102 protein-coding genes, 1 pseudogene and 1 riboswitch are annotated in these 110357 nt (G+C 73.1%); of the genes and pseudogenes, 63 read left to right on the top strand and 40 right to left on the bottom strand.

The genetic code is table 11. The features are described 5' to 3' along the window. Positions 1 to 196: 196 nt before the first annotated feature. The 7 genes and pseudogenes from A4V12_RS25195 to A4V12_RS25165 all read right to left on the bottom strand — a co-directional run. A pseudogene (locus A4V12_RS25195) lies at positions 197 to 1417 on the bottom strand (glycerate kinase family protein); the annotation flags it as partial. After that, positions 1414 to 2778: an SLC13 family permease gene (locus A4V12_RS25190; protein ID WP_107415512.1), complete on the bottom strand. Its 1365-nt coding sequence runs from the start codon at positions 2776 to 2778 to the stop codon at positions 1414 to 1416. The pseudogene A4V12_RS25195 and the gene A4V12_RS25190, both read right to left, overlap by 4 nt. Positions 2779 to 2918: 140 nt before the next feature. Further along, on the bottom strand, positions 2919 to 3578 hold the full coding sequence (locus A4V12_RS25185; RefSeq protein WP_064071697.1) for a response regulator transcription factor: 660 nt from the start codon (positions 3576 to 3578) through the stop codon (positions 2919 to 2921). Continuing rightward, positions 3575 to 5059: a sensor histidine kinase gene (locus tag A4V12_RS25180; RefSeq protein WP_199831378.1), complete on the bottom strand. Its 1485-nt coding sequence runs from the start codon at positions 5057 to 5059 to the stop codon at positions 3575 to 3577. The genes A4V12_RS25185 and A4V12_RS25180 overlap by 4 nt, the downstream gene beginning before the upstream one ends. After that, a complete protein-coding gene (locus A4V12_RS25175) occupies positions 5022 to 5537 on the bottom strand; it encodes a hypothetical protein (protein WP_064071696.1) in 516 nt (171 codons plus the stop codon). Before A4V12_RS25175 ends, A4V12_RS25180 begins: the two co-directional genes overlap by 38 nt. Positions 5538 to 5757: 220 nt before the next feature. Then, positions 5758 to 6039: an Lrp/AsnC family transcriptional regulator gene (locus tag A4V12_RS25170; RefSeq protein WP_064071695.1), complete on the bottom strand. Its 282-nt coding sequence runs from the start codon at positions 6037 to 6039 to the stop codon at positions 5758 to 5760. Further along, a complete protein-coding gene (locus tag A4V12_RS25165; protein ID WP_064071694.1) occupies positions 6036 to 6734 on the bottom strand; it encodes a rhomboid family intramembrane serine protease in 699 nt (232 codons plus the stop codon). Before A4V12_RS25165 ends, A4V12_RS25170 begins: the two co-directional genes overlap by 4 nt. A gap of 152 nt (positions 6735 to 6886) precedes the next feature. Here A4V12_RS25165 and A4V12_RS25160 point away from each other — a divergent pair, with 152 nt between their 5' ends. The 5 genes from A4V12_RS25160 to A4V12_RS25140 all read left to right on the top strand — a co-directional run bounded on the left by A4V12_RS25160 (position 6887) and on the right by A4V12_RS25140 (position 12312). Further along, positions 6887 to 7129 carry a hypothetical protein gene (locus A4V12_RS25160; protein WP_064071693.1) on the top strand — a complete coding sequence of 81 codons (243 nt, stop codon included), beginning with the start codon at positions 6887 to 6889 and terminating at the stop codon, positions 7127 to 7129. A gap of 54 nt (positions 7130 to 7183) precedes the next feature. Continuing rightward, positions 7184 to 8548, top strand: coding sequence for an NYN domain-containing protein (locus A4V12_RS25155; RefSeq protein ID WP_064071692.1), 1365 nt, complete (start codon positions 7184 to 7186; stop codon positions 8546 to 8548). 318 nt (positions 8549 to 8866) lie between these two features. After that, positions 8867 to 9892: a C40 family peptidase gene (locus A4V12_RS25150; RefSeq protein WP_064071691.1), complete on the top strand. Its 1026-nt coding sequence runs from the start codon at positions 8867 to 8869 to the stop codon at positions 9890 to 9892. Between the two features lie 238 nt (positions 9893 to 10130). Continuing rightward, on the top strand, positions 10131 to 11159 hold the full coding sequence (locus tag A4V12_RS25145; RefSeq protein ID WP_064071690.1) for a C40 family peptidase: 1029 nt from the start codon (positions 10131 to 10133) through the stop codon (positions 11157 to 11159). A gap of 28 nt (positions 11160 to 11187) precedes the next feature. Continuing rightward, positions 11188 to 12312 carry a hypothetical protein gene (locus A4V12_RS25140; protein ID WP_064071689.1) on the top strand — a complete coding sequence of 375 codons (1125 nt, stop codon included), beginning with the start codon at positions 11188 to 11190 and terminating at the stop codon, positions 12310 to 12312. Here the strand turns inward: A4V12_RS25140 and A4V12_RS25135 are convergent. Continuing rightward, the gene (locus A4V12_RS25135; RefSeq protein WP_064071688.1) at positions 12269 to 13558 is read right to left on the bottom strand and encodes a glycosyltransferase family 87 protein; all 1290 of its coding nucleotides are present in this window, start codon (positions 13556 to 13558) and stop codon (positions 12269 to 12271) included. The genes A4V12_RS25140 and A4V12_RS25135 overlap by 44 nt on opposite strands. Positions 13559 to 13657: 99 nt before the next feature. Between A4V12_RS25135 and A4V12_RS25130 the strand changes: the two genes are divergently transcribed. Further along, complete coding sequence (locus tag A4V12_RS25130) at positions 13658 to 14800, top strand: glycosyltransferase family 4 protein (RefSeq protein WP_064071687.1); 1143 nt, start codon at positions 13658 to 13660, stop codon at positions 14798 to 14800. Positions 14801 to 15128: 328 nt separating this feature from the next. Here the strand turns inward: A4V12_RS25130 and A4V12_RS25125 are convergent, their stop codons facing one another. Further along, on the bottom strand, positions 15129 to 16925 hold the full coding sequence (locus A4V12_RS25125) for an AMP-dependent synthetase/ligase (protein ID WP_064071686.1): 1797 nt from the start codon (positions 16923 to 16925) through the stop codon (positions 15129 to 15131). A gap of 257 nt (positions 16926 to 17182) precedes the next feature. Here A4V12_RS25125 and A4V12_RS25120 point away from each other — a divergent pair, with 257 nt between their 5' ends. The 6 genes from A4V12_RS25120 to A4V12_RS25095 all read left to right on the top strand — a co-directional run bounded on the left by A4V12_RS25120 (position 17183) and on the right by A4V12_RS25095 (position 21935). Continuing rightward, positions 17183 to 17950, top strand: coding sequence for a metallophosphoesterase family protein (locus A4V12_RS25120; protein ID WP_079137321.1), 768 nt, complete (start codon positions 17183 to 17185; stop codon positions 17948 to 17950). 64 nt (positions 17951 to 18014) lie between these two features. Then, positions 18015 to 18467 carry an SRPBCC family protein gene (locus A4V12_RS25115; RefSeq protein ID WP_064071684.1) on the top strand — a complete coding sequence of 151 codons (453 nt, stop codon included), beginning with the start codon at positions 18015 to 18017 and terminating at the stop codon, positions 18465 to 18467. 28 nt (positions 18468 to 18495) lie between these two features. After that, positions 18496 to 19632: an ArsA family ATPase gene (locus tag A4V12_RS25110; RefSeq protein WP_064071683.1), complete on the top strand. Its 1137-nt coding sequence runs from the start codon at positions 18496 to 18498 to the stop codon at positions 19630 to 19632. Positions 19633 to 19670: 38 nt separating this feature from the next. Further along, positions 19671 to 20108, top strand: a complete 438-nt coding sequence (locus tag A4V12_RS25105; protein WP_064071682.1) for a DUF5304 domain-containing protein — start codon at positions 19671 to 19673, stop codon at positions 20106 to 20108. Positions 20109 to 20158: 50 nt separating this feature from the next. Beyond that, a complete protein-coding gene (locus tag A4V12_RS25100) occupies positions 20159 to 21100 on the top strand; it encodes an ROK family glucokinase (RefSeq protein WP_064071681.1) in 942 nt (313 codons plus the stop codon). A 73-nt stretch (positions 21101 to 21173) separates the two neighbouring features. Further along, positions 21174 to 21935 carry an endonuclease/exonuclease/phosphatase family protein gene (locus A4V12_RS25095; RefSeq protein WP_064071680.1) on the top strand — a complete coding sequence of 254 codons (762 nt, stop codon included), beginning with the start codon at positions 21174 to 21176 and terminating at the stop codon, positions 21933 to 21935. Positions 21936 to 22068: 133 nt separating this feature from the next. Here the strand turns inward: A4V12_RS25095 and A4V12_RS25090 are convergent, their stop codons facing one another. Then, positions 22069 to 22632 carry a hypothetical protein gene (locus tag A4V12_RS25090; RefSeq protein WP_064071679.1) on the bottom strand — a complete coding sequence of 188 codons (564 nt, stop codon included), beginning with the start codon at positions 22630 to 22632 and terminating at the stop codon, positions 22069 to 22071. Then, positions 22625 to 23431 carry an alpha/beta hydrolase gene (locus tag A4V12_RS25085; protein WP_064071678.1) on the bottom strand — a complete coding sequence of 269 codons (807 nt, stop codon included), beginning with the start codon at positions 23429 to 23431 and terminating at the stop codon, positions 22625 to 22627. The genes A4V12_RS25090 and A4V12_RS25085 overlap by 8 nt, the downstream gene beginning before the upstream one ends. Between A4V12_RS25085 and A4V12_RS38140 the strand changes: the two genes are divergently transcribed. The 4 genes from A4V12_RS38140 to A4V12_RS25070 are packed head-to-tail and all read left to right on the top strand — an operon-like array spanning position 23363 to position 26315. After that, positions 23363 to 23602, top strand: a complete 240-nt coding sequence (locus A4V12_RS38140; RefSeq protein ID WP_199831381.1) for a hypothetical protein — start codon at positions 23363 to 23365, stop codon at positions 23600 to 23602. The genes A4V12_RS25085 and A4V12_RS38140 overlap by 69 nt on opposite strands. A 48-nt stretch (positions 23603 to 23650) precedes the next feature. Next, complete coding sequence (locus tag A4V12_RS25080; protein ID WP_064071677.1) at positions 23651 to 24397, top strand: lysophospholipid acyltransferase family protein; 747 nt, start codon at positions 23651 to 23653, stop codon at positions 24395 to 24397. Positions 24398 to 24426: 29 nt separating this feature from the next. Continuing rightward, on the top strand, positions 24427 to 25647 hold the full coding sequence (gene macS / locus A4V12_RS25075) for a MacS family sensor histidine kinase (RefSeq protein ID WP_064071676.1): 1221 nt from the start codon (positions 24427 to 24429) through the stop codon (positions 25645 to 25647). After that, on the top strand, positions 25644 to 26315 hold the full coding sequence (locus A4V12_RS25070; RefSeq protein ID WP_064071675.1) for a response regulator: 672 nt from the start codon (positions 25644 to 25646) through the stop codon (positions 26313 to 26315). Before macS ends, A4V12_RS25070 begins: the two co-directional genes overlap by 4 nt. A gap of 157 nt (positions 26316 to 26472) precedes the next feature. Here the strand turns inward: A4V12_RS25070 and A4V12_RS25065 are convergent, their stop codons facing one another. Further along, complete coding sequence (locus tag A4V12_RS25065) at positions 26473 to 28350, bottom strand: anthranilate synthase family protein (RefSeq protein WP_064071674.1); 1878 nt, start codon at positions 28348 to 28350, stop codon at positions 26473 to 26475. A 108-nt stretch (positions 28351 to 28458) separates the two neighbouring features. Beyond that, on the bottom strand, positions 28459 to 28515 hold the full coding sequence (locus A4V12_RS39825) for a trp operon leader peptide (protein WP_071528813.1): 57 nt from the start codon (positions 28513 to 28515) through the stop codon (positions 28459 to 28461). A gap of 108 nt (positions 28516 to 28623) precedes the next feature. On the opposite strand from A4V12_RS39825, the gene A4V12_RS25060 reads away from it, so the two are divergent. Next, positions 28624 to 29970, top strand: a complete 1347-nt coding sequence (locus A4V12_RS25060; protein WP_064071706.1) for a class II 3-deoxy-7-phosphoheptulonate synthase — start codon at positions 28624 to 28626, stop codon at positions 29968 to 29970. A gap of 183 nt (positions 29971 to 30153) precedes the next feature. Next, positions 30154 to 30420: a (2Fe-2S)-binding protein gene (locus tag A4V12_RS25055; protein ID WP_064071673.1), complete on the top strand. Its 267-nt coding sequence runs from the start codon at positions 30154 to 30156 to the stop codon at positions 30418 to 30420. Between the two features lie 45 nt (positions 30421 to 30465). Here the strand turns inward: A4V12_RS25055 and bfr are convergent, their stop codons facing one another. After that, a complete protein-coding gene (bfr, locus tag A4V12_RS25050; RefSeq protein WP_064071672.1) occupies positions 30466 to 30945 on the bottom strand; it encodes a bacterioferritin in 480 nt (159 codons plus the stop codon). A 157-nt stretch (positions 30946 to 31102) separates the two neighbouring features. Here bfr and A4V12_RS25045 point away from each other — a divergent pair, with 157 nt between their 5' ends. Next, a complete protein-coding gene (locus A4V12_RS25045; RefSeq protein ID WP_064071671.1) occupies positions 31103 to 31735 on the top strand; it encodes a sulfite oxidase-like oxidoreductase in 633 nt (210 codons plus the stop codon). A 6-nt stretch (positions 31736 to 31741) separates the two neighbouring features. On the opposite strand, the gene A4V12_RS25040 is transcribed toward A4V12_RS25045, so the two are convergent. From A4V12_RS25040 to thiO, 6 genes are all read right to left on the bottom strand, one after another. Then, positions 31742 to 32395 (bottom strand): DUF4396 domain-containing protein, encoded by a 654-nt coding sequence (locus tag A4V12_RS25040; RefSeq protein WP_064071670.1) that lies wholly within the window; start codon positions 32393 to 32395, stop codon positions 31742 to 31744. A 74-nt stretch (positions 32396 to 32469) separates the two neighbouring features. Beyond that, entirely contained in the window at positions 32470 to 33399 is a 930-nt protein-coding gene (locus tag A4V12_RS25035; RefSeq protein ID WP_079137320.1) for a deoxyribonuclease IV, read from the bottom strand. Positions 33400 to 33405: 6 nt separating this feature from the next. Continuing rightward, the gene (gene pknB, locus A4V12_RS25030) at positions 33406 to 35361 is read right to left on the bottom strand and encodes a Stk1 family PASTA domain-containing Ser/Thr kinase (protein ID WP_199831377.1); all 1956 of its coding nucleotides are present in this window, start codon (positions 35359 to 35361) and stop codon (positions 33406 to 33408) included. Positions 35362 to 35498: 137 nt separating this feature from the next. Then, the gene (locus A4V12_RS25025) at positions 35499 to 36293 is read right to left on the bottom strand and encodes a thiazole synthase (protein WP_064071669.1); all 795 of its coding nucleotides are present in this window, start codon (positions 36291 to 36293) and stop codon (positions 35499 to 35501) included. Between the two features lie 3 nt (positions 36294 to 36296). After that, positions 36297 to 36497 (bottom strand): sulfur carrier protein ThiS, encoded by a 201-nt coding sequence (gene thiS, locus A4V12_RS25020; protein WP_064071668.1) that lies wholly within the window; start codon positions 36495 to 36497, stop codon positions 36297 to 36299. After that, positions 36494 to 37699, bottom strand: a complete 1206-nt coding sequence (gene thiO / locus A4V12_RS25015) for a glycine oxidase ThiO (RefSeq protein ID WP_064071667.1) — start codon at positions 37697 to 37699, stop codon at positions 36494 to 36496. The genes thiS and thiO overlap by 4 nt, the downstream gene beginning before the upstream one ends. Then, positions 37697 to 37810: riboswitch (TPP riboswitch) on the bottom strand. Its footprint overlaps the gene before it by 3 nt. A 50-nt stretch (positions 37811 to 37860) precedes the next feature. On the opposite strand from thiO, the gene A4V12_RS25010 reads away from it, so the two are divergent. The 6 genes from A4V12_RS25010 (at position 37861) to A4V12_RS24985 (ending at position 42507) form a co-directional block, all read left to right on the top strand. Next, complete coding sequence (locus A4V12_RS25010) at positions 37861 to 38202, top strand: hypothetical protein (RefSeq protein ID WP_064071666.1); 342 nt, start codon at positions 37861 to 37863, stop codon at positions 38200 to 38202. Between the two features lie 40 nt (positions 38203 to 38242). Further along, on the top strand, positions 38243 to 39448 hold the full coding sequence (locus A4V12_RS25005; protein ID WP_107415510.1) for an FAD-dependent oxidoreductase: 1206 nt from the start codon (positions 38243 to 38245) through the stop codon (positions 39446 to 39448). Positions 39449 to 39509: 61 nt separating this feature from the next. Then, positions 39510 to 39875, top strand: a complete 366-nt coding sequence (locus tag A4V12_RS25000) for an Rv2175c family DNA-binding protein (RefSeq protein WP_019885559.1) — start codon at positions 39510 to 39512, stop codon at positions 39873 to 39875. Positions 39876 to 39985: 110 nt separating this feature from the next. Continuing rightward, entirely contained in the window at positions 39986 to 40636 is a 651-nt protein-coding gene (thiE, locus tag A4V12_RS24995) for a thiamine phosphate synthase (RefSeq protein ID WP_064071664.1), read from the top strand. Between the two features lie 118 nt (positions 40637 to 40754). After that, a complete protein-coding gene (gene metF / locus A4V12_RS24990; protein WP_079137319.1) occupies positions 40755 to 41672 on the top strand; it encodes a methylenetetrahydrofolate reductase [NAD(P)H] in 918 nt (305 codons plus the stop codon). A 52-nt stretch (positions 41673 to 41724) separates the two neighbouring features. Next, on the top strand, positions 41725 to 42507 hold the full coding sequence (locus A4V12_RS24985; protein ID WP_064071662.1) for a hypothetical protein: 783 nt from the start codon (positions 41725 to 41727) through the stop codon (positions 42505 to 42507). A gap of 108 nt (positions 42508 to 42615) precedes the next feature. On the opposite strand, the gene A4V12_RS24980 is transcribed toward A4V12_RS24985, so the two are convergent. The 4 genes from A4V12_RS24980 to A4V12_RS24965 form a co-directional block, all read right to left on the bottom strand. Beyond that, positions 42616 to 44130: a phytoene desaturase family protein gene (locus A4V12_RS24980; protein ID WP_199831376.1), complete on the bottom strand. Its 1515-nt coding sequence runs from the start codon at positions 44128 to 44130 to the stop codon at positions 42616 to 42618. 448 nt (positions 44131 to 44578) lie between these two features. Beyond that, complete coding sequence (locus A4V12_RS24975; RefSeq protein WP_064071660.1) at positions 44579 to 45187, bottom strand: TetR/AcrR family transcriptional regulator; 609 nt, start codon at positions 45185 to 45187, stop codon at positions 44579 to 44581. A gap of 11 nt (positions 45188 to 45198) precedes the next feature. After that, positions 45199 to 47292, bottom strand: a complete 2094-nt coding sequence (locus tag A4V12_RS24970; protein ID WP_064071659.1) for a YhgE/Pip family protein — start codon at positions 47290 to 47292, stop codon at positions 45199 to 45201. Continuing rightward, positions 47264 to 48007: an ATP-binding cassette domain-containing protein gene (locus A4V12_RS24965; RefSeq protein WP_064071703.1), complete on the bottom strand. Its 744-nt coding sequence runs from the start codon at positions 48005 to 48007 to the stop codon at positions 47264 to 47266. The genes A4V12_RS24970 and A4V12_RS24965 overlap by 29 nt, the downstream gene beginning before the upstream one ends. A 422-nt stretch (positions 48008 to 48429) precedes the next feature. Here A4V12_RS24965 and A4V12_RS24960 point away from each other — a divergent pair, with 422 nt between their 5' ends. The 3 genes from A4V12_RS24960 to A4V12_RS24950 all read left to right on the top strand — a co-directional run bounded on the left by A4V12_RS24960 (position 48430) and on the right by A4V12_RS24950 (position 50403). Next, the gene (locus A4V12_RS24960; protein ID WP_064071658.1) at positions 48430 to 48936 is read left to right on the top strand and encodes an SAV_6107 family HEPN domain-containing protein; all 507 of its coding nucleotides are present in this window, start codon (positions 48430 to 48432) and stop codon (positions 48934 to 48936) included. Positions 48937 to 48985: 49 nt separating this feature from the next. Then, positions 48986 to 49744, top strand: a complete 759-nt coding sequence (locus A4V12_RS24955) for a methyltransferase (protein ID WP_064071657.1) — start codon at positions 48986 to 48988, stop codon at positions 49742 to 49744. Positions 49745 to 50007: 263 nt separating this feature from the next. Further along, positions 50008 to 50403, top strand: coding sequence for a DUF3040 domain-containing protein (locus tag A4V12_RS24950; RefSeq protein WP_064071656.1), 396 nt, complete (start codon positions 50008 to 50010; stop codon positions 50401 to 50403). 435 nt (positions 50404 to 50838) lie between these two features. Here the strand turns inward: A4V12_RS24950 and A4V12_RS24945 are convergent, their stop codons facing one another. From A4V12_RS24945 to A4V12_RS24930, 4 genes are all read right to left on the bottom strand, one after another. After that, positions 50839 to 53265, bottom strand: coding sequence for a transglutaminaseTgpA domain-containing protein (locus A4V12_RS24945; RefSeq protein ID WP_064071655.1), 2427 nt, complete (start codon positions 53263 to 53265; stop codon positions 50839 to 50841). Beyond that, positions 53262 to 54635 (bottom strand): DUF58 domain-containing protein, encoded by a 1374-nt coding sequence (locus A4V12_RS24940; RefSeq protein ID WP_064071654.1) that lies wholly within the window; start codon positions 54633 to 54635, stop codon positions 53262 to 53264. Before A4V12_RS24940 ends, A4V12_RS24945 begins: the two co-directional genes overlap by 4 nt. Then, positions 54635 to 55744, bottom strand: coding sequence for an AAA family ATPase (locus A4V12_RS24935; RefSeq protein WP_064071702.1), 1110 nt, complete (start codon positions 55742 to 55744; stop codon positions 54635 to 54637). Before A4V12_RS24935 ends, A4V12_RS24940 begins: the two co-directional genes overlap by 1 nt. Before the next feature lie 209 nt (positions 55745 to 55953). Continuing rightward, entirely contained in the window at positions 55954 to 56502 is a 549-nt protein-coding gene (locus tag A4V12_RS24930; protein WP_064071653.1) for a beta-class carbonic anhydrase, read from the bottom strand. Positions 56503 to 56926: 424 nt separating this feature from the next. Here A4V12_RS24930 and rsmH point away from each other — a divergent pair, with 424 nt between their 5' ends. The 16 genes from rsmH (at position 56927) to A4V12_RS24850 (ending at position 74622) form a co-directional block, all read left to right on the top strand. Next, on the top strand, positions 56927 to 57883 hold the full coding sequence (rsmH, locus tag A4V12_RS24925; protein WP_064071652.1) for a 16S rRNA (cytosine(1402)-N(4))-methyltransferase RsmH: 957 nt from the start codon (positions 56927 to 56929) through the stop codon (positions 57881 to 57883). Between the two features lie 80 nt (positions 57884 to 57963). After that, entirely contained in the window at positions 57964 to 58371 is a 408-nt protein-coding gene (locus A4V12_RS24920) for an FtsB family cell division protein (protein WP_079137316.1), read from the top strand. 4 nt (positions 58372 to 58375) lie between these two features. Further along, positions 58376 to 60310 (top strand): peptidoglycan D,D-transpeptidase FtsI family protein, encoded by a 1935-nt coding sequence (locus tag A4V12_RS24915; protein ID WP_064071651.1) that lies wholly within the window; start codon positions 58376 to 58378, stop codon positions 60308 to 60310. Between the two features lie 17 nt (positions 60311 to 60327). Continuing rightward, complete coding sequence (locus A4V12_RS24910) at positions 60328 to 61995, top strand: UDP-N-acetylmuramoyl-L-alanyl-D-glutamate--2,6-diaminopimelate ligase (RefSeq protein WP_079137315.1); 1668 nt, start codon at positions 60328 to 60330, stop codon at positions 61993 to 61995. A 4-nt stretch (positions 61996 to 61999) separates the two neighbouring features. Next, positions 62000 to 63430, top strand: coding sequence for a UDP-N-acetylmuramoyl-tripeptide--D-alanyl-D-alanine ligase (locus tag A4V12_RS24905; RefSeq protein ID WP_064071649.1), 1431 nt, complete (start codon positions 62000 to 62002; stop codon positions 63428 to 63430). Next, positions 63427 to 64497 carry a phospho-N-acetylmuramoyl-pentapeptide-transferase gene (gene mraY / locus A4V12_RS24900; protein ID WP_064071648.1) on the top strand — a complete coding sequence of 357 codons (1071 nt, stop codon included), beginning with the start codon at positions 63427 to 63429 and terminating at the stop codon, positions 64495 to 64497. The genes A4V12_RS24905 and mraY overlap by 4 nt, the downstream gene beginning before the upstream one ends. Further along, positions 64479 to 65909: a UDP-N-acetylmuramoyl-L-alanine--D-glutamate ligase gene (gene murD, locus A4V12_RS24895; RefSeq protein ID WP_064071647.1), complete on the top strand. Its 1431-nt coding sequence runs from the start codon at positions 64479 to 64481 to the stop codon at positions 65907 to 65909. The genes mraY and murD overlap by 19 nt, the downstream gene beginning before the upstream one ends. Before the next feature lie 49 nt (positions 65910 to 65958). Beyond that, positions 65959 to 67380 (top strand): putative lipid II flippase FtsW, encoded by a 1422-nt coding sequence (gene ftsW, locus A4V12_RS24890; RefSeq protein ID WP_064071646.1) that lies wholly within the window; start codon positions 65959 to 65961, stop codon positions 67378 to 67380. Between the two features lie 6 nt (positions 67381 to 67386). Beyond that, complete coding sequence (gene murG / locus A4V12_RS24885) at positions 67387 to 68481, top strand: undecaprenyldiphospho-muramoylpentapeptide beta-N-acetylglucosaminyltransferase (protein ID WP_064071645.1); 1095 nt, start codon at positions 67387 to 67389, stop codon at positions 68479 to 68481. A 13-nt stretch (positions 68482 to 68494) separates the two neighbouring features. Continuing rightward, positions 68495 to 69352 (top strand): cell division protein FtsQ/DivIB, encoded by an 858-nt coding sequence (locus tag A4V12_RS24880; protein WP_064071644.1) that lies wholly within the window; start codon positions 68495 to 68497, stop codon positions 69350 to 69352. Between the two features lie 278 nt (positions 69353 to 69630). Next, positions 69631 to 70845, top strand: coding sequence for a cell division protein FtsZ (ftsZ, locus tag A4V12_RS24875; RefSeq protein ID WP_064071643.1), 1215 nt, complete (start codon positions 69631 to 69633; stop codon positions 70843 to 70845). Between the two features lie 28 nt (positions 70846 to 70873). Then, positions 70874 to 71617 (top strand): peptidoglycan editing factor PgeF, encoded by a 744-nt coding sequence (gene pgeF / locus A4V12_RS24870; protein WP_064071642.1) that lies wholly within the window; start codon positions 70874 to 70876, stop codon positions 71615 to 71617. Between the two features lie 5 nt (positions 71618 to 71622). Further along, on the top strand, positions 71623 to 72342 hold the full coding sequence (locus A4V12_RS24865) for a YggS family pyridoxal phosphate-dependent enzyme (RefSeq protein WP_064071641.1): 720 nt from the start codon (positions 71623 to 71625) through the stop codon (positions 72340 to 72342). A 142-nt stretch (positions 72343 to 72484) separates the two neighbouring features. Then, positions 72485 to 73111 (top strand): cell division protein SepF, encoded by a 627-nt coding sequence (locus A4V12_RS24860; protein WP_064071640.1) that lies wholly within the window; start codon positions 72485 to 72487, stop codon positions 73109 to 73111. A gap of 69 nt (positions 73112 to 73180) precedes the next feature. Continuing rightward, positions 73181 to 73477, top strand: coding sequence for a YggT family protein (locus A4V12_RS24855; RefSeq protein ID WP_064071639.1), 297 nt, complete (start codon positions 73181 to 73183; stop codon positions 73475 to 73477). A gap of 56 nt (positions 73478 to 73533) precedes the next feature. After that, positions 73534 to 74622, top strand: coding sequence for a DivIVA domain-containing protein (locus tag A4V12_RS24850; protein WP_064071638.1), 1089 nt, complete (start codon positions 73534 to 73536; stop codon positions 74620 to 74622). A gap of 402 nt (positions 74623 to 75024) precedes the next feature. Here A4V12_RS24850 and ileS read toward each other — a convergent pair whose 3' ends face one another. After that, on the bottom strand, positions 75025 to 78156 hold the full coding sequence (gene ileS / locus A4V12_RS24845; protein ID WP_064071637.1) for an isoleucine--tRNA ligase: 3132 nt from the start codon (positions 78154 to 78156) through the stop codon (positions 75025 to 75027). Positions 78157 to 78719: 563 nt separating this feature from the next. Between ileS and A4V12_RS35590 the strand changes: the two genes are divergently transcribed. The 5 genes from A4V12_RS35590 to A4V12_RS24815 are packed head-to-tail and all read left to right on the top strand — an operon-like array spanning position 78720 to position 84131. Continuing rightward, positions 78720 to 80444, top strand: coding sequence for a TraR/DksA family transcriptional regulator (locus A4V12_RS35590; RefSeq protein ID WP_159028936.1), 1725 nt, complete (start codon positions 78720 to 78722; stop codon positions 80442 to 80444). Positions 80445 to 80502: 58 nt separating this feature from the next. Next, positions 80503 to 81063, top strand: a complete 561-nt coding sequence (gene lspA, locus A4V12_RS24830; RefSeq protein WP_064071634.1) for a signal peptidase II — start codon at positions 80503 to 80505, stop codon at positions 81061 to 81063. Positions 81064 to 81080: 17 nt separating this feature from the next. Further along, positions 81081 to 82022, top strand: a complete 942-nt coding sequence (locus A4V12_RS24825) for an RluA family pseudouridine synthase (protein ID WP_064071633.1) — start codon at positions 81081 to 81083, stop codon at positions 82020 to 82022. Continuing rightward, positions 82019 to 82486 (top strand): GNAT family N-acetyltransferase, encoded by a 468-nt coding sequence (locus A4V12_RS24820; RefSeq protein ID WP_064071632.1) that lies wholly within the window; start codon positions 82019 to 82021, stop codon positions 82484 to 82486. The genes A4V12_RS24825 and A4V12_RS24820 overlap by 4 nt, the downstream gene beginning before the upstream one ends. 58 nt (positions 82487 to 82544) lie before the next feature. Further along, the gene (locus A4V12_RS24815) at positions 82545 to 84131 is read left to right on the top strand and encodes a Na+/H+ antiporter (RefSeq protein WP_064071631.1); all 1587 of its coding nucleotides are present in this window, start codon (positions 82545 to 82547) and stop codon (positions 84129 to 84131) included. 65 nt (positions 84132 to 84196) lie between these two features. On the opposite strand, the gene A4V12_RS24810 is transcribed toward A4V12_RS24815, so the two are convergent. Beyond that, positions 84197 to 85375, bottom strand: a complete 1179-nt coding sequence (locus A4V12_RS24810) for a mechanosensitive ion channel family protein (RefSeq protein WP_064071630.1) — start codon at positions 85373 to 85375, stop codon at positions 84197 to 84199. 31 nt (positions 85376 to 85406) lie between these two features. Here A4V12_RS24810 and A4V12_RS24805 point away from each other — a divergent pair, with 31 nt between their 5' ends. Further along, on the top strand, positions 85407 to 85976 hold the full coding sequence (locus A4V12_RS24805; RefSeq protein WP_064071629.1) for a dienelactone hydrolase family protein: 570 nt from the start codon (positions 85407 to 85409) through the stop codon (positions 85974 to 85976). Between the two features lie 52 nt (positions 85977 to 86028). Here the strand turns inward: A4V12_RS24805 and A4V12_RS24800 are convergent, their stop codons facing one another. From A4V12_RS24800 to A4V12_RS24780, 5 genes are all read right to left on the bottom strand, one after another. Further along, positions 86029 to 86970: a zinc metalloprotease gene (locus A4V12_RS24800; protein ID WP_079137322.1), complete on the bottom strand. Its 942-nt coding sequence runs from the start codon at positions 86968 to 86970 to the stop codon at positions 86029 to 86031. Between the two features lie 355 nt (positions 86971 to 87325). Next, complete coding sequence (locus A4V12_RS24795) at positions 87326 to 88981, bottom strand: alkaline phosphatase D family protein (protein WP_064071627.1); 1656 nt, start codon at positions 88979 to 88981, stop codon at positions 87326 to 87328. 96 nt (positions 88982 to 89077) lie between these two features. Next, entirely contained in the window at positions 89078 to 89893 is an 816-nt protein-coding gene (locus A4V12_RS24790) for a DsbA family protein (protein ID WP_064071701.1), read from the bottom strand. A gap of 47 nt (positions 89894 to 89940) precedes the next feature. Next, positions 89941 to 90627 (bottom strand): hypothetical protein, encoded by a 687-nt coding sequence (locus A4V12_RS24785; RefSeq protein ID WP_064071626.1) that lies wholly within the window; start codon positions 90625 to 90627, stop codon positions 89941 to 89943. 87 nt (positions 90628 to 90714) lie between these two features. Continuing rightward, positions 90715 to 92040 carry a DUF2252 domain-containing protein gene (locus tag A4V12_RS24780; RefSeq protein ID WP_064071625.1) on the bottom strand — a complete coding sequence of 442 codons (1326 nt, stop codon included), beginning with the start codon at positions 92038 to 92040 and terminating at the stop codon, positions 90715 to 90717. Between the two features lie 181 nt (positions 92041 to 92221). Between A4V12_RS24780 and dnaE the strand changes: the two genes are divergently transcribed. Continuing rightward, positions 92222 to 95761 carry a DNA polymerase III subunit alpha gene (dnaE, locus tag A4V12_RS24775; RefSeq protein WP_064071624.1) on the top strand — a complete coding sequence of 1180 codons (3540 nt, stop codon included), beginning with the start codon at positions 92222 to 92224 and terminating at the stop codon, positions 95759 to 95761. A 141-nt stretch (positions 95762 to 95902) separates the two neighbouring features. Here dnaE and A4V12_RS38135 read toward each other — a convergent pair whose 3' ends face one another. Continuing rightward, positions 95903 to 96073 (bottom strand): hypothetical protein, encoded by a 171-nt coding sequence (locus A4V12_RS38135; RefSeq protein ID WP_199831375.1) that lies wholly within the window; start codon positions 96071 to 96073, stop codon positions 95903 to 95905. 232 nt (positions 96074 to 96305) lie between these two features. Between A4V12_RS38135 and A4V12_RS24770 the strand changes: the two genes are divergently transcribed. The 4 genes from A4V12_RS24770 to A4V12_RS24755 are packed head-to-tail and all read left to right on the top strand — an operon-like array spanning position 96306 to position 100260. Continuing rightward, on the top strand, positions 96306 to 97694 hold the full coding sequence (locus tag A4V12_RS24770) for an NYN domain-containing protein (protein WP_064071700.1): 1389 nt from the start codon (positions 96306 to 96308) through the stop codon (positions 97692 to 97694). A 38-nt stretch (positions 97695 to 97732) separates the two neighbouring features. Next, a complete protein-coding gene (locus tag A4V12_RS24765) occupies positions 97733 to 98704 on the top strand; it encodes an ABC transporter ATP-binding protein (protein ID WP_199831379.1) in 972 nt (323 codons plus the stop codon). A 22-nt stretch (positions 98705 to 98726) separates the two neighbouring features. After that, positions 98727 to 99551 (top strand): ABC transporter permease, encoded by an 825-nt coding sequence (locus A4V12_RS24760; protein WP_107415508.1) that lies wholly within the window; start codon positions 98727 to 98729, stop codon positions 99549 to 99551. A 34-nt stretch (positions 99552 to 99585) separates the two neighbouring features. Continuing rightward, a complete protein-coding gene (locus tag A4V12_RS24755) occupies positions 99586 to 100260 on the top strand; it encodes a DUF2567 domain-containing protein (RefSeq protein WP_199831374.1) in 675 nt (224 codons plus the stop codon). Positions 100261 to 100322: 62 nt separating this feature from the next. Here A4V12_RS24755 and ybaK read toward each other — a convergent pair whose 3' ends face one another. The 4 genes from ybaK to A4V12_RS24735 form a co-directional block, all read right to left on the bottom strand. Further along, positions 100323 to 100826, bottom strand: a complete 504-nt coding sequence (ybaK, locus tag A4V12_RS24750) for a Cys-tRNA(Pro) deacylase (protein WP_064071621.1) — start codon at positions 100824 to 100826, stop codon at positions 100323 to 100325. A gap of 23 nt (positions 100827 to 100849) precedes the next feature. Continuing rightward, the gene (locus A4V12_RS24745; protein WP_064071620.1) at positions 100850 to 101590 is read right to left on the bottom strand and encodes an LON peptidase substrate-binding domain-containing protein; all 741 of its coding nucleotides are present in this window, start codon (positions 101588 to 101590) and stop codon (positions 100850 to 100852) included. Between the two features lie 5 nt (positions 101591 to 101595). Then, on the bottom strand, positions 101596 to 102624 hold the full coding sequence (locus A4V12_RS24740; protein WP_064071619.1) for a hypothetical protein: 1029 nt from the start codon (positions 102622 to 102624) through the stop codon (positions 101596 to 101598). A gap of 114 nt (positions 102625 to 102738) precedes the next feature. After that, on the bottom strand, positions 102739 to 104349 hold the full coding sequence (locus A4V12_RS24735; RefSeq protein ID WP_064071618.1) for a hypothetical protein: 1611 nt from the start codon (positions 104347 to 104349) through the stop codon (positions 102739 to 102741). A 160-nt stretch (positions 104350 to 104509) separates the two neighbouring features. Between A4V12_RS24735 and hisD the strand changes: the two genes are divergently transcribed. The 8 genes from hisD (at position 104510) to hisF (ending at position 110324) form a co-directional block, all read left to right on the top strand. Further along, on the top strand, positions 104510 to 105832 hold the full coding sequence (hisD, locus tag A4V12_RS24730; RefSeq protein ID WP_064071617.1) for a histidinol dehydrogenase: 1323 nt from the start codon (positions 104510 to 104512) through the stop codon (positions 105830 to 105832). Next, complete coding sequence (locus A4V12_RS24725; protein WP_064071616.1) at positions 105829 to 106947, top strand: histidinol-phosphate transaminase; 1119 nt, start codon at positions 105829 to 105831, stop codon at positions 106945 to 106947. Before hisD ends, A4V12_RS24725 begins: the two co-directional genes overlap by 4 nt. Beyond that, positions 106944 to 107537 (top strand): imidazoleglycerol-phosphate dehydratase HisB, encoded by a 594-nt coding sequence (hisB, locus tag A4V12_RS24720; RefSeq protein WP_030492957.1) that lies wholly within the window; start codon positions 106944 to 106946, stop codon positions 107535 to 107537. Before A4V12_RS24725 ends, hisB begins: the two co-directional genes overlap by 4 nt. Beyond that, positions 107534 to 107701, top strand: a complete 168-nt coding sequence (locus tag A4V12_RS38130; RefSeq protein WP_199831373.1) for a hypothetical protein — start codon at positions 107534 to 107536, stop codon at positions 107699 to 107701. Before hisB ends, A4V12_RS38130 begins: the two co-directional genes overlap by 4 nt. Before the next feature lie 5 nt (positions 107702 to 107706). Then, positions 107707 to 108348, top strand: coding sequence for an imidazole glycerol phosphate synthase subunit HisH (gene hisH / locus A4V12_RS24715; protein ID WP_064071615.1), 642 nt, complete (start codon positions 107707 to 107709; stop codon positions 108346 to 108348). Between the two features lie 82 nt (positions 108349 to 108430). After that, a complete protein-coding gene (gene priA, locus A4V12_RS24710; protein WP_064071614.1) occupies positions 108431 to 109156 on the top strand; it encodes a bifunctional 1-(5-phosphoribosyl)-5-((5-phosphoribosylamino)methylideneamino)imidazole-4-carboxamide isomerase/phosphoribosylanthranilate isomerase PriA in 726 nt (241 codons plus the stop codon). Then, on the top strand, positions 109153 to 109572 hold the full coding sequence (locus tag A4V12_RS24705; protein WP_064071613.1) for a RidA family protein: 420 nt from the start codon (positions 109153 to 109155) through the stop codon (positions 109570 to 109572). The genes priA and A4V12_RS24705 overlap by 4 nt, the downstream gene beginning before the upstream one ends. Continuing rightward, positions 109569 to 110324, top strand: coding sequence for an imidazole glycerol phosphate synthase subunit HisF (gene hisF / locus A4V12_RS24700; RefSeq protein ID WP_064071612.1), 756 nt, complete (start codon positions 109569 to 109571; stop codon positions 110322 to 110324). Before A4V12_RS24705 ends, hisF begins: the two co-directional genes overlap by 4 nt. Positions 110325 to 110357: the final 33 nt, after the last annotated feature.

Genomic DNA, 110357 nt, shown 5'->3' with positions numbered 1-110357 from the left:
GGGGCACGCTTCGGGGCGGGCGCGCCGGGGGAGCACGTCGCCGGGTGCGTCCGGGCGGTGCAGGGCCCCGTCCCGGGAGGGTGGGCGGTGGAAGGGCGCGCAGGGAGGGCGGGGTTGGCGTGCCGGCCCGGGGCTGACGCCGCCGGGGGGGGGGGGAGCGCGCGGCGGGGGGGGGGGGCGGGGCGGCCGGCGCGTGCGGCCGGCGGCCGCCGCCGCCGCCCGCCGCGGGCGCGCGCGAGCCGGAGCACGCGGAGGCGGCCGCCTCCGGACGGCCCCTGAGCCGGGTGCCCACCAGCACCGTGCGCAGCGCCCGTTCGGCGGCGTCCGCCAGCAGTTCGGCGGCACGGCCCAGCGCTTCCGGCAGGGGCAGGGGGCCGGGCGTCAGCGACTCGTAGGCGTCCAGCCCCGCCTCCCCGGCGCCCTCGCCCAGCGAGCCCGCCAGCGCCAGCACCGGTACCCCCGCCTCCCGGGCGCGCCGCGCCACCTCGCCCGGCACCTTGCCGCGCACGGTCTGGGCGTCCAGGGCGCCCTCGCCGGTGACCACCAGGTCGGCGCGGCCCAGCCGGGCGGCCAGGTCCAGCCCGTCGAGGAGCACCTCGAACCGCGGCAGCAGCCGGGCCCCCACCGCCGCGAGCCCGGCGCCCAGCCCGCCGGAGGCGCCGGTGCCGGGCGCGCACCGCAGGTCCACACCGGGGGCGAAGGCCGCCGTCAGCGCGGCCGCCCAGTGCTCCAGGGCCACCGACAGCTCCTCGCACCGCGCCGGGGTGCCGCCCTTCTGCGGGCCGAAGACCCGGGCCACCCCCCGCTCGCCGCACAGCACGTTGTACGGGTTGCACGCCACCAGCAGTTCGGTGTCCGCCAGTCGCGGGTCGAGCCCGCCCGGGTCGACGACCGCGAGCCGGGTCAGCGACGAGCCGCCGTGCGGGAGTTCGGCGCCGGAGGCGTCCAGCAGCCGGACGCCCAGCGCCCGGAGGGCACCCGCGCCGCCGTCCGACGTACCGGAGTCGCCGCACCCGACCAGGACGCGCCGGGCGCCCGCGTCGAGCGCCGCGCGGATCAGCTCGCCCACGCCGTACGTGGTCGTGGCGCCCGGGTCGCGGCGGTCCGGCGGCACCAGGGCCAGCCCGGCGACGGCGGCCATCTCCACCACCGCCGAACCGTCCCCCAGGAGCGCGAAGCCGCTGTCCACCGGATCGCCCAGCGGCCCGGTCGCGGGGCAGGGGACGATCCGGCCGCCCGTCGCGGCGGCCAGTGCCTCCGCCGTGCCCTCACCCCCGTCGACCAGCGGGACGAGGTCGAGTTCGGCGTCCGGCAGGACGCGCAGCAGCCCCTCGGCGATGGCCTCGGCGGCCTCCCGTGCGGACAGCGACTCCTTGAAGCCGCCGGGTGCGACGACGATGCGGTACGAGGGACTCACGGGTGGGCCTCCGGGGTGACGGGCACGCCGAGCAGCGGCCAGACGGTCAGGGCGAACAGCAGGACCAGGCCCGCCGTGAGCGGGGCGAGCACCGCCGACAGCCGCAGCAGGTCGCGCGGGGTGTAGGTGGGCACCCCGTCGGGGACGTCGGAGAAGAGCGCGACGGGCTTCGCCGACGCGGGCAGCGTGTGGCAGAACCCGGCCGCGGCGGTCGAGGCGAGCGCGGCGGCGACCGGGTTGACGCCCGCCGCGGACGCCGCCACGACCACCAGCGGGACGAGCACCGAGGAGCGGGCCGAGCGGGACTGGAGCACCAGGTGCGCCGCGGTGCTGACGACCACCACGACGCCGAGGAACAGCCACGGCGGCGCGTGCACCGGGAGGCCCGCCACCAGCCACCCCGCCGCCCCGGAGTCGGCGAGCGCCACGCCCATCGCCATCGTCGCCGCCATGAACAGCAGCAGCGGCCACGGCACCGTCCGCAGGCCGTCCTTGAGCCGTACCGTCCCCAGCGCCGGCGACGCGGCCACCACCGCGCCGATCAGCGCCACGACCGCGGGGGAGACCCGGTGCAGCGGCTCGCTGCACCACAGCACCACCACCGTGGCCAGCAGCAGCGCGCAGCGCGACTCGGCGGTGGACAGCGGTCCCGTCACGGGCGTGGGGGAGTGCTCCTCCAGGGCGGCCGCGGTGATGCGGACCGGGGAGCGCCGGTCGTCGCGCGAGGTGGCGGTCAGCAGGACCGCCTCGGCGGCCAGGTGGGACGAGACGACCGCGAGCGGCAGACCCAGCAGCAGCCACTCCACGAACCCCAGCCGCTGCCCGGTGTGCTCCCACAGCACGTTGACGGTGATCAGGTGCGCCCCGGCCCCGATCAGGGTGGCGACGGCGGACAGCAGCACCACGGTGGGGAACAGCAGCGCCAGCATCACCACCAGCCTGCGGCGGCCCTCCAGCACCTTGGCGAGGGCCAGGAACACCGGCAGCGCCAGGGCGGCGCGCCCCGAGGTGGCCGGCACCGCGAACGAGGTGACGACGAGCGCCGCGGTGGTCAGGTGCACCAGCTGGCGCACCGTCCGGGCGCCGGTGACCAGGAACGCGGCGGCCCGTCCCGCCAGGCCGGTCCGGGTGACGGCGGCGGCCAGGACGAACGCGCTGATCAACAGCCAGATCGTCTCGTCGCCGAGGGTGGCGAAGAGCGTCTCGCTGCTGATCACGCCCGTCGCGGTGAGCGCCAGGCCCGCGCCGAGCGCCACATAGGTGTCGTCGACGGGGGTGGCGATCCAGGCGACCGTGGCGAGCACGAAGACGGCCAGGGTGAGGCGCGCGTCGGCGCCGAGACCGGGGAAGAGGGCCGGCATGGCCAGCAGCGTGCACAGCCCCAGCCCGCCGCCGACCCACGCCGCCCGGCTGGGGGAGAGGGTCACGGTGATCAGTCTCGGTACGCGCCGTGAGTCCCGAATGAGTGTCCTGTTAAGGGAATTTCATGGAACGGGGCGCTTCACGGCATTCGGTAGCCCATCCCGCGCACCGTCTCCAGCCGCCGCGCGCCCAGCTTCTTCCGGAGCGCCCGCACGTACACGTCCACGATGTTCGAGCCGGGGTCGAAGTCGTACCCCCATACGTGGGACAGGATCTGCTCCCGGGACAGCACCTGGCCCGGGTGGCGCAGGAACAGCTCCAGCAGCACGAACTCACGGGCCGTCAGATCGACGGTCCGGTCCTCCGCGCGGGCGCGGCGGGTGCGCAGGTCCAGGCTGAGGTCGCCGCTGCGCAGCACGGTCACCTCGGGCGCGCGGGCCGCGGTGCGCAGCCGGAGCCGCACCCGCGCCAGCAGCTCCTCGAAGCGGAACGGTTTGGTCATCCAGTCGTCGGCGCCGCCCTCCAGGCCGGCGACGGTGTCGCGCACCGAGTCGCGTGCCGTCAGCACGATCACCGGCAGCGTGACCCGCGCCTCGCGCAGCTCCCGCAGCACGGTGAAGCCGTCCCGGCCGGGCAGGCCGATGTCCAGCACCATCAGGTCGAAGCAGCCGGTGACGGCGTAACCCAGGGCGGTGTCCCCGTCGGCGGCGACCGTGGTGGTGAAGGCGTTGGCGCGCAGCCCCTTCTCCACGAAGGAGGCGATCCGCTCCTCGTCCTCGGCGATCAGGATCCGGTTCACTCGTCCTCCTCCGGCGCCGGCACGTCCCGCGGTACGAGCGCCTCCTCCAGTACGAGGACGAAGGTGGCACCGCCGCCCTCGGTCGGCCGCAGTTCCACCCGGCCGCGGTGTCCCTCGGCGATGGCCTTCACGATGGACAGTCCGAGCCCGGCGCCGCCGCCCGCGCGGGTGCCGCGGCGGGCCGTGCCCCGGCGGAACCGTTCGAAGATCACGGCGGCGTCCTCGGCGCGCACGCCGGGGCCGGTGTCGGCGACGTACAGCTCGATCCGGCCGTCCGTCTCGCGCGAGCCGATCCCTATCCGCTGCCCGGGGACCGTGTGCTGGACGGCGTTCTGGGCCAGCTGCACCATCGCCTGGGTGATCCGCTGCGGATCCAGCTCGGCCTCCCGGTCGGCGACCGAGTCCAGCACCCACTCGCGCTCGCCGAGGGCGCGGGCCTTCACGAACACGTCGGCGGTCAGCTCGCCCAGCTGGACCGGCTCGGGCGTGACGAAGTCGGGGCGCTCGGCCTTGGCGAGCAGCAGCAGGTCCTCCACGATCCGGCTCATCCGGTCCAGCTCGTCGGTGACCAGCCGGACCGTCTCCGCCTGCTCGGCCGGGTCGTCACCCATCAGCTCCAGGTGGCCGCGGACGATCGTGATGGGTGTCCGCAGCTCGTGACCGGCGTCGTCGACGAACTGGCGCTGCGCCGCGAACGCCCGCTCCAGCCGGTCCAGCATCGCGTTGAAGGTCTCGGCGAGCAGCGCGATGTCGTCCCGGCCCCGCACCGGGATGCGCCGGGTCAGGTCCTGCTCGGTGAGCTGGGCGGCGGCCCGCCGGACCAGGCGTACGGGGGCGAGGATGCGGCCCGCGACGGCCCAGCCGATACCGGTGGTCATCAGCAGCGCCACTCCCGAGATGGCGAGCTGGGTGCGGAACGCCTCGGCGGCGATGGCCTGTTCGTCGGCGGCGTGGAACGCGACCACGAACGCCCCGGGCGGGGCGTCGCCGGCCGGGGCGATGGGCACCTTCGCCCAGCGGACCGGGCCCTGCGGGCGGTCGAGGGTGCCGGAGCGGGCGGGGGAGCCGAAGATCCGGGCGAGCGCCTCCCGGTCGCGGTGGAGGGAGGCCCCGGCGCTGTCGCGGGGCTGCCGCAGCACGGACGGGGCGCCGTCCGGCCCGCGCGTCAGGCCCAGCAGCTCCTCGTCGGGATCGGAGTACTGGCGCTGGAGGAACACCTCCAGCAGGCGGCGCGGCTCGGTGAACCCGGCGCCGGTGCTGGGGTCCACCCCCTGGTCCACGAAGTTGGCGAACTCGCGGGTCTCCTGGGTGAGCAGCTGGCTGATCCGGTGGTCGACGTCGCGCAGCAGGATGGAGCGGGTCGTCATCGCGACGGCGACCAGCGCGACGGCCATGACCAGCAGCAGCCACAGCAGGATGCGTACGCGTGCGGAGACGCGGCGGTCAGCCGTCGTCACCGGAGTCGTCACCGCGGTCGTCATCGTCGTCGTCCCCGGCGGTGGCCGGCGGCCCCGGCACCACGGCGTCGGTGGGCGCGGTCCCGGCGGGCGGGGTGCCGCCGCCGGACGTCCGGCCGCCCGGCGTGCCACCGGGGGTCGCGGCCGCTGCGGGGACGCCGGGGGCCGTGCTCGCGGGGGCGGGGCCCCGCGTCGCGTCCGGCCCGGTGCCGGGCGTCGTGCCCGGCCCGCCGCCCGGCACGCTGCTCGGTCCGCCGCTCGGTCCAGCGCTCGGGCCGCCGCTCGGTCCGCGGCCCGCTCCGGTGCTCCGCCCGGCGTCCGGTCCGGTGCTCGTGCCCGCCCCCGCTCCGGTCCCGGCCGGCCGGGGCGTGGTGCCCAGCCTCACCTCGGGCGGCACCCGCGGGGCCTCGGGAGTATCGGTCAGCAGGTAGCTGGTCGCGGCGATGCCGAGCGGGACGGCGACGACCGCGACGAGCGTCGCCAGGCGATGGGTGAAGGCCATGCGGCCATCCTGGGCGGGCGCCGGCGGCGCCCGAATGAGCGCCGGATGAAGGCTTCTTCATGAACCGCGCGGTTTCCTCCCACGTGGCGCGCCCCCCGGGAGGGACGCGCGGCGGGCCGTCCACCGGGCGCGCGCGGACCGCCGGGTGGCCGGGACCGCCACCGGGGGTCATCCGTCCGGGTGATGCCCGCACCGGCGTGCGCCCCCTGTCCGGGAGGCCCTACGCGTCGAGGCCGATCGCGAACGCGGCTTCCAGGTCGTGCTGCGAGTACGTACGGAACGCCACGTGCGTGTCCGTCGCCTCGACGCCCGGGATCTTGCTGATCCGGCCGGGGATGACGTCCGCCAGGTCGTCGTGCCGGGCCACCCGGACCATGGCGATGAGGTCGTACGTACCCGTCACGGAGAAGACCTCGCTGACGCTGTCCAGCGAGGCGATCGACTCGGCGATCTCGGGGATGCGGTCCACGCTGGTCTTGATGAGCACGATCGCGGTGATCACGGCTGTCCTTCTCCCTCGGTGGCCGCTGGGTGGGCCTTCACTCTAGCCCCCCGCCCGAACCGCACCCACGCGTAGAGGAAGCCCAGGCAGAAGCCCACCACGTGCGCCAGGTACGCCACCCCCGGGCCGCTGTCCGCGCCGCGCGCGGCCAGCCACTGCAGGACGAACCAGAAGATCAGCACGATCCAGGCCGGGAAGCGCAGCGGCAGGAAGAAGAGGAAGGGGAAGAGACTGGTGACCCGCGCCCTCGGGAAGAGGTGGAGGAAGGCGCCCAGCACTCCCGAGATCGCCCCGGACGCCCCCACCAGCGTCTGGTCCGAGCCGGCGTGCGCCGCCGCGTAGGCGAGCAGGGCGAGGCAGCCGGAGGCCGCGTAGAAGAGGGCGAACTCCAGATGACCCAGCCGCTCCTCGGTCATCGCCCCGAACACGTACAGGAACAGCATGTTGCCCAGCAGGTGCAGCCAACTGCCGCTGACGAACAGGGCGGTCAGCGGGGAGAGCAGGACGTCCGGCGAGCCGCTCAGGAGTTCGGCGGGGACGATGCCCCAGCGGCGGAAGTACGAGCTCTGGGCGGCGAGGAGGGCGTCGCCGGTGCCGTACGACGGGTTCAGCCCCGACACCGGGCTGATCAGGAAGACCAGGAAACAGGCGCCGATCACGGCGTAGGTCACGAGGGGTCCGCGCCAAGCGATCATGGACAGATCATGACGTAAACGGAGGGAGCGGGACAGGGTGCCTCGCCGCGCCACGGGGGTACCCGCAAGGCCGTAGGGTTACGGGACGCACACCCGCAGTTCGACGGCGCACCGCGGATCCCGCACCCGGCACGATGGAAGAGGACGGAACGATGACGACGGTTCCCCTGCCGACCGCGACGACCCGCTGGCGCTGCACGCTCTGCGGCAATCTGACGCGCTTCGACGTCACACGGTCGTCCAAGGTCGTGGAGTACGTCCATCTGGACCTCGCGGGCGAGCCCACGGTGGAGGAGCGCGAGGTGGTCAGTGAGACCATCGAGTCGGTCCGCTGCCGCTGGTGCAACGCGGTGGACCGGATCGAGCTGGTGGACAGGCCGGGCTCCGCCTCCTGAGTGACCGGGAGCGGCCCGGCGAGTCAGGACGGACGGGTAGTGGGGTGACGAATCGTGGAGCAGCCCGACAGCGGCGCTGAGCCGGCCGGTGCGGCCGGTGACGCCGCCGAGGCGCTCGACCGCCCGCTGCCCGACGGGGTGCGGCGCCGGGTCGTCGCCCTGGTCTCGGACGCCTTCGGCGGCCTGACGGTCGCGGAGCTGCCCGCGCAGCTGCGCCAGTACGCCCGGTTCACCCCCTCCCGGCGGGCCAAGTTCGCGGGCAACGCGATGGCCGCCGCCCTGGAGGGGGACCCGGTGTTCCGCCAGCGCATCGGCGAGCGCCTCAAGGAGGGGCAGCCGGAGCTGGCCCGCGCGGTCGAGTCCGGTGCGCCGCCCGCCGCCGCCGACCCCGTGGACGTCGCCGCGACGGCGTACGTGCTGCGGCCCGCCGGCTGGGTCAAGCTGGTCGCCGCCGCCGGCGAGGAGGCGCAGCGCGCCGACGCCGAGCGCGCCGACGAGGCGGGCCGGCGGGAGCTGGAGCGGCTGCGCGCCGAGCTGGCCGAGGCCCGCGCCCAGACCAGGGCCGAGACCGAGCGGCTGCGCACCGAACTGGACGCGGCGCGCAAGGAAGCCGAATCGCTTCAGCGCAAGCTGCGCAGCGCCCAGAGCGACGTCAAGCGCGGCGAGGCGGCCCTGCGCCGCAACCAGGCCGACATCGACGCCGTCCGCGCCGAGGCGGCCGCCCACGTCTCCGCCGCGGAGAGTGAGACGCGGCGCCTCAAGGCCCGCCTCGGCGAGACGGAGGCCGCGCTGGAGGCCAGCCGGCGGGCCGCCCGCGAGGGGCGCTCGGTGGAGGACATGCGGCTGCGGCTGCTGCTGGACACCGTCCTGGAGGCGGCCCAGGGCCTCCGCCGCGAGCTGGCCCTGCCGCCCGTGTCCGTCCATCCCGCCGACACCGTCGACGCGGTGGAGCCGGGCCGGATGTCGCCCAAGGACATCGCCGCCCGCGCCCTGTCCGAGACCGACCCGGCGCTGCTGGACCAACTGCTCGCGCTGCCGCAGGCGCACCTGGTGGTGGACGGCTACAACGTCACCAAGACCGGCTACCCGACCATGCCGCTGGAGAAGCAGCGGCTGCGCCTGCTCGGCGGCCTGTCGGCGCTGGCGGCCCGTACCGGCGCCGAGGTCACCTGTGTCTTCGACGGCGCCGAACTGGCCGCCCCCGTACTGCTCGCACCGCCGCGCGGGGTGCGGGTGCTGTTCTCCAAGCCGGGCGTCACGGCCGACGAGCTGATCCGGCAACTGGTCCGGGCGGAGCCGCCCGGACGGCCGGTGGTGGTGGTCTCCACCGACCGCGAGGTCGCCGACGGTGTGGCCAAGTCCGGCGCACGGCCCGTCGCGTCCGCCTTGTTGCTGAAGCGGCTTTCGCGCGTTTCGTGACACCGGCGGCACCTGCGCGTTATGCCCGGTTCCGGGAAACGGACCGTCAAGTCCCCATGACACACCGTGGGCCGTGTGTAAAGAATGTGGCCCCTGGGCGAGATTTTTCGCATGAGGATTTGAACTGATCACAAGATGGTCACTAGGGTCTGGCCACGAACCTCCGCGCAGTTGATCACTCATCGGGAGTGGCAGCGGGGGAACCGCCTAATTCCGTACGGTCCAGCCTGTTTCGCGGGGGAGCCGGGCCAGGTACGGAGCCGGGGCCCCGACCCCACAGCCCGGCAGGCGGCGCAGAGGAAGAAGGAGCTCGCCTCCGTGGCGTCCCACCGTCGTCCCAAGCAGCCGAGCCGCGCCCGCGTGACCGTGCTCACCGCAACCGCCGCCGCTGCCGTCGCTCTGTCCTCCCAGGCCGCTCAGGCAGATCCCAAGCCGAGCAAGAGCGAGGTCAAGGCGAAGGTCGACAAGCTCCACCACGAGGCCGAGGTCGCCACCGAGCAGTACAACCTCGCCGACGAGCAGCGCGGCAAGCTCCAGAAGGAGGTCGACGCCCTCCAGGACAAGGTCGCGCGCGGCCAGCAGGAGCTCAACGAGCTGCGCAACAACCTCGGTTCGGTCGCCACCGCCCAGTACCGCTCCGGTGGCATGGACCCCTCGCTCCAGCTCCTGCTCTCCTCCGACCCGGACAGCTACCTCGACAAGGCGTCCGCCGTCGACGCCATCAGCGCCAAGCAGGCCGAGGCACTGGAGACCATCCAGGCCAAGCAGCGGACCCTGGCGCAGCAGCGCGCCGAGGCGACCACGAAGCTCGCGGGCCTCGAGGACGTGCGCAAGACCCTCGCCGAGAAGAAGAAGTCCTACCAGGCCAAACTGGCCGAGGCGCAGCAGCTCCTGAACACCATGACCGCCGAGGAGCGGGCGAAGATCCAGGAGGAGGAGCAGCGCGCCAGCCGCGAGGCCGGCGAGCGCGTCGAACTCGGCAACGAGGTGCCCGCCTCGCAGCGCGGTGCCGCCGCGCTCGCCGCCGCCGACACCCAGGTCGGCAAGCCGTACGTCTCCGGCGCCGAGGGCCCCAACTCCTACGACTGCTCCGGCCTGACCCAGTGGGCCTACCGCCAGGCGGGCGTGAGCATCTCGCGCACCACCTACACCCAGCACAACGACGGTGTGAAGATCGGCCGCAGCCAGCTCAAGCCCGGCGACCTCGTCTTCTTCAGCAACCTGTCGCACGTGGGCCTGTACGCGGGCAACGGCCAGGTGCTGCACGCCCCCTACCCCGGCACCGTCGTGCGCTACGAGGCGATGGAGTACCTGGGCGACTTCCAGTTCGGCGTGCGGATCTGACGCCCGCACACCTCTGACGCGCCCGAACCCCGCGCCCGATCGGGTGGTTTACCGCCCTCCAAGCTGACGCTCCGCCCCGCCGGTGACCTTGTGGTCTCGGGCGGGGCGCCGCTGTTCGACCCCCGTACGGTCGCTGGCCGCACTGTGATCGCCCGGCTACTGTCTGGCGCGCAACAGCCCGCACGGCCGGTACGGCATCGGTCGCACGGCCTCACGTCAGCGGAAGGGAGCGCGGTTCGTGGCGTCCCATCGCCGGTCCCCGTCGTCCTCGTCATCGGTGTTCTCCCGGAGCGCGAAGGTCACCGTCCTCTCCGCCGCGGCGGTCACCGCCGCCGCGTTCGGCACCGCCCCGGCGACCGCCGACCCCGGCACCACCGAGCGGACCGCCCGGGCCGAGGTCGACCGGCTCTACGAGCAGGCGGAGAAGGCCACCGAGGGCTTCAACCGGGCCGACGAGCGCGCCCGGGCGATCCGCGAGCGGGTCTCCCAGGTGCAGGACGGCGTGGCGCGCGGCCAGGAACGCATCAACCGCATGCGCGGCGCCCTCGGTGCCGTGGCGGGCGCGCAGTACCGCTCGGGCGGCATGGACCCCGCACTCGCGCTGCTGCTCTCCGGGGACCCCGACAGCTACCTCGACAAGGCCGCCACCCTCGACCGGATCAGCGAGCGGCAGGCGGCCGCCCTCACCGAACTCCGGCGCGCCCAGCGGGACCTGGCCCAGCAGCGCGCCGAGGCCGGCCGGCTGCTCACCGAACTGGAGCGCAGCCGGGCCGCCGTGGCGCTCCACAAACGCACGGTCGAGCGGAAGCTCGCCGAGGCGCGGGCCCTGCTCAACTCCCTGCCCGCCGAGGAGCGCGAGGCCTTCGACCGCGCCTCCCGCTCCGGCCGCGACGACCTCCCGCCCACCGGCGGAGCCGCCTCGGGCCGCGCCGCCACCGCCCTGGCCGCCGCCCGCTCGGCCGTCGGCAAGCCGTACGTGTGGGGCGCCAACGGCCCCTCGGGCTTCGACTGCTCGGGCCTGATGCAGTGGTCGTACGCGCAGGCCGGCGTCGGCCTCCCGCGCACCTCGCAGGCCCAGCGCGACGCCGGACGGCACGTGCCCCTCTCCGAGGCGCGCCCCGGCGACCTGGTGACCTACCGGGACGACGCCAGCCACGTCGGGATGTACGTGGGCAACGGCCAGGTGGTGCACGCCCCCTACCCGGGAGCGCGCGTGCGGTACGACCCGGTGGGCATGATGCCCGTCTCCGCCGTCACCCGGGTCTGACGCCGGGCAGGGCCGTAGGATCGGCGGGATGTGGGTCCTGAGGCGTACGGCGGGGGTGGTGCTCGGCCTCTGCCTGCTCGTCGGCGGCTGCACGGACCGGGCGCCGGAGCCCCCGCTCGACACGGCCCCGCTCCAGGAGGCCGCGGACCGGCGGGCGGCCGCCCTGCGCGCCGGGGCGCTGGCCGGTGTGCCGCTCGGCTCCTGGTCGTACCGGATCACCGAGGCGCGGCGGGACGGCGGCGACCGGGTGACGGCGCGGGCCGCGCTCGGCTACCGCATCGCCGGGTACGACGGCGGCGCGGTGACCGGCGAGCGGGCCCTGGTGCTCACCCGGCGGGGCGGGCGCTGGCACGTGACGTCCGACCGGCCCGCCCCGGGTGACGCACCGCAGCTGTGGGAGCAGGGCGCCGTCGACGTCGTACGGGGGAAGCACAGTCTGGTCCTGGGCGTCGGGCAGGACGCGGCGCGGCTGCGGGCCGTCGCGGCGGCCGCCGACCGGGCGGTGCCCGCCGTGTCGGACGCCTGGCCCGGCGGGCTGTGGACCCGGCGGGTCGTGGTGCTCGTGCCGGGCTCGCTGACGGCGATGGGCGCGCTGCTGGGTGAGCCGGCCGCCGGGTACCGGGGGATCGCCGCGGTCACCACGGGCCGGGTCGGCGGCGGGCCGGACGGCCCCGCGGACCGGGTGATCGTCAACCCGGAGGCGTACGCGGAGCTCGGCGCGTACGGGCAGCGGTTCGTGCTCGCCCACGAGACGACCCACGTCGCCACCCGGGCGCACACCTCGAAGGACACGCCCCTGTGGCTGTCGGAGGGCTTCGCCGACTGGGTGGCGCACCGCGGGACGTCCCGCGACCCCGCCGGGGTCGCGCCCGAGCTGCGGGACGCCGTCCGCGCAGGTGACGTCCCGGCCGCGCTGCCGACGGACGGCGACTTCTCGTTCGCCTCCGACGCGGACGCCCTGGCCCGGGCGTACGCTGGCGGCTGGCTGGCCTGCGACCTGATCGCCGGGCGCTGGGGCGAGGCGAAGCTGCGGGACTTCTACCGGGCGGCGGGCGCGCGGGGGGCGGAGCGGGCGCTGGGCGAGGTGCTGGCGACCACCCCGGAGGCCTTCACCGCACAGTGGCGGGATCACCTGCGGGAGCGGCTGGGGTGACCTCCGGCCGGGACGGCTCGGCCGACTGAGCCGGTACCGCCGCGCGCTCGCGCAGACGCGGCTCGGTGACCGTCCGGCGCCACAGCTCGCGGCACGCCAGGAGCGTCGCGGCCACCAGCAGCCCGTTGCGCACGCCCAGCAGCACGATGCCCCACAGGTCGCTGTGCACGACGTGCGTGAACCAGATCGGGAACTCCAGCATCGTCACGCCCGTCGCCACCAGCACCATCTTCGCGGGGCGCACCATCCGGCTGGCGCGGAAGACCAGGCACACGGCCGCCAGCCCGACCAGCCAGACCATGTACTGGGGGCTGATCACCCGGCTCGTGGTGGTGAAGAGCAGCACCGCCGCGAACGCCGCGTCGGGAAGGGTCGTCGCCCCGAACTCACGGGCGCGCAGCCGCCACACCAGCAGCCAGCCGAACGCCACCACGGTGAGCGCCAGCGCGGCGGTGGACACCACCGGCACGTACGGGCCGAGGAACTCCACCGACCCGTAGTTGAGCAGGACCTGCCCCTCCCAGCCGAAGTTCCGCGCCACGTGGAACACCAGCGACCCCAGCGACTCCACCTCGGTGCCCCGGTCCCGCTGGAACGTGAGGAACGCCAGCGAGCCCGGCATCGCCGCCATGCAGGCGAGCAGGACCGCGGCCCCCGCCACCACCGCGGCCGTCCAGGAGCGCCGGGTGACCGCGCCCCGCCGGGTCCCGGCCAGCAGCAGCGCCGGCCAGACCTTCAGCAGCGCGCCGAATCCGGCCAGCACGCCGAGCAGCCGCGGGTGCCGGACACCGGCCAGCAGCGCGGCGACCGCGACGGCGGTGACCATCAGGTCGTAGCGCGCGTACGCCGTCGGGCCGAGCAGCGGCACGCCCGCGACCCACACCCACGCCCCCGACAGGCACTTGCCGGGGCGCCGCCCGGCGTACAGCAGCAGGCCGAGGACGGCCGCGTCGCAGAGGAGGACGAGGACGAAGAAGGCGGAGGTGTACTCCAGGAAGGGCAGCAGCCCGGGGGAGAGGATGGCGAGCGCGGCGGCCGGCGGGTACTGCCAGGTGACGTCGTCCAGCGGGTACGTGCCGGTGCGCAGCACGTCGTACCAGCCCTGGTAGATCACCGAGACGTCGCTCGTGACGTCCGGCCCCGGCAGGACGAGGACCTTGAAGACGCAGAGCAGCAGCAGCGCCCTGGTCAGGAGCCATATGCCGACGACTGGGAGCGGAAGCCGGGTGCCGCTGGGGCCCTTCATGCAAACCTCGTCCGGGTGGGTGGGCGGTCTGGGGTCGTGGTGCCGGGCGGGACTGTGCGTGAGCGGTGGAGCGGCGCCGTTCGGTACTGTCGGCATGCGATGCACAAGACCTTGATCGTAACCAACGACTTTCCGCCCAGACCCGGCGGGATTCAGGCGTTTCTGCACAACATGGCGCTCAGACTCGATCCGGAACGGATCGTCGTCTACGCCTCCACGTGGAAGCGCGGCCGGGAGGGGACCGAGGCGACCGCCTTGTTCGACGCCGAACAGCCGTTCAAGGTTGTCCGTGACCCCACGACGATGCTGTTGCCCACACCGCGGGTGACCACACGGGCGGCCGGGCTGCTGCGCGAGCACGGCTGCGAGTCGGTGTGGTTCGGCGCCGCCGCCCCGCTGGGCCTGATGGCCCCGGCGCTGCGCCGGGCCGGCGCCCGGCGGATCGTCGCCACGACGCACGGCCACGAGGCGGGCTGGGCCCAGCTGCCCGGCTCGCGCCGGCTGCTGCGGCGGATCGGCGAGGGCACGGACACGATCACGTACCTCGGCGAGTACACGCGCTCGCGCATCGCGGCGGCGCTGACCGCCGGTGCGGCCGCGCGGATGGTGCAGCTGCCGCCGGGGGTCGACGAGAAGACGTTCCACCCCGGTTCGGGCGGGGACGCGGTGCGCGAACGCCTGGGCCTGGCGGACCGGCCGGTGGTCGTGTGCGTCTCGCGGCTGGTCCCGCGCAAGGGCCAGGACACCTTGATCAGGGCGATGCCGGCGATCCTCGCACGGGTGCCCGACGCGGTGCTCCTGATCGTCGGCGGCGGCCCGTACGACAAGGACCTGCGCCGCCTCGCCGCGGACACCGGGGTGGCCGGATCGGTGCGGTTCACCGGCGTGGTGCCGTGGGAGGAGCTGCCGGCGCACTACGGGGCCGGTGACGTGTTCGCCATGCCGTGCCGTACGCGGCGGGGCGGGCTGGACGTCGAGGGCCTCGGCATCGTGTACCTGGAGGCCTCCGCGACGGGCCTGCCGGTCGTCGCGGGCGACTCCGGCGGCGCGCCGGACGCCGTGCTGGACGGCGAGACGGGCTGGGTGGTCCGCGGCGGGTCGCCGGCCGAGTCCGCCGACCGGATCGTCACCCTGCTGGAGGACCCCGAGCTGCGGCGGCGGATGGGCGAGCGCGGCCGGGCCTGGGTCGAGGAGAAGTGGCGCTGGGACCTGCTGGCCGAGGAGCTGAAGACCCTCCTCTGACGCCCCGCCCCGTCGCCCCGGAGCCCCGTCCCCGCGCCGGGGCGACGACAGGCCCGCGACGGGCCGCCCGTGCCCTCCTGGCGCCGGGTGGGCCGTCCTCGCGTGGGCGGTCCCGGGGCGGCGACCCGGCGTGCAGCCGGCGGTCCCGGAGAGCGCAGCCGTCCCGGTACGCCCCGGAGCCCCGCCCCCCCCGGCGGGCCCGGCCCCGTGCGCGGCGAAGCCCCCGCACGGCCGCGCCCCGCTCGTACGCGGGTCAGGGCCGGGCGGGGGCTCCGGTGTGACGGTCGGGCGCGGGCGGCGGGCCGTCACACCGGCCCCGCCCGGGCGCTCAGGCGCGGTAGATCGCCTCGATCTCGTCCGCGAAGTCCTTCGCCACCACGTTGCGCTTCAGCTTCAGCGACGGCGTGATGTGGCCCGCCTCCTCCGTGAACTGGGAGGTGAGGACGCGGAACTTCCGCACGGATTCCGCCTTCGAGACCGCCGCGTTGCCGTCGTCCACGGCCCGCTGCACCTCCGCCAGCAGGTCCGGGTCCTCGCGCAGCGAAGCCGCCGTCGAGCCGGCCGGCTTGCCGTGCTCGGCGGCCCAGCGGACCAGGAACTCCTCGTCGATGGTGACGAGCGCGCCCACGAACGGGCGGCCGTCGCCGACCACCATGCACTCCGCGACCAGCGCGTGCCCGCGGATGCGGTCCTCGATCACCGCGGGGGCGACGTTCTTGCCGCCGGCGGTGACCAGGATCTCCTTCTTGCGGCCGGTGATGGCGAGGTAGCCGTCCTCGTCCAGCGTGCCGATGTCCCCGGTGTGGAACCAGCCGTCCGCCAGCGCCTCCGCCGTCGCGGACTCGTTCTTCCAGTAGCCCGAGAAGACGTGCTCGCCGTGGACCAGCACCTCGCCGTCGTCCGCTATCCGCACCACGGAGCCCGGCAGCGGCTGGCCCACCGTGCCGATCTTCGGGCGGTCGTACGGGTTGAAGGCGGTGGCCGCGCACGTCTCCGTGAGGCCGTAGCCCTCCAGGACGGTGAGGCCGATGCCGCGGTAGAAGTGCCCCAGCCGCTCGCCCAGCGGCGCCCCGCCCGAGACGGCCGCCTGGCAGCGCCCGCCCAGGACCGCGCGGAGCTTGCTGTAGACCAGCTTGTCGAAGACGAAGTGCTTCAGCTTCAGACCCAGCGACGGGCCCTCGGGGGTGGAGGTGGCGCGGCTGTACTCGATGGCCGTCTGCGCGGCCTTGTCGAAGATCTTGCCCTTGCCCTCCGCCTGCGCCTTGGCGCGGGCCGAGTTGTACACCTTCTCGAAGACCCGCGGCACGCCCAGGATCAGCGTCGGCCTGAACGCGGCGAGCTCCTCGGTGAGGTCCTTGATGTCCGGTACGCAGCCCAGGCGGATCGGCGCCAGGACCGAGCCGACCTCGATCAGCCGGCCGAAGACGTGCGCGGCCGGGAGGAAGAGCAGCGCCGAGCACTCACCGGTGCGGAACAGCGGCTTCAGCCGCTCCACCACGTTGCCGCACTCGGCGAAGAAGTTGCGGTGCGTCAGGACGCAGCCCTTGGGGCGGCCGGTGGTGCCGGAGGTGTAGACGATCGTCGCGATGTCGTCGGCCTTGGCGGCCGAGGTCGCCCGGTCGACGGTCTCGTCCGGTACGCCGGCCCCGGCGGCGGTCAGTTCCTCCACACCGCCCCGGTCCAGGCGCCAGACGTGCTTGAGCTCCGGGAGGTTGCCGCGCACGGACTCCACCGCGGCGGCGTGCGTCCCGGTCTCCACGATCACCGCGACCGCACCCGAGTCGCCCAGGATCCACTGCACCTGCTCGGCGGAGCTGGTCTCGTAGACCGGCACCGTCACCGCGCCGGCGCTCCAGATCGCGAAGTCCAGCTGCACCCACTCGTAGCGGGTGCGGGAGATCAGGCCGACCCGGTCGCCGGGGCGCACGCCGCTGGCGATCAGGCCCTTGGCGGCGGCCCGGACCTCGGCGAGGAACTGGGTGGCGGTGACGTCCGTCCACGCGCCGTCCACCTTGCGGCCCATGACCGCGACATCTGGGTGCTGAGCGGCATTGCGGCGGATGAGATCCGTCAGGTTGCCGTCCGTGGGGACCTCGTACAGGGCCGGAAGGCTGAACTCGCGCAAAACTGCTGCTCCTCATCGGGCGCCGGCGCCACGGCTCTGTGTGATGCACCGGTTGCGGTCCAAGATCGGGCAGGTGCTCGGTGGGGGCGAGCACGACTGGACTGCCCGGACGTTACCCACCAGTACACGGTTCCCGATAGGGGCGCCGGTCAGATGTTCGCTGCGTCACACGTGAATGGCTGTACTTGACGCACAGTAGTCCACTCCTGTCAGCACTAGGAAGTAACCGCAGGTCCGACCGCCTATGGTGGGGTGCCATGCGAGTCCATGTGGTCAGTGACGTACACGGGAACGCCGAGGCCCTGGCCACGGCGGGGGAGGGCGCCGACGCCCTGATATGCCTCGGTGACCTGGTGCTCTTCCTCGACTACCACGACCACTCGCGCGGCATCTTCCCCGACCTCTTCGGCGTCGAGAACGCCGACCTGATCGTCGAACTGCGCACCGCCCGCCGCTTCGACGAGGCCAGGGAACTGGGCCGCCGCCTCTGGGCCGAGCTGGACATCGACCGCGAGACCGCCATCGAGGCCGCCGTGCGTCGGCAGTACGCCGCCCTCTTCGCGGCCTTCCCGACGCCGACCTACGCCACGTACGGCAACGTCGACATCCCCGGTCTCTGGCACGAGTACGCGGCGCCCGGCACCACCGTCCTGGACGGCCAGCGCGTCGAACTCGGCGGCCGGGTCTTCGGCTTCGTGGGCGGCGGGCTCCGCACCCCGATGCGCACGCCCTACGAGGTCTCCGACGAGGAGTACGCGGCCAAGGTCGAGGCCCTCGGCGAGGTCGACGTGCTGTGCTCGCACATTCCGCCGGAGGTGCCGGACCTCACGTACGACACCGTCGCGCGCCGGTTCGAGCGCGGCAGCCGCGCCCTGCTCGACGCCATCCGCCGCACCCGCCCCCGGTACGCGCTCTTCGGCCACGTGCACCAGCCGCTGACGCGGCGGATGCGGATCGGGCGGACCGAGTGCGTGAACGTGGGCCATTTCGCGTCCACCGGGCGGCCATGGGCCCTGGAATGGTGAGGCCCGGCCACGCGATAGCCTTCACCCCACAGCAACCCGGTACCGCACTGGAGGAGCCACGGCGATGGCGGAACACACCAGCTCGAGCATCGACATCGAGGCGGCACCGGCCGACGTCATGGGAGTGATCGCCGACTTCGCCCGCTACCCGGAGTGGACCGGCGAGGTGAAGGAGGCGGAGGTCCTGGAGAAGGACGCCGCCGGCCGCGCCGGGAAGGTCCGCCTGCTGCTGGACGCCGGCGCCATCAAGGACGACCACACCCTGGCGTACACCTGGACCGGCGACCACGAGGTCAGCTGGACGCTGGTGAAGTCCCAGATGCTCCGCGCCCTCGACGGCTCCTACCGCCTCCGGCCGCTCGACGGCGGCGCCCGCACCGAGGTGACGTACCAGCTCACGGTGGACGTCAAGATCCCGATGCTGGGCATGATCAAGCGCAAGGCCGAGAAGGTCATCATCGACCGCGCCCTCGCCGGGCTGAAGAAGCGCGTCGAGTCCGGCCCCGCCGCCTCCTGACCCCGGCGGGCCCCGTAGCGTCTGGGGCATGCGAACCATCCTGGTCACCGGCCCCGGCGGCGCCGGCCGCACGACCGTCGCCGCCGCGACCGCCCTCGGCGGGGCCCGCCGGGGACGGCGGGTCCTGTTCCTGACCGGTGAGCGGACGCTGCCCGACGGCTGGTTCGACCCGTCCACCGACGGCGGTGACCCACCCGTCGTGCGCCGCGTCGACTCCGGCGCCCACTTCCGTGCCGAGCTGCTGGCCCTCCAGGAGCGTGCCGCGACCGCCCTCGGCATGCTCGGCGCCACCCCGCTCGCCGGGGAGGAGCTCACCGAGCTGCCCGGCAGCGACCGGTTCGCGCTGCTCGGCGCCCTGCGCGAAGCCGCCGCGGAGGACTGGGACCTGCTCGTCGTCGACATGCCGCCCCTCCTCGACGCCGTCGCCGCGCTGGCCCTGCCCGAGCAGCTGCGCCGCTACCTGCGCCGCCTCCTGCCGCCCGAACGGCAGGCCGCCCGCGCGCTGCGGCCGATGCTCGCGCAGCTCGCCGGCGTCCCCATGCCCGCCGAGTGGCTGTACGAGGCCGCCGCCCGCCGGGACGCCGAACTGGCCGCCGTCCAGGCCCTCGTCGAGGACCCGGCGACCACCGTCCGGCTGGTCGCCGAACCGGGCCCCGCCGCCGCCCGCGCCCTGCGCACCGCCCGCGCGGGGCTGGCCCTGCACCGCCTCGCCGTCGAGCCGGTCGTCGCCAACCGGATGCTGCCCACCGAGTCCCCCGACCCCTGGCTGGCCGCTCTCGCCGCCCAGCAGCAGGCGCACCTCAAGACCCTGGGCGAGGCCCACGAGCTGCCGCACCTGGGCCACGAGCCCCGGAGCGCCGACGACCTCGCGCGGCTGGAGCCCCCCGCCGCCCCGCCGGCCCCCGCGCCGGAGTGGACGGTGGAGGACCGGCGCGACCCCGACGGCGTCCTGGTCTGGCGCATCGCCCTGCCCGGCGCGGCCAAGCCGGACCTCGGCCTCGTCCGCCGCGGCGACGAACTGGTGCTGACGTCCGGCCCCTTCCGCCGCGCCGTCCCGCTGCCCTCCGCCCTGCGCCGCTGCACCGTCTCCGGGGCGGCCCTCGACGACGGGGTGCTGAGCGTCCGTTTCGTACCCGACCCGGATGTGTGGCCCCGCACGCGGTAACGTCGGGGGTACCACCCGCGCTGCCGCAGGAGTACGCCATGAGCGATGCCACCCAGCATCCCGACGCCGACGCCTGGGCGAAGGCCTGCGCCGAGGACCTGGCCGGGGAGAAGGCCCGCCGCCGGGGCACCGAGGGCCCGCCGCCCGGCACCGCCGCCGAGGAACTGCGCAAGCTCGTCGACGCGGTCGCCGACAAGGTCGCCTCCCTGCGCACCCCGCTGCTCGGCATGGGCGCCCAGGGCGCCGTCGAGCAGTTCGTCAGCCAGGCGAAGGCCGCCGTCGAGCCGGTCATCGAGCGGAACCCGCAGGTCTTCGACCACCTCGCGGCCGCAGGCAACGAACTGCTGGCCGCCTACCGCTCCGCCGTCGAGGGCCAGGAGCGGCGCTGGACCCGCGGACCGGACACCCCTCCGCCCACCGGCGCGAAGCGCGAGGACGACGGCCCGGACCCGACCGAGCACATCGACCTCGACTGACACCGGGTACGGTTGGCCGTAGCGGGGCTCGACCGAAAACTGAGGGACACATGGGACTCACCATCGGCGTCGACATCGGCGGCACGAAGATCGCGGCCGGAGTGGTCGACGAGGAGGGCACGATCCTCGACACCCACAAGGTGCCCACCCCGCCGACCGCCGAAGGCATCGTCGACGCGATCTGCGCGGCCGTCTCCGAGGCCGGCAAGGGTCACGACATCGAGGCCGTCGGCATCGGTGCCGCCGGATACGTCGACGACAAGCGCGCCACGGTCCTCTTCGCGCCGAACATCCAGTGGCGGCACGAGCCGCTCAAGGACAAGGTCGAACAGCGCGTCGGCCTGCCGGTGGTCGTGGAGAACGACGCCAACGCCGCGGCCTGGGGCGAGTACAAGTTCGGTGCGGGCAAGGGCCACGAGGACGTCATCTGCATCACGCTCGGCACCGGTCTCGGCGGCGGCATCATCATCGGCAACAAGCTGCGCCGCGGCCGCTTCGGCGTGGCCGCCGAGTTCGGCCACATCCGGGTCGTCCCGGACGGTCTGCTCTGCGGCTGCGGCAGCCAGGGCTGCTGGGAGCAGTACGCCTCGGGGCGCGCCCTCGTGCGGTACGCCAAGCAGCGCGCCAACGCCACCCCGGAGAACGCCACGATCCTGCTGGGCCTCGGCGACGGCACCCCCGGCGGCATCGAGGGCAAGCACATCTCGGAGGCCGCCCGCCAGGGCTGCCCCGTCGCCGTCGACTCGTTCCGCGAGCTGGCCCGCTGGGCCGGCGCCGGCCTGGCCGACCTGGCCTCGCTGTTCGACCCGTCGGCGTTCATCGTGGGCGGCGGCGTCTCGGACGAGGGCGAACTGGTCCTCGGCCCGATCCGCAAGTCGTTCCGGCGCTGGCTGATCGGCGGCCAGTGGCGGCCGCACGCCCAGGTCCTCGCCGCCCAGCTGGGCGGCAAGGCCGGCCTCGTCGGCGCCGCCGACCTGGCCCGCCAGGGCTGAGCCACCCCGCCCGTACGACGGAGCCCGCCGCGTCCTCGCCCGGATGCGGCGGGCACCGTCATATCGTGCTCGTATGCCGATCACCGAGCTGCCCAACTCGCGCACCGAGCCGGACGGTTCCGCCGTGGTCCGGGTGCTCAGCTACAACATCCGCTCCATGCGGGACGACGAGGACGCCCTGGCGCGAGTGATCCGGGCCTGCGCGCCGGACGTGGTCCTCGTCCAGGAGGCGCCCCGCTTCTTCCGGTGGCGCAAGCACGCCGCCCGGCTCGCCGCCAAGAGCGAGCTGCTGGTGCTGGGCGGCGGCGCCACCGCGTCCGGACCGCTGCTGCTGTGCTCGCTGCGGGCGACCGTGGAGCGCACCGAGGACGTGCTGCTGCCGCTCACCCCCGGTCTGCACCGGCGGGGCTTCGCCACCGCGGTCGTACGCATCGGCGGCGCCCGGCTGGGGCTGCTCAGCTGTCATCTGAGCCTCCAGGACCGGGAGCGGTACGACCAGGCCGGGATGCTCCTCGACCGGCTGGCCGCCCTCGACGCCCCGCACGCGATCGCCGCCGGCGACATCAACGAGCGGCCCGACGGGCGCGCCTTCGGGCGGCTGGCGGCCGGCCTCCAGGACTGCTGGGCCGTCCGCCCCTGGGGCGGCGAGCACACCTGGACCCCCGGTGACCCGTACCAGCGGATCGACGCCGTCTTCGCCACCAAGGGGATCGAGGTGCTCGGCTGCGGTGTGCCGCGCCCGCAGGACCTGCCGGGCGTCACGGAGGCCGACCTCCGGGCCGCCACCGACCACCTCCCGGTGCTCGCGGCGCTCCGCGTGCCGGCCGGCGCCTGAGGGGCCTGCCGGAGACCCGGGCACCGCCCAGACGCCCCGCGGCGGCACGCACCCCGCGGCGGCCGCGCCGGAGGGCCTCGCCGACCCGCCCGCGACGACGCACCCGCGGGACGCGGGGGCCCCGCGCCACGGGTCAGACGACGGCTCCCCGGCCGGGGTCCTCGCCGTCCTCGTCGTCGTCGCTGCGCATCCGCGCGACCAGGGTGGCGAAGCCGCCCAGGAAGCCGCCGATGCACAGCGTGGTGAGCCACCAGGTCATGTCCCACCGCAGTATCACGGCGAGCAGCATCAGCACCGGACCGCCGACGACCCCGAGCCAGGCGAACTTCGCGGTCGCGTCGGCCTCCGGCAGCGGCGGCGGCTCCGGCGGCACGAAGTGGCCCTCGTCGGTGTCGTCGAGGTCCTCGTCCTTCGCCTCGGCCGGCTCGTAGTCGCGCGGGCCCGTGGTGCCGACGCCCGGCGCGAAGACCACGGAGCTGCCCAGCGGCTTGTCCGGCTTGCCCGGCTCGGCGGGCGCGGTCCCGGGTACGTCGTTGACGTCGTCCTCCAGCAGGGCCAGGTCCTCGATCGGCTTGAACGGCTTGGCGCCGGGCGGATCCGCCGGCTCCTCGCCGTACCCGGCGACGATGGCGGCCCAGGCCGCCTCCTCGTCGAACGGCTGCTCGTCCCGCTTGTCCGAGTCGTGCTGTTCAGCCACCGGTCGTGCTCCCTCCCCGGGCCTCCGGCATGGGGGACCCCAACGTGCCGGTACTCGGAGCGAGCCGGCCGACGAACGCGTAGCTCTCCTCGAAGATGCGCTCCGCGTCGTGGTCCAACGTCGCCACGTGGTAGCTCTGTTCCAGCAGGATCTCCTTGACGTCCGTGGAGGAGATCCGGCCGAGGATCCGCGCCGAGTCGGCGGGCGGCACGACGTGGTCCAGCGGGCTGTGCAGCAGCAGCACCGGCTGGGTGACCTGCGGCAGCTCCGCGTCCACGAGCCGGAAGAAGCGGCGCACCGAGTGGGCCGCGTGCAGCCCCACCCGGTCGTAGGCCAGCTCCCGCACGCCCTCCTTGGCGATGTCGCTGGCGATGCCGGGCTGCGAGGGCACCAGGTGGCGCACGACGGGCAGCGCGTGGGCGGCGATGCCGTGGATCTTGTTGGCCGGGTTCACCAGCACGAGGCCCGCCACCCCGTCCCCGTGCTTGGCGGCGAGCCGCAGCGCGAGCGCCCCGCCCATGGAGAGGCCGAAGACGAAGACCTGCCGGCACCGCTCCCGCAGCGACCGCAGCTCGCGGTCGACCTCGGCGTACCAGTCCTGCCAGCCGGTGACCTGCATGTCCTGCCAGCGCGTCCCGTGCCCGGGGAGCAGCGGCAGCGACACGGTGAGGCCGCGCTCGGCCAGATGTTCGGCCCAGGGTCGCAGCGACTGCGGCGAACCGGTGAAGCCGTGACAGAGCAGCACGCCGACCTCTCCGCCTTCGTGGCGGTACGGCTCGGCTCCAGGGAGGACCGGCACCGGGGTCTCCTGTTCGGGGGTTCGATGGGGCTCGGGAAGGTGTACTTCACCGTACGCGACCGGGCTGACACCGACCAGATCCGTCGCCGCCCGCGCACCACCGCGGTCGCCGCCCGCGCGCGGGCGCTCCGGGCGGGAGCGGGGCGGGAGCGGGGGCGCCACTCGGGTTAAGGTCTGATCGACGGAACACAGGAGGCATACGAGTTGATCTACGGCGCAATGAAGTTCTCCATCGGAGGGTCGCTGAAGCTGGCCTTCCGGCCCTGGGTGGAGGGCCTCGAGAACATTCCCGCCGAGGGGCCGGCGATCCTCGCGAGCAACCACCTCTCGTTCTCGGACTCCTTCTTCCTCCCGGCGGTCCTGGACCGCAAGGTGACCTTCATCGCGAAGGCCGAGTACTTCACCTCGCCCGGTGTGAAGGGCAAGCTCACCGCCGCGTTCTTCAAGGGCGTCGGCCAGCTCCCGGTCGACCGCTCGGGCGCGCGCGGCGCGGGCGAGGCCGCGATCCGCAGCGGTATCGAGGTCATCGAGCGCGGTGAGCTGTTCGGCATCTACCCGGAGGGCACCCGTTCGCCCGACGGCCGGCTCTACCGCGGCAAGCCCGGCGGCCTCGCGCGCGTGGCGCTGGCCACCGGCGCGCCGGTGATCCCGGTCGCGATGATCGACACGGAGAAGATCCAGCCGCCCGGCAAGGTCGTCCCCAAGCTGATGCGCCCGGGGATCCGGATCGGTAAGCCCCTGGACTTCAGCCGCTACCAGGGCATGGAGGGCGACCGCTTCATCCTGCGCTCGGTCACCGACGAGGTGATGTACGAGATCATGAAGCTGTCCGGCCAGGAGTACGTCGACATCTACGCGACGGCGGCCAAGCGGCAGATCGCCGACGCGGAGAAGGCGGCGAAGGAGGCCGCCAAGGAGGCGGCCAAGGAGGCCGCGAAGGCCGGGCGCGAGCAGCCCGGCGCGTAACCGCGTCGAACCGTCCGGGGGTGGGGGAGTTGGCCAGGCGCGAGCGTGTCGTGCGGATGTCCGTGGAGCAGCCGCTGTGGCGTGCGCTCACGGCGTACCGCGTCCTCACCATGGGGTACGCGGTGCTCCTGTTCGTCTTCACCCGGGACCAGTTCGAGCGTCCGTGGGTGGCGGTGGCGTTCCTCGCCGTCATGTCCGTCTGGACGCTGGCCACGCTGCCGAAGGTGGCCGGGGCCGCCGGCTGCACCACGCGCTTCCTGGCCGCCGACCTCACGGTCGCCCTCGCCGGCATCCTGCTGACACCGCTCGCCGACGTGCACGCCCAGACGTTCGACGGACCGACGCTGCCGAGCATCTGGACGGCCGGTTCGGTGCTGGCGTTCGCCATCAAGGGCGGCTGGCGCTGGGCCGCGTTCGCCTCGTCCCTGGTCGCCGTCGCCAACATCGTCGAGCGCGGCGATCCCAGCCGGGACACCCTGCACAACGTGCTGCTGGTGTGGGTCGCCTCCATAGCGATCGGGTACGTCGTCGAGGTCGCCCGCGCCTCCGAACGGACCCTGGCCCGGGCCCTGGAGATCGAGGCGGCCACCCGTGAGCGGGAGCGGCTGGCCCGCGACATCCACGACTCGGTCCTCCAGGTGCTGGCCATGGTGCAGCGCCGGGGCACGGCCCTGGGCGGCGAGGCCGCCGAGCTCGGCCGGATGGCGGGGGAGCAGGAGGTCGCCCTGCGCACCCTGGTCGCCGGCGGTCTGAGCCGCACCTCCCACGTGTCGGAGGACGAGTCGCTGGGCGCCGTCGTGCGCGAGGTGGAGGAGCCCGACGAGGACGACGGCCCCGCCGACCTGCGCGCCCTGCTCGCCCGGCACGCGGGCTCCCGCGTCACCTTCTCCGAACCGGGCGCCCCCGTCCTGCTGGCACCGGCCCCGGCGCGGGAACTGGCGGCCGCCGTCGGCGCCGCCCTGGACAACGTCCGCAGGCACGCGGGCGAGACCGCCCGGGCGTGGATCCTGCTGGAGGACTGGCCGGACGAGGTGATCGTGACGGTCCGGGACGACGGACCGGGCATCCCGGAGGGCCGGCTGGCACAGGCCGAGGGCGAGGGACGGCTCGGCGTCGCCCAGTCGATCCGGGGCAGGCTGCGCGACCTCGGCGGCACGGCCGAGCTGATATCGGTGCCGGGGCAGGGCACGGAAGTCGAACTGAAGGTTCCACGGGTCCCGCGGGGCCCACGGGGGAAGGCAGCGGAATGAGCGAACAGCCGATCAAGGTGATGGTGGTCGACGACCACCCGATGTGGCGGGACGCGGTCGCCCGCGACCTGGCGGAGGCCGGGTTCGCCGTGGTCGCCACCGCCGGGGACGGCGAGCAGGCCGTGCGCCGGGCCCTGGCCGCGGGCCCCGATGTGCTGGTCCTGGACCTGAACCTGCCGGCCAAACCGGGCGTCCAGGTCTGCAAGGAGCTCGTCGGCGCCAACCCGGCCCTGCGGGTGCTGGTGCTGTCCGCGAGCGGCGAGCACGCCGACGTGCTGGAGGCGGTGAAGTCCGGCGCGACCGGATACCTGCTGAAGTCGGCCAGCACCGGCGAGCTGCTCGACGCCGTGCGCCGTACCGCCGCCGGCGACCCGGTCTTCACCCCGGGCCTGGCCGGCCTGGTCCTCGGCGAGTACCGCCGCCTGGCCTCCGAGCCGCCGCCGGCCGCCGGCGCGGACGAGCCGAACGCCCCCCGGCTCACCGAGCGGGAGACCGAGGTGCTGCGGCTGGTCGCCAAGGGCCTGAGCTACAAGCAGATCGCCGAGCGTCTGGTCATCTCGCACCGCACGGTGCAGAACCACGTCCAGAACACCCTCGGCAAGCTCCAGCTCCACAACCGGGTCGAGCTGGTGCGGTACGCGATAGAGCGCGGCCTCGACGACGCCTGACGGGCAACCGCCCCGCCGCGCCCGCTCGGAACCCGCCTTCCGTGCCGTCGCGCTGGGCCGGGCTCCGGCCGGGGGAGGCGGGCGGGCGCCGCGCCCGCACACCCCCCCCGGCCGTGGCCCCGGCCCACCGCTGCCCCGGCCCCCGGGCCCGGCGCGGTCAGCGCCGGGTGACGTCCAGCGCCCGCACCAGCTCGCGCACGACCGACGCGCCGCGCAGCGTCAGCACCGACTCGGGGTGGAACTGCACACCCGCGAACCCCGGCCCGCGCAGCGCGTGCACCTCACCGGTCGCCGCGTCACGGCTCACCTCCACGCCCCGCGCCGCCAGCCCGGCGGCGGCCCCGTCGTCGCAGCGGGCGGTGAAGCTGTTGTAGAAGCCGACCGTCTCCTCCGTACCGAACAGGCTGATGCGCGCCTGCGCCCCCTGGAACGGCACCGCCTTGCGGACGATCGGCAGCCCCAGCTCGGCGGCGATCAGCTCATGCCCCAGGCAGACGCCCAGCAGCCCGTGCCGGTGGCCGCGCAGCAGCTCGGCGGTGAGCGCCCGCAGCGAGCGCATCCTCGGATCGGCCGCGTCGCCGGGGTCACCGGGGCCCGGCCCCAGCACCACCGGCCCCTCGTGCGCGAGCGCCGCCTCCCGCAGCCCCGGCTCGTCGAACCGGCGGACCGTGACCCGCAGGCCCGAGGCGCGCAGCAGGTGCGCCAGCATCGCCGTGAAGGTGTCCTCCGCGTCGACCACCAGGGCGTGCCCGGTCAGCTCCGTGGCCGGCTCCTGCATCTTCAGCCAGAACGGAGCCAGGTCCGCCCGGCGCGCGTCCAGCGCCGCCCGCACCCGCGGGTCGGCGGCGAGCCGGGGCCGGACCGCCTCCTCGCGCGGCCGCTCCGGGCGCACCCCCAGCGCGGCCAGGACGCCCGCCGCCTTGGCGTGCGTCTCGGCGACCTCGCTCACCGGATCGGAGTGCCGCACCAGCGTGGCGCCGACCGGGACGCGCAGCTCACCGGTGGCGGAGACGTCGACGGTACGGATCAGGATCGGCGAGTCCAGGGTCTGTGCCCCGCCCGCGTCGGTGCCGATCAGCGCCAGCGCGCCCGCGTAGTAGCCCCGCCCGCCGCTCTCGTGCCGTTCGATGACCCGGCAGGCGTTCTGCACGGGCGATCCGGTGACCGTCGCGGCGAACATCGTCTCGCGCAGCACCTCGCGCACGTCCAGCGACGTCCGGCCGCGCAGCTCGTACTCGGTGTGCGCGAGGTGGGCCATCTCCCTGAGCCGGGGGCCGATCACCACCCCGCCCATGTCGCCGACCGTGCACATCATCTTCAGTTCCTCGTCCACCACCATGGAGAGCTCGTCGGTCTCCTTGCGGTCGGCGAGGAAGCGCAGCAGGTCCTCCGGCGCCGGCCCGCCGGCCGGATAGCGGTAGGTGCCGCTGATCGGGTTCATCACGACCGTCCCGCCCGACATCCGCACGTGCACCTCGGGGCTCGCCCCCACCAGCGTGCGCTCCCCGGTGTGCACGACGAACGTCCAGTACGCGCCCCGCTCGCCGGCCAGCAGCCGCCGGAACAGCGCCAGCGCGTCGCGCCGTCCGAACCCGGGGATCCGCCCCGTGTACGTGCGGCGGATGACGAAGTTCGCGCCCTCGCCGCGCCCGATCTCGTCGTCGATGACGCGGCGCACGACCTCCGCGTACTCCTCGTCGGACACGTCGAAGGCGCCGTCCTCGACGGTCACGTCGTGCGCCGGGAGCTGGTCCAGCGCCGCCGCGAGCGGCATCTCGTACGTCTCGTCGGCGACCAGCACCGACAGCGGGGTGCCGTCGTCGCGCACGTCGAAGCCCCGCTCCCGCAGCTGGCGGAAGGGCACCAGAGCCAGGGCCGGCCGGTCCCCGACGGGGATGTCGGCGAGGTGCTCCGCCTCGTGCACGGCACCGAGCAGCACCTCGACCGTGTCGTGGTCGCGGCCGGGGGTGCGGCGGCGCAGCAGGGCGAAGGGCGGGCAGGAGTCGTCGAGCAGGCGGCTCAGGTCGATGTCCATGTGAAGCGTTCCTTCCGGGTCTGACAACCAGGTGGAGAGGAACGGCCCCGCGCAAACGGAAGAAGGCCGCCCCCCGGGCGGCCTTCGCGTGTATCGGTGTACGCGCAGTCAGTGGGCCGCCGGATGAGCGGTCCACCACCAGTTCTGGGTCGAGTGCGCGAACATGAGCCGCACCCTATCGCACCGGATCCCGGAAATTTCAAGATTCCCGTCTCATCAGGTGAGCGGCCAGATGGACGAATGGGAACAGGCCGTAAGGTTGTGCACGTGACCGTGAACGCTAAGCCCACCGCGACCGGTGGCAACACCTGGCGAGACCTTCCCGCGGCGCAGCAGCCCGAGTACCCCGATGCCGAGGCTCTGCGCGATGTGATCGCGGACCTCGAGTCGTATCCGCCGCTCGTCTTCGCGGGCGAGTGCGACCAGCTGCGCGCCCGGCTCGGGGCCGTCGCCAGGGGCGAGGCGTTCCTCCTCCAGGGCGGCGACTGCGCCGAGGCCTTCGACGCCGTGTCGGCCGACCACATCCGCAACAAGCTCAAGACGCTGCTCCAGATGGGCGCCGTGCTGACGTACGCCGCCTCCGTGCCCGTCGTGAAGGTGGGCCGGATCGCGGGTCAGTACTCCAAGCCGCGCTCCAAGCCGACCGAGACCCGCGACGGGGTGACGCTGCCCACGTACCGCGGCGACTCCGTCAACGGCTTCGCCTTCACCGAGGAGGCGCGGATCCCGGACCCGGAGCGCCTCAAGCGCATGTACCAGGCGTCCTCCTCGACGCTGAACCTGGTGCGCGCCTTCACCACCGGCGGCTACGCCGACCTGCGCCAGGTGCACGCCTGGAACCAGGACTTCGTGAAGTCGTCGCCGTCCGGCCAGCGTTACGAGCAGCTGGCGCGGGAGATCGACAACGCGCTCAACTTCATGAAGGCCTGCGGCACCGACCCGGCCGAGTTCCGCACGGTGGAGTTCTACGCCTCGCACGAGGCCCTGCTGCTCGACTACGAGTCGGCGCTCACCCGGGTCGACTCCCGGACCGGGCAGCTGTACGACACCTCGGGCCACATGGTCTGGATCGGTGAGCGGACCCGGCAGCTGGACGGGGCGCACATCGAGTTCGCGTCGAGGATCCGCAACCCGATCGGGATCAAGCTCGGCCCGACGACCACGGTCGACGAGGCGCTGACGTACATCGACCGCCTCGACCCCGAGCGGGAGCCGGGCCGGCTGACCTTCATCGTCCGCATGGGCGCCGACAAGGTCCGCGACAAGCTCCCCGAGCTGGTCGAGAAGGTCACCGCGTCCGGTGCCACCGTGGCCTGGGTGACCGACCCGATGCACGGCAACACCTTCGAGGCGGCCTCCGGCCACAAGACGCGCCGTTTCGACGACGTGCTCGACGAGGTCAAGGGCTTCTTCGAGGTCCACAAGGAGCTGGGCACGCACCCGGGCGGCATCCACGTGGAGCTGACCGGTGACGACGTCACCGAGTGCGTGGGCGGCGGCGACGAGATCTTCGTCGACGACCTGCACCAGCGCTACGAGACGGCCTGCGACCCCCGGCTCAACCGCAGTCAGTCCCTGGACCTGGCGTTCCTGGTGGCGGAGATGTACCGCGACCAGTGACCAGTGGCCGATGATCTTGGCTGAATACCGCCTTGCGCACTGATGGGGCGCGGATCCATGTGATCCGCGCCCCATCGGCGTTCACCGGGCTTTTGCGCGCCGCGGGCGCCGGGTAAGGTTAGGTTAGCCTCACCGATCAAGGCGGGGTCCTCAGCCAGTAGATCCCGTCGATCCCGCAGGGAGGTGAGCCGCGTGTACGTCTGCTCGTGCTTCGGCGTCACCGAGAAGCAGGTCCAGGAACACGCGGACGCCGGTGCCTGCACGCCCCGCCAGATCGCCTCGGCGTGCAAGGCGGGAACCGACTGCGGATCCTGCGTACGTCGCATTCAGGCCATACTCGGCCGCGGCAACTGCCCCCGGCGCGAGCTGGTGGACCAGGGCCGGCCGGCCCTGACGGGTGCCGGGGCCCTGGCCGACGCGGACGCGGTGGAGCTGCCCGAGGCCGCCTGAGGGCAGGCCGGGTCCGGCCGTGCGACGGCTCGCCGGTCCGGCGGCTCAGCTGTCCGGCTGCTCGATCAGCTGGGCGATGTACAGCGCCTCCCCGAGCTTCTCCACCAGCTCCAGCTGGGTGTCGAGGTAGTCGATGTGGTGCTCCTCGTCGGCCAGGATCGACTCGAAGATGTTCGCGGACGTGATGTCGCCCTTGTTGCGCATGACCTCGATGCCGCGCTTGAGCCGGTCGATCGCCTCGACCTCGACCTGGCGGTCCGCCTGGAACATCTCCGTGACCGTCTGGCCGACGCGGACGTGGAACAGCCGCTGGTAGTTCGGCAGGCCGTCCAGGAAGAGGATCCGGTCGGTCAGGACCTCGGCGTGCTTCATCTCGTCGAAGGACTCCGCCCGGGTGTACTTGGCGAGCTTCGTCCACCCGAAGTTCTCCTGCATCTTGGCGTGCAGGAAGTACTGGTTGATCGCCGTCAGCTCGGCGGTGAGCTGTTCGTTGAGGAACTCGATGACCTCGGGGTCGCCCTGCATCGCAGAGGCTCCTTCCGCGCGTGTGAAAGGGGCAGATGCCGCGCATCCTCGCACCGCTGGAAGGGAGCGTCCAGTAAGTGCATGCTTAGTAGGAGTTGCCCGAATCTGCCTCGTGCCTGTGTCATGACCACCCTTCCCGGTCTGTCACCATTGAGTCATGGGTCAGCCAGGGAGCGGGGAACACCGGGCAGCAGAGGAGTCCGAGCTTCCACCGGGACAGCGGCTCCAGCGCGGCTGGCCGGTCACCCACTACGGGCCGGTCCCCAAGTTCAAGCCGGACCGCTGGGAGTTCAGGGTCTTCGGCGCCACGGCGGGCGGCGACAAGCACTGCTGGAACCACGAGGAGTTCTCGGCGCTGCCGTTCTCGACGGTCGTGGCCGATCTGCACTGCGTGACGAAGTACAGCATGCTGGGGGCCGAATGGGGCGGCGTGCCCGCCCGTACGGTCCTGGAGCTGGCTCCGCCGGCCGCCGGTGTCACGCACGTGATGGTGTGGGCGGAGTACGGCTTCAGCGCCAACATGCGGCTCTCCGACTTCGCCTCGGACCGGACGATCTTCGCCACGCACAAGGACGGTGAGCTGCTCACCGCCGAGCACGGCTTCCCGCTGCGGCTCATCGTGCCGCACCTGTACGCCTGGAAGGGGCCCAAGTGGGTCCGGGGCGTGGAGTACATGACCGCCGACCGCCGGGGCTTCTGGGAGGAGCGCGGCTACCACAACATCGGCGACCCGTGGCGGGAGCAGCGGTACTCGTACCAGGAGGAGCCGGGGGACGGCCCGGAGCTCTGATACCCCTCAGTGGTATCGGTGCACCACCGCGTGCCCCTTGCCGCGGCCGATCATCCACTTGTTGACCGGTGTGGTGACGACGAAGGCGGCGAGGAGCGCGAAGGCGAGGGCGCCCCAGAAGAACCCGTCGGTGAGGTGTGCCTCCATGGCGCCGGGCCACAGGGCGAGCACACCGTTGTCGATCAGCTCCATGACGGCGATGGACAGCGTGTCCGCGGCGAGGGCCACCCGGAAGGCGGTCCGGAAGTCGACGCCCGCCTTCAGGACGCCGCGCAGGGTGAGCGCGTAGCCGAAGAAGAAGGCCAGGACGATCGCGAGCGCCATCGTCGGCACGGTGTCCCAGCCCAGGGCCGTCCCGATGACCATGCCCAGGACCTCGCCGATGGCGCAGCCCGTGAGGCAGTGGAGGGTGGCCCGGGCGGCCGTGGACCAGCTGGCCTTTCCGGTGGCGTGCCGGTCGTGCCCGGAGGCGTGGTCCGTGTGGTCCGTCTGCCGCTCGTGGTCGGTGTGCGGGGAGTGCTGGGTGTGGTCGCCGTACTGAGCGAGCGGGTAGTGCTCGGCGTGCTCCGCGTGGCCCACGTGCCGGACGCGGCTTTCGTGCCGGACGTGGCCCTCGTGCTGCGCGTGACTTCCGTGCTGTGCGTGGCTTTCGTGCTCCATCGGAGCCCCCAGGGTCCATGGCGAGTGGCGGTTCCTGCCGATGACAGCAACCGTATACCCCCTAGGGGTATTCCTCAACTGTCCCGGAGCTCCTTGAGGCGCCGGATGTCCGCCGCGTGGCCCTCCTTGCCGCCCGGGGTCTCGATGACCAGCGGGACGCCGTCCGTCGCGGGGTGGCGCATCAGCTCGCGGAAGGGGTCCGCTCCGATGTGACCGGCGCCGATGTTGGCGTGGCGGTCCTTGTGGGCGCCCACGACGTCCTTGGAGTCGTTGGCGTGGATGAGCTTCAGCCTGCCCTCGCCGACCGTGCCGACGAGCAGGTCCAGGGTCTGCCGTACGCCGTGCTCCCCGGTCAGGTCGTGCCCGGCCGCGAAGATGTGGCAGGTGTCCAGACAGATGCCCAGCTTGGGGTGGGCGTCGAGCGCCTCGAAGTACGGACCGAAGTCCCAGGTCCGGGAGCAGAGCGAGGCGCCCTGGCCGGCCGTCGACTCCAGGAGCAGGAACGGGTCGTCCTCGTCGAGTTCGTCCAGCAGCGGCAGCATGTGCGCGCGCACCTGGGCGAGGGCCTCCTGCCGGGGGCGTCCGCCGGTCGCCGAACCGGTGTGCACGACCACGCCCAGCGCCCCGATGTCACGGGCGCGGCGCAGCGAGTGGCGCAGCGACGCCACGGAGAACTCGACGGTCGCCTCCGTGTGGGAGCCGAAGTTGATCAGGTAGGGGGCGTGGACGTACGCGGGGATGCCCTCGACGGCGCACTCGTCCCGGAACAGCTCGTCCTGGACCGGGTTGCCGGCCGGGGTGGCCCAGCCGCGCGGATTGGCGACGAAGACCTGGACGGCTTCGGCGCCGATCTCGCGCGCGTAGGTGAGGCCCGTCTTGGCGAGGCCGCCGGCCACCGCGACATGGCCGCCGACCGGGTTGCGGACGCCTCCCGGGGCGGGGACCTCCCCCTGGCCGGGCGCGGCCGGGACCTTGGGTGCGGATCCGGGTCCGTGGGGGAGCATGTGTTTCTAGAGTCCCTTGGTCTTGATGGTGATGGTGCTGCCCTCCGGGGCCCGGCCGCCGCCGTCGACGGACTGGCTCTCCACGGTGTCGCCGAGGAAGGGGAAGGTCTTCTCGACCTTCACCTCGAAACCGGCGCCCTCCAGCTCCCGCCGGGCGTCGTCGACGTTCTTGCCGGTGACGTCCGGGACGTCGACCAGGCGGGGGCCCTTGGAGAGGGTCAGGGTGACCGTGTCGCCCTTGACGGCCTTTTCGGGCCCGGTGACGGACTGGGCGGCGACACTGCCCGCCTCCTGCGGGGAGTGCACCCGCGCGGCGGCGACCTTCACCGTGAGCCCGGCCTCCTCCAGCGTACGGGTCGCGTCCCCGACCGTGTCGCCGGTGACGTCCGGTACGTCGACGGGGGCGCCCTTGCTGACGACCAGGGCGACCGCGGAGTCCGGCTTGCGCGCGGTGCCCGCCCCCGGGGCGCTGCTGATCACGGTGCCCCGCTCGAACTCCTCGCTGAACGCCTGGGTGACCTTGCCCTGGGCGAGTCCCGCCCGGGTCAGCTCCCGCCGGGCATCGCCGAGCGGCAGGCCCTTCAGGTTCGGCACCTTCACGATCTCGGGGCCGCGGGAGACGGTGAGGGTCACCGAGTCGTTGCCGCGGATGCGCTCGCCGGGCGCGGGGTCGGCGGCCATCACGGTGCCCCGGGCGTACGCGGTGCTGTGGTCCCGCTCGACGGCCCTGACCTCCAGCCCGGCGTCGGCCAGCCGCTTCTCGGCCTCCGCCTGGGTCTGCCCGAGCACGGTGGGCACCCGGGTGAACTGGCCCGAGTTGATGTACCAGACGCCCGCGCCGACGCCCAGCACGAGCAGCACGGCGGCGACGGCGGCGACCATGCCGCGGCGGGCGTTGCCGAAGGGGAGCCGCCCGCCCGGACGCCCGGCGGGCGCCGGTGCGGGGGCGGGCTGCGGGGGCATGGACAACCGGCTGGTGTGCTGCACGCCGTCGTCCCCGCCGGCGCCCCCGCCGGGCCGGGGGCGCGCGATGACGCTCGTGGGGCTCTCGGAGCCCGCCTCCGCACCGCCGTCGGGCTCGGTGCGCACCTGCGGCGGCACCAGGTCGAGCTGCTCGTCGGTGAGCGCCGCGCGGGCCTCGCGGGCCTGGGCGAGGAGCGCCACCGCGTCGTGCGGGCGCACCTCCGGATTGCGGGCGGTGGCGCTCGCCACCAGGTCGTCCAGGTCGACCGCGAGCCCGGGGACGGCGGCGGACGGGGCCGGTACGTCAGCGTTCAGGTGCTGGTACAGGACCTGCGCGGGCGTGTCGCCCGTGTGCGGCTTGGCACCGGTCAGCATCTCGTACAGCACGACCCCGCAGGCGTACACGTCCGCGCGGGTGTCGGCGGTGCCGTGCTCGATCTGCTCGGGCGCGAGGTAGGACACGGTGCCGAGGACGGAACCGGTGGTGCTGGTGGCCGCGCCGACGGCGCGTACCAGCCCGAAGTCGGCGACCTTGACCCGGCCGTCGTCCCCTATCAGCACGTTCTCGGGCTTCATGTCGCGGTGGACGAACCCGGCCCGGTGCGCGGCCCCCAGTGCGGCGAGCACCGGCTCCAGGATGTCGAGCGCCGCCCGGGGCGCCAGCGCCCCCCGCTCGCGCAGCACGTCGCGCAGGGTGCACCCGGCGACGTACTCCATCGCCAGGTAGACGTACGCCCCGTCCGCGCCCTGGTCGAACACGCCGACCACGTTGGGGTGCGACAGCCGCGCCACGGACTTCGCCTCACGGATGAAGCGCTCCACGAACGTCGCGTCGGTCGCCAGGGCGGGGTGCATCACCTTCAGGGCGAGCACCCGGTCGAGCCGGGTGTCGACGGCCCGGTAGACCGTGGCCATGCCACCGACGGCGATGCGCGCGTCGACCCGGTAGCGGCCGTCGAGCAGCTGGCCGACGAGGGGGTCGTGCAGGGTCGTATCCACCCGCACGAGTCTACGAGCCCGTACCGACACCCCCGCCGCCCCGCCCCCGCCCCGGCCTGGACTGCAGCCGACCTGTGACACCGGCGCCGCGGCGCCCGCCCCCCGTGGAACGGGCGCCGCGCCGGTACCGGGGGCCGTCAGAACGCCGGCCGCTCCGGGTCCAGCACCGCCCGCCCCTCCACGGGCGAGGACGCCTCCGCGAAGTGCCGGCGCGGGATCCGTCCCGCCCGGTACGCGAGGCGTCCGGCCTCCACCGCGTGCCGCATCGCCTCGGCCATCAGCACGGGCTCCTGCGCCCGCGTCACCGCCGACGCCAGCATCACGGCCGCGCACCCCAGCTCCATCGCCAGCGCCGCGTCGGACGCCGTACCGGCACCCGCGTCCAGGATCACCGGCACGCGCGCGTGCTCCACGATCAGCTGGAAGTTGTGCGGGTTGCGGATGCCGAGGCCGGAGCCGATGGGCGACCCCAGCGGCATGATCGCCGCGCAGCCGGCGTCCTCCAGCCTGCGGGCCAGCACCGGGTCGTCGTTCGTGTACGGCAGCACCGTGAAGCCGTCGTCGACCAGCGTCTCGGCGGCGTCCAGCAGCTCGATCGGGTCGGGCAGCAGGGTCCTCTCGTCCGCCACGACCTCCAGCTTGATCCAGTCCGTGCCCAGCGCCTCGCGCGCGAGGCGGGCGGTCAGCACGGCCTCGCCCGCCGTGAAGCAGCCCGCCGTGTTCGGCAGGACCCGGATGCCGAGCCGGTCCAGGACCGACAGGACGGAGCCCTGCACGGTCGGGTCGAGGCGGCGCATCGCCACGGTCGTCAGCTCCGTGCCGCTGGCGGCCAGGGAGCGCTCCAGCACGTCGAGGCTGGGCGCCCCGCCCGTACCCATGATCAGCCGGGAGTCGAACGTGGTCCCGGCGATGGTGAGACGGTCGTCGGCCATGGCTCAGCCCCCCTGGACCGCGGTGAGGACCTCGACCCGGTCCCCGTCGCCGAGGACGGTCGCCGACCACCGGCCGCGCGGGACGACGGTCTCGTTGACGGCGGCGGCGACCCCGGAGGGCGCTGAGGTGAGCGTCGCGACCAGGGCGTCGAGGGTGGTCGGGCCGGCGAGCCGCCGGGCCTCGCCGTTGACGGAGACGTTCATGACACTCCTGCCGGAGAGAGGGACGAGGACGTGGACGGCGACGGGGACCGGAAGCGCGCCGGGGTGAAGGCGCGGGCCTCCTCCGGGAGCTCCCCGGTGGTCAGCACGGTGGCCATCACGTCGCCGGTGACGGGCGTCAGCAGCACGCCGTTGCGGTAGTGGCCCGTCGCCAGGTGCAGACCGGGCAGCACGGTGGGGCCGAGCAGCGGGGCGTTGTCGGGGGAGCCCGGCCGGAGACCCGCGCGGGTCTCGGTCAGGGGCAGCTCGGTGATCCCCGGCACCAGCTCGTGCGCGTCGCGCAGCAGCTCGTACACCCCGCCCGCGGTGACCGTGGTGTCCCAGCCGAGCTCCTCGCTCGTCGCCCCGACGACCAGCTCGCCGTTCTCCCGGGGCACCAGGTACACCTGGCTGCCGCGCACCACCGCCCGGACCGTACGGCTCAGGAAGGGCGCGTACGCGCGGGGCACCGACAGCCGCAGCACCTGCCCCTTGACCGGCCGCACCGGCGCCACCGCCTCCGCGGGCACGCCGCCGAGCCGGCCGCTCAGGCTGCCCGCCGCCAGCACCACCTGGCCGGCGGCCAGTTCCGTGCCGTCCTCCAGCACGACCCCCGCCGCCCGGTCCCCGGCCACGACCAGCCGCTCCGCCCCGGTGCGGTGGACCAGCACCCCGGACCGCTCGCACGCGGCGACCAGGGCGGCCGCCAGCCGCCGCGGATCGACCTGGTGGTCGCCGTCCACCCGCAGCCCGCCGCGCACGCCGGGCGCCAGCATGGGCTCCAGGCGGCGGCACTCGCGGCCGGTCAGCCACTCCGACTCCAGGCCCGAGCGCTGCTGCAGGGCGTGCAGCTCGCGCAGGTGGGCCCGGTCGTCGGCGTCCAGCGCGACGGCGAGGGTGCCGCACGCGCGGTAACCGACGTCGGCGCCGCCGGCCGCCTCCTGGAGTTCGGCGACGAAGTCCGGGTAGCGGCACGCGGACAGAAGGTTGAGCCCGAGGAGCGTCTCCTCGCCGTAGTGGAGTTCGGTGACCGCGGCGAGCATGCCCGCCGCGACCCGGGCCGCCCCCCCGCCCGGCTCAGGGTCGACGACCGCGACCCGCAGCCCGCGCTGCGTGGCCCGCCAGGCCGTGACCAGGCCGATGATCCCGCCCCCGACGACGAGGACGTCCGAGGTCGTGCGTGGACCTGTCGTACGTGGATGCATGGGCGTCCAGCCCCTCCCTTCGCCGGCATGACCCGGATCAGGTTCGTACGGTCGGAGGCCGTCCCAGCCTCCCTCTCAGCCCGGTGCGTCCGGGCTCCCGCGAGTGCTCTACGGTGGCCAGACTAACCCCACTCCGCAACCCGCAGTAAGGGAGCTTCGCCGTGGCGCGGTCGCTCGACGGACTGGTCCTGTCGCCCGTGGCGGACCAGGCCCCCGGCCAGGTCGGCACGGCGACCCGGTTCGCCTACCACGAGGAGGACGGGCGGGTGTGGGCCGAGTACGCGGGCGGTGACGTGGTGCGCGGACACCTCGTGGGAACGCGTGAGGGAGATCGGCTCGACTTTCGGTACGTCCAGTTGAAGCGCGACGGCCGTACGGCGTCGGGGCACTGCGTCTCCACGGTCGTGGAACTCCCCGATGGACGCGTTCGGCTGGAGGAGACCTGGGAATGGGAGTCCCAGGAGGGCAGCGGGACGAGCGTGGTGGAACAGCTCCCTTCCTGACACAGTGTCAGCTGCGTAAGGTGGGCGGGTGAGCGAGCGGATGGAAGCAGAGCGGCGCGTCGTCATCGTCGGAGCCGGGATGGCGGGTGTGCAGACGGCCGTGGCGCTGCGCGAGCAGGGCTTCACCGGCCCCGTGCGGCTGATCGGGGCCGAGCCGCACCAGCCCTACGACCGGCCCCCGTTGTCCAAGGCGGTGCTCCTGGGCACCGCCGAGGGATCCGCCTTCGACGTGGACTTCGAGGCGCTCGGCATCGAACTGCGCCTGGGCGTCGAGGTCACCGCCCTGCGCCCCGGCGCGCACGAGGTCGACACCGAGGCGGGGCCCGTCCCCTACGACGTCCTGGTCGTGGCCACCGGCGCCCGCCCCGTGGCGCTGCCCGGCTCCGAGGGCGTGCGCGGGGTCCACCTGCTGCGCACCCTCGACGACGCCGAGCGGCTGCGCCCGGTCCTGGCGGACAAGCACGACGTGGTGGTGGTGGGCGCCGGCTGGATCGGCGCCGAGTTCACCACGGCCGCCCGTGAGGCCGGATGCGCGGTCACCGTCGTCGAGGCCGCCGACCGGCCGCTCGCCGGCACGCTGCCCGCCGAGGTCGCCGCCCCGATGGCCGAGTGGTACGAGGAGAGCGGCGCCACGCTCCTGACCGACGCGCGCGTGGGGCACCTCGAACCCGGCGAGGTCGCCCTGGAGGACGGCCGGCTGCTGCCCGCCGAGGCCGTGGTCGTCGGCATCGGCGCCCGGCCCGCCACCGGCTGGCTGGCCGGTTCCGGTGTCGCCCTCGGCCCGGAGGGCGCGATCGTCGCCGACGAGCACCTGCGGACGTCCGCGCCCGACGTGTACGCGGTGGGCGACTGCGCCTCGTTCCCCTCGGCGCGCTACGGCGAGCGGCTGATGGTCCACCACTGGGACAACGCCCTCCAGGGCCCGCGCACGGTGGCCGCCGCCGTGATCGGCGAGGTCCCGCGGCCGTACGACCCGGTGCCGTACTTCTGGTCCGAGCAGTTCGGCCGCTTCGTGCAGTACGCGGGCCACCACGCCGCCGCCGACACCATGGTGTGGCGGGGTGACCCGGCCGGCGCCGCGTGGTCGGTGGTCTGGCTGCGGCGGGGCGCGCCGGTGGCGCTGCTGGCGGTGGGCCGCCCGCGCGACCTGGCCCAGGGGCGCAAGCTCATCGAGGCGGGCACCCCGCTCGATCCGGAACGCGTCGCGGACCCCGCCCTCCCCCTGAAGTCGGCCGCCCGGGGGTAGCGGGAGCAGGTCCGGCCCAGCCCGGCTACCGGCTGTCAGCGCGGGATGGCACGCTAGACCCGTGACCGAGATTGACGCAAAGATCGATGCTCTCGTCCCCGCCTGGCTCCACCTGCCCGACATCGCGGAGATCCTCGATGTCGAGGTGACGCGTGTGCGCCAGCTGGTCAAGGAGGGCCAGCTGATCGCCGTGCGCCGCGGTGAGAACCGGACGCTCCAGGTGCCGGCCGCCTTCATCAAGGACGGCAAGGTCGTCAAGGGGCTCTCCGGGACCCTGACGCTCCTGAAGGACGACGGCTTCACCGACGAAGAGATGCTGGAGTGGCTCTTCACTCCCGACCCCACCCTGCCGGGCACGCCCGCGCAGGCGCTCAGCGAGAATCGCGGCACGGAGGTGAAGCGCCGCGCCCAGGCGCTCGCCGTCTGACGTCCTGGCAGGGCCCGGCGGCGCAGGCCGGGCGGAACACCGACACCAGGCGGTGTCCGGGCGGGGCGGACCCGGCCCGGACACCGCCGTACCCACGGGGGGAACACCTCATGTCCACCGCACGCGCCCGGCTCGCCGACGCCCGGCTCTACCTCTGCACGGACGCCCGCAAGCGGCAGGGCGACCTGCCGGAGTTCCTCGACGCGGTGCTCGCCTCCGGCGTGGACGTCGTCCAGCTGCGCGACAAGGGCATGGAGGCCGGCGAGGAGCTGGAGCACCTGGCCGTGTTCGCCGACGCCTGCCGCAGGCACGGCACCCTGCTGGCGGTGAACGACCGGGCCGACGTGGCGCACGCCGTCGGCTCGGACGTGCTCCACCTCGGCCAGGGCGACCTGCCCGTGCCGGCCGCCCGCACCCTCCTCGGCGACGACGTGCTGATCGGCCGCTCCACGCACGCGGAGGCGGAGGTGGACGCGGCGGTCGCCGAGCCGGGCGTGGACTACTTCTGCACGGGCCCGTGCTGGCCGACGCCCACCAAGCCGGGGCGGTACGCGCCCGGGCTGGACCTCGTGCGGTACGCGGCGTCGCTGGACCAGCGGCGGCCCTGGTTCGCCATCGGCGGCATCGACGCGGGCAATCTGGACGAGGTGCTGGACGCCGGCGCCCGCCGCATCGTCGTCGTCCGGGCGATCACCGAGGCCGACGACCCGGCGCAGGCAGCGGCGGCGCTGGCGAAGCGGATCCGCGAGCGCTCCGCGTAACGCCTCCCGCGCCGGCCGGCTGTCCACGAGTGTCCAAGGCGTGGACAACAACCCGGCAAAAGCGACAAAAACCCCTGCTCTGGTTGGGTGACGACCGACCCGTGGCTAACCTGCCCGTATGGCCCTTGGCACTCCTTCCACCAGGACAGATCGCTCACGAACGGTGCGCGATCTGCTCGCGACCGGCAAGACGACGTACTCCTTCGAGTTCTGGGCGCCCAAGACGGAGAAGGGCGAGCGGAACCTCTGGAACGCGCTGCGCCGGGTCGAGGCGGTGGCTCCCAGCTTCGTCTCCGTGACGTACGGAGCGGGCGGGTCCACCCGGGCGGGGACGGTCAAGGCCACCCAGGAGATCGCCGCCGACACCACGCTCACCCCCGTCGCGCACCTCACGGCCGTCAACCACACGATCGCCGAGCTGCGCAACATGATCGGCCAGTACGCGGACGCCGACATCCGCAACATCCTCGCCGTCCGTGGCGACCCGCCCGGCGACCCGATGGGCGAGTGGGTCCCCCACCCCCAGGGCGTGCGGTACGCCGCCGACCTGGTCCGGCTGATCAAGGAGTCCGGCGACTTCTGCGTCGGCGTCGCCGCCTTCCCCGAGATGCACCCGCGTTCCACCGACTGGGACACGGACATCCGGCACTTCGTGGACAAGTGCAGGGCGGGCGCCGACTACGCGATCACCCAGATGTTCTTCCTCCCGGAGGACTATCTGCGGCTGCGCGACCGGGTCGCCGCCCAGGGCTGCGAGACGCCGATCATCCCGGAGATCATGCCGGTGACCAGCGTCCGGCAGATCGAACGGTTCGCCCAGCTCAGCAACGCCCACTTCCCGCCCGAGCTGAAAGAGCGGATCCTCGCCGTCAAGGACGATCCGGCCGCTGTACGCTCCATTGGCATCGAGTACGCGACGGAGTTCTGCGCGCGGCTGCTCTCCGAGGGTGTTCCCGGATTGCACTTCATCACGCTGAACAACTCCACCGCGACGCTCGAGATCTACGAGAATCTCGGACTGCACGAGCAGTCCTGACCGGCCGTACCCGCCACGTCCCGGGGCGGGGGGCCGTACGAGAGGGGCGGGCATGGGCTGGACGGTCCTCTACATCGCATTCGGTGTCGTGGCGTTGTGGCTGCTCGGTGAGGTGCTCCTGCAGTACAAGGCGCGGCTGCGCTGGCGGCTGCTGGCCTTCACCGGCTTCCTCGGCGTGGTGCTCGGTGTGCTGATGCCGTCCGTCCCCGTGATCGGGGCGGGCGCCATCGCCTTCGCGATCGGCCAGACCTACGTCACGCTCTCCTTCCGCCGCGGCTTCTCGACCGGGTGGGCGATCGGCGGCCGGCCCGGGGCCAGCCGCCGCCGCAAGGCCGGGGCCGCCGCTTCCGCCGGGCCGACGCTGGAGGTCTCGAACCTCGCCTACGAGGAGCAGGAACCGACGGCCGCGGAGACCACGGCCGTGTACGCCCCCGAGCCGCTGCCGGACGACACCGGGCAGTACGGGGTCTACGACGAGCCGGCCCCGACCGCCCAGGCCGCCCCGGCGGCCGCGTACGACGGCACCTTCGGCGCCTACCCGGCCACCGGGTACGACCAGCAGGGCACCTACGCCACGGCCACCTACGACTACGGGGCCACCGGCGAGCAGAGCTACGCCGCCTACTCCGACCCGTACATCGGCACCGCCCCGTACGACAACGGCTACGGCGGCCAGCAGCCGTACGCCGACCCCTACGCCCCGCAGTACGGCATGGAGACCCCGCCCGGCGGCGTGTGGGTCCCGCAGCAGCGCGACGGGGAGTACCAGCCCCCGCAGCAGCCGCCGTACGGCTACGACCAGGGGCAGGGACAGGCCGACCCGTACCGCTACTGACGGCGGCGGGCACGGCGGGGGCCCGGCCCCGGCACGCCGGAGCCTTTGACGGCACCGATCAGCCGGAGCGCACCCCGGAGCCGTGGCGACCGGCCGGGGCCGCGGCGGTCAGCGGGAGCCGCGGAAGTCCGCGCCCTCCACGATCAGCCCCGCCACCAGCGCTCCCGACATGCCGGCGTGCGCGAGCCCGCCGCCCGGGTGCGCCCAGCCTCCGGCGAAGTACAGACCGCCCAGCGGGGCGGGGTTCGCGGCCGGCAGCAGTGCGCCGCGCGCACCCGCCAGGGCCGGCCCCGGCACCTGGAACACACCCGTCTCCCGGAACGTGTCGGCCGGGGTGCGCACCACCCGCCACATCAGCCGCTCCCGCAGACCCGGCACGGCGGCGGCCGCGGCCTCGACCATCCGGTCGGCGAACGCCTCCACGGCCGGCCCCCCGACCGTGCCCCACAGGTTCTCCGACGCCCACACCCCGCCGGCCGCCACGGTCGCGGTGACCGTCACCGCCTCGTGGTCGGCGTCCGGGCGCAACCGCGCGTCGTCCGGGCGCAGCACCACGACGGTCGGCCGGTCGCACAGCCGCCCCCGCGCGAGGGCGTCCAGCTCGTCCTCCCGGTCGGCGGAGTGCACCACCGTCCGGTGCGCCGCGTCCTCCTCACGGGCCCCGCGCAGCGCCAGGCACACGGTGACCCGCCCCGTCCGCACGGTGTGCTGGTGCCGGGGCCACTCGTCCGTGCTCTCCCAGGCCAGGACCTCGTCCCGGTACAGCGCGGGCAGCGGGGCGCCCGCGACCACGTGGTCCGCCCCGACCGTCTCCCGGTCGTCCAGCTCGACGCCGACGGCCCGGCCGTCCTTCACCAGGACGTCGGTCACCCGCGTACCGAGAACGAACTCCACCCCGCGCTCGCGGCACCGCTCGTGCACGGCGTCCGCGAGCGCACGCATGCCCCCGCCGACGTACCAGCTGCCGAACGTCTGCTCCATGTAGGGCAGGACGGCGGCGGAGGCGGGCGCGGTCGCCGGGTCGAAGCCGTACGCCAGCGCGTGGCTCTCCAGGAGGGCCGCCAGCCGAGGGTCGCGCAGCTCACGCCGCCCGACGTCGGCGAGCGTGGCCGCGCGGCGGCGCAGCGGGCCGGTCCTCTCCGCCGGGTACGGGTCGCGGGCGAAGGGCTTCACGTCGGGCGGCAGCGGCTCCTCCAGCAGCGGCCTGCGCGAGCGGTCCCAGGCGTCCCGCGCGCGGTTCAGGAACTCGCCCCAGCGCCCCCCGGCGCCCCCGCCGAGCGCCGCGTCCAGCGCCGAGACGATGCCGGCCCGGGAGGCGTTGGGCAGGGACACCGCCGTACCGTCGGCGAAGACGTGGCGGCTCGCCGGGTCGACCTGGGTCAGCTCGACGCACCGCTCCAGCGGCTCCCTGCCCGTCTTGACGAACAGGTCCCGGTAGACGGCGGGCAGGTGCAGCAGCCCCGGTCCGGTGTCGAAGGCGAAACCGTCGCGCTCGAACCGGCCGACCGCCCCGCCGTACGTCTCCGCCTGCTCGTACACCGTCACCCGGTGGCCCGCCACCGCGAGCCGGGCCGCCGTCGCCATGGCGCCCATCCCCGCGCCGATCACCACAATCCGTGCCATGCCAGGGACCTTATCCGGCGCCACCGACACACCCGCCGGGCGGTCGGATCCACGCGCGCGTGGGCCCGGGCACGCACCTCTGAGTACCCGTACCTAGCCGTCGAGATGAGTAGGTACGCGGATGGGCCCCGCGGCGCCCGGACGGAAGAGTGGAGCCCACGGAAGGGGCGCGGGGCCGGAACCGCCGACACGGGGCGGCGGAACCGGCACCGCGCACCTGACGGAACGGGGGTACGTGGGAGGGCCGGGGACCGACGGGGGAACACGGGGGCCGGGCCTCTCCCACCCGGGGGAACGCACGGGGGAACGGAAGAACGGGGGACGGGGGGAACGGGGGACGACGCCGGTCCGGCGAGGCTCGGGGGGATCGAGCCTCACCGGACCGGCGTTCGTCGTGTCCGCCGCGTCCGGTGACGGCACGTACGGACGGTCCGCGTCAGCGGCCGGCCTACCGGCCGCTGACGCGCCCGTGCAGCAGGCGGGACAGAGCCGCGTGGACGTCGTCGATGGAGCGCTCCCGCTGGAAGGCCTGCCAGTCCAGCGCGGCGACCAGCACCATCCCGACGAGTGCCGCGGCGGTCAGCGGGATGTCGATCTCGTCGCTGAGTTCACCGCCCGCGACGCCCTCCCGCAGCACCGTCTCCACCACGGCGACGGCCTCCTGACGCACCACCAGCAGCGTGGACTGCCAGGCGCGGTTGGTGCGCCACAACTCCGCCACGTACAGCTGGGTGAAGGCCGGGTAGCGGTCGATGAAGACCAGGCCCGCGCGGATCATCGCGTCCAGTGCCTCGACCCTGGTACCGCCCCGCGCGGCCGTCTCGTCGGCGGCGCTCCGCAGGGACTCGGTGAGCAGCCCGACCCCGTGCCGCAGCAGTTCCTCGAAGAGCTCGGTCTTGCTCTTGAAGTTGTAGTAGACCGTGCCCTTGGCCACCCCGGCGCGCTCGGCGATCTCGTCCACTGTCGTCGCCGAGAAGCCCTGCTCGGCGATGAGGGTCACAGCGGCCTCGTAGAGCTTGGTGCGGGTGGCCTGCCGTCTGCTGCTCTGGGTGTCCATGGCGCCGATTCTCACAGGCTCAGCTCCGGGTGCAGGCGATCCATGGTCCACACCTGCCTGCGGCGCGCCGAGACGGCCGTCAGGGCGAGCGCGCCGGCGGTGAAGGCGGCCAGGACGGCGCAGCCCGTCCAGACCGGTTCGAGGCCGCCGCCGGTGATGAGCCGGCGCAGCGCCTCGACGACGTACGTCATCGGCAGGAAGGGGTGGATGGCGTTGAAGAACCCGGGGCTGGTCTGCACCGGGTAGGTGCCGCCGGCCGACGTCAGCTGGAGCATCAGCAGGGCGAGGACGAGGATCCGTCCGGCCGCGCCGAAGCGGGCGTTGAGCCACTGGATGATCGCCGCGAAGCAGCAGGTGACCAGCAGCAGGAAGGCCACCGTCCCGGCCGGGCGGGCCATCTCCAGGCCCAGGCCCGGTGCCCAGCGCAGGACGGACATCAGGGCGGCCACCTGGAGCACGCCGATCGCGGCCACCGGCAGCCAGCCGGCCAGCGCGATCCGCCAGGCGGAGGCACCGGCGGCGAGGGCACGGCGGTTGAGCGGCTGGATCAGCATGTACGCCACCATGGCGCCCACCCACAGGGACAGCGGGATGAAGTAGGGGGCGAAACCGGTGCCGTAGTTGGGCGCCTTGTGCAGCGACTGGGAGGCGAGCTTGACCGGGTCGGCCATCACCTCGGTGCGCTGGTCGCGGGCGTCCTTGTCGTAGTCGGGGATCTTGTCGACGCCGTCGTTGAGGCCGGTGGCCAGCTCGGTGGAACCGTCGGCGAGCTTGTACAGGCCGCTGTCGAGCTCCCCCGCGCCCTTCTTCAGCCTGCCGACCCCGCTGTCGAGTTCGGTGGAGCCGGACCGGGCGGTGGACAGACCGGTGTGCAGGGTGTCCGCGCCGGCGGCGACCTTGTGGGCGCCGGTGTTCAGCTCGTTGATCTTGCTCACGGCGTAGGCGAGGTCCGAGTCGAGGTCGGGCGCCCGCTTGGCCAGGGCGTCGGCCTTGGTCTGGAGGTCCTTGAGCTGCGCGTCCAGCTTCTTCAGGTCGCCGGTGCTGTCCGCGGCCAGGACGCCGATGTCGTCGGCGATCTTCGCCACGTCGGCGGACGCCACCTTCGCCCGCTGCATCTTGGGGCACAGCTCGGTGTCCGGCAGCGGCTTGTCCTCGCACTCCTCCTTGTGGATGGCGGCGATCTCGTCGGCCGCCACGTGCGCGCCGGACCGCAGGGTGGGCCCGGTCTTCACCACGAGGTCGAGGCTGTTGCGCATGCCCTGGGAGAAGTCCGAGACCAGGCGCGCGGAGTCGCCGATTTTCTTCCCGTTGTCCTTGAGGTACGGACGTACGTCGGCGGCCACGCCGTTGACCTTGTCGGCGAGCACCTGGGTGCCGCCGGCGACCTGCCGGGCGCCCGTCTCCAGGTCGGCCGCGCCGGAGTCGAGCTTCTTCAGGCCCCCGGCCAGCTCACCACTGCCCTTCTTGGCGTCGGTCAGACCGTCGGAGAGGTCCTTGGAGCCCTTCTTGGCCTTCGCGGCCCCGCTCTTGAGCTCGTCGGCCCCCTTGGCCGCCTTCTCGGTGGCGTCGTGGAGGTCGGAGAACTTGATGAAGATCTTGTCCAGGAACGACCGGGACGACTTGGTGGAGGCGGCCGTGCGGACCTCGGCGAACACCGTCCGCGATATCTGGCCCACGATGTAGTTGTTGGCGTCGTTGGTACGCACCTGGAGGGCGCCCGTCTCGGGCGTGTCGCCCGAGCTGGAGGCGATGCGCTCGCTGAGGTCGCGCGGCATGGTCAGCGACAGGTAGTACGTACCGTTCTCCACACCCTCGCGGGCCTGGGCGTCGCTCACCTCGTGCCACTCGAAGACCTTGCTCTCGCGCAGGTTCCTGGCGAGGTCGGCGCCCGCGGTGATCTTCTTGCCGTCCGCGGTGGCGCCCTTGTCCTCGTTGACCAGGGCGACGGGAAGCTTCTCGAGCCTGCCGTACGGGTCCCAGAAGGACCACAGGTACAGCGCGCCGTACAGCAGCGGCAGCAGCAGGATCGCCACGAGCGCGGCGCGCGGCAGCTTGCCCCTGCCGAACCGCTTCAGCTCAAGCGCGGCCAGTTTCGGCGAGCGCATCGGCTGCCCCCTTCTCGGTGTCGGTCTCGTCCGCGGTTCCGGTCCCGGTCCCGGTTTCCGTCTCGCTCGCGGTGGTGCGGATGGCGACGGTGCCGCCGGGTGCCTCGCTGCACACGGCCAGCACGGTCGTGCCGCCGTCGGCGATCGACCGGAGCAGGGCCCAGGCCTCGGCGCGGTCGGTGTCGGAGAGCTTGAGGTCCGCGTCGTCTATGGCCAGCAGGCGCGGTTCGCCGATCAGCGCGAGGGCGATCGACAGGCGCAGGGCCTCCAGCCGCTCCAGGTCCCGCACGGAGGTGCGGCCCGCCTTGGGCAGGGCGTCCAGGTCGAGTCCGGCGGCGCTCAGGGCCGCCTCGACGCGGGCGCGGGACGCGGCGGCGCGTTCGCGGCGCGGGCGCAGCAGGGCCAGTGGCGAGCCGTCGAACCGGCGCTGCAGCAGGGCACGCTCGCGCAGGTGCTCGGCGACCGTCAGGGCGGGGTCGAGGTCACTTACCCCTGGCACCGGGCCGAGCGCGCTGATCCGGCGTACGGCGGCCATCCTGCGCGGCAGCGCCAGCCCGCCGACCTCCGCGCGGCCCTCGGTGGGACGCATTCGGCCGGTCAGCGCGAGCAGCAGGCAGGTGCGCCCGGAGCCGGACGGCCCCTCGATCGTCACCAGTGAGCCGGGGCGGGCGTCCACCGCCACGCCGCGGAAGGACCAGCCGCGCGGTCCCTTCATGCCGAAGCCCTCGGCGACCAGCGCCGCCCCGTGCGGTTGCCGCCGGTCGTCGCCCGGCGCCGGAGTCCGTTCCTCGCCGGCGCCGCCGTTCTCCCCGTCACCGGTGCCGCCGTTCTCCCCGTCCCCGGCGCCGGTGTCGCCACCGGACGCGGTGTCGGTGCCGCCGGTGCCGGTGACGGCCGCGGGGCCGTCCTTCGCGCTTCCGCCCGCGGCGGCGTCCGTCTCCCGCTCGTCCGGGATCACCGGGTCGTCGTCCTGGCTGTCCACGAGCCCCCATTCCTTTGCACTGACCAGTCAGTTCAAAAACTACCCCGCTTCGTGGGTACAGGCAAAAGCACAGCTCAGGCCCGACTGTCAGTGGTGGCCTGCACGATGGGCCCATACGGCCGCAATTGCCGTCACCCGACGACTGGAGGTTCGTCATGGCCGGTACCCGCACGGCGGCGAGCGACATCCACCCCGTACTGCGCCGTGCCTCGGCGCCGCCCGCCGCCCTCGACCTTCTCGACCAGGCGCACGCGGCCCTGGAAGAGGCGAGCACCCTCGAGACCGCCAACGAGCGGTACGCCACCGCCCACCTCGCCGCCCTCCGGACCGCGGCCGCCGTGCTCGCCGTCCGCGGCCGGCCCGAGTCCACACCGCGCAAACGGCAGCAGATACGCAGCGCCTGGGACGTGCTCCCGGAGGTCGCCCCCGAGCTGACCGAGTGGAGCACCCTGTTCGCCGCCGGGGCCTCCCGCCGGGCACGCGCGGAAGCGGGCATACGGGGGGCGGCCACCCACCGCGACGCGGACGACCTGATCCGCGACGTGACCATGTTCCTCGGCCTGGTGGAGCGGCTGTTGGTGCCCGAACCGGTACTGCCGCGCCCCAGGCCCACGGAGGCCGGGACGGACCCCGCGGGCGGAGGGACCGGGCACGCCCCGTGAGGCCATAGGGTGGGGAGCGTTCGTAACCGTCACCGAGGAGTCAACTGCCGTGTCGGACCCGCAGCGCCCCCGCGCCTCCCTTCGTACCGCCGTGGTGTGGGACGTCCTGGAGGACGCCCTCGACCGCCGGGTCAAGGCGACCGGCAAGGACAGCCTGGACGTCCTCGACACCGGCGGCGGCAGCGGAAACTTCGCCGTGCCCGTCGCGCGGCTGGGCCACCGGGTCACGGTCGTCGACCCCAGCCCCAACGCGCTGTTCGCACTGGAGCGCCGCGCCGCCGAGGCCGGCGTCGCCGAGCGGGTCCAGGGCGTGCAGGGCGACATCCACGGCCTGTTCGACGTCGTCGAGCGCGGCGGGTACGACGCGGTTCTCTGCCACGGCGTCCTGGAGTACGTGGACGACCCCGCGGAGGGCGTGCGCAACGCCGTGGCGGCGCTGCGGCCCTCCGGCGCGCTCAGCCTCCTCGCGGCCGGACTCGGCGGCGCGGTCCTGGCCAGGGCGCTCGCCGGGCACTTCAGCGAGGCCCGCCGCGCCCTGACCGACCCGGACGGCCGCTGGGGCGAGGGAGACCCGGTCCCGCGGCGCTTCACCGCCGAGCAGCTCACCGAGGCCGTCGAGGCGGCGGGCGTGGAGGTCGGTGCCGTGCACGGGGTGCGCGTCTTCGCCGACCTGGTCCCCGGAGTGCTGGTCGACACCGAGCCCGGAGCGCTGGACGCGCTCCTCCAGCTGGAGGCCGCGGCGGCCGAGCTGCCCGCCTTCCGGTCGGTCGCCACCCAACTGCACGTGCTGGGCGAAAAGCGAGGCTGACGCGACCAGCGTGCTGATCAGCGGCGCAGCCGCAGATGGAGTACGCCACAGGCCCCCCGTTGGCGCCCGGATCCCCGTATGATCGAGGGACACCATCCGGCATGACGGATCGGAGGACGGGGAATCAACGCCTCACCACCCGAACCGGCATGGCGGTCCGATCGGTGAAAGGCACAGGGCGGGTTTCACGGGGGCGAATCCCTGCCTATCCTGAAAGGGCCGCATACCGGTCGCCCCCAGCGACCGACGACGAGGAGGACTCCGTGCCGCTCTCGGAGCACGAGCAGCGAATGCTCGAGCAGATGGAGCGAGCGCTGTACGCCGAAGATCCCAAGTTCGCGACAGCGCTCGAGGGAAGCGGGCTGCGTACACACACCCGGCGACGGGTCTACCAGGCAGTCGCAGGCTTCCTGGTGGGTATCGCGCTCCTCATGGCCGGAATGGTCGCTCAGCAGATCTGGATCAGCGTGGTGGGGTTCCTCGTCATGCTCGGCTGTGCGGTCCTCGCGGTCACCGGATGGCGCAAGGCGCCGAAACCGGGCGAGCAGCAGGCCGAAGGAGGCACGGCCCACGGCCGGCACCATCCCCGGCAGCGCCGCTCCATGATGGACCGGATCGAGCAGCGGTGGCAGCGTCGCCGCGACGAGCAGGGACACTGAGCGCACGGCCGCGAGGCCGCGCCACCATACGATGTACGAGTGAGGGGCGACCGCTTCGGGCGGTCGCCCCTCACCCGTACCCGTAAGCACCTAGCGCCCGGCCGCGCCGGACGGGACACCCCACGGCGCCACGTTCGGCCGCCGTCCCCCCCGGCCCCGGCCGGAACGTCTCCGCAGCTCGGCCACCCGCGGCGGGCGGCCCGTACACCTCCGGCCCCGGCCCCTGCGCCGCGCATCGCCGCGTCCGGGCCGCCTCCGCCCCCCGGTAGCCGGGCCGTTCGGGCCCGCCGCCCCGGCCGGAACGACGCGATCAGCACGCAGCGACCCCACCCACCCCCACCCCCCGCCGACCGGGCCCACCGTGGCGCATGCGAGAGGCCCCGGCCTTGTGGGCCGGGGCCTCTCGCGGGACAGATCCCCGGGGCCGGGGGCGGGTCAGCCGCGCTGCCGGGAGGGGCGGCGGACGGCGGAGGGCCAGCGGGCCACCAGACGGCGGCGCCGGTCGGCCCAGCGGCCGGTCGCCGTCGCCCACGCGTCCGTGACCGCCCACACCACCCGGACGGCCGAGCGCGGAGCGAACAGCGCCCGCAGCCGGCCCGTCCGGCCCACCGAAGCCGCCAGGGCCTCACGGATCCGGGCGGCGTCCTCGGCCAGTCCGGCAGTGGGGAGCGGCCGCGCGGCGTAGAGGACCTGCTCCACGGCACCGGCCACCCGGTGCACGGCGTCGGCCGGCGCTTCGTCCAGTTCGCCGAGCCGGACGATCCGCTCGGCCGTCCTCCGGGGCGTCTGCGACTCGTCCGGGGCGATGCCGTGATCCCACGCCGTGTCGATGATCTCCGCCCAGACGGCCAGCGTGCGGGCGGCCACCTCCTCGGGGCCCCGCCCGGCCGTACCGAGGCGCCGGGCCCGTACCCGTCTGCGCCACAGCAGCGGCAGGAGGGGGATCAGCACCACGGCCACGACGCCGGCGGCGACCAGCAGGACGGTGCCGAGCGGCGGTCCCGAGTCGGTGGGCGCCGCGGCGCCCTGCTCCTCGGGCTCACCGCACTCGCCCAGCCGCCGCGCCTGCGGCGGGCAGCTGTCCTGTGCGGACGGCTGCGCGGACGGCACGGCCGCGGCGCTCGCCTCCGGCTCCGGCGGCGCGCTCGGCTGGTTCGCCGGGGCCTCCGGCCGGGTGTACTCGGGCACCGAGCCGCGCGTCGGCGTGGGCTCGAACCGGGTCCACCCCACGCCCTCGAAGTACAGCTCGGGCCACGCGTGGGCGTCGCGGATGCCGACCGACATGACGCCGCCCGACTGCGGAGCCCCCGGGGTGAAGCCGACCGCGACCCGCGCCGGAATGCCCAGCGTGCGGGCCATCGCCGCCATCGAGAACGAGAAGTGGACGCAGAACCCCTCCTTGTTCTTGAGGAACTGCGAGATGGCCGCGGCGCCCGTCCCCGACGACACCTCGGTGTCGTAGCGGAAGCCGCCCTCCACCGCGAACCAGTCCTGGAGCTTCACGGCCCGCTCGTAGTCGTTCGTCGCGCCCCGGGTGACCCGGGCCGCGGTCGACCTGACGTCCGCCGGCAGGGACGAGGGCAGCCGCGTGTACTCGCGCACGAGGGCCGCCGGGGCGTCCGGGGCGTCGGCCAGCTGCCGCCGGGTCGGGTTCACGATCAGACTGGTCACCCTGTACTGGACGCCCTTGGTGGTCTGGCCCTTGTCACCGACGAGCGTGCGCCCGGCCGACTCGTACCGCCAGCGTCCCTCGGTCTCGACGCCCGTCGCGGGATAGGGCATCGGCAGCCACACCTGCGCGTACGAGTCGGACGCCGAGATGCTCGTGGTGATCTCGGTGGTGCCCACCTCTCCGCTCAGCCCGTTGGGCTGCGGGAAACGGTCGGGCACGTCGCCGATGGGCCGCTCGGTGAGCTTCCAGGACTCGCCGTCGAAGTCGTCGAGCGACGTCAGGCGCAGGTACAGCTGCGACGTCTCCGTGGCGTTGGTGCGGTAGCTCAGCACCTCGCGGTCCTCGGGCTGGGTCAGGTTGTCCTGGAGGGACACCAGCGGGTTGACCGCGGTGATCATGCCTCCGCCCGTTCCGCCCGAGGGGCCGGTGCCGCTCAGCAGCCCGCCGCCGAGCGACGGCAGCACCGCCGGCACGGCCAGCGCGATGCCCAGGGCCACCACACCGATCCGCCGTCCGGTCCGCACCGGGGCCAGCGGCCCGCCGCGCGGCGGGCCGTCGGGCCGTCCCGCGCCCCGGCCGCCCCGGGCCGTGCCCGCGCCGCCGAACACGCGGCCCCACTGCGACAGCCGGTCGCGGCCCTCCGCCAGCAGGAGCACCAGGTAGCCGGAGGCGGCCAGCAGGAACCACAGCCAGCTCGCCCCGCCGCCCGACAGCCCGGCGGCGACCGAGTACAGCGCCAGCAGCGGCAGACCCGCCGGAGCGGCGCTGCGGAACGTCACCGCCAGTACGTCGACCAGCAGCCCGATCACCAGCACGCCACCTACCAGCATCAGCCGGATGCCGTCCGTGGCGGGCGCGGGTATCGCGTACTGCCCCACGTCGTCCGCGCCGGCGGTCAGCAGCAGACCGAACCGCTGGACGGCGTCCGGCCCCGGAAGGAGGCCGGCCACCGCGTGGTCCCGCGCGAACACGACCGTCAGCGCCACCACGGCCACCACGGCCTGCACCGACACGGTCAGCGCCCGTGCCGACGACCACCGCCGCACCAGCGCGCCCGCGCCGCTCTGCACCGCCAGGAGCACCGCCGCCTGGACGATCCAGGTCGCCGGATCGACCAGCGGCAGCAGGGCGCCCGCCGCCATCAGCGTGGCGGCGAAGGCGCACAGCGCCAGCCTCCCGCGACCGCTCATGACCAACCCCCCGAAACCCCGGTCATCCCACTCGTACCGTCACCCGTCGCACCCTGCGTCGCAGGGGCCCGGCCCGCGTGCCGCCACAGTTCGGAGAGCGACGCCCCCGGTGGTACGGCCACCGCGGTCCACCCCGCGTCGCGCAGCCGCCGCAGCCTGTCCTCCACGGCGCCGGGCACGGCGCCTCCGGTCAGCCAGGTTCCGCTGTCGAGGACGAAGGCGACGGCGGCGCCGCTGCGCTGCCGCATCCGGGCGGCCACCGCGGCCTGCTCCTCGTCCAGGTCGCCGACGAAGGCGACCAGCAGTCCCTCGTTCCCGCCGCTCAGCAGGTCGTACGCGCGCGAGAGCCCCGCTCCGTCGGAGTGGTCGACCACCGCGAGCGCGTCCAGCATCATCCCCGCCGCCTCGGCGGAGTCCTGGGCGGAGCCGGTGATGCCGTCCGGGCCGTCGCCGGGCAGCGGGCTGCCCTCGTCGGTGAGCAGCCGGACGGTGAAGCCCTGTTCCAGCATGTGCACCACCACCGAGGCGGCGCCGGACACCGCCCACTCGAAGGCGGAGTCCGGTCCGGAGCCCTGGTAGCCCGCCTCACGGGTGTCCAGCAGGACCGTGCACCTGGCCCGCTGCGGCTGCTCCTCGCGGCGCACCATCAGCTCGCCGTACTTGGCGGTGGACCGCCAGTGCACCCGCCGCAGGTCGTCGCCGTAGCGGTACTCGCGGGGGATGAGGTCGTCCTCGCCGGCCAGCGCCAGCGACCGCTGGCGCCCCTCGCCGTACCCCGTCGCCTCGCCCGGCAGCCGCCCGGGCGGCAGCGGCTCGGTGCGCGGGATGACGGTGAGCATGTCGTAGGCGCTGAACGAACGGGTCAGCTCGCACATCCCGAAGGGGTCGCTCAGGCGCAGCTGGAGCGGCCCGAGGGGGTAGCGCCCCCGCAGGTCCGACCGCACCCGGTAGGACACCTCGCGGCGCCCGCCGGCCTCGACCCGGTCCAGCACGAACCGCGGCCGCGGCCCCAGCACGTACGGCACGTGGTCCTGGAGCATCAGCAGCCCCGTGGGCAGCCGCGAGACGTTCTCCATGCGCAGGTGCACGCGCGCCTCGGCGCCGGCCGGCACCCGCTGCGGCGACAGCCGCCGGCTGCCGGCCACCTGGTAGCGGGTGCGGTACAGCACCAGCACGCACACCAGCGGCAGGACGGCGAGCAGCAGCCCCACGCGCAGCAGGTCGCCCTGCCCCAGTACGTAGGCGCAGACCGCCGCGGCGACGCCGGCCGCCAGGAAGGACCGGCCGCGTGTGGTGAGGCCGCCGAGGGCGGCCCGTACCCCGCCCGTGGTGTCGCCGTCGTCCCGGCCGGCGGACCCCCCGGCCGCCATCACAGCCGCCGTGCGCCGGGCTGCTGCTGGCCGTACAGCGGGGCGCCGTTGCCCGGGCCGCCCGGGGCCTGGCCGCCGGGCATCCGGCCGCCGGACAGCGGGGAGCCGTGCATGCGGCCGCCGTGCGGCGGGGCCGCGGGCGGGGCGGCGGTCGGCACCGGGGTGCGCTGGAGGATGTCCCGCACGACTTGCTCGGAGGTGCGCCGGTTCATCTGGGCCTGGGCGGTGGGCAGCAGCCGGTGCGCCAGGACCGCGACGGCCAGTGCCTGGACGTCGTCCGGGAGCGCGTAGTCGCGGCCGCTGAGCGCGGCGGACGCCTTCGCGGCGCGCAGCAGGTGCAGGGTGGCGCGCGGCGAGGCGCCGAGTCTGAGGTCCGGGTGGGTGCGGGTGGCTGCGACGAGCTCCACGGCGTACCGCCGGACCGCCTCGGAGACGTGCACCCCGCGCACGGCGTCGATCAGCTTCACGATGTCGTGGGCGTGCGCCACGGGCTGGAGGTCGTCCAGCGGCGACACGCCGCCGTGGACGTCGAGCATCTGCAGCTCGGCCTCGGCGCTGGGGTAACCGATCGACACACGGGCCATGAACCGGTCGCGCTGGGCCTCGGGCAGCGGGTACGTGCCCTCCATCTCGACCGGGTTCTGGGTGGCGACCACCATGAAGGGGCTGGGCAGTTCGTAGCTCTGCCCGTCCATGGTGACCTGGCGCTCCTCCATCGACTCCAGCAGCGCCGACTGGGTCTTCGGCGAGGCGCGGTTGATCTCGTCGCCGATCACTATCTGCGCGAAGATCGCGCCGGGCTTGAACTCGAACTCGCGCCGCTGCTGGTCGTAGATCGAGACACCGGTGATGTCCGACGGCAGCAGGTCGGGCGTGAACTGGATACGCCGCACGGAGCAGTCGATGGACCGGGCCAGCGCCTTGGCCAGCATGGTCTTGCCGACGCCGGGGACATCCTCGATCAGGAGGTGTCCCTCGGCGAGCAGCACGGTCAGCGAAAGCCGTACGACCTCGGGCTTGCCCTCGATCACACCCTCCACCGACCGGCGGACCCGTTCCGCTGTGGTGGTCAGATCTGTGAGGCTCGCTCGATCGTCATAGGTCGTCACACGGCCCTCCTCGGCCCGTTCCATGGGCCGTGCGCGACTGCCGGCACGGTCCACCCTTGAAACACGGACACCGTCTCCGAACCATTCAGGAGTGGTGTCACCCCCGCATTCTTGTTGCCGTTGCCCGTAGGTGTCACCCGGCTGTGGACAACCGTGTGCGATTTGTCGGGAACAGCACGATCCGGGTGGGTGTCCCGTGCCGGAAAACCTCAGGAAGCCGGGAGGATCTCACGCAGGAGTCCGGTCTTCACGTCGAAGACGAACCCGCGGATGTCGTCGGTGTGCAACAGGAACGGCGAGGTCCGCACCCGCTGCATGGACTGCCGCACGTCCTGGTCGACGTCCCGGAAGGACTCCACCGCCCAGGCCGGCCGCTGGCCGACCTCCTGCTCCAGCTCGTGGCGGAAGTCCTCGGTGAGGGACTCCAGGCCGCAGCCCGTGTGGTGCACCAGCACCACACTGCGCGTGCCCAGGGCCCGCTGGCTGATGGTGAGCGAACGGATCACGTCGTCCGTGACGACGCCACCCGCGTTGCGGATCGTGTGGCAGTCACCCAGCTCCAGGCCGAGCGCCGCGTGCAGGTCGAGCCGGGCGTCCATACAGGCGACGACGGCGACGCGCAGCACGGGGCGGGCGTCCATGCCGGGGTCCGTGAAGTCGGCGGCGTAACGACGGTTGGCCTCGACGAGACGGTCCGTGACCGTGCCGCCGTCGGCTATCGGGGTCGGCGAGGGGTGCGCGGATGCGGAAGTCGACATGGCTAAGACGTTAATGGTCACGGGCCCGTACGGCTCGCTGTGAGAGGGGACAAAGAACATCAACGCGCCTTGTTGTGAGGTAACCCACAGGGGCGAGCGAAAGGCCGCCGATGAGGTGACTCGTCCTTGATCGTCCGCTTCCGCGGCCGCCCCGCGCGACGCGCTGCCCGGTTGATTGACCGGGCGGGGGAGTGGACTAAAGTGACGCGAAGTTCACGGAGACATCGAGCGAATCCCAGCGAATCCGCAGTTTCTCCCCCGCGTGTGCGGCGGTACGTACGGCTCGGCCTCCTCCCGCTCGCCGGTCGGCCGACGCCTCCCCGGCGCCGGCGGACCTCCCCTTCCTGAGCGGGCGGGGACCCGGCAGTACGTACGCCGCGCCGAATCTGAGAGGGCGCATGAGCGAGCGCAGCGAGGGTCGCGCATGAACGAGACCCGACACGTCCCGGTGATGCTCCAGCGGTGCCTGGACATGCTGGCACCCGCGCTGGGGCGACCGGGTGCGGTGGTCGTCGACTGCACCCTGGGCCTCGGCGGCCACAGCGAGGCGCTGCTGACCCGCTTCCCCGAGGCCCGGCTGATCGCGCTCGACCGGGACAAGGAGGCGCTGCGGCTCTCGGGCGAGCGCCTCGCCCCCTTCGGCGACCGCGCGACCCTCGTGCACGCCGTGTACGACGAGCTGCCCGGCGTCCTGGACCGGCTCGGCGTCCCGCGCGTGCAGGGCGTCCTGTTCGATCTCGGCGTCTCCTCCATGCAGCTCGACGAGGCCGACCGCGGCTTCGCCTACGCCCAGGACGCCCCGCTCGACATGCGGATGGACCAGACGACCGGCATCAGCGCGGCCGAGGTCCTCAACACCTACCCGCCCGGCGAACTGGTCCGCATCCTGCGCCAGTACGGCGAGGAGAAGCAGGCCAAGCGGATCGTGGCGGCGGTCGTACGGGAACGGGAGAAGGAACCGTTCACCAACAGCGCCCGCCTCGTGGAGCTGATCCGCGACGCGCTGCCGCAGGCCGCCAAGCGGACCGGCGGCAACCCCGCCAAGCGGACCTTCCAGGCCCTGCGCATCGAGGTCAACGGCGAGCTGACCGTCCTGGAGCGGGCCGTACCAGCCGCGGTGAAGGCGCTCGCGGTCGGCGGCCGGATCGCCGTCCTGTCCTACCACTCGCTGGAGGACCGGCTGGTCAAGCAGGTCTTCGCGGCCGGCGCCACCAGCACGGCCCCGCCCGGGCTGCCCGTCGTGCCCGAGCGCTACCAGCCGAAGCTCAAGCTCCTGACCCGCGGTGCCGAACTTCCCACGGAGGAGGAGGTCGCCGAGAACCGCCGTGCGGCCCCCGCCAGGCTCCGGGGCGCCGAGCGGATCAGGGAGGAGGACCTGTGAGCGGCGGGCCCGACGGCACGCACGCGTAGCGCGGGCGACGTGGACCACGAGGACGACGGCGGGGCGAACCGGGAGGACAGGTGACCAAGGCGGGACCGCTGAAGGGGCGGGCGGCGCGGCTCGCGCGGCTCATGCCCTCCGGGCCGAGCACCGCGGCCCGTACCCCCTTCGTCCTGCTGGTCGTCCTGCTCCTGGGCGGCGGCCTGATCACCCTCCTGCTGCTCAACTCCTCCCTCAACGAGGGCTCCTTCCGGCTCAGCGAGCTGAAGAAGCGGACCACCGAACTGACCGACGAGGAGCAGGAGCTCCAGCGGGACGTGGACGACCGCTCCGCCCCCGACGCCCTCGAACGCCGCGCCCGCGAGCTCGGCATGGTGCCCGGTGGCAGCCCCGCCTTCCTGGGGCCCGACGGCACGGTCCGGGGCGTACCCAGCAAGGCGACGGCCGAGCCCGCCCCGCCCACCGCCCCGACGACGCCCGGCAGGTGACGCAGTGCCCCCCGCCCAGCCCCCACGCCGCCGCGTTCCGGCCCCCGCCCGTCCCGCCGCCCGGCCCCCGCGCCGGCCGGCCCGCCGGCCCGCCCGCGCGGGCACCATCCGGCTGGGCAGCCCGCGGCCCCGGCTGAGGCTGGTCAGCCTCGGCCTGACGCTCGTCATGCTGGCGTTCGTCGTGCGCCTCCTCCAGGTCCAGGCGGTCGACGCCGACGCGTACGCGGCCAAGGCGGAGAAGAACCGGTACCAGGAGTACACGCTGTCCGCCGAGCGCGGCGAGATCACCGACCGTGCCGGCATCGCCCTGGCCACCAGCGTCGACGCGTACGACATCACCGCCGACCCGAAGATGTTCACACCCGCGGAGAGCAAGGCCCCCGACGCCCCGGAGCAGGCCGCCGCGCTCCTCGCGCCGATCCTCGGCAAGGACCCCGCCGAACTGGTCGCCAAGCTCAAGGCGCCCAAGTCCCGCTACGCGCTGCTGGCCCGCCGCCAGACCCCGCAGGTCTGGAACCAGATCAAGGACCTGAAGAACGTCTTCGCCGAGAAGGCCCGCTCCGAAAAGGGCACCGGCGGCACCGGCGTCAGCGTCCTCGCCGGCATCTTCACCGAGCCCAGCAGCAAGCGCGTGTACCCCAACGGCACCCTCGCCGCCGGGATACTGGGTTACGTCAACGCCGACGGCCGCGGTGGCGGCGGCCTGGAGTCCATGCTCGACAAGGAGCTGGCCGGCAAGGACGGCAAGATCAAGTACGCCCAGTCCGGCGGCCGCCGGGTGCCCACCGCCGGCGCCCGCGAGACCCCCGCCGTCCCCGGCTCCGACATCGAGCTGACCATCGACCGCGACATCCAGTGGGCCGCCCAGCAGGCCATCACCCAGCAGGTGGAGGAGTCCGCGGCGGACCGCGGCTACGTGATAGTGCAGAACGCCCGGACCGGCGAGATCCTCGCCATGGCCAACGCGCCCGGCTTCGACCCCAACGACCTCTCCGAGGCCAACTCCGCCGCCATGGGCAACGCCGCCCTCCAGGACGCCTACGAACCCGGCTCCACCGCCAAGGTCATCTCGATGGCCGCCGTCCTGGAGGAGGGCGCCGCCACGCCGTCCACCCACGTCGTCGTGCCCAACCGGCTCCACCGGGGCGACCGGCTGTTCAAGGACGACATCGACCACCCCACCTGGTACCTGACGCTCAACGGCGTCCTGGCCAAGTCCAGCAACATCGGCACCATCCTCGCCACCGGCCAGCTGGGCCCCACCCAGGCCCAGGCCAACCGGGTCCTCCACTCCTACCTGCGCAAGTTCGGCCTCGGCCGCCCCAGTGGCCTCGGCTACCCCGGCGAGACCTCCGGCATCCTGGCCAAGCCGCAGGACTGGTCCACCTCGCAGCAGTACACGATCCCCTTCGGCCAGGGACTGTCCATCAACGCCATGCAGGCGGCGTCCGTCTACTCGACGATCGCCAACGGCGGCGTACGCATCCAGCCCACCCTCGTACGCGGCACCAAGGGACCCGACGGCCGCTTCACCCCCGCGCCCGCGCCCGAGCGGACCAGGGTCGTCAGCGAGAAGACCGCCAAGACCCTGGCCGCCATGCTCGAATCGGTCGTCGACGACCGCGAGGGCACCGGGACCAAGGCCGCCATCCCCGGCTACCGCGTCGCCGGCAAGACCGGAACCGCCAACCGCGTCGACCCCCAACTCGGCCGCTACAAGGGCTACACCGCCTCGTTCGCGGGCTTCGCGCCCGCCGACGACCCGCAGATCACGGTCTACTGCGCCATCCAGAACCCCACCAGGGGCAGCTATTTCGGCGGCCAGATCTGCGGCCCCATCCACAAGAAGGTCATGGAGTTCGCCCTCAAGACCCTGCAAGTCGCACCCACCGGCAAACCAGCACCCCGCATGCCGGTCACGTTCAAACCCGGCGAGTGAGCCGGCGGGAGCAACCAGTGACGACCACCACCCCCACCCCCGGCGAGCGGTCCGGCGACCACGCTGCCCAGGCGCCCTCATTTAGCCCGATCACGGGTGCGCCCGGTACGCTCACCGCCGTGCCACACGCTGATCAGTCCCGAACCACCCCGACGGACACCCCCGCGAAACGTCCCGGGGCACCCCGACCGGCCCAGGCCCGCCCCACACCCCTGGGCGAGCTGGCGACCCGGCTGGGCAGCCCCGCGCCGGGCGGCGCGGAGGTGACCGGCATCACCCACGACTCCCGGGCCGTGCGCCCCGGAGACGTGTACGCGGCCCTCCCCGGCTCCCGCATGCACGGCGCCGACTTCGCCGGCCAGGCCGCCGACCTCGGGGCCGTCGCGATCCTCACCGACCCCTCCGGCGCCGAACGCGCCGCGACGACCGGCCTGCCGGTCCTGGTCACCGAGGACCCGCGCGGCCGGATGGGCGAGCTCGCAGCCGACATCTACGGCCGGCCGGGCAACGACCTGCTGCAGATCGGCATCACCGGCACCTCGGGCAAGACGACCACCGCCTACCTGGTCGAGGGCGGCCTCCGGGCCGCCGGCCGCCCGACCGGGCTCATCGGCACCGTCGAGATGCGCATCGGGGACGAGCGCATCAAGTCCGAGCGGACCACCCCGGAAGCCACCGACCTCCAGGCCCTGTTCGCGGTGATGCGCGAACGCGGCGTCGAGGCGGTCGCCATGGAGGTCTCCAGCCACGCCCTCGTGCTCGGCCGGGTCGACGGCTGCGTCTTCGACGTCGCCGTCTTCAACAACCTCAGCCCGGAGCACATGGAGTTCCACTCCGACATGGAGGACTACTTCCAGGCGAAGGCGCAGCTGTTCACCCCGCGCCGCAGCCGGCTCGGAGTGGTCAACCACGACGACGAGTACGGCAGGAGGCTGGCGAAGGAGGCGACCGTCCCCGTCGTCACCTTCTCCGCCGAGGGCCACCCCGACGCCGACTGGCGCGCCGAGGACGTCCACGTCGGCGCCCTGGGCAGCACGTTCACCATCCTCGGGCCCAAGGGCGAGCGGGTCCGCGCCAAGGCCCCGCTGCCGGGCACGTTCAACGTCGCCAACGCACTCGCCGCGGTGGTGACCCTGGCCGTGGCCGGGATCGACCCCCAGACCGCCGCCGACGGTGTCGCCGCCGTCCCCGGCGTCCCCGGCCGCCTGGAGCGCGTCGACGCCGGCCAGGACTACCTCGCGGTCGTCGACTACGCCCACAAGACGGACGCCGTGGAATCGGTCCTGCGCGCCCTGCGCAAGGTCACCGAGGGCCGGCTGCACGTCGTCCTCGGCTGCGGCGGCGACCGGGACGTCACCAAGCGCGGCCCCATGGGCGCCGCGGCCGCCCGGCTCGCCGACACCGCCGTACTGACCTCCGACAACCCCCGTTCCGAGGACCCCCTCGCGATCCTCGCCACCATGCTCGCCGGCGCCGCCGAGGTGCCGGTCCACGAACGCGGCGAGGTCGCCGTGTTCGAGGACCGGGCCGCCGCGATCGCCGCCGCCGTGGCGCGCGCCCGGCCCGGTGACACCGTGCTGGTCGCCGGCAAGGGCCACGAGCAGGGCCAGGACATCGCGGGAGTGGTCCGCCCCTTCGACGACCGCCAGGTCCTTCGCGAAGCAATCCAGAACAGTCAGGGATGAAGTAGTGATCGCCCTCTCCCTCGCCGAGATCGCCGAAATCGTCGGCGGGCAGTCGCACGACATACCGGATCCGGCCATCCAGGTCACCGGGCCCGTCGTCATCGACTCCCGCCAGGTCGGGCCCGGCTCCCTCTTCGCCGCCTTCGCCGGTGAGAACGTCGACGGCCACGACTACGCGCACCGCGCCATGGAGGCGGGAGCGGTGGCCGTGCTGGCCACCCGCCCGCTCGGGGTGCCCGCCGTCGTCGTGGACGACGTCCGGACGGCCCTCGGCGCGCTCGCCCGCGTGGTCGTCGGACGCCTGGGCACCAAGGTCGTGGCGCTGACCGGCTCGGCCGGCAAGACCAGCACCAAGGACCTGATCGCCCAGGTGCTCCAGCGCAAGGGCCCCACCGTCTGGACGCCCGGCTCCCTCAACAACGAGATCGGCCTGCCCCTCACCGCCCTGCGCGCGGAGAAGGACACCGAGCACCTCGTCCTGGAGATGGGAGCGCGCGGAATCGGCCACATCCGCTACCTCACCGAGCTGACCCCGCCGCGGATCGGGCTCGTCCTGAACGTGGGCAGCGCCCACATCGGCGAGTTCGGCGGCCGGGAGCAGATCGCCCAGGCCAAGGGCGAGCTGGTGGAGGCCCTGCCGTCCGCCGAGGACGGCGGCATCGCGGTGCTGAACGCCGACGACCCCCTCGTACGGGCCATGGAGAAGCGCACCCACGCGCGCGTGACGCTCTTCGGCGAGGCCGAGGAAGCCGCCGTACGTGCCGAGAATGTCCGGCTCACAGAGACCGGACAGCCCTCTTTCAGGCTTCACACACCCACCGGGTGCAGTGACGTGACCTTGCGCCTGTACGGTGAGCACCACGTGTCGAACGCGCTCGCCGCGGCCGCCGTCGCCCATGAGCTGGGCATGTCCGTCGACGAGATCGCCACCGCGCTCTCCGAGGCGGGCTCCCTCTCCCGCTGGCGCATGGAGGTCACCGAGCGTCCGGACGGTGTGACGATCGTCAACGACGCCTACAACGCGAACCCGGAGTCCATGCGAGCCGCCCTGCGCGCGCTCGCGGCCATGGGCCAGGCAGCACAGGCCAAGGGGGGCCGTACGTGGGCGGTGCTCGGTCAGATGGCCGAGCTGGGGGACGAGGCGCTCGCCGAGCACGACGCGGTCGGACGGCTCGCCGTCCGGCTCAACGTCAGCAAGCTCGTCGCAGTCGGGGGCAGGGAAGCGTCCTGGCTGCAACTGGGCGCATATAACGAGGGTTCGTGGGGTGAGGAGTCGGTGCACGTGTCCGACGCGCGGGCGGCGATCGACCTGTTGCGCAGTGAATTGCGCCCGGGAGACGTCGTGCTGGTGAAGGCATCAAGGTCGGTCGGGCTCGAGCGGATCGCCCAGGCACTGCTCGAGAACTCCACCGAGGGCGAGGTCACCGGCCGATGAGGCAGATCCTCTTCGCGGGAGCCATCGGGCTCTTCCTGACCCTGATCGGTACGCCGCTGCTGATCAAGCTTCTGGCCCGCAAGGGATACGGGCAGTTCATCCGGGACGACGGCCCGCGTACGCACGGCAGCAAGAAGGGCACGCCCACCATGGGCGGTATCTCCTTCATCCTGGCCACGCTCATCGCGTACGCGCTGGCCAAGGTCATCACCGGTGAGGACCCGACCTACTCCGGCGTCCTGGTGCTGTTCCTGATGGCGGGCATGGGCCTCGTCGGCTTCCTCGACGACTACATCAAGATCGTCAAGCAGCGGTCGCTCGGTCTGCGGGCCAAGGCGAAGATGGCCGGCCAGCTCATCGTCGGCATCGCGTTCGCCGTCCTGGCGCTGCAGTTCGCCGACAGCCGCGGCCAGACCCCCGCCTCCACCAAGCTCTCCTTCATCACCGACTTCGGCTGGTCCATCGGCCCGGTGCTGTTCGTGGTCTGGGCGCTGTTCATGATCCTGGCCATGTCGAACGGCGTGAACCTCACGGACGGTCTCGACGGCCTCGCGACCGGCGCCTCGGTGATGGTCTTCGGCGCGTACACCTTCATCGGGCTGTGGCAGTTCCAGGAGTCGTGCGCCAACGCCGGCACCCTGACCAACCCCAACGCCTGCTTCGAGGTGCGGGACCCGCTGGACCTCGCCGTCGTCGCCTCCGCCCTGATGGGCGCCTGCTTCGGCTTCCTGTGGTGGAACACCTCACCCGCCAAGATCTTCATGGGCGACACCGGTTCGCTCGCCCTCGGCGGCGCGCTCGCGGGTCTGGCGATCTGCTCCCGCACCGAGCTGCTGCTGGCTCTCCTGGGCGGCCTGTTCGTCCTGATCACCATGTCCGTGGTCATCCAGGTCGGCTCGTTCAAGATGACCGGCAAGCGGGTCTTCCGGATGGCGCCGCTGCAGCACCACTTCGAACTCAAGGGCTGGTCCGAGGTCCTCGTGGTGGTCCGTTTCTGGATCATCCAGGGCATGTGCGTCATCGTCGGACTCGGCCTCTTCTACGCGGGATGGGCAGCCGACAAGTGAGTACCTCCTGGCAGGGCAAGAACGTCACCGTCGCCGGCCTGGGCGTGAGCGGCATCCCCGCCGCCCGCGTCCTGCACGGCCTGGGCGCGCGGGTCACGGTCGTCAACGACGGCGACGACGAACGCTCACGGGCGCAGGCGGCGCAGCTGGAGGCGGAGGGCGTCACCGTCCGCCTCGGCGACGGGGACACCCTGCCGGAGGGCACCGAACTGGTCGTCACCACCCCCGGCTGGCACCCCGGAAAGCCGCTGTTCGCCGCGGCCGCCGAAGCGGGCGTGGAGATCTGGGGCGACGTCGAGCTGGCGTGGCGCCTGCGCGGCCCCGGCGCGGCGCCGTGGCTCGCGGTCACCGGCACCAACGGCAAGACCACGACGGTGCGGATGCTCGCCGCCATCCTGGAGGCGGCGGGCCTGCGGACCGCCGCCGTCGGCAACATCGGCGTCTCCCTGCTGGACGCGGTCCTCGGCGAGGAGGAGTACGACGTCCTCGCCGTCGAACTGTCCAGCTACCAGCTGCACTGGGCACCCTCCCTGCGCGCCCACTCCGCCGCCGTCCTCAACCTCGCGCCCGACCACCTCGACTGGCACGGCTCCATGCAGGCGTACGCCGCCGACAAGGGCCGCATCTACGAGGGCAACCAGGTCGCCTGCGTGTACAACGCCGCGGACCAGGCCACCGAGGACCTGGTGCGCGAGGCCGACGTCGAGGAGGGCTGCCGCGCCATCGGCTTCACCCTCGGCACGCCCGGCCCCTCGCAGGTGGGGATCGTGGACGACCTCCTGGTCGACCGGGCGTTCGTGGAGAACCGGCAGAAGCAGGCGCAGGAGCTGGCCCAGATCTCCGACGTCGACCCGCCCGCCCCGCACAACATCGCCAACGCCCTCGCCGCGGCGGCCCTCGCCCGCGCCTTCGGCGTCCCGGCCACCGCCGTACGCGACGGCCTGCGGGCCTTCCGGCCCGACCCGCACCGCATCGAGCTGGTCGAGGAGATCGGCGGCGTCCGGTACGTCGACGACTCCAAGGCCACCAACACGCACGCCGCCGAGGCGTCGCTGGCGGCGTACGACCCGATCGTCTGGATCGCCGGCGGCCTCGCCAAGGGCGCCACCTTCGACGAGCTGGTCGCCTCCGCGGCGAAGCGGCTGCGCGGCGTCGTGCTCATGGGCGCCGACCGGGCCCTGATCAGGGAAGCCCTCGCGCGACACGCCCCCGAGGTACCGGTCGTCGACCTCGACCGGACCGACACTGGGGCGATGTCGGCGGCGGTCGGGGAAGCGGCGGCGCTCGCCCGGCCCGGGGACACGGTCCTGCTCGCCCCGGCCTGCGCCTCGATGGACATGTTCGTCAACTACAACAAGCGGGGCGAGGCGTTCGCGGACGCGGTCCGCGCGCTCGCCGCCGAGCGCGCCTGACAGCCACCAGGTCCGGCCGCGCCGGGCACGACTGGAGGGGACTGCGACCATGCCGGCCGACCACGCCGCCGCGTACGCACCGCACCGCGCGGGCCTCGTCGCGGCCCTCGCCGCCGGCCTCGCCCTGCGCGGCCGGACCGCGGGGCTGCGGCGGCCCCCCGCCGCCCGCAGGACGCCCGTGCGCGGCCGCAGGGTTCCCGCGCCCCGCCCCCCGCGCGGGAGCGGGGTACGCGGGCTCTACGAGCGGGCCCGGAGGGCCTGGGACCGCCCTCTGACCGCGTACTACGTGATCCTCGGCGCCAGCCTGCTGATCACCGTCCTGGGCCTCGTGATGGTCTACTCGGCGTCGCAGATCAAGGCGCTGGAGCTGTCGCTGTCCGACACGTACTTCTTCCGCAAGCAGTTCCTGGCCGCCGCCATCGGCACCGGGCTGCTGCTGTTCGCCTCCCGGGTGCCGGCCAAGCTGCACCGGGCGCTCGCCTATCCGCTGCTCGTGGGCACCGTCTTCCTGATGGTGCTCGTGCAGATCCCCGGGATAGGGCACTCCGTCAACGGCAACCAGAACTGGATCTACCTCGGCGGCCCCTTCCAGCTCCAGCCCAGCGAGTTCGGGAAGCTCGCACTGATCCTGTGGGGCGCGGACCTGCTCGCGCGCAAGCAGGACAAGCGGCTGCTGACGCAGTGGAAGCACCTGCTGGTGCCGCTCGTCCCCGTCGCCTTCATGCTGCTCGGGCTGATCATGCTCGGCGGGGACATGGGAACGGCGATCATCCTCACCGCCATCCTCTTCGGCCTGCTCTGGCTGGCCGGTGCGCCCACCAGGATGTTCGTGGGGGTGCTGGCCGTCGCGGCGGCGATCGGCGTGACGCTGATCCGGACCAGCGAGAACCGGATGGCGCGGCTCGCCTGCATCGGCGCGACCGAGCCGGGCCCGGGGGACTCGTGCTGGCAGGCCGTGCACGGGATCTATGCTCTGGCGTCGGGCGGCTGGTTCGGTTCGGGACTGGGGGCGAGTGTGGAAAAATGGGGCCAACTCCCCGAACCTCACACCGACTTCATCTTCGCCATCACCGGGGAGGAACTGGGGCTGGCGGGGACGCTGTCGGTACTCGCCCTGTTCGCGGCTCTAGGCTATGCGGGTATCCGCGTGGCCGGACGCACGGAGGACCCCTTCGTGAGGTATGCCGCGGGAGGCGTGACCACCTGGATCACGGCGCAGGCCGTGGTCAACATCGGTGCGGTGCTCGGTCTGCTGCCGATCGCCGGTGTCCCGCTCCCGCTGTTCTCCTACGGGGGTTCCGCCCTGCTGCCGACCATGTTCGCCGTCGGTCTGCTCATCGCCTTCGCGCGAGAGGAGCCCGCGGCGAAGGCGGCCCTGGCCATGCGACAGCCTGGTCGAGGCGCAAAGGCCGGGGTGAGTTGGAAGTCGATGCGACGGCGCGTCAAGAAGCGTCCGTCCGGAGAGCGGTGAATTTCGGTGCATGTCGTACTCGCCGGTGGGGGGACCGCCGGCCACATCGAGCCCGCGCTCGCCCTCGCGGACGCCCTGCGCAGGCAGGACCCGACCGTGGGGATCACGGCCCTCGGCACGGAGCGGGGTCTGGAGACCCGTCTCGTACCGGAGCGGGGCTACGAGCTGGCGCTCATCCCCGCCGTCCCGTTGCCGCGCAAGCCCACACCCGAGCTGATCACCGTCCCGGGGCGGCTGCGCGGCACCATCAAGGCCGCCGAGCAGATCCTGGAACACACCAAGGCCGACTGCGTCGTCGGCTTCGGCGGCTACGTGGCCCTGCCCGGCTACCTGGCCGCCAAGCGGCTCGGCGTGCCGATCGTGGTCCACGAGGCCAACGCCCGGCCCGGTCTGGCCAACAAGATCGGTTCGCGGTACGCGGCCGGGGTCGCCGTCGCCACGCCCGACAGCAAGCTCCGCAACGCCCGCTACATCGGCATCCCGCTGCGGTACACCATCGCCACCCTCGACCGCGCCCGGGTCCGCCCGGAGGCGCGTGCCGCGTTCGGCCTCGACCCCAACCTGCCGACGCTGCTGGTCTCCGGCGGCTCGCAGGGCGCCCGCAGGCTCAACGAGGTGATCCAGCAGGTCGCCCCGGTCCTCCAGCGCTCCGGCATCCAGATCCTGCACGCGGTCGGCCCCAAGAACGAACTGCCGCACGTCGACAACATGCCCGGTATGCCGCCGTACATCCCGGTACCGTACGTGGACCGGATGGACCTCGCGTACGCGGCGGCCGACATGATGCTGTGCCGGGCGGGCGCGATGACCGTCGCCGAGCTCTCCGCCGTCGGGCTGCCCGCCGCGTACGTACCGCTGCCGATCGGCAACGGCGAACAGCGGCTCAACGCCCAGCCGGTGGTCAAGGCGGGCGGCGGCCTGCTGGTCGACGACGCCGAGCTGACGCCCGAGTGGGTCCAGGGCAACGTGCTCCCGGTGCTCTCCGACCCGCACCGGCTGTACGAGATGTCCCGCGCCGCCGCCGAGTTCGGCCGCCGGGACGCCGACGACCTGCTCGTCGGCATGGTCTACGAGGCGATCGCGGCACGCCACAGGGCGTGAGAAGGCAGGGAGCATGGCCGGCCCGACGACGACCACCGAGCGCGGCGCGCCGGGCCCGCGGGGCCCCAAGGGGGCCGGATCCAAGGGTGCCGGGTCCGGGCGGCCGCTCGCGGCCCGGCCCCTGCTCCGGTGGCGTCCGGGGCCCGGTGGCGGCCGCCGGGCGCTGCCCGGCCCGCGTGCCGTGCTCCTGCTCGCGGCCGCGCTGCTCCTCGTCCTGGGCGGCGTCTGGCTCTTCTACGGCTCCGCCTGGCTGCGGGTCGGGCAGGTCACCGCGTCCGGTACGCGGGTGCTGACGCCCGCGCAGGTCAAGGCGGCCGCCGCGGTGCCGGTCGGAGCGCCCCTGGCGTCGGTCGACACGGACGAGATCGAGGGGCGGCTGCTGCGCGCCCTGCCGCGCGTCGAGTCGGTGGAGGCCGTCCGGTCCTGGCCGGACGGGATCGCCCTCACGGTGGTCGAGCGCACGCCGGTCCTCCTCGTCGAGAAGGGCGGGAAGTTCACCGAAGTGGACGCGGCGGGTGTGCGTTACGCCACGGTCGACGCGGCCAGGGTGCCCAAGGGCGTACCGCTACTGGAGCTGACGGCGGACCAGTCGCCCAGTCTGCGCCGTTTCGGGACGGGCCGGCTGACCGCGGAGGCGGTCCGGGTGGCCGGCGACCTGCCGGCGCGGGTGGCCGCAGCCGCCAAGGTCCTCCGGGTCCGCTCGTACGACTCCATCACCCTGGAGCTGACGGGCGGCCGGACCGTGGTGTGGGGCAGTGGTGAGGACGGCGAGGCGAAAGCGCGTACGCTCACCGCACTGATGAAAGCGGCGCCCAAAGCGGGGCACTTCGACGTGAGTGCGCCGACCGCCCCTGCGGCGTCGCGGAGTTGACGCACATATGCGCTGGCCAGCACCCTGGTTGGTCAGCGCTATGGGTGATCACATAGGGTGAAAAGAAAAACGGGAGGTTCGGCGTGTTCGTTGAACGTGCGCCACTTGTCGACTTAGTGTCCTGTTCGGAAGAGTCCAGCGAACAGAGACACTGGTAACCCTAAACTTCAACGTTAGGGTTTGGGTCGGCGTTTCGGACCGTCCCATCGGCATCCGTCGTCGCGGCGCGAGACCACCGCGAAGTGGCGACACGTAACTCGAGGCGAGAGGCCTTCGACGTGGCAGCACCGCAGAACTACCTCGCAGTCATCAAGGTCATCGGTGTCGGCGGCGGTGGTGTCAATGCCATCAACCGAATGATCGAGGTCGGTCTCAAGGGCGTCGAGTTCATCGCCATCAACACGGACGCGCAAGCCCTGTTGATGAGTGACGCCGACGTCAAGCTCGACGTCGGCCGTGAACTCACCCGCGGCCTCGGCGCCGGAGCCAACCCGGCCGTCGGTCGCAAGGCGGCAGAGGACCACCGTGAGGAGATCGAGGAGGTCCTCAAGGGGGCCGACATGGTCTTCGTCACCGCAGGCGAAGGCGGCGGCACCGGCACCGGCGGCGCCCCCGTCGTCGCGAACATCGCGCGCTCGCTGGGCGCCCTGACGATCGGTGTGGTCACCCGGCCCTTCACCTTCGAGGGCAGGCGCCGCGCCAACCAGGCGGAGGACGGCATCGCCGAGCTCCGCGAAGAGGTCGACACCCTCATCGTCATCCCGAACGACCGGCTGCTGTCCATCTCGGACCGCCAGGTCAGCGTGCTGGACGCGTTCAAGTCCGCCGACCAGGTGCTGCTCTCCGGCGTCCAGGGCATCACCGACCTCATCACCACCCCCGGCCTCATCAACCTCGACTTCGCCGACGTCAAGTCGGTCATGTCCGAGGCCGGTTCCGCGCTCATGGGCATCGGCTCCGCCCGCGGCGACGACCGCGCGGTGGCCGCCGCCGAGATGGCGATCTCCTCGCCGCTCCTGGAAGCCTCCATCGACGGCGCCCGGGGCGTGCTGCTCTCCATCTCCGGCGGCTCCGACCTCGGCCTGTTCGAGATCAACGAGGCCGCGCAGCTGGTCAGCGAGGCCGCCCACCCCGAGGCCAACATCATCTTCGGCGCGGTCATCGACGACGCCCTCGGCGACGAGGTGCGGGTCACCGTCATCGCGGCCGGCTTCGACGGCGGCCAGCCGCCGGCCCGGCGCGACAACATCCTCAGCGCCGGGTCGAGCAAGCGGGAGGAGCCGGCGCCCCCGCCCCGGGCGACCGAGACGCCCCGTCCGGTGAGCGGCCTCGGCACCGTCCCGGTCCGCGAGGAGTCGCCCGCCCCGGCCCCCGAGCCGGCCCCGGCGGTGAGCGACAGCTCCCTGTCGGTCACCCCGCCGGCGGTCCCGCCGGCCCGCCCGTACCCGGACACCTCGGCCGAGGAGCTGGACGTCCCGGACTTCCTGAAGTGATCGTGGCGTGATAGGGCAGCACGACTCAGTGAGCGGCGCGCATTTCGCCTTCACCGACCGGTGGGGCGGGGTGAGCGCCGTTCCGTACGAAGAGCTCAACCTCGGCGGAGCGGTCGGCGACGACCCCGCCTCCGTCCTGAGCAACCGCAAGCTCGCCGCCGGGTCCCTCGGACTCGACCCGGCGCGGGTCGTGTGGATGAACCAGGTGCACGGCCGGGACGTCGCCGTGGTGGACGGCCCGTGGGCGCCGGACGAGGAGATCCCGGCGGTGGACGGTGTCGTCACCGCCCGGCGCGGACTCGCGCTCGCGGTGCTGACGGCCGACTGCACACCCGTCCTGCTGGCCGACCCGGTCGCGGGCGTGGTGGGCGCGGCCCACGCCGGCCGTCCCGGGATGGTGGCGGGCGTCGTGCCGGCCACCGTGGAGGCCATGATCGCGCTCGGTGCCGAGGCGTCGCGGATCACCGCCCGCACCGGCCCGGCCGTGTGCGGGCGCTGCTACGAGGTTCCCGCGGCCATGCGGGACGAGGTCGCCGCCGTCGTACCGGAGGCGTACGCCGAGACCGGTTGGGGCACTCCCGCTGTGGACGTGACCGCCGGAGTGCTCGCCCAGCTCGACGCGCTGGGGGTGCACGACCGGCGCGCGTCGCGGGTCTGCACGCTCGAATCGCGCGACCACTACTCGTACCGCCGTGACCGCACCACGGGGCGGCTCGCCGGATATGTCTGGCTCGATGGGGGCACCCCCCGGCCGACGGCTGGGGAAGGATGAGGCGGATGACGGACCGCAGGGCGCAACTCGCCGAGAACCTGGCGCGGGTGGAGGAGCGCATCTCCGCCGCGTGCGCCGCCGCGGGGCGTGAGCGCGGGGAGGTGACCCTGATCGTGGTCACCAAGACCTACCCCGCGAGCGACGTCCGGCTGCTGCACGAACTGGGCGTCCGCCACGTCGCCGAGAACCGGGACCAGGACGCGGCGCCCAAGGCGGCGGCGTGCGCGGATCTCGACCTGACATGGCACTTCGTCGGCCAGCTGCAGACCAATAAGGTCCGTTCTGTGGCGAGTTACGCACACCAGGTGCAGTCCGTGGACCGGTTGAAGCTCGTCACCGCGCTCTCGACCGCCGCGGCGCGCGCCGGGCGCGAGCTGGGGTGCCTGATCCAGGTCGCCCTCGACGCCGGGTCCGGTGAGCGGGGGGAGCGCGGCGGCGTCGCCCCGGACGGCATCGAGGAGTTGGCCGGCGCGGTGGCGGGTGCCCCCGGGCTCCGGCTCGACGGGCTCATGACGGTCGCGCCGCTGGCCGGCCCGTACGCGGGGCGCCAACGGGCCGCCTTCGACCGGCTGATGGAATTGGCATCCCGCCTGCGCGCGTCCCATCCGGCTGCGAACATGGTGTCAGCAGGGATGAGTGCGGACCTCGAGGACGCCGTGGCGGCCGGAGCGACACATGTGCGCATCGGGACGGCGGTACTCGGAGACCGACCCCGGCTCGGGTAACGTCGCGAAGCAAGTCGGACCACAGCAGAAAATATGGTCATTTCCGCCGAACAGCGGACAGGCCTCGTGGATCGCGGGCACTTGGTGACGCTGTGCCCACTAATGGTGAGGGCGATCCACCACAGAGCGGAGGACTCAGAGAATGGCCGGCGCGATGCGCAAGATGGCGGTCTACCTCGGCCTCGTGGAGGACGATGGGTACGACGGCCGGGGTTTCGACCCCGATGACGACTTCGAACCCGAGCTGGAGCCGGAGCCCGAGCGCGACCGACGGCGCCACCAGCCCCCGCACCAGCCCTCGCACCAGGTGGAGCGCGAGGAACCGGTGCGGGTCGTCCCCCAGCCCCCCGTGCAGCGCGATCCCGTTCCGCTTCCGGCTGAAAGCGGACGTCCGGCACGAATTGCCCCCGTGGCATCCATCACACCTGAACGACCGAGCCTGGAGAAGAACGCACCGGTGATCATGCCCAAGGTCGTGTCCGAGCGGGAGCCCTACCGCATCACCACACTCCACCCCCGGACCTACAACGAGGCCCGTACCATCGGGGAACACTTCCGCGAGGGCACGCCTGTGATCATGAACCTCACCGAGATGGACGACACGGACGCGAAGCGACTTGTCGACTTCGCCGCCGGTCTCGTCTTCGGGCTGCATGGCAGCATTGAGCGAGTGACGCAGAAGGTGTTCCTGTTGTCGCCTGCTAACGTCGATGTCACGGCGGAGGACAAGGCCCGCATCGCAGAGGGCGGATTCTTCAACCAGAGCTGAGAGCACGACACCGGGAACGGCCGGCCGCAGGGCCGGTGGACATGGGATCAGGGGAGAGGGAAGCGCGGGATGAGCGTCGCACTACAAGTGATCTACATCGCTCTGATGTGCTTCCTTGTCGTCCTGATCTTCCGGCTGGTCATGGACTATGTCTTCCAGTTCGCTCGTTCATGGGAACCCGGGAAGGCGATGGTGGTCGTACTGGAGGCCACCTACACTGTCACCGATCCACCACTGAAGCTTCTGCGGCGGTTCATCCCGCCGCTGCGTCTCGGGGGCGTGGCACTCGACCTGTCCTTCTTCGTTCTGATGATCATCGTCTACATCCTGATCTCCATCGTGAACAGCTTCATGATGAGGGTGTGAGGGTGTAGCGATACGGTCCTGCCGACTGCCGACGACTACGTAGAGGTGAAGGAAAGATGCCGCTGACCCCCGAGGACGTGCGGAACAAGCAGTTCACGACCGTCCGCCTCCGAGAAGGCTATGACGAGGACGAGGTCGATGCCTTCCTCGACGAGGTCGAAGCCGAACTGACGCGTCTGCTCCGCGAGAACGAGGACCTGCGCGCCAAGCTCGCCGCCGCCACGCGCGCGGCCGCGCAGAACCAGCAGCAGCAGGGTATGCGCAAGCCTCCGGAGCAGCAGGACCAGAGGCCCGTGGGCCCCGGTGCCCCCGTGCCCGCCGGGATATCGGGTCCGCCGGTCCAGCAGCAGCCCCCGCAGATGGGTCCCCCCCAGCTGCCCGGTGGTGCTCCTCAGCTGCCGGCCGGTCCCAGCCACGGCGGCCCGCAGGGCCAGCACGGCCCCGGTCCCATGCAGGGCGGCCCCATGGGTGGCCCGATGGGCGGTCCCATGGGTGGCCCCATGGGCGGTCACGGCCCGCAGATGCCGCAGCCCGGTCAGGGCCCCGGCGGCGACAGCGCGGCCCGCGTTCTCTCCCTCGCCCAGCAGACCGCCGACCAGGCGATCGCGGAGGCCCGTTCCGAGGCCAACAAGATCGTCGGCGAGGCCCGTTCGCGCGCCGAGGGCCTGGAGCGCGACGCCCGCGCCAAGGCCGACGCCCTGGAGCGGGACGCGCAGGAGAAGCACCGCGTCGCGATGGGCTCGCTGGAGTCCGCCCGCGCCACGCTGGAGCGCAAGGTCGAGGACCTGCGCGGCTTCGAGCGCGAGTACCGCACGCGGCTGAAGTCCTACCTGGAGAGCCAGCTGCGCCAGCTGGAGACCCAGGCGGACGACTCCCTCGCCCCGCCGCGGACGCCGTCCGCAGCGCCCTCGCTGCCGCCGTCGCCCTCGATGGCGTCGGCCGGTGCGAGTGGCCCGTCGTACGGCGGCAACCAGACCATGGGCGGCGGCCCGTCGATGGGCGGTGGCCCGTCCTACGGCGGCCAGCAGCAGATGTCGCCCGCGATGACGCAGCCGATGGCACCGGTGCGGCCGCAGGCGCCGCAGCCGATGCAGCAGGCTCCGTCGCCGATGCGCGGCTTCCTGATCGACGAGGACGACAACTGACGGGGCGGGTCGCGCGATCCGCGCGTAGCCGTCGGTAGGCAGAAGGGCCGGGGCCCGGGACGTTCACACGTCCCGGGCCCCGGCCCTTTGTCGTGCGCGGGGGGCGAGGGAGCACGGGGGCGGGGCGGGGCGGGGCGGGGGGGGGTGCCGGTGTGGCGGGCGTGGTGCGTGTGGTGCGCTTGGCCTTGGCCGCATTCCTCCACGGCGGAACCGGGGCGGTGCCTGTTCTCGGTTGGCCGACGGGGGGCTTCCACCGGTGGGTGGGGGCGTGGCCCCTCCGGGCTCACCTCCCTGCGGGGGCGCCCCTGCACGGCCCTGCCCAGGCCGGACGCCGTCCGCGGGCCGCGGGGAGCACGCGAAGGGCCCGGCCACGGAAGGTGGCCGGGCCCTCGCGGGTGGTGGTTACGCCTTGCGGAGGCGGAACGTGAGGGACAGGCCCTCGTCGGTGAACGCTTCGCCGTACGTGGCGTCCGCGTCACCGGACGCGAAGTCCGTGGCCAGGACCTCGTCGGCGATCAGTCCGGCGTGGTCCCCGAGGGCCTCGACGACCTCCGGGTCGGTGGACTCCCAGCGCAGGGCGATCCGGTCCGCGACGTCCAGGCCGCTGTTCTTGCGGGCCTCCTGGATGAGGCGGATCGCGTCACGGGCCAGACCCGCGCGGCGCAGCTCCGGGGTGATCTCCAGGTCCAGGGCGACCGTCGCGCCCGCGTCGGAGGCGACGGACCAGCCCTCCCGGGGCGTCTCCGTGATGATCACCTCGTCCGGGGCGAGGGTGATCGTCTCGCCGTTGACCTCCAGGGTGGCCTCGCCGCCGCGGAGGGCGAGCGAGAGCGCGGCGGCGTCGGCGGCGGCGACCGCCTTCGCCACGTCCTGGACGCCCTTGCCGAAGCGCTTGCCCAGGGCCCGGAAGTTCGCCTTCGCGGTCGTGTCCACGAGCGAGCCGCCCACCTCGGAGAGCGAGGCGAGGGAGGTGACGTTCAGCTCCTCGGTGATCTGGGCGTGCAGCTCGGGCGACAGGGCCTCGAAGCCGGTGGCGGCGACCAGGGCGCGGGAGAGCGGCTGGCGGGTCTTGACGCCCGACTCCGCGCGCGTGGCGCGGCCCAGCTCGACCAGGCGGCGGACGAGGGCCATCTGGGACGAGAGGGCGGGGTCGATGGCGGAGAGGTCCGCCTCCGGCCAGGTGGAGAGGTGGACGGACTCGGGGGCCCCCGGGGTCACCGGGACGACCAGGTCCTGCCAGACGCGCTCCGTGATGAACGGGGTGAGGGGGGCCATCAGGCGGGTGACCGTCTCGACGACCTCGTGCAGCGTCCGCAGGGCCGCCTTGTCGCCCTGCCAGAAGCGGCGCCGGGAGCGGCGTACGTACCAGTTGGAGAGGTCGTCGACGAAGGCGGACAGCAGCTTGCCGGCGCGCTGGGTGTCGTAGGCCTCCAGGGCCTGGGTGACCTGGTCGGTCAGCGCGTGCAGCTCGGAGAGCAGCCAGCGGTCCAGGACCGGGCGGTCGGCCGGCGCGGGGTCGGCGGCGGACGGCGCCCACTGCGACGTGCGGGCGTACAGGGCCTGGAAGGCGACGGTGTTCCAGTACGTGAGGAGCGTCTTGCGCACGACCTCCTGGATCGTGCCGTGGCCCACCCGGCGCGCGGCCCACGGGGAGCCGCCGGCGGCCATGAACCAGCGCACGGCGTCGGCGCCGTGCTGGTCCATGAGCGGGATCGGCTGGAGGATGTTGCCCAGGTGCTTGGACATCTTCCGGCCGTCCTCGGCGAGGATGTGGCCCAGGCAGACCACGTTCTCGTACGACGACTTGTCGAAGACCAGGGTGCCGACGGCCATGAGGGTGTAGAACCAGCCGCGGGTCTGGTCGATGGCCTCGGAGATGAACTGCGCCGGGTAGCGCTTCTCGAAGAGGTCCTTGTTCTTGTACGGGTAGCCGTACTGCGCGAACGGCATCGAGCCCGAGTCGTACCAGGCGTCGATGACCTCGGGGACGCGGGTGGCCGTCTCCCGGCAGGTGGGGCAGGGGAACGTGACGTCGTCGATGTACGGGCGGTGGGGGTCCAGCGACGACTGGTCGGTGCCCGTCAGCCCGGACAGCTCGTCGAGCGAGCCGACGCAGGTGAGGTGGTTCTCCTCGCAGCGCCAGATCGGCAGCGGGGTGCCCCAGTAGCGGTTGCGGGACAGCGCCCAGTCGATGTTGTTGTTCAGCCAGTCGCCGAAGCGGCCGTGCTTGACGGAGTCCGGGAACCAGTTGGTGTTCTCGTTCTCCTCCAGCAGCCGGTCCTTGACGGCCGTCGTGCGGATGTACCAGGACGGCTGCGCGTAGTAGAGCAGCGCCGTGTGGCAGCGCCAGCAGTGCGGGTAGCTGTGCTCGTACGCGATGTGCTTGAAGAGCCGTCCGCGGGCCTGTAGGTCGGCCGTGAGGGCTTCGTCGGCCTTCTTGAAGAACTGGCCGCCGACCAGCGGCACGTCCTCCTCGAAGGTGCCGTCCGGGCGGACGGGGTTCACCACGGGCAGGTCGTAGGCGCGGCACACCTTGAGGTCGTCCTCACCGAAGGCGGGGGACTGGTGGACCAGACCGGTGCCGTCCTCGGTGGTGACGTACTCCGCGTTGACGATGTAGTGGGCCGGGGCCGGGAAGTCGATCAGGGCGAAGGGGCGCTCGTAGGTCCAGCGCTCCATCTCGGCGCCCGTGAAGGTCTGCCCGGTGGCCTCCCAGCCCTCGCCGAGGGCCTTGGCGAGCAGGGGCTCGGCGACGACCAGCTTCTCCTCGCCGTCGGTCGCGACCACGTACGTCACGTCGGGGTGGGCGGCGACGGCCGTGTTGGACACCAGGGTCCAGGGGGTCGTCGTCCAGACCAGGAGCGCGGCCTCGCCCGCGAGGGGGCCGGAGGTCAGCGGGAAGCGGACGAAGACCGAGGGGTCGACGACCGTCTCGTAGCCCTGCGCCAGCTCGTGGTCGGACAGGCCGGTGCCGCAGCGGGGGCACCAGGGGGCGACACGGTGGTCCTGGACCAGCAGGCCCTTGTCGAAGATCTCCTTCAGGGACCACCAGACCGACTGGACGTACTCCGGGTCCATGGTGCGGTACGCGTCGTCCAGGTCGACCCAGTAGCCCATCCGGGTCGTCAGCTCGGCGAACGCGTCGGTGTGGCGGGTCACCGACTCCCGGCACTTGGCGTTGAACTCGGCGATGCCGTACGCCTCGATGTCCTTCTTGCCGGAGAAGCCCAGCTCCTTCTCGACGGCGAGCTCGACCGGAAGGCCGTGGCAGTCCCAGCCGGCCTTGCGGGCGACGTGGTAGCCGCGCATGGTGCGGAAGCGGGGGAAGACGTCCTTGAAGACGCGGGCCTCGATGTGGTGGGCGCCGGGCATGCCGTTGGCGGTGGGCGGGCCCTCGTAGAAGACCCACTCGGGGCGGCCCTCGGACTGCTCAAGGGACTTCTGGAAGACCTTGGCCTCGCGCCAGAAATCGAGCACGGCGTGCTCGAGCGCGGGCAGGTCGACCTGGGCGGGTACCTGGCGGTACTGCGACATCGAATCCTCCGGCGGACTGTTCCTCGTTCCGTCGGAGGGACGAGAGCGCCTGCGCTGCGGCCGGCTCCCGCGGTACCACCCTCCTTGGCCCCGGGCGCCTCGTCGGCGTCCTGAGCCCCCTCATTGGGGTCGCGATGCCGGTTCTACTGACCCCCGCGGCTGCCCGCGCGGGCGTTCTTCCGACGGCTCCGGGGTGATGCTTCACATCGGGCTCGCCCCCGGGCTCTCACCGTCCCCGGGTCGCTCATGGCTGCTTGCGACGCTACTCGTCCCCATCCAAGCCTTTCGCTGCGCCCAGTGTAAGCGCCCGGTCGGACAGCGGCCGACCGGTTTCCGGGCGGGCGGGTGAGTGACCCGAATGGCCACACCCCGGCGCGCGGGCCGGGGGCGGGAACGCCGGCGGATTACGGGGCGGGGAGCTGGGCACAACGGATGCAAGCCGCCCTCGCCACGGGTACGGGGCGTCCGGACCGGCGGCGTGCCCCGTTGCCGCGGGGCCCGAGTCGATTTATCGTCCCAGCACGATTCGCGAGCAAGATCACAATATGTGAAGGGGCCGCGAGATGGTGGCGAAGAAGACCGCCGAGAAGAAGTCGGCGTCCGGCAGAACCACCGCCACCGCCACGGGCGCGGCGGCCAAGGACGCGACGGGGAAGAAGAGCACGGCGTCGAAGCCCGCGACGGACCGGAGCGCCCCCGCGCGGGCGCGCAAGACGGTCACGAAGAAGGCCGTGGGCGCGTCGGCGGCGCCGCGCGGTGACGTCGCCGCCGCCAAGAAGGCCGACCGGTCCGCGAAGCGCGCCGAGACCGCGGAGGCCGCCGAGGTCGCGGCCTCGACGCCGAGGCGCCGACCCGCCGCCTCGTCCGGCCGCGCGGCCGGTGGGCGGGCGGGTCCGGCGGCCGCGAAGCGGACCGGGGGAGCGGCCGGCGCGGCGGGCCGGTCGTCCACCGCCGCGGGCGGCGGGGACGCGCTCCCCGGGAAGGCGCCGGCCGGGAAGGCAGCGGCCGACAAGACGACCGGTGCGGGTGTGGTCGCCGAAAAGGGGGGCAAGAAGGCGACGGCCGGTAAAGCGCCGGCCCCCGCGGACGAGACGCCCGCCAGGAAGGCACCCGCCCGCAAGGCGGCCGCCAAGAAGACACCGGCGAGGAAAGCGCCTGCCAAGGAGGCGGCCGGCAGGAAGGTGGCCGATCGCCAGGCGGGCCGTGGTGGTGTGGGTGCGGAGGAGGGCGGTGCGGTGACGGTGGAGGCCGCTGCCGAGGCGCCTGCCGGGACGGCGCCCGCCCGCAAGGCGGCCGCGAGGAAGGCGCCTGCCAAGGAGCCGGCCGCCCGCCAGGCGGGCCGTGGTGGTGCCGGTGCTGGAGAGGGCGGTGCCGTGACGGTGGAAGCCGCTGCCGAGGCGCCGGCCGAGAAGGGGTCTGCCCGGAAGGCGGCGAAGAAGGCGCCTGCCCGCGCGGCGGGTCATGGAGGTGCCGATGCGGTGACGGTGGAAGCCGCTGCCGAGGCGCCGGCCGGGAAGGGGCCTGCTCGGAAGGCGCCGGCCCGGAAAGCGGGCGCCGGGGCACCGGGGAAGGCGGCGCCGGGGCGGAAAGCAGCCGCCACAGCGGAGGCCGGGGCGGCGCCCCGGGTGGCGCGGGGCGGCACGACGGCGTCTCGTAGGAGGGCGACCGGTGCGGCGGGCGGTCACGAGGACCACACCGCCGGGAACCGGCCGGGGAACGGAAGCGCGGCCGGCGAGGCCGCGGACCAGGCCGCAGCCGCGGCCGAGGGGGCGGCCGAGGCCGCGGAACAGACAGGAGCCAGGACAGTGGCAGCGAAGAAGACCGCGGACGTGACCACGGCACCGGCCGGATCGGCCGTGCCCCCCGCCCGGGGCGTCGCCGGGACGGCACCGGAGGAGCTCGCCGTACGGCCCGGGGAGGAGCCCTGGAGCCCCGAGGAGGTCGCCGAGGCGAGGGCGGAGCTGGAGGGCGAGGCGGCCCGCCTCCAGGCGGAGATCGCCGCCTCCGAGGAGGCCCTGTCCGGGCTGATGCGGGACTCCGGGGACGGCGCCGGGCACGACGAGGCCGACACCGGCACCAAGAACATCACGCGCGAGCACGAGATGGCGCTCGCCGCCAACGCCCGCGCCACCCTCGAACAGATCGAGCACGCGCTGCAACGGCTCGACGCGGGGACGTACGGCCTGTGCGAGGTCTGCGGCAAGCCGATCGGCAAGGCGCGCATGCAGGCCTTCCCCCGCGCCACCCTGTGCGTGGAGGACAAGCAGAAGCAGGAACGGCGAGGCTGAACCCGCACGTGTGTGCCGTACCCTCGTGCACAGTAGGCACCTAGGTTGAGGGACTCACGTGGCAGAGGTGGAGCGCACCATCGGTACGCCGGATCTTGACGACGAGGCCGCGGCGCCCGCGGAGCCGCCCAGGGGCAGGCGCCGCGTGATGGCACTGTTCCTGGTGGCCATGGTGGCCTACCTGCTGGACCTCGGCACCAAGATGCTCGTGGTGGCCAGGCTGGAGCACCACGAGCCCATCCAGGTCCTCGGCGACTGGCTGAGGTTCGTCGCGGTGCGCAACCCGGGCGCGGCGTTCGGGATGGGTGAGGCCTTCACCGTGATCTTCACCTGCATCGCGGCGACGGTCATCGTGGTGATCATCCGGCTGGCGCGCAAGCTGTACAGCCTGCCCTGGGCGATCGCCCTGGGGCTGCTGCTCGGTGGCGCGCTGGGCAACCTCACGGACCGGATCTTCCGCTCGCCCGGCGTCTTCGAGGGCGCGGTCGTCGACTTCATCGCGCCCGCTCACTTCGCGGTCTTCAACCTGGCGGACTCGGCGATCGTGTGTGGCGGGTTCCTCATTGTGATCCTGTCGTTCCGGGGGCTGGACCCCGACGGAACCGTCCACAAGGACTGACAAGGCATACTCGACGGGTGAGCACGATTCCCGAGATCCGTACGCTGCCCGTTCCCGATGGCCTCGAAGGCGAGCGTGTCGACGCCGCCATCGCCCGTATGTTCGGGTTCTCCCGGACCAAGGCGGCCGAACTCGCCGCCGCCGGGAAGGTGCTCGTCGACGGCGCCGCCGTCGGCAAGTCCGAGCGGGTGAGCGGGGGCGCGTGGCTCGAGGTGGAGATGCCCGGCGCCCCGGCCCCCGTGCAGATCGTCGCCGAGCCCGTCGAGGGCATGGAGATCGTGCACGACGACGACGACATCGTCGTGATCGTCAAGCCGGTCGGCGTGGCCGCGCACCCGAGCCCCGGCTGGACCGGCACGACCGTGATCGGCGGCCTCGCGGCGGCCGGGTACCGGATCTCCACGTCCGGCGCGGCCGAGCGGCAGGGCATCGTGCACCGCCTCGACGTCGGGACCTCCGGGCTCATGGTCGTCGCCAAGTCGGAGCGGGCGTACACGCTGCTCAAGGCGCAGTTCCGGGACCGCACCGTCGACAAGCGCTACCACGCGCTCGTGCAGGGGCACCCGGACCCGCTGAGCGGGACGATCGACGCACCGATCGGACGCCACCCGAACCACGACTACAAGTGGGCCGTGACGGCCGACGGCAAGCCGTCGGTGACCCACTACGACCTGATCGAGGCGTACCGCGCGGCCTCCCTGCTCGACATCAAGCTGGAGACCGGCCGCACCCACCAGATCCGCGTCCACATGTCGGCCCACCGCCACCCGTGCGTCGGCGACCTGACCTACGGCGCCGACCCCACGATGGCCAAGCGCCTCGGCCTGACCCGCCAGTGGCTGCACGCGGTGCGGCTGGGCTTCGAGCACCCGTCCGACGGCCGGTGGGTCGAGTTCGCGAGCACCTACCCCGACGACCTCCAGAACGCCCTGGACAGGATCGCCGCGGAGAGCGCATGAGCGAGTTCGTCGTACGGGAGGCCGTGAGCGAGGCCGACCGGGAGGCGGGCTTCGCCGTCCGCCGTGAGGTCTTCGTCGTCGAGCAGGGCGTGCCCCAGGACATCGAGTACGACGCGTACGACGCCACCGCCGTCCACGTCCTGGCCGTCCGCCGGGGGGACGGGAGCGCCCTGGGGACCGGCCGGCTGCTGTACGGGGCGGACGCGGCCGGCAAGACCGGGGGCGCCGAGGGCGTGGGCTCGCTGGGCCGGCTCGCGGTGACCCGGGCGGCCCGGGGCCTCGGTGTCGGCGTCGCCCTGGTGCGGGCCCTCGAGGACGCGGCACGCGCGCGTGGCCTGGCCGCGGTCGACCTGCACGCCCAGACGCACGCGCTCGGGTTCTACGAGCGGCTCGGGTACGAGGCGTACGGCGAGGAGTTCCAGGACGCGGGCATACCGCACCTGGCGATGCGCCGGGTCCTGTGACGCCCGTGGCAGGGTTGACCTCCTGATCTTCGTGGGGTGAACGGCCGGAGGGCGCACCATGGACCAGCTGGCTCTGCTGCTCGCGCTGCTTCTCGGGGCGGTGCTGACCGTGCCCCTGGGGGAGCGGCTGGGGCTTCCCGCCCCGGTGCTGATGACGCTCGCGGGCATGGTGCTGGCGCTGCTGCCGTTCGTGCCGAACGTGGAGATCCCCCCGGAGTTCATCCTTCCGCTCGTGCTCCCGCCCCTGCTCTACGCGACGGTGCAGCGCACGTCGTGGCGCCAGTTCGCGGCGAACAAGCGGCCCATCTTCCTGCTCGCCGTGGCGCTCGTCTTCGTCACCACGGCCGCCGTCGCCGCCGTGGCGAGCGCCGTCGTCCCGGGCCTGCCGATCGCCGCCGCCGTCGCGCTCGGCGCCCTCGTCGCGCCTCCCGATCCGGTCGCCGCGACGGCCGTCGCGGGCTCCCTGGGGCTTCCGCGCCGACTGGTGTCGATCCTGGAGGGCGAGGGGCTGTTCAACGACGTCACGGCGATCGTGCTCTACCACGTGGCGATCGGCGCGGCCGTCGGCGGAACGTTCTCCTGGGGCGGGGCGGCGGGCGAACTGGTGCTGTCGGCCGTCGTCGCCGTCGTGGTCGGACTCGCCCTGGGGTGGCTGTCCGACAAGGTGATGGGGCTGCTCGGGGACGCCACGCTCCAGACCGGCCTCACCCTCCTGGTGCCCTTCGTCGCGTACGTCCTCGCCGAGGAGCTGCACGGCTCCGGGGTCCTGGCCGTTCTCGTCACCGCCCTCTTCCTTGCGGAGCACGCGACGGACGCCGACGACGTGATGGGCCGGATCGCCGGGCGCACCTTCTGGGAGATCGTCGACACCCTCGTGACGGGCGTCGCGTTCGGGCTCATCGGACTGGAGCTGCACAACGTCTTCGGCACGGCCGACGGGCGGGAGCTGCGGATGGTGGGCTGGGGCGCCGCCGTCGCCGCGTGCGTGGTGGGCGTACGCCTGCTGTGGCTGCTGCCGGCGACGTGGCTGGCCAAGCGGCTCCACACGCGGCGGGACTACGACGAGGAGATCCCCATGAGCTGGCGGGAGACCGTCGTCATGTGGTGGTCGGGCATGCGCGGCGTGGCGTCGGTCGCGCTGGCGCTCGCCATCCCGCTGCGGACGGAGGACGGGGCGCCCTTCCCGGGGCGGGACGAGATCGTCTTCATCGCGTTCTGCGTCATCATGGCGACCCTCGTGCTCCAGGGCCTCACCCTGCCGTGGCTGGTGCGCCGGCTCGGTGTGCGGGCCGACACGGACGCGGAGCGGGAACTGGAGCGGAAGCTCGCCGTCCGGGCCGCCGGTGCCGCGAAGCGGCGCCTGAAGGAGATCCAGGAGGTCGAGGACCTGCCGGAGGAGGTGCTGGAGCGGCTTCAGCGCGTCGCGTTCGACGTGGGGGTGCGGATCAGCCCCGACCTGGTGGACGAGGAGCGGCGGTCGGCCTCCGCGAAGCGGGCGGAGCGGTACCGGGCGATGCAGCGCATCCAGCGGGAGCTGATGTCGGCCGCCCGTCACGAAGTCCTGGCGGCCCGCAGCGAGCCCGGCGCCGACCCGGAGGTCGTCGACCGCGTCCTGCGCCACCTGGACGTCCGCAGCCTGCGGTGACGCCTGCCGCCGGGCGGCCGCGGCCCGTGGTGGTGCCTGCCGCCGGGCGGGTGGGGCGGGTGCCGTCAGCCGCGTCCCGTGCGGGGCGCGTCCTTGGCCGGGCCGTCGCCGTCCAGGACGTAACCGTCCGCGTTGTTGCTGTGGACCTCCGCCGGGCGGGGCTGCCGGGGGATCGCCGTGCCGCGCTCGGGCCACTGGCCGTCGGGCGGCAGCGACGCGGGGGAGGTGGCGATCCGGGGCAGGGCGTAGGGGTGCTTCTCGCACAGCCAGGCGATCAGCTGCTCGCGGACGACGCACCGCACCGTCCAGATGTCGTCGGCGTCCTTCGCCGTGACGACCGCCCGCACCTGGATGGTGCTCGGAGTGGTGTCCGTGACGGCGAGCGACCAGTCGCGCCCGTCCCAGGCGGGGCAGTCCGCGAGGACGTCCTTCAGCTTCTCCCGCATCAGCCCCACCGGCGCCGAGTGGTCCAGGTGGAAGAAGACGGTGCCGGTCATCTGGGCCCCGCCGCGGGACCAGTTCTCGAAGGGCTTGCTGGTGAAGTACGACACCGGCATGGTGATCCGGCGCTCGTCCCAGGTCCGTACGGCCAGGAACGTGAGGGTGACCTCCTCGACCACGCCCCACTCGCCGTCGACCACCACCGTGTCGCCGATCCGCACCATGTCGCCGAAGGCGATCTGGAAGCCGGCGAAGAGGTTGCCCAGCGTCGACTGGGCGGCGACACCGGCGACGATGCCGATGATGCCGGCGGAGGCCAGCATCGACGTACCGATGGTCCGGAAGTCCGGGAAGGTCAGCAGCATCGCCGCGACCGCCACCACGCCGACCACCGCCGTGACGATCCGCATGATCAGCGTCACCTGGGTGCGGACCCGGCGCACGCGCGCGGTGTCCCGGGTGGACGAGGCGTACCGGGCGTAACTGGACTCCACTATGGCCGCGGCGATCCGCACCACCAGCCACGCGCTCGCCCCGATCAGCACCAGGGACAGCGCCTGGCCGATCCCGGTCTCGCGGTCCTCGATCACCGACCACTTGGTCTGGCGGTACGAGCCGCGCAGGAGCGCGGTGAGGAGGACCACCTGGAGGGGCAGCCGGCAGCGGCGCAGCAGCCCCCACAGCGGCGTCTCGTGGTGCCGGGCGTCGGCTCGGCGCAGCGTGACGTCGGCGAGGTAGCCGACGACCAGCGTGAACACGACCGCCCCACCGACGACGGTCAACGGGCGCAGTACGTTCTCCATGGCTCCAGAATCCAGCTGGCAGGATGGCCGGATGAACATCATGCTCTTCCACTCGGCCTACGGTCCGCGCCCGGCCGTGCACGCCGCAGCCGACCGGCTGCGCGCCGCCGGGCACCACGTGCACGTGCCCGACCTCTACGACGGTCAAACGGCCGGAACCATGGAGGAAGGCATGGCGATCAAGGAGCGGATCGGCAAGGAGGAGCTGCTCAAGCGGGCCGTCATGGCCGCCGCCCCCTACTCGGAGCAAGGTCTCGTCTACGCGGGGTTCTCCCTGGGGGCCTCCGTGGCACAGACCCTGGCGCTCGGCGACGAGAAGGCGCGGGGGCTGCTGCTGTTCCACGGCACGTCGGACATCGCGCCGAACGCCTCCGTCGACGAGCTCCCGGTGCAGCTGCACGTCGCCGACCCGGACCCGTTCGAGCCGCACGACTGGCTGAACGCCTGGTACCTGGGGATGGGGCGGGCGGGTGCCGACACCGAGGTCTACCGCTACCCCGGTGCCGGGCACCTGTTCACGGACCCCGGCCTGCCGGATCACGACGAGGACGCCGCCGAGCGGGCCTGGGCGATCGCGTCGGCCTTCCTGGAGGACCTGTAGGGCCTGCCTGCCGCCCGTCTGCCCGCCAGCCCGTCGCCGGAGCGGAGTGGGGTCAGCCGGCGCGGTACGCCGTCCAGTGGTCCTTCATGCGCTGCACCTGGCCGCCCGTGAACTGGTACATGCAGGCGTCGTACGTGTAGTCCATGAAGTTGTGGACGGGGTCGGCGCCCGTCTTGTTGACGCAGGTGTCGCGGCCGGTCGGGCACTCGTAGGCCGGGCTCTTCTCGGCGGGCGTGTCGGTCACGTAGTCGCCGTTGCCGTTACAGCCGCCCTGGAAGGTGTGGTAGAGCCCCATCCAGTGGCCCACCTCGTGCGTGCCGGTGTCGCCCTCGGCGTAGTTGGCGGCCGAGCCGCCCGGGAGGGAGGCGTCGAGCACGACGACGCCGTCCATGGTCGGGCTGGACTTGTACGAGGACGGGAAGGTCGCCCAGCCGAGGAGGCCGCCGCCGAGGTTGGCGGTGTAGAAGTTGAGCGCCCCGGCGCCGCCCTTGCGCAGGGCCGACTTCATGGCCTTCTCCTGGGTGGAGCCGGAGGTCAGGTTGTACCAGGAGGCGTTGTCGGTCCAGTCGGTGCCCGCCAGCGCGAACTGGAAGCCGGAGTCGGTGTTCCCGGTTCCCTGGCCGCCGAACGCGGAGTTGAGGACGGCCATCTGCGCGTTGATGTCGGCCGTGTCGAGCTTGCCGGTCTCGCCGTCGTGGATGACGTGGAAGTAGACGGGGATGGTCGTGGCCGCGGCGGCGTCCGTGCGGCTGCCGTTCGCCCGCGCCGCCTCCAGTCTCTTCCTCAGGTCGGCGTCCATGGCCTTGGCCTTGGCGTCGGTCACCTCGTTGGGCTCGTGCGCGTGGGCGGCGCCCCCGGGGTGGATCTCGCGCGCGGTGGCGGTGGTGCTGCCCGAACCGTCGGCGCACTCCTCGGCCACCGTTGCGGCCGGCGACGAGGCGGCGGCGACGCCCGTCGGAGCGGAGAGCGGGAAGAGGGCCAGGGATCCGGCCATGACCGCCGTGCTCAGAACACGGCGGTGCATACGCGGAGATATTCGGGCAAGAGCACGCATGGTGACTCCTCGCGGGGGGTTGTGGGGAGGGCCTTCCTCGCCACCGCGGGGACATTACGTGGCCATGTCAGATCTTGATGAGCATTGAACAAGCCCAATCAATCGTTGAGTAGATGAAGACATCCGGGAGAAATCCTGCGGTCTGTTCCGGACTTCGAGACGTCCATGTAACGGAACAGGCCCCCAAGGCGGGCGGTGTGTCCCCATTCGATCTCCGGAACGCACCGCCCGCCACGGCGTGGTGATCTCCTGTTAACAGGAGAGGATTTGGCTGAAAATCATCGCTGAGGGGCCGTCAGCGGACCGGAGTGTTCACCCGCTCGACCTTCTGCGTTCCGTTCAGCGTCCGGTACGAGCGGATCCAGGCCGAGGACGCGTCCGGATCCGTCTTGTCGGAGACGGTGTAGTAGTCCATCTGCGAGCGCTCGGCGGTCACGTCGAGGACGCCGTACCCGTGGTTGTCCATGTCGAGCCACTTCACGTGGCGGTTGGCCCCGCGCAGGGCCGCGGCGGCGACCAGCGAGACCGTCCCCGGGGCGACGTGCAGGATGTCGTCCAGGTTGTCGGAGGTCACCGACGTCACCACGAACTCGGTCGCCGCCGAACGCGACACCGGGTAGGTGGCGGCCGTCACGGGCACGTCGTTGGCCCAGGCCATGTGGATGTCGCCGGTCAGGAACACCGTGTTGGTGATCGCCCGGTCCGTCAGGTGGGCGAGCAGCTCCCTGCGGTCGTCCGTGTAGCCGTCCCACTGGTCCACGTTGATCGCCACCCCACCCTTGGGCAGGCCCAGCAGCTCCGCGACCGGCCCCAGCAGATGGGCCGGGAGGGAGCCGAAGGCGACCGGGGAGATCATCACCGAGGTGCCCACCAGCTTCCAGGCGGCGTCGGAGGACGCCAGTCCCGCCTTGAGCCAGTCCAGCTGGGCGCGGCCGGTGATGGTGCGGGCGGGGTCGTCGACCCGGCCGCTCCCCGTCGACGCCTGCTGCGAACGGAAGGAGCGGAGGTCCAGCAGGTGGAGGTCGGCCAGCTTCCCGAAGCGCAGCCGGCGGTAGACCGTGCCCTCGGTGGAGGCCCGGACCGGCATCCACTCGAAGTACGCCTGCTTCGCGGCCGCCGCGCGGGCCGCCCAGTCGCCCTCCGTGCCCGGGGTGTGGTTGTCTGCGCCGCCGGACCAGGTGTCGTCGGCGAACTCGTGGTCGTCCCATATGGCGATGACGGGGTGCGCGGCGTGCAGCGCCTGGAGGTCGGGGTCCGTCTTGTAGGTGGCGTGCCGCACGCGGTAGTCGGCGAGGCCGGTGATCTCGTGCCGCGGCTCGTGCTGCCGGACGACGTAGTCCGGCTTGGGGTAGGCGCCCGTCCCGTACTCGTAGATGTAGTCGCCGAGGTGGAGTATCGCGTCCAGGTCGGCGCGGGCGGCGAGGTGGCGGTACGCGGCGAAGTGGCCGGCCTCCCAGTTGGCGCAGGAGACCACGCCGAAGCGGACGCCCGCCGTGGTGGCGTCGGCGGCCGGGGTGGTGCGGGTCCGGCCCACGGGGGAGGCGGCCGCCGAGGCGTCCGTACCGGCGGTGAAGCGGAAGTAATAGGCGGTCTCCTGGCGAAGGCCTCTTACATCCACCTTGACGGTGTGGTCGGACGCGGCCGTCGCCATGACCGCGCCGCGCGCCACGACCCGGGAGAAGGCCCTGTCCTCGGCAACCTCCCATCTCACCTCGGTGTCGGGGCCCTTGCCGGATCCGGGCAGGGCGTCGGGGGCGGGGGTCACGCGCGTCCACAGCAGGACGCCGTCGGGCAGCGGGTCGCCCGAGGCGACTCCGTGAAGGAAGGCGGGGGCCAGGACGTCCGCCACGGCGGGCGTGGCGGCGGCGAGGACGGGGGCGGCCACAGCGGTGGCGGCAGCGGCCTTGACGACCGTGCGGCGGCTGGGGGCGGGAAGGAATCGACTGGTCACGGCCGATCAGATTACTGATCGGTAGAGCGCGCGGGCGGGCGAACTACCCAGTGTTCGCCCGCCCGTTGGCCGAAAGCCGTGCCCCGCTCGCCCCGGCTACCCCTTCAGTGCCTTGTCGACGGCGGTGGTGAACGCGGCGGCGGTCATGGGGGCGTTCTTGCCGCCCGCGTCCGTGACCGGCTTGCCGTCCATCCGCAGCGTGGGCGTACCGGTGACGCCGCTCTTGTCGAAGGCCGCGGACATCTTCATCGCCCAGGCGTCGAAGGTGCCCTCCTCGACGTTCTTCTTGAACGCGGCGTTGCTCTTCAGCGCCGGGACGGTGTCGGCGATCTCCAGGAGGTAGGAGTCCTTGGCGAACTTGTCCTGGCTCTCCTCGGGGTGGAACTTCGCCGAGTAGAGCGCCGCCTTGTAGTCGAGGAACGCCTCGGGGCCGACGTCGAGGGCGGCTCCCAGCGCGGACAGCGCGTTCTTGGAGCCCTCGCCCTGGTCGCTGTTGTCGATGAAGGTGGCACCGACGTACTGGAGCTTGTACTTGCCGGCGGCGACGTCCTTCTCGATCGTCTCGCCCACCCCCTGCTCGAAGACCGCGCAGACCGGGCAGCGGGAGTCCTCGTAGATCTCCAGCGTCTTCTTCGCGGCCGGCTTGCCGATGACGACGGTGGTGCCGTTCTCGCCCGAGGTGTTCTTCGGCGCGGTGACGGTCCCGGGCTCCTTCGCCGCCTCCCAGTGGGTGGGCTTGTTCGCCTGCATCACGGCGTACCCGACGCCGCCCGCCAGCGCCAGGACGGCCACCGCCGAGACCGCGACGGTGACCTGCCGGCGGACCTTGTCCTTCTTGGCCTGGCGCTCGCGCTCCTGGCGGAGCCGCTCGCGGGCCGCCGCCTTGTTCGCCTGGCTGTTGCGTGCACTCATGATGATGTTCTCCGTGACGGATCCGTACGAAAGGGGGACTGCCGTGCTCAGGCGGCGAGAGCCGCCCGGCACGGCGGTCCGCGCCGGCCCACGGAGTGCACGAGGAGAAGGGTGCGGGAGGGGCGCGGCCGGTCTGCCGGCCGTACTCCCCGGCACACGGCCGGTCCCGCCGCGCCGGCCGCGGCCACCGCGAGCAGCAGCGGCCGGAACGCGAAGGCAGCCGCCGACCGCACCAGCCCGGCCAGCGCGCGCTCGCCCCGGCGCAGCCAGGCGGAGGCGACCAGCCCCACCGTGACGTGCGCGGCCAGCAGCAGCCAGGGCAGCGCCGGGTCGGGGGAGCGGAGCAGGGCGGCGGCGCCGCCCTCCGTGGCCGCGACACCCGGCAGCGGGGCGCCCACGGAGCCACCGCACAGCACGTCGACGCCCACCGACCGCAGGGAGCCCGCGACGGGGCCGCCGGCCGGTCCGTAGCAGACGTGCTGGCCGGTGGTGAAGACCGTGTCGGCGGCCAGCTCCAGGGGGACGAGCAGTCCCGCGATGTGCCGGAATCCGCGCTCGGTGCCCGCCGAGGCGTACGCGACGCCGAAGACCGCCGCGGTGACCCCCGCGACGGTCGCGACGGGCAGCGGGACGCCGGAGAGCAGCACGTGGGAGGCGACGGACAGCGTCACGACCAGTGCCGTGAAGAACGCTGCCCGCAGCCACCTGAGCCGGGTCCCCGATATGCCGTCCATCGCCGCCGAGTGTGCCACGACCGGCTGTAAGCGGTCCCTAAAGGAACCGGCCTCCCGGGCCGCTCGGGGCCGGTTCCCGCCAGGTGCCTACAGGCCGGGGATACGGCCGTTGCGGAACAGGTCGACGAAGATCTGGTGGTCCGCCCGCGCCCGGGCGCCGTACGCGTGCGCGAAGTCCACCAGCAGGTCGCCGAAGCCCTCCTCGTCGGCGGCGATCGCCGCGTCGATGGCGCGCTCGGTGGAGAACGGCACCAGGGAGTGCCCGCTCTCGTCGTCCGCCGCCGCGTGCATGGTGGCCGTCGCGCGGCCGAGGTCGGCAACGGTCGCGGCGATCTCCTCCGGGTCGTCGATGTCCGACCAGTCCAGGTCCACCGCGTACGGCGAGACCTCCGCCACCAGCTGCCCGGCCCCGTCCAGCTCCGTCCAGCCGAGCCACGGGTCGGCGTGCGCCTGGAGCGCCCGCTGCGAGATGACCGTTCGGTGCCCCTCGTGCTGGAAGTAGTCGCGGACCGCCCGGTCGGTCACGTGGCGTGACACCGCCGGGGTCTGCGCCTGCTTCATGTAGATCACGACATCGTTCTCGAGGGCGTCGCTGTTGCCTTCGAGCAGGATGTTGTACGACGGCAGCCCGGCGGACCCTATGCCGATGCCGCGCCGCCCCACCACGTCCTTGACGCGGTACGAGTCGGGCCGGGCCAGGCTGGACTCCGGCAGCGTCTCCAGGTACCCGTCGAACGCCGCCAGCACCTTGTAGCGGGTGGCCGCGTCCAGCTCGATCGCCCCGCCGCCCGCCGCGAACCGGCGCTCGAAGTCACGGATCTCCGTCATCGACTCCAGCAGCCCGAACCGGGTCAGCGAGCGGGCGACGCGCAGGGCGTCCAGCAGCGGCCCCTCGGCCGTGTCCAGCGTGAAGGGCGGGACCTCGTCGTTCTTGGCGCCCTTGGCCAGCGAGTGGATCCGCTCCCGGTAGGCGGCCGCGCAGATCCGCACCAGCTCGGTGATCTGGCCGTCGCTGAGCGCCTTGGCGTACCCGATCAGGGCGAGGGAGGCCGACAGCCGCTTCAGGTCCCAGGTGAAGGGGCCGACGTACGCCTCGTCGAAGTCGTTGACGTTGAAGACGAGCCGCCCGTTGGCGTCCATGTAGGTGCCGAAGTTCTCGGCGTGCAGGTCGCCGTGGATCCACACCCGGGAGGTCCGCTCGTCCAGGTACGCGCCGCCGTGCTGCTCCCGGCCGAGGTCGGCGTAGAACAGGCAGGCCGTGCCCCGGTAGAAGGCGAAGGCCGAGCCGGCCATCTTCCGGAACTTGACGCGGAAGGCGGCCGGGTCGGCCGCCAGGAGCGCGCCGAAGGCGGTGCCGAAGACGGAGAGTATCTGCTCACCGCGTTCCTCGGCGGTGGGCTGCGGGACCGACATCGCGGGGTGCCTCCTGGTGCTGGCGGGTGCGAGCGCACTCTTGATCGCGCGCATGACAAAAGGGACGGGCCCTCCGTCCCCCTCCAACGCGTGACCCCCCTCCCGAGTGCCCGGCCGCTGTCGGTGCGGCGACGTAGACTTCCGAGCTGTCCCCCATCCCCGACCGCCGGAGGCAGCAACCGTGTCGAAGCCGCCGTTCACGCACCTTCACGTGCACACCCAGTACTCGCTGCTGGACGGTGCCGCGCGGCTCAAGGACATGTTCAACGCCTGCAACGAGATGGGCATGACGCACATCGCCATGTCCGACCACGGCAACCTCCACGGGGCGTACGACTTCTTCCACACCGCGAAGAAGGCGGGGGTCACCCCGATCATCGGCATCGAGGCGTACGTCGCCCCCGAGTCGCGCCGCAACAAGCGCAAGATCCAGTGGGGCCAGCCGCACCAGAAGCGGGACGACGTCTCCGGCTCGGGTGGCTACACCCACAAGACGATCTGGGCGGCGAACGCCACCGGCCTGCACAACCTCTTCCGGCTCTCCTCCGACGCGTACAAGGAGGGCTGGCTGCAGAAGTGGCCGCGCATGGACAAGGAGACCATCGCCAAGTGGTCGGAGGGGCTCATCGCCTCCACCGGCTGCCCCTCGGGCGAGCTCCAGACCCGGCTGCGCCTCGGCCAGTTCGACGAGGCCCTGAAGTCGGCCTCCGAGTACCAGGACATCTTCGGCAAGGACCGGTACTTCCTGGAGCTGATGGACCACGGCATCGAGATCGAGCGCCGGGTCCGCGACGGTCTGCTGGAGATCGGCAAGAAGCTCGGCATCCCGCCGCTGGTCACCAACGACTCCCACTACACGTACGCGCACGAGGCCACCGCCCACGACGCGCTGCTGTGCATCCAGACCGGCAAGAACCTCTCCGACCCCGACCGCTTCAAGTTCGACGGCACCGGCTACTACCTCAAGTCCACGGACGAGATGTACGCCATCGACTCCTCGGACGCCTGGCAGGAGGGCTGCGCCAACACGCTCCTGGTCGCCGAGCAGATCGACACCACCGGCATGTTCGAGAAGCGCGACCTCATGCCGAAGTTCGACATCCCCGAGGGCCACACCGAGGTCAGCTGGTTCAAGGAGGAGGTCCAGCGCGGCATGGAGCGCCGTTTCCCCGGGGGCATCCCCGAGGACCGCCGCCAGCAGGTCGAGTACGAGATGGACGTCATCATCCAGATGGGGTTCCCGGGGTACTTCCTCGTCGTCGCCGACTTCATCATGTGGGCCAAGAACCAGGGCATCGCGGTGGGCCCCGGCCGAGGCTCCGCGGCCGGCTCGATCGTGGCGTACGCGCTGGGCATCACCGACCTCGACCCCATCCCGCACGGCCTGATCTTCGAGCGCTTCCTCAACCCCGAGCGCGTCTCCATGCCCGACGTCGACATCGACTTCGACGAGCGCAGGCGCGTCGAGGTGATCAGGTACGTGACCGAGAAGTACGGCGAGGACAAGGTCGCCATGATCGGCACGTACGGCACGATCAAGGCCAAGAACGCGATCAAGGACTCCGCGCGCGTCCTGGGCTACCCGTACGCGATGGGCGACCGCATCACCAAGGCCATGCCCGCCGACGTCCTCGGCAAGGGCATCCCGCTCTCCGGCATCACCGACCCCTCCCACCCCCGGTACTCGGAGGCGGGCGAGGTGCGCGGGATGTACGAGAACGAACCGGACGTGAAGAAGGTCATCGACACCGCGCGCGGTGTGGAGGGCCTGGTCCGGCAGATGGGCGTGCACGCCGCCGGCGTGATCATGTCCAGCGAGCCGATCGTCGACCACGTCCCCGTCTGGGTGCGGCACACCGACGGCGTCACCATCACGCAGTGGGACTACCCGAGCTGCGAGTCGCTCGGCCTGCTGAAGATGGACTTCCTCGGCCTGCGCAACCTCACGATCATGGACGACGCCGTCAAGATGGTGAAGGCCAACAAGGGGATCGACATCGATCTCCTGAGCCTGCCGCTCGACGACCCGACGACCTTCGAGCTGCTCCAGCGCGGCGACACCCTCGGCGTCTTCCAGTTCGACGGCGGCCCCATGCGGTCCCTGCTGCGGCTGATGAAGCCCGACAACTTCGAGGACATCTCCGCCGTCTCGGCCCTGTACCGGCCGGGCCCGATGGGCATGAACTCGCACACGAACTACGCGCTGCGCAAGAACGGCCAGCAGGAGATCACCCCGATCCACCCCGAGCTGGAGGAGCCGCTCAAGGAGGTCCTGGGCGTCACCTACGGCCTCATCGTCTACCAGGAGCAGGTCCAGAAGGCCGCCCAGATCATCGCCGGGTACTCGCTCGGCGAGGCCGACATCCTCCGCCGCGTCATGGGCAAGAAGAAGCCCGAGGAGCTGGCGAAGAACTTCACCATCTTCCAGGCCGGCGCCAAGAAGAACGGCTACAGCGACGAGGCGATCCAGGCGCTGTGGGACGTGCTGGTGCCCTTCGCCGGCTACGCCTTCAACAAGGCCCACTCCGCCGCGTACGGACTCGTCTCCTACTGGACGGCCTACCTCAAGGCGAACCACCCGGCCGAGTACATGGCCGCGCTGCTCACCTCGGTCAAGGACGACAAGGACAAGTCGGCCGTCTACCTGAACGAGTGCCGCCGCATGGGCATCAAGGTGCTCCCGCCGAACGTCAACGAGTCCGAGTCGAACTTCGCCGCCCAGGGTGACGACGTCATCCTCTTCGGCCTGTCCGCCGTGCGGAACGTCGGCACCAACGTCGTCGAGTCGATCATCCGGTGCCGCAAGGCGAAGGGGAAGTACAGCTCCTTCCCCGACTTCCTCGACAAGGTCGAGGCGGTCGTCTGCAACAAGCGCACCATCGAGTCGCTGATCAAGGCCGGGGCCTTCGACGAGATGGGCCACACCCGCAAGGGCCTGGTCGCCCACCACGAGCCGATGATCGACAACGTGGTCGCGGTGAAGCGCAAGGAGGCCGAGGGGCAGTTCGACCTCTTCGGCGGCATGGGGGAGGAGACCAGCGACGAGCCGGGCTTCGGACTCGACGTCGAGTTCTCCGACGTCGAGTGGGAGAAGTCCTACCTGCTCGCGCAGGAGCGCGAGATGCTCGGCCTGTACGTCTCCGACCACCCGCTCTTCGGCATCGAGCACGTCCTGTCCGACAAGACCGACGCGGCGATCTCCCAGCTCACGGGCGGGGAGCACTCCGACGGCGCGGTCGTCACCATCGGCGGCATCATCTCCGGCCTCCAGCGGAAGATGACCAAGCAGGGCAACGCCTGGGCGATCGCCACCGTCGAGGACCTCGCCGGTTCCATCGAGTGCATGTTCTTCCCGGCGACGTACCAGCTGGTGTCCACCCAGCTCGTCGAGGACACCGTGGTCTTCGTCAAGGGCCGCCTCGACAAGCGGGAGGACGTGCCCCGGCTGGTCGCCATGGAGCTGATGGTCCCCGACCTGTCGTCGGCCGGCACCAACGCGCCCGTGGTCCTCACCATCCCCACGGTGAAGGTGACCCCGCCGATGGTCAGCCGCCTCGGCGAGATCCTCAGCCACCACAAGGGCAACACCGAGGTGCGGATCAAGCTCCAGGGGCCGCGGTCCACCACCGTGCTCCGGCTCGACCGGCACCGCGTCCAGCCCGACCCGGCGCTCTTCGGCGACCTGAAGGTCCTGCTCGGCCCGGCCTGCCTGGCCGGCTGACCGGCGGCCCGGCCCACGGGCGGCGGTACACCGCCGCCCGGTGCCGTGCCGTCCCGGCCGAGCCCGCCCCCGTACGCGCGGAAGGGGCGCGCCCGTCGTCACGGGTGCGCCCCTTCCGTCGTCCGCGGGGTCGGGCCGGGCCTAGTTGTGGCCGAACCTCTTCTGCCGGCCCTTGCCGGCGACGTCCGCGGGAGTGACCTGGGAGATGCGGTGCTCGGCCTGGGCCTCCATCGAGGAGGTCTTCGCCTGCTGCGCGCCGCGCTCCGCGGGCGACGCCTTCTGACTGCGGTCCGACTTCTTGTTCTTGGCCATGGTGGTGCCTCCGTGGGGTGTAGGGGCCAGGGCCGCTGCCAGACTCACATACGCACATAGTGCGCGCATTTTGGATCATTGCGGACGGTAGTCGACCGCCATCACGGGGGGTCGGGACGATCCGCCACGCCGATGATCCAGTTCCGGCCGTTAACCCTGCGGCAGTCGGGCAGACTCGAAGGAAACCCGAAGCAACTTCCGATCCCGAGGTTCCCGAAAGAGGGTGGAACACGTGGACCGCTGCGTCGTTCTGGTGGACGCCGGCTACCTGCTGGGAGCCGCCGCCAGCCTTCTCGCCGGGGAACCGGCACGCTCACGGATCACCGTCGACCACACCGCCCTCATCCACGGCCTGCGGGAACGCGCCGAGGCCGACACCCAGCAGCCGCTGCTGCGGATCTACTGGTTCGACGGCGCTCCCGACCGCGTGCCCCAGCCGGAACACCGCAGGCTGCGCGTGATGCCCCGCGTCACCGTCCGGCTGGGCGCCCTGACGCGCAGCGACGGCCGGTGGGCCCAGAAGGGCGTCGACGCCGCGATGCACGCCGAACTCACCGAGCTGGCCCGCAACCGGGCCTGCTCCGACATCGTGCTCGTCACCGGCGACGGGGACCTGCTGCCCGGCCTGATGTCCGCCAAGGAGCACGGCGTCGCCGTCCACCTGTGGGCCGTCCAGGCCGCCGACGGCGACTACAACCAGTCCGAGGACCTCGTCGCCGAGGCCGACGAGCGCCGGGTGCTGGACCGCGAATGGATCACCCGGGCCGTACGCGCCAAGGAGCTCACCGGTCCCTGCTCGCCCCCGCCCGTGCCGCGCCCCGAGATCGCCGCCATCCTCTCCGCCCCCCTGCCGGAGTCCGCGCTCGCCGCCTCCGCCGAGCGCGCCGCCGAAGCCGCCGCCGCTGCCGCCGCGGGCAACGGCGTCACCGGGGTCGGCGGCGTCACCGGCGTCAACGGCACGGCGCCGTCCGTCAACGGCAGGCCCGCCGTCAACGGGACCACCGTCAACGGCCGGACCGTCCACGGCACGCCCCGTGAACCGTCGGAGGCCGCCACCGACCAGGCCGGCGCACCCTCACCCGGCGGCACCCGGGGCGGTGGCGTCCCCACGCCCAAGGACCTGGCCGCCCTCCACGCCCCCGGCCACCAGTCCGCCGGCGGCCCGGCAGCCGCGGCCACCGCCGCCCAGCCCGCCAACGCCACCCTCCGCTGGTCCTCCGACCGGGGCTGGGTCGACCGGCCCGGCGGCACGGTCGGCGAACCGCCCGAGACCGCGTCCCTGCCCACGCTCGCCCAGCTCACCAGCGCCGAGCAGCGCTGGGCCGACCGCGAGGAGGACATCACCACGGTCGGCGGCGACCCCTTCGAGGTCGGCCAGGTCTTCGCGCGGCGCTGGATGGAACGGCTCCCCGACCCGGCCCACGTACAGAAGCTCTCGACCATGTACCCGCGCATCCCGCACCGCATCGACGGCGAACTGCTGCGCTACGCGGCGCGCTTCGGTCTGCTCGCCCACAAGGACGACCAGATCGACGAGCACGACCGGTACGCGATCAGGGCCGGGTTCTGGCGCGAGATCGACGTGCGGGCGGCGGCCGAGCACGCCCCCGTGGGCGAATAGGGCACGGCGACCCTTTAGGCTCATCCCTCGTGAGTACGGTGTGCGTGGTGCGGGAGCTGGTCAAGACGTACCCCGCCACGCGCGGCAGGCGCGGGCGGCCCGCGACACCCGAGGTGCGCGCCACCGACGGGGTGTCGCTGGAGGTGCGCGGCGGCGAGATCTTCGGTCTGCTCGGCCCCAACGGCGCGGGCAAGTCCACCCTGGTCCGGCAGCTGACCGGCCTGATGCGGCCCGATTCCGGCACCGTCCAGGTGCTCGGACACGACCTGGTGCGCCACCCCGAGCGGGCCGCGCGCCTCATCGGCTACCTCGGGCAGGAGTCCACCGCCCTCGACGAGCTGACCGTCGCGCTCGCCGCCGAGACCACCGGCCGGCTGCGCGGCCTCACCGCCCGGGACGCCCGGGCGGAGCGGGACGCGGTGCTGGACGAGCTGGGCCTCACCCCGCTCGCCGGGCGCCCCCTGAAGAAGCTGTCCGGCGGCCAGCGCCGGCTCGCCTGTTTCGCCACCGCGCTGGTCGGGGAGCGGCCGGTGCTGGTCCTCGACGAGCCGACCACCGGCATGGACCCGGTCGCCCGGCGCGCCGTGTGGGCCGCGGTCGACCGCCGGCGCGCCCGGCAGGGCACGACTGTGCTGCTCGTCACGCACAACGTCATCGAGGCCGAGACCGTACTGGACCGGGTCGCCGTGCTGGAGCGCGGGCGGGTCATCGCCTGCGACACCCCCGCCGGGCTCAAGGAACGGGTGGCCGGCGAGGTGCGGGTGGAACTGGTGTGGCGCGAGCGGGCGCCGCTGGACGTGCCGGAGGTGGCCGCGCTGCGGGGATCGGCGCAGGAGTCCGGGCGGACCTGGGTGCTGCGCATGGCGCCCGACGAGGCACGGGCGGCGGTCGCGGCGGTGACGGGCGGTGCCGCGTTCGCCGCCCTCGACGACTTCACGCTGGCGACGCCGAGCCTGGAGGACGTGTACCTCGCCCTCGGCGGCGAGACGAAGGGCCTGGTCAAGGCATGAACAGGAGCATCCGTTGAGCATCATGCCCGCACAGGCCCTGGCCTCCGGCACGGTCGTCCCGGCGCAGGCCGGCGAACCCGCCGTGCGCGACGCGGCGCCGCTCGCCCCGCGGGCCCGGCTGCTGCCGGCGCTCGCCGCGGTGTACACGGCCCAGCTGTCGCGGGCCCGGGTGGCCCGCATCCCGCTGCTGTTCGTGGCGACGTTCCAGTCCGTCGGGATCATGGTGCTGATGCGCGGGGTCGTCGACGGGGGCGCCGAGGCGCGGGCCGTCGTCGCCGGGTCCTCGGTGCTGGTGGTCGCCTTCGTGGCGCTGAACCTGCTCGCCCAGTACTTCGGCCAGCTGCGGGCGAGCGGCGGCCTCGACCACTACGCCACGCTGCCGGTGCCGCCCGCCGCGGTGGTGCTCGGCGCGGCCGGCGCGTACGCGTCCTTCACGGTGCCGGGCACGATCGTGACGGCGGTGGCCGGCTCCGTCCTCTTCCAGCTGCCCCTCACCCACCTGTGGATCCTCGCGGCGGTCGTCCCGCTCGCGGGCGCCGCGCTCGCCGGGCTCGGCGCGGCGCTCGGGCTGCTCGCCCCGCGCCAGGAACTCGCCACCCTGCTGGGCCAGCTCGGCATGTCGGCCGCGCTGCTGCTGGGCGTGCTGCCGGCCGACCGGCTGCCGGGTCCGATCGGGTGGGCGCGGGACCTGCTGCCCTCGACGTACGGGGTGGAGGCGCTCGCCCGGACGTTCGACGCCCGGCCCGACTGGGCGGCCGTCGGGCTCGATCTCGCGGTGTGCGCGGCGGTCGGCGTGGTGTCGCTGGCCGTCGCGACGTGGGCGTACCGGCGGGCGGCGGTCCGGTGAGGCACCGCCCGGACACGCCTGGCACGATGGCAGGGTGACCGCACCGCTGACTCCGCCGCACCGGCCGTCCCCGCAGGACCCCGCCTGGCCGCCCCCGTACCCCGCCGCCCCGAAGGGCGCCGACGGCACGGACGACACGCCGGACGCCGCCACGGAGGTACGCCAGGGTCTCGTGGTGCTGCTCGCGGTGACCCTGGCGGGTCTTGCCCTCGGGCTGCTGTGGCTGTGGCTCGCCCCGCGCATCCCGCTGATCTCGGACGGCAAGGCGGTGTTCCTCAAGGACACCGAGGGGGAGAACGCGGTCGGCGCCGACGGCACGTTCACGCTGCTCGCGCTGGGCCTCGGGGCGCTGAGCGCGGCGGTGGTCTTCTGGTTCCACCGGCACGGCGGCATCGCGATCGTGATCGGACTCGCCCTCGGCGGGCTGCTCGGTTCGCTCCTCGGCTGGGGCGTCGGCACCCTGCTCGGCCCGGCGCACGACGTGGCGGAGCACGCCCGCGCGGTCGGCGCGGGCGTCACCTTCCATGCGCCGCTGGAGCTGAAGGCGCACGGGGCGATCCTGGCGTGGCCGGTGGCCGCGATGCTCGTCCACCTGGCGCTCACGGGCCTCTTCGGGCCCCGCGACCCGGAACCCGGCTGGGACGACGCCCTGCCGCCCCTGCCGCCCCCGCACGACACCCCGGCGCCCCCGCACGACGCCCGCCCCTGACACGGTGACGCCCGGCCCCGGACGGGCCCGCCCCTGACCGGCGGGCCCGTCCGGGCGGGAACCTAGGAGGGGCGGCGGCCGATCGGCGCCAGCACCGCGCCGGTGAGGGCCGCCAGGTCCGCCGGGGCGAGCTCGACCTCCAGGCCGCGGCGCCCCGCCGAGACGCAGACCGTACCGTGCTCCGACGCCGAGGCGTCCAGGACGGTGCGCAGCCGCTTGCGCTGGCCCAGCGGGGAGATGCCGCCCCGGACGTACCCCGTGGTGCGTTCCGCCGCGGCCGGGTCGGCCATCGCCGCCCGCTTGCCGCCCACCGCCGCCGCGAGGGCCTTCAGGTCCAGCTGGCCGGCGACCGGGACGACCGCGACGGTCAGCTCCCCGTCGACGTCCGCGACCAGCGTCTTGAAGACCCGGTCGGCCGGGACCCCGAGGGCCTCGGCGGCCTCCTCGCCGTACGAGGGGGAGGCGGGGTCGTGGTCGTACGCGTGCAGGGTGAAGGGGGTGCCCGCGGCGGTCAGGGCCACTGTCGCCGGGGTGCCGGCCGCCTGCTTCTTCTGCTTCTTCGCCACGTGGTCGTCGTCCCTCGCTCGCTTCAGTTGGGGCTCGTGGGCGCCCGGGTCAGGTCCACCGCCGGCAACGACGGCAGGTGCCGCAGCACGGCCGTCTCCGCCCGCAGCAGGTGCAGCTCCTCGCGCAGCCGCGTCGCCGTGTCGGGCGCCTGGAGGAGCCGCTGCTTGGCCGGGGTGTCCAGCACCGCCGCCGCGGCCACCAGGTAGGAGACCACCGAGGGCTCGTCGGGCAGTTCCTGACTCGACGTCACGGACCGCTCGCGCGCTCCCGCCAGCCGCTTCTGGTAGGCGCGGAACGCCCGCAGGACTCCCTCGGCGAGCGCGCCCGCCCCGTCGCCCTGCTCCTCCTCCAGCTCCTCCAGCTCCGCCGTCAGATACGGTCCGGTCGCGTCGACCGACAGCAGCTTCACCCGGGTCGTCCCGGTCGCCAGCACCTCGAAGCTGCCGTCCTCCCGTTCCCGGATCGTCGCCGCGTCGGCGATGCAGCCGACCCGGTGGAACGCCTGGGCCGGGTCCGGCCCGAAGCCCGCGGCCGGTCCCTTCTCGGGCAGCGCCGTCTGGTCGGGCAGCCCGGGCGCGGTGGGCGCGACCTCACGCCCGTCGCGGATCGCCACGACGGCGAAGCGGCGCGGCTCCGACTCGTCGGTCTTGAGCAGCTCGCGCATCATGGCGCGATAACGCTCCTCGAAGACGTTCAGGGGCAGCACGAGGCCCGGGAACAGCACCGCGTTCAGCGGGAAGAGTGGCAGGCGAGCGGTGGTCACAGCGGTCAAGCGTAATGGCCGCCCGGACGGCCGCGTCCGGCCCGTCCCCGCAACGGGACGGCGGACGCCACTTCGAGGCGTACGCCGTCGCGCGCGTCGAGGAACCGGCCCAGCGGATCCTCGCTCTCCGACGACCAGGGGAACGACGTCGCGTACGGGCCGATCAGCCGGAACTGGTCCAGCGCCGCCGCCCACCGCGCCCGCCCCGCCAGCACGTACACCAGGACGTTGCGGACCTCGGCCGGCCACGGGTCGGCCACCGGGTACCGCCCGGACAGCTCGACCGCCAGGTCCGCCGCCGCGTCGATCCGCTCCTCCGGGACCGAGCCGGCGTCACCCGCCGTCAGCCGGGCGAAGGCGGCCCGCACCGGCAGCGCCCTGACCAGCGACCCGGGCAGCGCGTCGGCGGCGGCCTGCTCGGCGAAGTCGAAGCACTCGCGGTGCGCGCCGCGCCGCTGCGCGGACAGGTACTTCAGGGCGGCCACGTGGCACCCGTAGTGGTGCGCGGCCCGGCGCACGGCCTGCTCCCACAACGCCTCGAAGGCGCCGTGCGAGGCGTGCGTGCCGCGCGCGTGGTCCAGCGCCAGCCGCCACGGCACCGGGTCGCGCGGGGCGGCCTCGGCCGCCGCCTCGATCAGCGGCCGCAGCCCGAGCAGGCGCTCGGCCCGCGCCGGGGACTCCCACGCGCGGCGGACCGCCACCTCGGCGCGCACCAGCAGCGCGTCCGGATCGTGCGGGGTGGCCGCGAGCCAGCCCGCCAGCCACTCGTCCCGGCCGCGCGCGAAGGCGGCCAGCCGCGTGACGTACCGGTCGCGGCTCTCCCACTCGGCGGCGCCGCGCGTGGCGGCCAGCAGCTTCGCGGCCGGTTCGTGGTCCCCGAGCGCGGCGGCGACCAGGGCCGGGGCGAGCCGCTCGTCGGGCGCGTCGAGCAGCACCGCGTGGTCCGGCGCCAGCCCGTCCGCGAGGTGCGGCGCGTGCCGGACCCCGCGGGCGGTACTGAGCAGGGCACGGAGCAGAGACATGGTGCGGACCATTGAAAGCCGCAGGTGGGAGCCGCGCCAGGGGCCTTGCTGTGAAGCTTTGGTAGGGGCGGAATGGTTGCACGCCCGATTGCCAAGAGAACGTAAAGAAAGAGGCGTACGGGTGTGTCAGCTGCGCCGCAGGAGACGGGAGGCACCGGCTGCGACCGTGGTGGCGAGGATCCAGCCCAGCAGGATGAGCACGGTCGACGTCCACTGCCAGGCGCCCCCCAGCCGCCAGTAGCCGTCCTGGCCGAGATTGATCACCGGCAGCAGCAGGTCCAGCGCGTACAGGGCCGCGTTCCAGTTCGGGTGCTCGCCCGGCTTGATCGCCGGCGGATCGCACCGCGAGAAGGCGAGGGTCCCCGCCGCCCACAGCACCGCCATCCACAGCGCCGCCCGCCCCGGCCGGTAGCCGTACGCCACCGTCCAGTCCTGGAGGTAGCCCCACATCTTGGCCGCCAGCGGCAGCGTCTCGCGCCTCCTGCGCTGCTTGGCCAGCAGCACCTCCCGGGCGTCGGCGTCCTCCCCGCTGTTGCGCAGCACCGTCGCCAGCCGCTCGTACGGCTCGGGGGCGAACTCCGGGGTCGCCGCCGCCACCCACTCCAGCCGGCGGGAGAGCGGGAAGTGGCCGTACGGCACGAGGTTCTCGTAGACGAAACCGCCCATCGCCAGCCCGCCGGGGCCGGGCCAGCTGGTCGACAGGTCGATCAGCGTCACGACCTTGGCGCCGTTGAGCACCACCCGCCCCTCCTCCGGGCGCTCGCCGTTGAAACGCAGCTCGGGGGTGACGATCCGGCGCAGCGACAGCTCCTCGCGCTGCTCCGACGACAGCAGGAACCGGGCGTGGTGGAAGTCCACCGCGTCCCCGAACCGGCCGTCGTCCAGCCGCACCCCGCCCCGGCACTCGAACGGCTGAATCCGGGTGCCGCGCATCGGTGTGTTGAAGTTGGCCAGCCCGCCCGGCGGTGTGGCACCCGCCGCGTTCCCCGTCCGGTCGCTGACCCACGCGTACGTCAGGTACAGCGTCCGCTCCACGGTCAGCTGCGGCGCGTTGAGCGCCCGCCGGCCCTCCGCGCCCCGCAGCCTGCTGCCGCGCAGGCTCAGCGAGACGCCGACCTTCGCCCCGCGCAGCGAGAACTCCCCCTGCGTCTCGATCAGCTCCGCCGTCAGGTCCTGCGCCACCGACATCCCGTCGGCCACGATCGCCCTGCCCCGCCGGTCGGAGCCCACGTGGATCTGGCTGATCAGCAGGTCCGTGCCGATCTGCGCGTCGGTCAGCCGCATGCCGCGGTCCACCCGGCAGCGCGGCAGGTGCAGGTCGCCCTCCGTGTGCAGCCGGGCCGCCTCCAGCCGCGGTATCGCGCACTTGACCATGCGCAGCGTGGTGAACCGCGACTCCGGCAGCACCACCTCGTTCTCGAACCGGCAGCCGTGCAGCTCCACGTACGGCCCGACCGTGCCGCCCGCGAGGTCGAGCGTGCCGGTGATGTGCACCCCGCGCAGCTTCAGCGCCGAGACCCGCCCGGCCAGTGCGGGCGGTCCGTCCAGCAGCAACAGCGCCACCTTGTCGGCCCGCACGCTCCGCTCGGGCGGCCAGACCCGGGGCGAGAACGGGTCGTCCAGCATCGCGTTGCCGGTGCTCAGGTCGTACGTGGCGCCGATCCGGAAGGCCTGCCACATCCCCACCTCGGACGGGGTGAGGTCGGCCGGCACATCGTCGTCGTGCGGCTCGGTCACTGCCGCCCCCTCCGCTTCCCCTGTTTCGTACGGTTGTTCTTCCCGCTCTGTGACGGACCGAACGCTAACGGTCAGGTGTGACAACAAGACGCCACTGCGGCGTGTATCAGCCAGTGATACGGACGCTCGGACGCGCGACGCCGTCTGCGAGAATTGACCTGTGATCTCACGAATCGATCTGCGCGGCGACGCCCTCCCGGAGGGTGGCGCTCTGCGCGACCTGCTGCCCCGTGCCGAGTTCGACGTGGAAGCCGCCCTGGAGAAGGTGCGGCCGATCTGCGAGGCCGTGCACCATCGGGGGGACGCGGCGCTGATCGACTACGCGGAGAAGTTCGACGGGGTCGTCCTCGACCAGGTGCGGGTTCCGGCCGCCGCGCTCACGCGCGCGCTGGAGGAGCTCGACCCGGCCGTCCGCGCCGCCCTGGAGGAGTCGATCCGCCGGGCCAGGACGGTCCACCGCGCGCAGCGCCGCGAGGAGCACACCACCCGGGTGGTGCCCGGCGGCACGGTCACCGAGAAGTGGGTCCCGGTCCAGCGCGTCGGCCTGTACGCGCCCGGCGGCCGCTCCGTCTACCCCTCGTCCGTGATCATGAACGCCGTGCCGGCGCAGGAGGCGGGGGTCGAGTCGATCGCCCTCGCGTCGCCGCCGCAGAAGGAGCACGGCGGCCTTCCGCACCCCACCATCCTCGCCGCCTGCGCCCTGCTCGGCGTCGACGAGGTGTACGCGGCCGGAGGCGCCCAGGCGGTCGCCATGTTCGCGTACGGCACCGAGTCCTGCCCGCCGGCCAACATGGTCACCGGCCCCGGCAACATCTGGGTCGCCGCCGCCAAGCGGTACTTCACCGGCCGGATCGGCATCGACACCGAGGCCGGCCCGACCGAGATCGCCGTCCTCGCCGACGACACCGCCGACCCGGCGCACGTCGCCGCCGACCTGATCAGCCAGGCCGAGCACGACCCGCTCGCCGCCGCCGTCCTGGTCACCGACTCCACCGACCTCGCCGAGGCGGTCGAGAAGGAGCTGGAGCCCCAGGTCGCCGCCACCCGGCACGTCGACGACCGGATCGTGCCCGCCCTGCGCGGCCGGCAGTCCGCGATCGTGCTGGTCGACGGCCTGGAGGAGGGCCTGCGCGTCGTCGACGCGTACGGCGCGGAGCACCTGGAGATCCAGACCGCCGACGCGGCGGCCGTCGCCCGGCGCGTCCGCAACGCCGGCGCGATCTTCGTCGGGCCGTGGGCGCCGGTCTCGCTCGGCGACTACTGCGCCGGCTCCAACCACGTGCTGCCGACCGGCGGCTGCGCCTGCCACTCCTCGGGGCTGTCCGTGCAGTCGTTCCTGCGCGGCATCCACATCGTGGACTACACGCGCGACGCGCTCGCCGAGGTGGCGCACCACGTGGTCACCCTCGCCGAGGCGGAGGACCTGCCGGCGCACGGCGCGGCGATCAAGGCCCGGTTCGGGTGGAAGGTGCCCGGTCAGTGAACGTGAACATCGACGACCTGCCCATCCGCGACGAGCTGCGCGGCAAGTCCCCCTACGGCGCCCCGCAGCTCGACGTGCCCGTGCGCCTCAACACCAACGAGAACCCGTACCCGCTGCCCGAACCGCTCGTCGAGCGGATCGCCGAGCGCGTCCGGGAGGCGGCCCGCACGCTCAACCGCTACCCCGACCGGGACGCCGTCGAGCTCCGTACGGAACTGGCCGCCTACCTCACCCGCACCACCGGCCACCAGGTCGGCCTCGCCAACGTGTGGGCCGCCAACGGCTCCAACGAGGTCCTCCAGCAGCTGCTCCAGACCTTCGCCGGGCCGGGCCGCCTCGCGATCGGCTTCGAACCCTCGTACTCGATGCACGGCCTCATCTCGCGCGGGACCGGGACGGGCTGGATCTCCGGGCCGCGCAACGACGACTTCACCATCGACGTCGCCGCCGCGACGGCCGCCATCGCCGCGCACCGCCCCGACGTCGTGTTCATCACCTCGCCCAACAACCCCACGGGCACCGCCGTCGAGGCGGAGACCGTGCTGGCGCTGTACGAGGCGGCCCAGGCGGCCAAGCCGTCGCTGGTCGTGGTCGACGAGGCGTACGTGGAATTCAGCCACCGCCCGTCGCTGTTGTCCCTCATCGAGGACCGCCCCCACCTGGTGGTCTCCCGCACCATGTCCAAGGCGTTCGGCGCGGCGGGCCTCCGCCTGGGCTACCTGGCGGCGCACCCGGCCGTGGTCGACGCCGTCCAGCTCGTCCGCCTGCCGTACCACCTGTCGGCCGTCACCCAGGCCACCGCGCTCGCGGCCCTGGAGCACACCGATACGCTGCTGGGGTACGTCGAGCAGCTGAAGGCGGAGCGGGACCGGCTGGTCACCGAGCTGCGCGCGCTCGGTTACGAGGTGACCGACTCCGACGCCAACTTCGTACAGTTCGGACGTTTCACTGGTGAGGGCGGCGCGCACACCGTGTGGCAGAAGATCCTCGACCGGGGCGTCCTCGTCCGTGACAACGGCGTACCCGGCTGGCTGCGGGTCACCGCCGGCACACCGCAAGAGAACGACGCGTTCCTGGATGCGGTTCGCGCACTGAAGAAGGAGCAGAGCTCATGAGCCGCGTAGGACGGGTCGAGCGCACCACCAAGGAGACGTCCGTCGTCGTCGAGATAGACCTCGACGGCACCGGAAAGGTCGACGTGTCGACCGGCGTCGGCTTCTACGACCACATGCTGGACCAGCTCGGCCGCCACGGACTGTTCGACCTCACCGTCAAGACCGACGGCGACCTGCACATCGACTCGCACCACACCATCGAGGACACCGCCCTCGCCCTCGGCGCCGCCTTCAAGCAGGCCCTCGGCGACAAGGTGGGCATCTATCGGTTCGGCAACTGCACGGTGCCGCTGGACGAGTCCCTCGCCCAGGTCACCGTCGACCTCTCCGGCCGCCCCTACCTGGTGCACACCGAGCCCGAGAACATGGCGCCGATGATCGGCTCCTACGACACCACGATGACCCGGCACATCCTGGAGTCCTTCGTCGCCCAGGCCCAGATCGCGCTGCACGTCCACGTCCCGTACGGGCGCAACGCCCACCACATCGTGGAGTGCCAGTTCAAGGCCCTCGCCCGCGCCCTGCGGTACGCCTCGGAGCGCGACCCGCGCGCGGCCGGCATCCTGCCCTCCACGAAGGGCGCGCTGTGACGGGTCTTTCGACCATCCTGATCGTGGTCGGCCTCTTCCTCGCGGGAGGCGTGTACTCCTTCAGCAAGCAGGGGATGCCCCGGGGCGTCATCGTCCTGTTGGCCGTCGCCTCGGCGATGTGCCTGGTGGCGGGCGTCATGCGGATCCAGGGAATCTGGGAATGAGCGCGATGAACACCTCCAAGAAGGTCGTGGTCTTCGACTACGGGTTCGGCAACGTCCGCTCCGCCGAGCGGGCCCTCGCCCACGTCGGCGCCGACGTCGAGATCACCCGCGACTACGACAGGGCCATGAACGCCGACGGGCTCCTCGTCCCCGGTGTCGGCGCCTTCTCCGCCTGCATGGCCGGGCTGAAGGAGGCCCGCGGCGACTGGATCGTGGAGCGCCGGCTCTCCGGCGGCCGGCCCGTCATGGGCATCTGCGTCGGCATGCAGATCCTCTTCGGCCGGGGCATCGAGCACGGCGTGGAGACCGAGGGACTGGACGAGTGGCCCGGCACGGTCGGCCCCCTGAAGGCCCCCGTCGTCCCCCACATGGGCTGGAACACCGTCGAGGCCCCCGAGGACAGCGAGCTGTTCGCCGGCCTGGACGCCGACACCCGGTTCTACTTCGTCCACTCCTACGCCGTCCACGACTGGACGCTGGAGATCGCCAACCCCGCGATGCGCGCGCCCAGGGTCACCTGGTCCACGCACGGCGAACGGTTCGTCGCCGCCGTCGAGAACGGTGCCCTGTGGGCGACCCAGTTCCACCCCGAGAAGTCCGGGGACGCCGGCGCGCAGCTGCTGACCAACTGGCTCGACACCTTCTGAGCCGCCCCGGCCGGTGCGGGCACCGTCCCGTACCGGCCCCCGACCCGTCCCGACCCGCCAAAAGGATCCAGGAACCGCTGAGATGAGCAAGCTCGAACTCCTCCCCGCCGTCGACGTCCGCGACGGCCAGGCCGTCCGGCTCGTCCATGGCGAGTCCGGCACGGAGACCTCCTACGGCTCCCCGCTGGAGGCCGCCCTCGCCTGGCAGCGCGCGGGCGCCGAGTGGCTTCATCTGGTGGACCTCGACGCCGCCTTCGGCACCGGGGACAACCGGGAGCTGATCTCCGAGGTCGCCGGGGCCATGGACATCAAGGTGGAACTGTCCGGCGGCATCCGGGACGACGCGTCGCTCGCCGCCGCGCTCGCCACCGGCTGCACCCGCGTCAACCTGGGCACGGCCGCCCTGGAGACCCCCGAGTGGGTCGCCAAGGTCATCGCCGAGCAGGGGGACAGGATCGCGGTCGGCCTGGACGTCCGCGGCACGACGCTGCGCGGCCGCGGCTGGACCCGCGACGGCGGCGACCTCTACGAGACCCTGGCCCGCCTCGACTCCGAGGGCTGCGCCCGCTACGTGGTCACCGACATCGCCAAGGACGGCACGCTGCAGGGCCCGAACCTGGAGCTCCTGCGCAACGTCTGCGCGGCCACCGACAAGCCGGTCGTCGCCTCCGGGGGCGTCTCGTCGCTGGACGACCTGCGCGCGCTGTCCGGGCTCGTCCCGCTCGGCGTCGAGGGCGCCATCGTCGGCAAGGCCCTGTACGCCAAGGCGTTCACCCTGGAGGAAGCGCTCGCGGCGGTGGCCGGATGACCGGCTCCGACGTACGCCGGGTGGTGACCGGCGCGCCGTGGGAGGAGCAGTTCGGCTACTCCCGTGCCGTCGAGCTCCCCAACGGGCTGGTCCTGGTCTCCGGCTGCACCTCGATCGTCGACGGCGAGATCGCCGGCGGCGGCCCCCACGAGCAGACGGTCAACGCCTTCAACGTGGCCTTCGCCGCGCTGGGACAGCTCGGACTGGGCCCCGCCGACGTGGTGCGCACCCGGATGTACCTCACCCACGCCCGGGACGTGGAGGAGGTCGGCCGCGCCCACAAGGAGCTGTTCGACGGCGTCCGTCCCGCCGCTTCCATGATCATCGTGTCCGGTTTCGTCGACCCGAGCCTGGTCGTCGAGGTGGAGGTCGAGGCGTACCGGGCCGACACCACCCGAGGAGGTGCCGCGTCATGACCCTCGCGGTACGCGTCATCCCCTGCCTGGACGTCGACAACGGCCGGGTCGTCAAGGGCGTCAACTTCCAGAACCTCCGCGACGCGGGCGACCCCGTCGAGATGGCCAAGCTGTACGACGCCGAGGGCGCCGACGAGCTGACCTTCCTCGACATCACCGCCTCGTCCGGGGACCGCGAGACCACCTACGACGTGGTGCGCCGCACCGCCGAGCAGGTCTTCATCCCGCTGACCGTCGGCGGCGGCGTACGCAGTGCCGACGACGTCGACCGGCTGCTGCGCGCCGGCGCCGACAAGGTCGGCGTCAACACGGCCGCCATCGCCCGCCCGGAGCTGATCCGGGAGATCGCCGAGCGGTTCGGCCGCCAGGTGCTCGTCCTGTCGGTGGACGCCCGCCGCACCCCCGAGGGCACGTTCGAGGTCACCACGCACGGCGGCCGCCGCGGGACCGGCATCGACGCCGTCGAGTGGGCCCACCGGGCCGCCGAGCTGGGCGCGGGCGAGATCCTGCTCAACTCGATGGACGCGGACGGCACCAAGGACGGCTACGACACCGAGATGATCGCCGCCGTCCGCAAGCACGTCACGGTGCCGGTGATCGCCTCCGGTGGCGCGGGCCGCCTGGACCACTTCCCGCCGGCGATCGGAGCGGGCGCCGACGCGGTGCTCGCCGCGTCCGTCTTCCACTTCGGCGACCTGCGGATCTCCGAGGTGAAGGCAGCCCTGCGCGAGGCGGGTCACCCCGTCCGCTAGGGAGTGTCCGCGAAGTATCGGCGTCCGCCCGGA

Origin of the sequence: Streptomyces noursei (genome assembly GCF_001646665.1) — a bacterium.
In the GTDB taxonomy this organism is placed as follows: domain Bacteria; phylum Actinomycetota; class Actinomycetes; order Streptomycetales; family Streptomycetaceae; genus Streptomyces; species Streptomyces lavendulocolor.
This window is presented reverse-complemented; position numbering and strand designations above follow the sequence as displayed.

Excerpts from the sequence above, each read along its gene's own strand:
- A4V12_RS25190 (WP_107415512.1), bottom strand. The coding sequence starts at position 2,778 with ATGCCGGCCCTCTTCCCCGGTCTCGGCGCCGACGCGCGCCTCACCCTG.
- A4V12_RS25180 (WP_199831378.1), bottom strand. The coding sequence starts at position 5,059 with ATGACGACCGCGGTGACGACTCCGGTGACGACGGCTGACCGCCGCGTC.
- A4V12_RS25175 (WP_064071696.1), bottom strand. The coding sequence starts at position 5,537 with ATGGCCTTCACCCATCGCCTGGCGACGCTCGTCGCGGTCGTCGCCGTC.
- A4V12_RS25165 (WP_064071694.1), bottom strand. The coding sequence starts at position 6,734 with ATGATCGCTTGGCGCGGACCCCTCGTGACCTACGCCGTGATCGGCGCC.
- A4V12_RS25160 (WP_064071693.1), top strand. The coding sequence starts at position 6,887 with ATGACGACGGTTCCCCTGCCGACCGCGACGACCCGCTGGCGCTGCACG.
- A4V12_RS25140 (WP_064071689.1), top strand. The coding sequence starts at position 11,188 with ATGTGGGTCCTGAGGCGTACGGCGGGGGTGGTGCTCGGCCTCTGCCTG.
- A4V12_RS25135 (WP_064071688.1), bottom strand. The coding sequence starts at position 13,558 with ATGAAGGGCCCCAGCGGCACCCGGCTTCCGCTCCCAGTCGTCGGCATA.
- A4V12_RS25130 (WP_064071687.1), top strand. The coding sequence starts at position 13,658 with ATGCACAAGACCTTGATCGTAACCAACGACTTTCCGCCCAGACCCGGC.
- A4V12_RS25120 (WP_079137321.1), top strand. The coding sequence starts at position 17,183 with ATGCGAGTCCATGTGGTCAGTGACGTACACGGGAACGCCGAGGCCCTG.
- A4V12_RS25115 (WP_064071684.1), top strand. The coding sequence starts at position 18,015 with ATGGCGGAACACACCAGCTCGAGCATCGACATCGAGGCGGCACCGGCC.
- A4V12_RS25110 (WP_064071683.1), top strand. The coding sequence starts at position 18,496 with ATGCGAACCATCCTGGTCACCGGCCCCGGCGGCGCCGGCCGCACGACC.
- A4V12_RS25105 (WP_064071682.1), top strand. The coding sequence starts at position 19,671 with ATGAGCGATGCCACCCAGCATCCCGACGCCGACGCCTGGGCGAAGGCC.
- A4V12_RS25100 (WP_064071681.1), top strand. The coding sequence starts at position 20,159 with ATGGGACTCACCATCGGCGTCGACATCGGCGGCACGAAGATCGCGGCC.
- A4V12_RS25095 (WP_064071680.1), top strand. The coding sequence starts at position 21,174 with ATGCCGATCACCGAGCTGCCCAACTCGCGCACCGAGCCGGACGGTTCC.
- A4V12_RS25080 (WP_064071677.1), top strand. The coding sequence starts at position 23,651 with ATGAAGTTCTCCATCGGAGGGTCGCTGAAGCTGGCCTTCCGGCCCTGG.
- A4V12_RS25070 (WP_064071675.1), top strand. The coding sequence starts at position 25,644 with ATGAGCGAACAGCCGATCAAGGTGATGGTGGTCGACGACCACCCGATG.
- A4V12_RS25065 (WP_064071674.1), bottom strand. The coding sequence starts at position 28,350 with ATGGACATCGACCTGAGCCGCCTGCTCGACGACTCCTGCCCGCCCTTC.
- bfr (WP_064071672.1), bottom strand. The coding sequence starts at position 30,945 with ATGCAGGGCGACCCCGAGGTCATCGAGTTCCTCAACGAACAGCTCACC.
- A4V12_RS25045 (WP_064071671.1), top strand. The coding sequence starts at position 31,103 with ATGGGTCAGCCAGGGAGCGGGGAACACCGGGCAGCAGAGGAGTCCGAG.
- A4V12_RS25040 (WP_064071670.1), bottom strand. The coding sequence starts at position 32,395 with ATGGAGCACGAAAGCCACGCACAGCACGGAAGTCACGCGCAGCACGAG.
- A4V12_RS25035 (WP_079137320.1), bottom strand. The coding sequence starts at position 33,399 with ATGCTCCCCCACGGACCCGGATCCGCACCCAAGGTCCCGGCCGCGCCC.
- A4V12_RS25025 (WP_064071669.1), bottom strand. The coding sequence starts at position 36,293 with ATGGCCGACGACCGTCTCACCATCGCCGGGACCACGTTCGACTCCCGG.
- thiS (WP_064071668.1), bottom strand. The coding sequence starts at position 36,497 with ATGAACGTCTCCGTCAACGGCGAGGCCCGGCGGCTCGCCGGCCCGACC.
- thiO (WP_064071667.1), bottom strand. The coding sequence starts at position 37,699 with ATGCATCCACGTACGACAGGTCCACGCACGACCTCGGACGTCCTCGTC.
- A4V12_RS25005 (WP_107415510.1), top strand. The coding sequence starts at position 38,243 with ATGGAAGCAGAGCGGCGCGTCGTCATCGTCGGAGCCGGGATGGCGGGT.
- thiE (WP_064071664.1), top strand. The coding sequence starts at position 39,986 with ATGTCCACCGCACGCGCCCGGCTCGCCGACGCCCGGCTCTACCTCTGC.
- metF (WP_079137319.1), top strand. The coding sequence starts at position 40,755 with ATGGCCCTTGGCACTCCTTCCACCAGGACAGATCGCTCACGAACGGTG.
- A4V12_RS24985 (WP_064071662.1), top strand. The coding sequence starts at position 41,725 with ATGGGCTGGACGGTCCTCTACATCGCATTCGGTGTCGTGGCGTTGTGG.
- A4V12_RS24980 (WP_199831376.1), bottom strand. The coding sequence starts at position 44,130 with ATGGCACGGATTGTGGTGATCGGCGCGGGGATGGGCGCCATGGCGACG.
- A4V12_RS24975 (WP_064071660.1), bottom strand. The coding sequence starts at position 45,187 with ATGGACACCCAGAGCAGCAGACGGCAGGCCACCCGCACCAAGCTCTAC.
- A4V12_RS24970 (WP_064071659.1), bottom strand. The coding sequence starts at position 47,292 with ATGCGCTCGCCGAAACTGGCCGCGCTTGAGCTGAAGCGGTTCGGCAGG.
- A4V12_RS24965 (WP_064071703.1), bottom strand. The coding sequence starts at position 48,007 with ATGAAGGGACCGCGCGGCTGGTCCTTCCGCGGCGTGGCGGTGGACGCC.
- A4V12_RS24960 (WP_064071658.1), top strand. The coding sequence starts at position 48,430 with ATGGCCGGTACCCGCACGGCGGCGAGCGACATCCACCCCGTACTGCGC.
- A4V12_RS24945 (WP_064071655.1), bottom strand. The coding sequence starts at position 53,265 with ATGAGCGGTCGCGGGAGGCTGGCGCTGTGCGCCTTCGCCGCCACGCTG.
- A4V12_RS24940 (WP_064071654.1), bottom strand. The coding sequence starts at position 54,635 with ATGGCGGCCGGGGGGTCCGCCGGCCGGGACGACGGCGACACCACGGGC.
- A4V12_RS24930 (WP_064071653.1), bottom strand. The coding sequence starts at position 56,502 with ATGTCGACTTCCGCATCCGCGCACCCCTCGCCGACCCCGATAGCCGAC.
- rsmH (WP_064071652.1), top strand. The coding sequence starts at position 56,927 with ATGAACGAGACCCGACACGTCCCGGTGATGCTCCAGCGGTGCCTGGAC.
- mraY (WP_064071648.1), top strand. The coding sequence starts at position 63,427 with ATGAGGCAGATCCTCTTCGCGGGAGCCATCGGGCTCTTCCTGACCCTG.
- murD (WP_064071647.1), top strand. The coding sequence starts at position 64,479 with ATGGGCAGCCGACAAGTGAGTACCTCCTGGCAGGGCAAGAACGTCACC.
- ftsW (WP_064071646.1), top strand. The coding sequence starts at position 65,959 with ATGCCGGCCGACCACGCCGCCGCGTACGCACCGCACCGCGCGGGCCTC.
- A4V12_RS24880 (WP_064071644.1), top strand. The coding sequence starts at position 68,495 with ATGGCCGGCCCGACGACGACCACCGAGCGCGGCGCGCCGGGCCCGCGG.
- A4V12_RS24865 (WP_064071641.1), top strand. The coding sequence starts at position 71,623 with ATGACGGACCGCAGGGCGCAACTCGCCGAGAACCTGGCGCGGGTGGAG.
- A4V12_RS24860 (WP_064071640.1), top strand. The coding sequence starts at position 72,485 with ATGGCCGGCGCGATGCGCAAGATGGCGGTCTACCTCGGCCTCGTGGAG.
- A4V12_RS24855 (WP_064071639.1), top strand. The coding sequence starts at position 73,181 with ATGAGCGTCGCACTACAAGTGATCTACATCGCTCTGATGTGCTTCCTT.
- A4V12_RS24850 (WP_064071638.1), top strand. The coding sequence starts at position 73,534 with ATGCCGCTGACCCCCGAGGACGTGCGGAACAAGCAGTTCACGACCGTC.
- ileS (WP_064071637.1), bottom strand. The coding sequence starts at position 78,156 with ATGTCGCAGTACCGCCAGGTACCCGCCCAGGTCGACCTGCCCGCGCTC.
- A4V12_RS35590 (WP_159028936.1), top strand. The coding sequence starts at position 78,720 with ATGGTGGCGAAGAAGACCGCCGAGAAGAAGTCGGCGTCCGGCAGAACC.
- A4V12_RS24820 (WP_064071632.1), top strand. The coding sequence starts at position 82,019 with ATGAGCGAGTTCGTCGTACGGGAGGCCGTGAGCGAGGCCGACCGGGAG.
- A4V12_RS24815 (WP_064071631.1), top strand. The coding sequence starts at position 82,545 with ATGGACCAGCTGGCTCTGCTGCTCGCGCTGCTTCTCGGGGCGGTGCTG.
- A4V12_RS24810 (WP_064071630.1), bottom strand. The coding sequence starts at position 85,375 with ATGGAGAACGTACTGCGCCCGTTGACCGTCGTCGGTGGGGCGGTCGTG.
- A4V12_RS24805 (WP_064071629.1), top strand. The coding sequence starts at position 85,407 with ATGAACATCATGCTCTTCCACTCGGCCTACGGTCCGCGCCCGGCCGTG.
- A4V12_RS24800 (WP_079137322.1), bottom strand. The coding sequence starts at position 86,970 with ATGGCCGGATCCCTGGCCCTCTTCCCGCTCTCCGCTCCGACGGGCGTC.
- A4V12_RS24790 (WP_064071701.1), bottom strand. The coding sequence starts at position 89,893 with ATGAGTGCACGCAACAGCCAGGCGAACAAGGCGGCGGCCCGCGAGCGG.
- A4V12_RS24785 (WP_064071626.1), bottom strand. The coding sequence starts at position 90,627 with ATGGACGGCATATCGGGGACCCGGCTCAGGTGGCTGCGGGCAGCGTTC.
- A4V12_RS24780 (WP_064071625.1), bottom strand. The coding sequence starts at position 92,040 with ATGTCGGTCCCGCAGCCCACCGCCGAGGAACGCGGTGAGCAGATACTC.
- A4V12_RS38135 (WP_199831375.1), bottom strand. The coding sequence starts at position 96,073 with ATGGCCAAGAACAAGAAGTCGGACCGCAGTCAGAAGGCGTCGCCCGCG.
- A4V12_RS24760 (WP_107415508.1), top strand. The coding sequence starts at position 98,727 with ATGCCCGCACAGGCCCTGGCCTCCGGCACGGTCGTCCCGGCGCAGGCC.
- A4V12_RS24740 (WP_064071619.1), bottom strand. The coding sequence starts at position 102,624 with ATGGTCCGCACCATGTCTCTGCTCCGTGCCCTGCTCAGTACCGCCCGC.
- hisB (WP_030492957.1), top strand. The coding sequence starts at position 106,944 with ATGAGCCGCGTAGGACGGGTCGAGCGCACCACCAAGGAGACGTCCGTC.
- hisH (WP_064071615.1), top strand. The coding sequence starts at position 107,707 with ATGAACACCTCCAAGAAGGTCGTGGTCTTCGACTACGGGTTCGGCAAC.
- priA (WP_064071614.1), top strand. The coding sequence starts at position 108,431 with ATGAGCAAGCTCGAACTCCTCCCCGCCGTCGACGTCCGCGACGGCCAG.
- A4V12_RS24705 (WP_064071613.1), top strand. The coding sequence starts at position 109,153 with ATGACCGGCTCCGACGTACGCCGGGTGGTGACCGGCGCGCCGTGGGAG.
- hisF (WP_064071612.1), top strand. The coding sequence starts at position 109,569 with ATGACCCTCGCGGTACGCGTCATCCCCTGCCTGGACGTCGACAACGGC.